The sequence below is a fragment of the Amphritea sp. genome, assembly GCF_048266285.1.
GTDB lineage: Bacteria > Pseudomonadota > Gammaproteobacteria > Pseudomonadales > Balneatricaceae > Amphritea.
The window spans coordinates 57,672-149,515 of the sequence record NZ_JBLWZV010000003.1 but is presented as its reverse complement, the minus strand read 5'-3'; the positions used below and the strand labels follow the sequence as shown (position 1 = coordinate 149,515).

Here is a 91,844-nt window from a genome sequence, read left to right as displayed (position 1 = left end):
CGATCCGGAATAGCAGAAACGCCGGAAGATTCAGCACATACCAGTATTAAAGAACGAATCAAATCAAAATTTAATCAGCATGACGCGATTACATCACAACAAGAACAGAAGTCACTACAGTATTTTAACCACCCAATTAAACCCCTTGCAGTATTTGAAGAGTGCATCAAGAGTGATGAAGAGATGGGCATTTCATGCTGTTTAAAAGACTACCTCGAGCTGGTCGACAGCACCGGCCGTGTGGTTAGAAATAACAAACGAGGTGCTATCCCACTGCATCACCCTCCTATCCTCGAACGTCTGAGAATTGACCCACAACGTTGGCTGAGCAACGCTACTGAATTTGAACAACTCTATCCGAAGAAATTTGCAGCCAAAAGACGACCTAAGCGACGGTCAAGGCTGACTGCTTAAGGCTCACCAAAAGCTATCTTTGCTAATTAATGATCAGTTATTGTACTGAGGCTCCAACATCAGAAAATTTCGGATAACACCCGATTATGGGGTTGATTTTTAAGTTACTAACCCGAAACGTAAACCCATCAGATATAAATATCTGAATACTAATTCAATGGTTTATTGATTTTTTTAAGCGAGCCTGTCCTTCATAATAATTTAGATAAGAAGCGCCTGTCCTTTTTTAAGATAAGAAGCGCCTGTCCTTTTTTAAATGTCCTTCTTTAGGAACTTTCTTTAAGAACCTCCTTCTTCAAGAACTGAGTATTTCAAACTATTTGGATGCCATTTGCTGGAAATAGGGTAACCTTATGAAAGTGCTAATAATTTACTGAATGAGGGTAGAACATGGATATGGATCTGAGTCTTTTGCAAACCCGAGTGATTGGTTGTCTGATTGAGAAAGAGAAAACCACGCCGGATCAGTATCCTCTCACGCTGAACGCTTTGACTACGGCCTGTAATCAGAAAAGTAATCGTGATCCGGTGATGGATCTGTCGGATACGGATGTGCAGACGGTGATTGATGAGTTGAGTCAGAAGCGTCTGGTGCGTGAAGAAACCGGCTTTGGCAGTCGGGTCGCGAAATATAAACACCGTTTTTGTAATACCGAATTTTCTGAATTGAAGCTAAGTGAACAAGAGCTGGCGATTATCTGTACGCTGTTTCTGCGGGGACCACAAACCCCCGGCGAACTGCGTAGTCGTACCAATCGTTTATGCAGTTTTCGTGATGTGCATGAAACAGAGACTGTGTTGCAAAAAATGAGTGAACGGGAAGAGTATCCGCTGGTGGTGCGTATGCCGCGAGAGCCGGGTAAGCGGGAATCTCGTTATGCTCATTTGTTCAGTGGGACAGTGGAAGCCGCTGATCCAGCGGAATATAACGCACCAGCGCAAAATATCCGAGTGAGTCCCGATACGATCCAAGCGCTGGAAGAGCGTCTCGCCACACTTGAAGCAACCGTTGCTGAGTTACAGGCAAAACTGGCGGACTAAATAATGTTTTCTGCTTAGTGGTTATTGTCTTTTTGCCGCGCACTCTGCATGTGTGGGATGCCGCTAAACCCGGATGGCACCTCTGTCACCACGCCACCTTGTTGTAAAAACTGGTGAGTTTGTTGGCGAATAGATTCGTGGGTTTCATGGGCGGCAGGTGGCTTAGGAATATTTCGTTGACGCAGGGGTTTCATCTTAATTGCTCGCTGGTTGTTAGTTCAGGGATACCGAAGTATAGGCAATATTTCTTGCTTTGCTCAAAAAACAGCCAATTAAACGAGCGTTAGACTCAAGTGGGGCTATTCTTATTCATACATTGGCTTGGTGCGGTTAATTAATTTAGCGAAAGGAGATTTCAAGGATGAGGCATCTGATGGTGTTGGTCTTGATGGCGGTGTTGTCCGGGTGTTCCGGCAGCGAAGAATTGAAACCCTTTACCAGTGATGGCTGCAGCTCGTTCCCTAATGGCACTCGGGCTGAGAATACGCTTTGGCTTTCCTGTTGTGAGCAACATGATTTAGCTTACTGGCAAGGCGGTACTTATCAACAGCGCCTAGAGGCGGATAAGGCGTTAAAAGCCTGTGTGGCTGATGTTGGTAAGCCGGAAGTCGCTCTATTAATGCTGGCGGGCGTCAGAGTGGGTGGCAGTCCTTTTTGGCCGACTCAGTTTCGCTGGGGTTATGGTTGGCCCTATTTGAAACCTTACGGTGAGCTGAGTGCCTCGGAACAGGCGCAAGTTAAAAAGTTATTGCCGCTTAAACCGTAACTCACTTTGGTAGATCATTACTTATTTCTGTCTGTTAGCGGTGATAGCGCCTGATTATGGGTTGACAGTCTAGGGTCAGAAGAGCATTTTTAATTAAACGACTATTTAAGTATACGGATTTCGATTAATGCCTAAAGTGGGAATGTCTGAAATAAGAAAGCCACAGTTAATCAATGCCACGATGGATGCGATTAATGCGGTGGGTTTACATAAAGCCAGTGTAGTGATGATCAGTAGTTATGCCGGCGTATCCCCCGCCATTATTAACCATTATTTTGGTGGCAAAAGTGGTTTGCTTGAAGCGACGATGCGCTCAGTTTTGAAACAACTTTCCGAAGGCGTTAAAACCCGTTTACAAAACACCGACCCCGATGATGCGGTATTGCGGATTCAGGCGATCGTTGGCGGTAATTTTTCGTCGGATCAGATGGAGAGTAAAGTTGTAAAAACCTGGTTGGCATTCTGGTCTCAATCGATGCACGATGACGCGCTGTTTCGCTTACAGCGCGTTAACGAAAAGCGGCTGCTTTCCTATCTGCAACTAGAGTTAAAAAAGTTATTGCCTGCGGAGAAAGCGATTTTTGTCGCGCAGGGGATTGCGGCATTGATCGATGGTATCTGGTTGCGAGGCGCGTTGTCGCCTGAGGGTATTAATGCTGAATTGGCGCAGCGAATGATTTCTGATTATTTAACACGTCAGTTAGTCTGATAACTTTGCACGTTTTTGTGTGTCGTACTTCGAGTTGAATTCGTAAGTATTTGATAAAATGGCGTAGCTTTAGGTGCGTTGAATAAAAAGCCCCAGCGTTAATTAGGGCTTTTTTTTTGGCTTCAATATAAAGCACGCACGGCGCTTATAGGCTTTTATATCTACGTTGCCGTATTCTTGGTAGGTTTATTCAAACGTACGGCTGATGCTAAAGACTGCCCGTGCATCAGCGGTGTCACCCCAGTAGTTATCTTCGATATCCGTGTCGGTATAACCTAGCGCTAGATCAAATCCTGCAAGAGATTTAGAGACAGAGATACCCCAATGATTGTAGGAATCGTCATCGACATTAGAACCGAAATAGTAGTCTCCACCGTCTTCTAATAATTTGGTGTGCGAAGCGTCCAGCGTCAGTGCAAAGCCTGCTGGCAGGTTGATGGTATGGCTCAGGGTGATAACGATTGAGTTACCAACTTCACCGAAATAATCATCAGAATAGAGTACTTTAGCGGAGGTGTTTTCTTTATAGGTAATGGCGCCATAGAGTTCACCGTAATCGAACTCTCCGCCGGCATCGTTGGCACCGGGGTAGGTATAGAAGGCATAGCCTACATCAAAGCCGAAGTCGTCATTGATACTGCCGGCATAGCCTGCGTAATAATCGATCTCGACTTCAGCGGTACTGTAGCCAACATCATCTAAGCCTGAAGCCCAGGCTCCGACATAGAAACCGGCATCGTTATACCAATCGACACTGCCTTGCAGAGTCGCATCACCATCGGTGCTACTAACACCGTTATAGACGTAGTCAGATACCAGTGAGACGGTGGCTGAAACATCTGCTTGAGCCGGTAATGCAAAGCTGGCGGATGAGGCAACCAGAGCGGTATAGAGTGCTTTTTTCAACATGTTAAATCTCCGAGATTAAAAGGGTTTTGTCGTTATCTTTATACTGTTCAGCTGTATTTTGCCGAATTTAGCGCGCGCTTGGTCGCTACCTGACGGATCAGGTAGTGACTAAACAGCGTTTTAAACGATTGAACGTGGTGCGGGTCAGCGTGCCGTTTTATCTGTTTGGGTTAGCGGTCCATTGCATCGGCTTCTGTTGTGGTGAAGTGTTTGCCCAGCAGGGCATGATAGAAGTCTTTGTCGGAAAGAACGCCAACCAGGCGGTCCTGCTCGTTGAGCAATACCGGGAGCCCTGTGTGGTAGCGGATCTCTATCGCATCGCGCATCGATATCTCAGGGGTGGCAATGACCAGCATTCCCTCCGTTAGCTGCTCAATCTCTTGCCCCGTTTGCCAATGATGTAACACTAGCGGTTTATCTTGACGCAGGGCTGAGGATACTTGCCCTGAACCATCGACGCTGATGCGGGTGTTGTCATTGCGACTTAGTATCAACATATCGTCAAGGCGTTCTAGTGTTGCCGCCTCGGTCATAAGCGAGCGGCCTTTGAGAACATTGAGAGGGTTGGTGTGGGCGACAAAGTTTTCCACATAGGTATTCACGGGGTTGAGCACGATATCTTCTGGTTTGCCATGTTGGATAATCTCTGCAGATTCCATAATGGCGATGTTTGTGCCGATCTTTAGCGCTTCATCCAAATCATGGCTGACGAACAGGATGGTTTTATTCAACCGCTGCTGTAACTCAATCAGCTCATCCTGAAGTTGGCTACGAATCAGAGGGTCTAGCGCCGAAAAGGGTTCATCCATCAGTAAGATGTCGCTGTCCATGGCAAAGGCTCTGGCAAGACCAACCCGTTGCTGCATACCGCCGGACAACTCATGAGCATATTTATCGCTCCACTCATGTAGTCCAACCATTTCTAGTTTTTCCATCGCCTTGGCGCGACGTGCTTGTTTGCCCATCCCTTGCATCTCTAGACCAAAAGCGACGTTATCCAACACGGTTAACCAGGGCATCAAGGCGAAGTTTTGAAATACCATTGAGACACGACGGGTACGCATATGGCGCAAGGTTGTTTCATCGCAAGAGCCGATATCGACCATTTGATCGCCATCTTGCACCAGCAAATCACCACGGCTTACAGGGTTTAAGCCGTTGACGGCCCGCAGCAGGCTCGATTTACCTGAGCCGGAAAGGCCCATCAGAACACAGATTTCGCCTTCAGCGACCTCGATATTGGCGTTATGAACACCGACAACGCTGCCCGTTAGGTCGATGATCTCCTGACGAGTTTTACCCTGATCCAGTAGCGTTAGGCTGGCTTCGACACTGTCGCCGAATACCACATCTAAATTACGAATACTGATAGCCGACATATTTAGCCTTCCTCTTTAGAACCGGGATTTTTAAAGATACGATCGAGGATGATCGCCACCAAGACAATTGCGAGGCCCGCCTCAAATCCCTGTGAAATATTCACAGTGTTGAGTGCTCGAATGACTGGTTTGCCTAAACCATCTGCGCCGACCAATGCTGCAATGACTACCATGGATAGCGACAGCATGATGCATTGGGTGATGCCCGCCATAATGCTTGGCATCGCCGCCGGTAGTTCGACTTTAAACAGTAGTTTCGACGGCGTCGCACCAAAGGCTTTACCCGCTTCGATCAGGTCGTCCGGTACTTTGCTGATACCCAAATAGGTGAGTCGGATCGGTGCGGCGATGGCAAAAATAATGGTAGAGATCAGTCCCGGTACCACACCTAAGCCAAACAGTACCAAGGTTGGAATTAGGTAAACAAAGGTGGGGATAGTCTGCATCATGTCCAAGATGGGCCGCAGATAGGTGTAGAGTCTCGGGTTGTGTGCAGCCAAGATACCGATAGGAATACCGACTACGACCGAAATGGTGGTGGCGGTTAACACCAGCACAAAGGTTTCTAGCATCTCTTGCCAATAACCTAAATTGAGAATTAATAGCAGTGCAACCACGACAAAGATCACCAGTGGAATACTGCGGTGTATCGCCCAAGCAACCGCTGCTGCCATGATCATCGGCACATAGGGTGGGAACCACTGAAAAATATCCACCACCGAGAGGATCAACCACTCGAGGGATATCGAAATAGCATCGAAGAATCCAGCTGCATTAAACGTCAGCCAGTCGACAAAAGCTTCCATCCAGCTACCCAGAGGGATTTTATGTTCTGTAATCCAGTTCATACGACTGCCTTTTTATAGTTGGGTTGCCGATATTCAGGTTAGCGTTGTGAATACCGACGGGTAAAGATCACCTGACTATCGGATTAAGTATGCTGATACTTAATCCGATAGGGCTTGAAGAGTGTTGCAGGTGTTACAGACCCAGCGTGTTAAAGTTCTAAATATTGGCGCACAGCAGGCAATGACGCTTTGCCATCCAGTGTGGTGACACCGTCAAGCCAGTTGTTCAGTGCTTCAGGGTGGGTTTTTAACCAAGCGCGGGCCGCGGCAGCAGGCTTCATACCATCATCCAAAATGGAGCCCATGATCTGATTTTCCATTTCCAAGCTAAATGACAGGTTTTTCAGTAGATGGCCGACATTCGGGCATTCTTGGGTATAGTTTTGTCGTACATTGGTATACACACTGGCGCCACCATAGTTTGGCCCAAAGAAGTCGTCGCCACCGGACAGGTATTCCATATCAATATTGGCGTTCATCGGGTGTGGTGCCCAGCCGAGGAAAACAACCCATTGCTCACGTTTTGCCGAACGGCTGACTTGGGAGATCATACCCGCTTCACTGGATTCAACCAGCTTGAAGCCTTTTAGACCGAAGGCATCATCATCGATCATGCTCTGGATTAGACGGTTACCGTCGTTGCCCGGTTCAATCCCGTAGATACGGTCTTTCAATTGGTCTTTAAATTTGGCAATGTCGGCAAAGCTTTTTAGACCAGCGTCATAAGCATATTTTGGCACGGCTAGGGTATATTTTGCCCCTTCTAGGTTAGCGCGAACGGTTTCAACGGTGCCTGCTTCACGGTAGCTGGCGATGTCCGCTTCCATGGTTGGCATCCAGTTACCCAGAAAGACATCGATATCACCATTGGCTAATGAGGTGTAGGTGACGGGTACGGACAACAGTTGGGTCGATGGGGTGTAACCTAGGCCAGTAACAACCTCGCTTGCGACGGCGGTGGTGGCGGTGATATCGGTCCAACCGACATCTGAGAAACGAATGTTATCGCACTGTCCAGCAAAGGCGGTGGAGGCTGTTAGGCTGGCGACGGTAAGCCCTAATACGCGAGTGAAGCGGTTAAGCATCGGTGTTGAACTGGTGTTTTTCCGTTGTACATTCATGCGTGAATACCTTTGTTGTCATTAAATTAGATGCGCTAGTGTTCTCTTCTGTTGTGTTTCTTTGAACGCTGCAACAGTCCCTGTGCAGCAAGGCAGAACAATATTCTGCCGGTGTCGATTAATGAGCGTTTATGAGCGGCCTTTTGGCGTTACCTAGACGTTGATGATTTTGCCATTCATCATCAATCCAGACATCAACATGGGCCGCGGGTAATGGCTGCTTACCGAGAATGAGGTCTGCTGCTTTTTCGGCCACCATAATGGTTGGGGCGTTGAGGTTGCCATTGGGTATGGTGGGAAAGATTGATGAATCAACCACCCGCAGCGCTTCGATTCCTCGGACTTTACACTGATTATCCAGTACAGCCATCGGGTCGTTATCCGCCCCCATCTTACAGCTACAGGATGGGTGGTAGGCGCTTTCTACGTTTTCCCGCACCCACTGATCAATCGCTTCATCGGATTCAATGTCAGTGCCGGGCTGAATCTCTTCGCCGCGATAAGCATCCATGGCCGGTTGATTCAGAAGCTCACGGGTGAGACGGATCGTATCGCGCCAGTCCTGTTTATCCTGTGGGGTACTGATGTAGTTAAACAGGATGCTCGGTTTTGCTTTAGGGTCGGCAGATGTTATTCGAATTCGGCCACGGCTTTCGGGTTTGTTAGGCCCGACATGCACCTGGAAACCATGTCCATCAATTGCTTTGCCGCCATCGTAACGCATCGCGGCAGGAAGAAAATGATACTGCACATTGGGCCATTTCAGCCCGGCTCTCGAACGGATAAAACCACAAGACTCAAAGTGATTGGTTGCTCCTAGGCCATCTTTAAATAGCATCCATCGGGCGCCGATCAACCCTTTGCTGATTAAATCCAGTTTGCCGTTTAGGGTGATGGGCTGCTTGCAGTGATATTGGAAATAGACTTCCAAATGATCTTGTAAGTTTTCGCCAACACCGGGTAGGTCGTGTATCACCTCAACGCCAGCGTCTTGAAGCACTTTTTCTGGACCGATACCGGACAGTTGCAGCAGTTGAGGTGAACCGACGGAACCCGCTGCAAGAATAATCTCTTTAGATGCGCTGACTTCGGTGATTTGGCCATCTTGTTCATATACGACGGCGACGGCACGTTTACTATCCATAACCACCTTGCGGGTCAATACACCGCTGAGCAGCGTCAAGTTACTGCGTTTTAGGGCGTTACGTAGGTAAGCATTTGCCGTCGATGCCCGGACACCGTTCTTCACGGTCATATGCATCGCGCCAAAACCTTCCTGACAATAACCATTGTAATCGTCAGTGGTGGGGTAGCCGGCATCTTTCCCTGCATCAATAAATGCCTGATAGAGGGGGTTGAGTTGCATATCATTACCACCGCAGGTGGTTAGCGGGCCGGTGGAACCACGATATTGATCGCCGCCGTGATCCCAGCTTTCAGCTTTTTTGAAATACGGCAGACATTGCTGATAACCCCAGCCTTGGGCGCCCTGTGCTTCCCATTCATCGAAATCACAGGCGTGACCACGAACATAAACCATGCCATTAATCGATGAGCCGCCACCGAGCACTTTTCCCCGAGGGCAGTGCATCGAACGATAACCGAGGTGCGGTTCGTTCTCGCTGTGAAATTGCCAAGCATACTTGGGGGTGTTCATGGGGTAAGAGAGGGCAGTAGGCATCTGAATAAAGATGCTTTTATCACTACCGCCCGCTTCGAGGATCAGTACCTTGTGTGTGCCATCTTCAGTCAGTCTGTTAGCAAGAACGCAACCGGCTGAACCTGCGCCAACAATGATGTAATCGTACTGTTTTTTATCTGTCATAGGTCTACCGCTGAAAAATAAGCTGAACATACTGGCCACTCGGTGCCATGCAATTTCATCGTCTCGAGACGTCCTTCCTGTTTAAAAGGACGATTTTAAAAACGATGGATAAGCGCTATGCGTAAGGGCACTCGACATCACCCAACTCAACATAGACGCTTTTGACTTGGGTGTAGTGGTTAAGTGTTTCAATGCCGTTTTCGCGCCCGACGCCGGATTGTTTATAACCTCCAACCGGCATTTCGGCAGGTGAGGCACCCCAGGTGTTGATCCAGCAGATACCTGCTTGCAAGCGTGCAATGACTCGATGGGCACGGGAGAAATTTGTTGAGAAAACCCCGGCTGCTAGTCCGTATTCGGTATCGTTGGCCCGCTGGATAACCTCATCTTCGTCGCTAAAGCGCAGAATCGACATCACCGGTCCGAAGATCTCCTCTTTGACATTTGGCATCTCGTCGGTACAGTCGGCAAACACGGTTGGTTTTACAAAGCAGCCTTTCTCAAGGCCGTTTTCAGTGGCCCGCTCACCACCGCATACTAGGCGGGCACCGGCTGCTTTAGCCGCAGAGATGAACCCCAGCACTTTTTCCATATGGTCTGTTGAGATCAGCGCGCCGACCTGAGTATTGAGGTCAGTAGGATCGCCAATAATCATTCGCTCGGTACGAGCAGCGATCTTACTGACAAACTCATCATAGATACTCTCGTGGACGAATACCCGCGTACCATTGGTGCACACCTCGCCCTGAGTGTAAAAGTTCGCCAACATGGCACCGGCGACGGCATTGTCAATATCGGCATCGGCGAACACAATCAGAGGTGATTTACCGCCTAGCTCCATGGTGACCTCTTTGAGTGATCCGGCAGCATCGGCCATCACTTTTTTGCCCGTACCGCATTCACCGGTGAAGGATACTTTGGCAATATCAGGGTGGCGGGATAGTGCTTGGCCGACACGATAATCACCCTGCACAACATTAAACACGCCATCGGGCAAGCCCGCTTCGCTAAAGATCTCCGCCAGTTTAAGTACGCTCAGCGGCGTTTCTTCTGAGGGTTTAAAAATCATGCAGTTACCGGCAGCGAGCGCTGGGCCTGATTTCCACATCGCAATTTGAATAGGGTAGTTCCATGCACCGATACCGGCACAGATGCCGAGCGGTTCGCGACGGCTATAAAAGAAGTTTGTGCCGCCTAGATCCTGTTGTTGTCCATGAATGGTTGCTGCCAATCCCGCGTAATATTCGATCACATCCGCGCCGGTGGCGATATCAACACAGTTAGCTTCTTGCAGTGGTTTCCCGGTGTCGAGCACTTCCAGCAAAGCTAACTCATCGTTACGTTCACGTAATATAGCTACTGCGCGCATAAGAATTCGGCCCCGTTCGGCCCCACTCATTGCCGACCACACCTTGAAGCCCGCTTGGGCGGCGGTAACGGCTAGATCAACATCGGCGAGAGAAGCCTGTTGCACCGCGGCAAGCACCTCACCCGTGGCTGGGTTGATGCTGTTAAAGGTTTCGCCGGAGGTCGCGTTTTGATAGCGACCGTTAATATATAGAGCTGTTTGCATGGGGCTTAGTCTCGCTTATACGATGCCATTAATGGGGACAGGCATTGGTTATGTACAACGAACCCGGTGAAAAAGGCTGTTGTTAGCGTTGTCAGGGACGATCATTTTTTATTGATTGATCGTTTAATTAAAAATAATACTGGCTATTTAGTGAGCAAATGTCAAAAGTGAAAAGTGTCGTTTTTAGAACTTAAATTTTTTAATCGACAATAAGTGAGTGTGTTTTTTTTAAACAGCAGTCGTTATTTTTAAAATAAATGTATGATTTTAAAGAAATAAATTTATTTAGGTTTTTGGGTTGATTTTTAGCTGATAGAGGCGAAATGTCGCAAAAAGATATTTTCATGACGTGAATGGTCAGTGATTTTAACGCCGGTATATTGACTATTAGGGGATATGTCGTTTCTGATTCATGTCGTTTGACGGTTTTTAACTGCGACTTATCGTTGAATATCTGGGCGAAGACGTTGCTGAATGCTCTGGCGTTAACATTCGGGCTTAATCGTCAGTCTCAATGAGAGGGTTATCTGGACGGCTTATCTGGATGGCTTATCGATAAGGGATAGAGAGTCTGGAAGTTGTATGATAGCTCTGGAGTGATCGATGCTAACGGTTTGAGATGTGAGCCGCTCGACCATGCTTGGCTCACATCAACGTCGGGCGAGTCCGCTTAAAAAGCGGACCGGCCCTGATTTATGCCTATCGATCAGTGTGCTTGATAGTCATTAAGGTGTTCATAGCTATCAACAAAGCGGCGGTACTTATGTTGTCCACAGGTATAGGGCTGATAGCGTGGTGGGTTATCTACCCCCTGACATTGATCAATCACTTTCACTTCAGCATTGAAATCCAGATCCATGAAGAAGGGGATTGAGTAGCGTTCTTGGCCACTGGTGTTAACCACTCGGTGAAGCGTAGAGATATAACGGTCATTGGTAAACGTTTGCACTAGATCACCAATATTAACAATAAAGGTATCGTCAATTGGGGGCGCACTGATCCATTCGCCATGGGCATTCTGTACTTGAAGTCCGCCAACATTATCCTGCGACAGTATGGTGAGAAAGCCATAATCGGTATGTGCACCGATACCAATCTCGCGCTGACTCACCGCGCCTGCCTGCGGAGGGTAGTGGAGTAAGCGTTGAATGGTGATGGGGTTTTGTTGTAGCTTTTCAAAATAATCAGCCGGTAGGCCTAAGCTTAATGCGATACCACTGACTAAGGTTCGCCCTAGCGTCATCATGGCTTGATGGTATTGTTCGGTGATGATGCGAAAACCGTCGGGGTCATTTTCGGGCATAAGGTTTGGGCCGAAGAAGGGCGAGACCTTATTCTCGTGCAAGCCAAAATCAAAGACTTCTTTATAATCACGGGTATTGTCTGGATCTACATTTTCACCATACATGGGAATATAGCCGCGTAATGTTGGCCCTGAATGAATAATATTGAGTTTCTGCTTCTCTTCCATGGGGCGATCGAAGAAGGCTTTTGTTTGTGCATACATCTGTGAGATAAGCTGCTTATCAATACCGTGATTTTTGATATAGAGGAAACCGACATGTTCACAGACAAAGGCCAGTTGTTCGGCGACTTGCTGAGGGTTACTGCCATCGATCAGTGGTGCTATATCGATGACCGGTATTTCGTTGAAGGTTGTGGTTTTACTTTGTAGTGCTGGATCGATTTGAATGGCGGCTGCAGTAGACACGATATCACCCCTAAAATGATGGTCTGAATTGTTTTTTTCTGTGATCTTAAGTGTCAGTGATGAAGGGGTGTATGAACTATCACCAAAGCGAAATAATAGCGTGTAAAAGCGAGAAATTAATGTTTTCTAAGGGCCGAGGGGGAACAGCCGTAGCGTTCTTTAAAGCATTTGCCAAAGTGGCTTTGTGAACTGAATCCGGTGGCCTGAGCAATGGCACTGAGATTCAGGTGACTTTCTTCCAGTAACTGTTTGGCTTGCTGTAAACGCAGTTGAATATAGTAACGGCCGGGGGTTGTTTGTTCATATTTTTGGAACACCATTTCTAAATTGCGCTGCGTCGTGCCTATCCGCTTGGCCAGTGTGGCAATGGGATAGGGGTTATCAAGGTGTTTCTTCATGAGTTCGACCGCCGCCCCTAAGCTGGGTGATTTAATTCGCAAGCTGACTTGCTGGCAAGTGGTCTGCATCTCAGCACTACTACGGACTCTTTCTTGCATAAATTGCTGCGAGACTTGATAAATAAAATCGCGTCCCTGATCTTGCCCGATAAGGTAGAGCATCAGGTCGAGAGTGGCAGTGCCACCGGCACTGGTGAAAATGTTATCGGTGACCGTATATAGGTTTTCCTGCAGAGCAATCTGCGGGTAAAGCTCAGCAAAAATATTCAAATGTTCAGGCACTAAGGTGCAGCTCTTACCCTGTAATAAACCACATTTTGCAAGAATAAAGCTGGCGCTACTCAACGAGACAATTCGACGACCCTGTCGGTTTAATTGTTTGAGCAGATGGGTTAACGCTTCGTTGTGATAGCGGGCGCAATGTTGATAGCCGGCAATAAAGACAAGATCGCTTTGGTAGCAGCTATCTAAACTTGCCGTGACCTCAACGGGTACACCATTAGAGCTGATAATATGGTTGAGGTGAGGGCTGCTTTCAGGTGAACAGATAGTGAATTCATAAAGCGCTTCACCACGGAGTTGATTGGCAACGCTAAGGGCTTCAATCGCCAGTGAAAAGGAGGTTAGGGCGAACCCTGGCAGTAGTATAAAGCTAACATGGATACTCAAGGCCGCACCTCTCTTTATGCTCAGCTATTCTGCTTTTGTCGAGCAGCGCTGGGTGATAAACCGAAATAGTCTTTAAAGCAGTTGCTAAAATGACTCGTACTGACAAAACCGCAGGCTAGTGACACATTGGTAATACTCTCATTGCTCTGTAGCAACAAGCGGCGGGCATGGGTGATCCGTAGTTCCAAATAATAGCGTGATGGACTGGTTTCTAAGTATGATTGAAACAGACGTTCCATCTGGCGGCGGGAGATATCGATACAATCAGCCAGTTCTTCAAGGCTGAGAGGCTCTTCGATATTATTACGCATCAATACCATGATGTTTCGCAGCGTTTCTGGAAAGGTTGGGTTATCACCGACCTGTAACGGAATTGATTCTTGATTTTCGGCAACCTGATCGCAGCTCAGAATCTCTCTTACGGCACGAACAATGTCATTACCTTGCCGTTGGGCAATCAGTTTCAGCATCATCTCTAGGGCGCTCACGGGTCCAGCACAGGTGGCGCGTTTTTCACCAATCACCAGCGTTTTGTCGGACACCTTGGTATTAGGGAACTGTTCGCGCATATAAGCATGGTTGTCTGGATGGGCGGCACACGCTTGTTGTGTCATTAGGCCCGCATGGGCCAGTGGAATGGCGCCGTTCCATAGGCCAGCCAAGGTGATGCCCAGTTTATCAGCCGCTCTTAGGCAGGTGGTAAGTTTTGCATTGGGGGCCAGTGAGCAGCGAAAACCGCCGCAGACAACCAGTATGTCCAGCTCATTACGATGTTGAATAGGCAGGGTTTCAATGGTGCCGCCGGTGGCGATATCGATACCCAGATCACTGGTGACCATACGGGAATCGATCCCGAGGGTCATATAATCAAAGCGCTGCCCCGGCAGTACGAGGTTGGCGGTTACCAGCACATCGACCGCCCCAGTAAAGGCCACCATCGAAAAGTTTTTCTGCAGAATGAAACCGACTTTAACCAGCTGTTGCTCAGCGTTATTTTCGTTTAAAAATACCTTGTTGGTATCACTGATCGCTTTGCTGAAGTCTCGTTTGGTCGGTGAGTCTGTCATTGATCGCGTCTCTATAGATGAAAAGATGGGCCGTTTAAGGAGGTAATTGTACTGTTATTTTTAACAATAGATGTAGTCATTGCGACCTTAACGGCTTTTTATCTCGCTTTATCAACGGGTTGTGGGTGGTTGGAAAAACGTTCCAGCCACCGTTTTTAGGGTTGCATAATAAGATTGAAGAGCGTGTTGCAGTGTGGGGTATTGTCCAATTGTTCAACCGCGGCCACTATCTGCTGGCATCGGGCTAGGTCAAGGTTAACACCGGCGAGTCGGGCAAACTTCTCTTTAAACTCGAGGTCACTCATCGGTGTGTTTGGATCACCTTTGGCCTGGGTGATCGGACTAGTGAAACAGCGACCGTCTTTCAGCGTTAGGGTAACGCGAGACAGGATCTCTTGCGGAAACCGTGCAGACAGGTCAGCCGCTTCTTTAATCTCGATCTTGCCACTGATCGCTAGAATATCATCGGCAAAGATAGCGTCCCCGGTTACTTCAGACGGGCCTACCTGACCCCTGGCAATTAAGGCGGCGACCGGAAAGGCCAGCCCATATTGCGCTTCATCGGCATTGCGCGGGAAATGCCCTTGGAGCCGCATCGACTCGTGAAAAGTTTCAATTTTGATCTTATTGATACTGTCGCCGTTAATCTCTGGATGCTCGTTAAGTAATTCTGTAACGGCGGTTAGTGATGGCTGTGCCCAGCGGCATACGGGCCAAGGCTTAAAGTATTGGGCATCGATCTCCCAGCGTTCACCTAGGTCATCCCAGCAGTGGGCGATCGTGTCGTCGGAAACGGTTTCTGCTGGTGCGCCGGTAATACCCGATTGCGCTATAAAAACGGCATTAAGACCGGCATAGGCCCCCGCACCATGGGCATCGCGCAGGTTGGATGGAAAATCAACTAAACGCATCATTGGGCAGCGTGGGCCAAAGTATTCGGCGATTCCCAATGCGTGTATAAAGGTGTCTTCATCTAAGTTCAATAGACGGGCTGCGCCGCACACCACGCCGATCCCGGAAAATGCTCCCGATGCATGGTAGACAGGGGCGTTGTGCATCAGTGCAACACCGGCACGCAGTCCGGTTTCATAGGCCACGGTCAACGCGGATAAGAAAGTTTCACCGCTGATCTCATGACCCTGCTGACGATAGGCATCAGCCAGTGCCAGTAGGGCGGGTACGACCGTCGCTCCAGCATGACCTTTAGAGGTGAAATGGCCTTCGTGGGCGTCTAAACTATCGGCACTGAAACCACCGGCCCAGGCTGCACCGAGAGGATGCACTGAACGTCCGTCAAACAGTAGTCGAGCGCTATGATTGACGCCAGGGTAGTGTTGTTGGGCATAGTTGCGGATGTTCTGGCTGGTTTGGTTATTGATGGCGCCCGCTAGCACGCCAATGATATCCAGCAATGAGGTGCTGACACGGTGACGGGTTGCTTCAGGTAGGTTAGAAAAACTCAGCGTTTGCACAAAGTGATACAAATTCATGACAAGTAATCCTGCTGATAAAGACTCAGTAGAGTGTAAAAAAGGCACTCGAAAGTGCTTCTCGAAAGCGTCTCTCGAAAGTGCCTTTGTTTAGCGTAGGGTGAGATTATTTTGCCACGGCGCGGGCAGCAGCTAACCAGCTATCAAACTTAGCTTGATGAGCGGCAATCCAGTCGTGCGCATGACGCTTGATATCAGCAACGGATTTTTCACCATTTTGCATCTTCAAGTTTTGTGCGCTTTCATCGCCAGCCGAGATCTGTACCAATGATAGGAACTTAGTGGCGACTGGGTTTTCTTCAGCGAATTCGCGATTCAAGACAGATTTCACCTGATCGACAGCAAAACCAAGATTTTTACCCTCGAAACTGGTGTTAACATCGTTGTTGCCATCGGGGAGTGAGGTGTAAGGCACTTCCAACCAAACAACATCTTCACCTTCTACCAGTACACCAGCGATCCATTGTGGAACCCAAGTGAAGTAGAATACTGGCTGCCCTTCTTTATAACGGGTAATAGTATCGGCCATTAAGGCAAAGTAAGATCCCTGATTGTGGCTAACGGTGTCTTCTAAATCATAGGCTTTCATATGATGGTTAATCACCAGTTCACAGCCCCAACCGGGGTTACAACCGGTTAGATCGGCTTTGCCATCATCGTTGGCATCGAATAGTTTGGCAATCTCCGGCTTTTGAAGATCGGTCAGCTTGGTGATGTTGTATTTATCGGCGGTCTTTTTATCGATCAGGTAACCCTGTAAAACACCGGGAATGATATCCCCTGCTTTAACCATGTACTTATCGCCACCGGCTTTTTGATAAAAGCTGTCATGGAGGATATCCCACATGTGTACACTGAAGTCTGCATCACCATAAGACAGCGCCAGCATCATGGTGGCATATTCGGTTTCTTTAGGCTTTTCAACTTCGTAACCGAGGGCTTCCAATCCGGCAATGGCTATTTCGCCACGAAAACGTTCTTCGGCAATACTGGGAAAGATGGGGGTGACTTCAACGCCTTTACCCGGCATGGATTCCGCTTGGCTGGTCGCACTGAAGGTCAATGCTGCGAGGGCAGCGGTTGCGGTCAGTTTGACCATAGAGCGGTTGAGCTTTTTCAGGTGTGACTGGATCATGTTTAAATCCTCATTTATTTTTTTAAGTTGAGTATCATTTAGCTAACGGATTAGCGGGGTTGCATGCTGCGATAGCCACGCACGAAAAAACCAACGGGACCGGTTTCGTACCAGTGCAAGGTATTGCTTGTATCGGAACGTTCGCCCATTGCCTGTGTTAAGCGATCAAGGAAGATGGCCAGCAGTACCAGACCTGCTCCGCCAACGGTTGCCAGCCCCATATCTAAACGACCGATACCTCGTAATACCATCTGCCCAAGCCCGCCGACCGAAATCATTGAAGCGATAACAACCATTGAGAGTGACAGCATTAGGGTTTGGTTTACGCCAGCCATAATAGTGGGCATGGCTAAGGGAAGCTGAACCTTCACGAGCATCTGTTTGGGTGTGCAACCGAATGCGCGGGCGGCTTCAATCTTATCTTCGGGCACCTGACGGATACCGAGATTAGTAAGACGAACCAGCGGTGGCAGGGCAAAGATGATGGTGACCAATACGCCGGGCACATTACCAATACCAAACAGCATGACGACCGGCACTAGATAAACAAATGCGGGCAGTGTTTGCATAGCGTCGAGCAACGGACGGACGATTCTTTCTACGCGGTCGCTACGGGCTGACAGAATGCCCAGTGGCACGCCGAATACAACACAGAAAAACAGTGAGGTGAGCACCAGTGAGAGGGTGGTCATTGATTCCGACCAGACACCGATTAAACCGAGGCTGAAAAGAGTAACGGCGCAAAATAGCCCCATTTTTTTGCCGGCGAGTTGCCAGCCCAAGAGTGACGATAAGATGATACCGATCAGTGGTGGAATCGATTGTAATATCGCTTCGGAGAACTCTAAGACTTGATCAATTGGCCAGCGGATAGCGCGAAAAAATTCACGAAAATTTTGTACTAAATAGTTAAGAATGCTCTCGACCCAGTCACCCAGCGGGATAGTGAGAAACTGAAAAGGGTCTAGCAGGTTAAATTCTGACATAGTTCTTCCCCGAATTATTGTTATTAAAGAGTGATTAGCTGTGGCTCAGTGTTTGCAGCAGTAAATCTTTGGAGATCACACCACAGAAACTACCGTTGCGAGCGATGACCGGCACCGGATAGCTAGCATTGGCGACTTTTTTGATCACATCTTTGATCATGTCGTCGCTATAAATGGATTGATGCTGCTTGACCTGCCGGGAGAGTAGGGCATCAACACTATCGGAGGCGTCAACCTCGTTAAGCGGCACAACTCCCTGTAACTTGTCCTGGCCATCCAGTAGATAACCAAACTGGCTATTGGCTGGATTAAACGGCTGTACAGCGCCATTGATGCGAATGGTGCAACTGCTTTCTTTACAGGCAATGTCGCCGGCTTTAAGAAACTTACTGACATCGACACCTTTGAAGAAGGTCTCAACATACTCATCAGCGGGGTTGCTCATAATCTCTTTAGGGGTACCGACCTGAATAATTCGGCCGCCTTCCATAATGGCGATACGATCGCCGATACGGATCGCTTCATCGAGATCGTGGGAGATGAAAATAATGGTGCGCTCTTGCTCTTTCTGCAGCCGGATCAGTTCACCTTGCATCTCATAGCGAATCAATGGATCGAGTGCCGAAAAGGCTTCATCCATCAGAAGAATGGTCGGGTCATTTGCCAGCGCGCGTGCTAAGCCTACGCGTTGCTGCATACCGCCGGATAACTGGTGTGGGAAGCTCGAGCCATGTTCACCTAAGCCCACCTGTTCGAGTGCTTCAAGGGCTCTGCGTTCGCGTTCGTGGCGTTCGATACCGGAGATCTCCAGACCGAAAGCGGCATTTTCCATCACGGACATATGTGGCATCAGTGCGAAGGACTGGAACACCATGCTCATCTCTTTACGGCGAACATCCAGCAGGTCGGCATCACCTAGGGCGGTAATATCCTTACCGTTTAACTCAATGGTGCCAGCGGTGGGTTCGATCAGCCGATTGAGCAACCGAACCATGGTTGATTTGCCTGAGCCTGAAAGGCCCATGATGACAAAAATTTCACCCTTCTTAACGGTAAATGACGCATCGAAAACACCGACCGTCTGACCCGTTTTATCAAAAATTTGATCTTTACTTTCGCCGTTACGGAGCATCTGCATTGCCGTATCCGGTTGGTCGCCGAATACTTTATAGACGTTTCTGATAGACAGAATATTTGTGGAGTCTGTCATGCTGCCCTCTATCAATTTTTATGATTGTTATCTTTATGAACTGCGGTGAGCGTCTCCGTCAGTCCTTTAATGGCTGTACCGCCAGATGATCGTCTCGATGATCAATTTTCGGTGCAGCATTTTTCTTATTGTTCTGTTGTTCACCCCATTTAAGTTAAGGGGTTTAAGAAAAATCGTCCAACGACTAATTTTCCGTAAAAACCATAACGTTTGGTTATCAGTGATGATAAAAATGCAGCTTAAAACTGTATTAATAACTAAAAATGGGGGAAAGCAGGGGCGAGAGGGTGAATCAGCTCTATCGTCATATGCAGGGCGTGAGTATGACGAGTGCTGTATTTAGAACTATTTTGAAGGACTGTCTTAAGGACTGTCTTAAGGACTGTATTGAGGGCTATCTTGAAGAGTATAAACAGAAATACCCAGCCTGCAGAAACAGGCTGGGTGGTGGTCAGTTGCGACTTAACTCAACTTGCTTTTCATTGTGTCGCAGTACCAATCAACAAACTGGCATACGCCATTTTCGGCAACTTCAGAGAAGGGGCCAGGGATATAAGAGGGCGAGCTAACACCTCTAAAGGTTTCTTCGACGAGCTGACGGTCCTGATCGTTAGTGGCCAGCCAAACTTTGGTGAGTGTGTCGAGATCATAATCGACACCTTCAACGGCATCTTTCGGTACGATCCATTTGGTGGTGACCAATGTCTCGCCGGAGGATAGCGGCAATATCCTGAAGCTCAGCGCATGGTCGCCCAAAAAGTGATTCCAGGTGGATGGGTAGTTGAAATAGAGCAGTGCGCCGATATCTTCAACATCGGTATTATCTAAACGACCGTTGACCGCAGGCTTGCCGTCCATAGTGTAACTCACCGCTTTGGTGGCCAGTGGAATGCGGGTCATGCGGTATTGGCCCGCTTCATCCATCACTAGACGACTTGGTAAACCCGCTGCTTCGCACTTATCCCAATGAGCGGTCAGTTCTGGATCATCGCTACCGCCAACACCGGCAACCGAGAGGTTTTCGACGAATGAATTTAGCAACTCTGGATGGTTGCTGTCGCAGTGATAACATTCGCGGTTGTTTTCAAATACCAGTTTCCAGTTGCCTTTTTCAAGCAAGTTGGCTTCATGGGCGACTTTACAGTTTTCTAAGTTGTGAGGCGCAATAAAGGGGGAAACATCCTGACGAAACTGCTCGAAATCCGGAGCCTGCTCTGCAACACAGATATAGATGAAGCTGTTGACGATTTCGCAGTGTACCGGCATCAGGCCGTGATCATCATTGTTGAATTTTTCACCCATGTTACCCGCGAATAGAAGTTTACCATCGAGGCCGAACGTCCATTTGTGGTAAGGACAGACTAATTTAGCGGTTTTACCTTTGGCTTCAGAGCAAACGCGCGAACCCCGATGACGACAAGCATTATGAAAGGCGCGCACATTATTTTGATCGTCACGCACAATAACGACGGGGTAATCACCCACCTGAATGGTCAAATACTCGCCAGGCTTTTCGATCTCAAAAGTATGACCGGCAAAAATCCACTCTTTATGCCAGATCTGTTCTAGATCTTGCTGATAGACCTCTTCGTCACGATAGATCTCGCGGGTCAGTGCGTGCCGAGGTTTACGTTGAGTGATGAGCGCCAGAGTTTTGGTTTTGCTAGTCATTACTATGGTTCCTATGACCCTACACTGCGGTAGGTTTTTATTGTTATGGCTTTATCGGCCGCCGAAGTTACACTGGTGCTGCTGTCGTTGACGTTCATGCCGGTGTCGTAAGGCTGAGTGACGAAAGCTGCAGCACGGTTTAAACTGCTGTTAGTAAACTGAAACCTGTTTATATTTTTAATCTCAGTTTATGGCTGGGTGGGAAACCGATAAAGCGACTTTTTATTAAGAGAATTGAATACCTGACGTTATGGTTAAACATGTAGAGCCTGATCAGATTTTGGTGAAGATGCCGTCGTTGCGAGCGGTTAGGTCTTTTGTTGCAGCCGCGAAGTATCAAAACTTCACCCGTGCGGCAGAAGCATTGTGTGTTACTCAGGCGGCAATCAGTCGTCAAATTAGAGAGTTGGAAGCCTCTCTAGGGGTTAGTTTATTTAAACGCGCAGGTCGAGCCGTTGAACTAACCGAAGCGGGCACCATTTTTTATGATGCGGCCTACCTATCGTTCGTTAACATTGCTCAGGCAGCCCAGCGGATTAAAAATAGCGATAAACGTAAACAGGAACTTATTATCTGTTGTTCGCCTGCCTTTTCGGCGTTTTGGTTATCGAGTCGCTTACCCAGTTTTTTTGCGGATCATCCTGAAATTGATGTGAATATTGTCACCACCAATAATTTTTTACAGATGGAGCCGGGTGTTCATCCAGATATCTTTATCAATAAAGTGAGTGACCCCCGCGAAGGCTATCATTCGATCCCCCTGTTTTATGATCTGATCTATCCGGTATGTTCACCTCTGTTTCTGAAACAGAACCCGGATATCGTCACGCTGGATGGTTTGTTAAATACCACTTTACTCAATCTTAGCCCCTATGGCCGTTCGCAGATTGCCGAGCATGTTGATTGGGAAGTCTGGTTGGCTAGTCAAGGGGTGTCCATTGATGCCGATGATGCCGATGGCCGTCGGCATGTATTCAATGCCAATGATTACAATATGCTGATTCAGATGGTGCTCAACCATCAAGGTGTTAGCCTCGGCTGGAATCAGTTAGTGAAACCGATGATCGAGCAGGGCTGGCTGGTACGGGTCGGTGAGTTTGATACGGATTATCGAGAAAAGCTTCATTATTTAACCTACTCCGAAAGTAGAAAGGATAACCCCGCTTTTCGTTCATTCAGAGACTGGTTTTTGGAGGTTATCCAAGCAGAAGAAACCTGGGTGGGTGAGTAAAGTTGCTGAGTTAACACTCAAAATTACTTTTCTATCATCTTTGATAAAAAGCCCCCTAATCGGGGGAAGTCACTTAGATTAGATCGCTGACCAATCGTCTCACAGTAAGCACTGCGCCGAATGGCGATCAGTCAGGATCGAGTGAAGCGAGCTTTAGATATTCATGGCTGCCATTTCACGGGCAATGTATTCAGATTGCCTAATGGCTAACGCGACAATGGTGAGGGTTGGGTTTTCAGTCGCCCCGGTGGTGAACTGACTACCATCGGATATAAAAAGATTATCGATATCGTGGCTCTGTCCCCAGCCATTAACAACCCCATCCTTGGCGTTGAGGCTCATTCTGTTGGTGCCAAGGTTGTGGGTGCTAGGGTATGGAGGCACTCGAATGGTATTGAGCGCACCAATCGATTCATATACTGCGGCCCCTTGCTTGTAAGCATGTTCTCGCATGGCAACATCATTCGGGTGATCGGTCACATGAACATTGGCAACCGGTAGGCCATATTGGTCTTTGACCTCATGGTTTAGGGTAATACGGTTGGTTTCTTGCGGCATATCTTCACCAACGAGCCACATACCGGCCATATTTTCATAGTTGTCCAATTCGCCGGTAAACTCTTTGCCCCAACTACCTGGGTTCAGGAAAGCGGCTAAAAAGGGTAGGCCGAGTGATATGGTTTCCATTTCATAGCCTGCGACAAAACCCCGTTTTGGGTTATGTTCGGATTCATCCTGAATAATACCTGCCATGGTGGTGCCGCGATGCATATTGACGGGTTTCTCAAATACGCCATAAACGGAGCCGGTCACATGGCGCATATAGTTTCTGCCTACCTGACCTGAGCTGTTAGCCAGTCCATCTGGAAATAATGCGCTGGCGGAATTGAGTAATAGGCGTGGGCTTTCAATTGAGTTACCGGCCACGCAGACAACGCGAGCCTTCTGGTTGTGTTGCTGACCGTTAGCATCGACGTAAATCACGCCGTCGACTTTACCCGCCTTGTCATGGGTTATTTTTAATACATGCGCTTCGGCTCGCAGTTCAAAATGGCCGGTAGCCTGTGCTTTAGGAATCTCGGTATAAAGCGTTGACCACTTCGCGCCCATTCTGCAACCTTGAAAACAAAACCCTAGCTGGCGGCATGATGCTCGGCCATCCCGGGGCTGTGAGTTGATGGCCATACGTCCGGTGTGAACTTCTTTGTAGCCAAGCTGTTTTGCGCCGGCTTCCATCACCTTATAGTTATTGTTGCCGGGTAGTGCAGGAATGCCGTTGGTTTGCGTGACGCCCATTTTATCTTCGGCCATATCATAATAAGGCTCTAGATCTTGAAGCGTAATAGGCCAATCTAATAGGTTAGCGCCCTCAACATGGCCATAGGTGCTAAGACCTTTAAATTCGTGTTCTTGAAACCTCAAGCTGGCGCCTGCCCAGTGCAACGTCGAACCGCCGACGGTTTTACAGATCCAAGCGGGTAGGTTAGGAAAGTCTTTAGCCACTCGCCATTCGCCGGACGCGGTGCGTTTGTCCAGCCATGCTTCTTTGGAAAACATTTCCCACTCTTTGTTGACGAAATCAGTTTTAAAATCGAGGTGCTTACCTGCTTCGAGACAGACGACGTTAATGCCTTTCTGTGCTAATTCATTACTGAGTGTACCGCCACCTGCACCGGAGCCGATGACAACCACAACACTGTTATCGTTTAGATCAAATTTTTTCATTGTTATTATCCTCAATCTTTTTAGTGGTTTGGCAGCCAGTCGATATCATCGAAACCACGTTCTAGATAACCACCGTAGGGAAAGGATGGGCCTTCATAACCGAATAGGCTCCAGATCTTGTCATTGTTATACAGTGCCACCACGATGTGACTACGTACCTGATCAAAGAAAGGGCTACCCTCGATCTGCTTTACGACAATCAGTTGCTGCTCGGCAGACAGGGCTAAGAAATTGTGTTGGCTGTGTGAATTGAGGGTTTTAACGCCTTCGTTAAGCAATTTCAGCAATGCAGGGTCGTTTTTGGCTTTCGCATCCAGACTTTCAACGCAAGCGTCATAGTAGACATCAGTCAGTTGGCTGTGAGGGTATAGCGTTCGACAGAAAGCCGAGAGGCTCTTGCCCGTTGTATTATCGATGGTTGTTAGCGTCATTGCCCACGCACTAGGACTAATGCTGATACCTGATAGGGCGAGCGCAACCGCACTTGCCGCGGTAATGGTGCCTTTTTTTAAGAAGCTTCTACGGCTCAAGCTTTGCTTTTTCATACTCAACTCCGGATTTTTATTGTTGTGGTCTTTCGGAATGGTGTAACGGGTCTCTATTGATAGCGGCCATGTTTTTCTAAAAACTCGATTTTGTAACCGTCTGGATCGGTGACAAAAAAGAAACGCGCTAATAATTGATTGTCACGGTGAAACTCTTTTACCTCAGCAGGTTGATAGCCTAGTTTTGTGAGCTTCTCTTGCGAGGCGGCGGCACTGTCAACACAAACGGCGAGGTGGCCGTAGCCGGAGCCATGGGAATAGGGTTCGGTTTGGTTGTGGTTATGGGTGAGTTCTAATTCGAAATCGTTTTCGTCGTTACGCAGATACACCAGTGTGAAATCGTCAAAATCGAGACGTTCTGCGATATTCAGGTCTAGCGCCTGTTGGTAAAAAGAGAGTGAGCGATCTAAGTCGAACACTCGGATCATTGAGTGGATAGCTTTTGCCATGGCGGAATAAACCTCATCTGATTGATACAGTAGAGGTTAATTCTTTCCGCGCTCGCTTGGTGGTACTGGAGTACCACAGGGAAGGTTAGCAAGAAAAAAAGATGGTTTAGCTCGCTACCGACAGTTGCTCATGGGCGGTTGTCATGACTTCGTCGGGTTGTTCTAGGTAGAGGGCGCAGGCACAACGTAACAATGAAGCGAAATTAGGGACATCGCCATTAATAACCAGTGCTTCATCATAAATCTTGGAGAGAAACTGCGGTGTACTCATGACCTGCTCAGCGGCGACCCCATCGAGAATATTCCAGAATTTAGCTTCCAACTTAACGCTTGTCGAGTGGCCAGCTAGACGGAGTGAGCGGGATATGAATTTATAATTCTCAGGGTTCTGACCAGCAAATATATGGCACATGGTGAGGTCTCTTTTTATTTTTAGAATATTTATTGAGCAACAGTATAGGTATTGGGAGGCTGTGTTTCCAGAGAAGTTATCGGCGACCTAGCGCTTTTTTTCGTTCTCCGTGGTGCCATTAGTCAGCTGATTTATCATTTATTTTCATAACCTAAAGTTATGAATAGCGCGCAAAAAAGGTTGATTGCGGAGATATCGGCCCTGTCGTTACCATTTTAGTAAGTTCGGATAGCCCATTCAGTAAGAAGAATCCGGTCATATAACAATGATAACGAAGGTAAATGAAATGTATTTTGCAGGGATCTATACGCCAGTTGTTACGCCGTTTAAAGCAGATTATACGGTTGATTATGATGCTTATGCTATACATGTACAGTATCTGCTTGATTCAGGTGTTCAGGGCCTGATGATTGGTGGTACCACGGGTGAATACTATGTTGAGAGCCATGCGGAAAGGGTCGAGTTGCTGAAGATAGCGCGCCAGATCTGCGGAGATCAGCTACAAATTATTTTTGGTACCGGCTCTCTTAATCCTCTTGAGTCGACCAAATTAGCCGAAGATGGCGCTAAGTATCAGGCCGATGTGATTCTTATCTCTACGCCGCCTTACTCTTTGCCAACTCAGAAAGAGCTGGCTGAACATGCATTGACCATTGACCGGGCCGCTAACCTACCTGCGATGCTTTATAACTACCCAGATCGCATGGGTGTGAATATGGAAGCTGAGTTTTTCGATCGCATCGCCGACTGCAGCAATATTTGCAGCATTAAAGAGAGCTCAGGCGACATCAACCGTCTGCATATGCTGATCAATGACTATCCAAACATTCAGGTTGCCTGTGGTATGGATGATCAGGCGCTGGAGTTCTTCGCTTGGGGCGCTAAAAGCTGGGTGTGTGCCGGATCTAACTTCTTGCCGCAGGAACATAAGGCTCTCTATCAAGCCTGTGTTGTCGATAATGACTTTGCCAAAGGCCGTCGCATTATGGCTGAGATGATGCCGTTGATGCATGTGTTGGAACAGGGTGGCAAGTTTATCCAGAGCGTTAAGTATGGTGTCACACTGGACGGTCGTGTTGGCGGGGAAGTGCGTAAGCCGCTGCTGGGGCTAGATGATGCAGAGAAAGAGGCGATGGCTCAGGTTGTCGCTCAACTAAAAGAGAATATTGCCAACATTGTAGCGGAGGGTTAAGCGATGGCTGATTTACTGACACATGATGAATATAAAGCGATTGCGGCTCAGCTGACGCCGCCGTCTATGAGTTTTATTAATGGTAGCTTACGGCCAGCCAGTGATGGCGGCACCATTGCGGTGACCAATCCAGCGACCGGCGAGCGGATTACCGAGATTGCCGCCTGCACCACTGAGGATGTTGATTATGCGGTCGCAAGTGCGCGTGCTGCGTTTGAAAGTGGCTGCTGGAGCAAAATGCATCCGTCTGAACGTAAAGGCATATTGATTAAGCTAACTCAGTTGATCGAACAGCACGGTGATGAACTGGCGGTGTTGGAATCGATCGATTCGGGTAAGCCCATCTCTGATTGCGTCACCATCGATATTCCTGAAGTGGTGCATACCATTAGCTGGCATGCGGAATTGATCGATAAAATCTATGATCAGACGGCCCCTGTTGGCTCTGGTGCGATGGCGATGGTGGTGCGTGAGCCGGTCGGTGTGGTCGGTGCGGTGTTGCCGTGGAACTTCCCCATTTTGATGCTCGCTTGGAAAATGGCCCCTTCACTGGCGGCGGGCTGTTCAGTGGTGTTGAAGCCTGCTGCGCAGACCTCATTGACAGCCATTCGGGTGGCTGAATTGGCGGCCGAAGCGGGCGTGCCTGCGGGGGTGTTCAATGTGGTGACGGGCTCGGGTCGTGTCGTAGGCGAGGCGATTGGCCGTCATATGGATGTTGATATGGTGACCTTTACGGGTTCTACCGTCACTGGACGCCGTTTCCTTAACTATTCTGCTGACTCTAATATCAAAGAAGTCGTTCTGGAATTGGGCGGTAAAAACCCCTGTGTAGTGCTCGATGATGCGGAAGATCTAGATACCGTTGCCGAGCAAGTGGTTGCTGCGGCTTTCTGGAACATGGGTGAAAACTGCTCTGCGGGCTCTCGCTTGATTGTGCAGGAAGGGGTTAAAGAGGCACTGCTGGCGAAAATTGTAGAACATGCCAAAGAGTGGAAAACGGGTGATCCCCTCGATCCTAGCAATCAATTAGGTGCGCTGGTCGATAAAGGTCATTTCGATAAGGTCACCGAATATTTCGATATCGCAAAACAAGACGGGCACCGGCTGATCATGGGTGGCGAGTCGGTTGATGGTTGCTATGTTCTGCCGACGATCTACGACGATGTTAAAAACAGTGATCGTTTAGCCACAGAAGAGATTTTTGGCCCTGTGCTTTCGGTCATCACGGTGAGCAGTTATGAAGAAGCGATCGCCGTTGCCAATGATACTGAATATGGTCTGGCCGCTTCTGTCTTCACGGCGAATGCGCGTAAGTCTATGCGTGCCGCTCAGGCACTTAGGGCGGGTACGGTCACGGTTAACTGCTTTGGTGAAGGTGATATCACCACGCCATTCGGTGGCTACAAACAATCCGGTTTTGGTGGCCGTGATAACTCCATTCATGCCCATGATCAGTTTACGCAGTTGAAAACAATCTGGGTCGATCTAGGTGATGAAGCGTAGACCGTTGCGCTGACTGACAGCTAAAGCACCTTATATTCAGGTAAAAAATTCAGGGCGAACCGCTGTGAAGGGGTTCGCTCATGGGAGGCGCTTGCCTGATGATAGGGGCGGAAAAAGTTATGAAGAACACGATAAATGTAAAACGATTGCCGAAAGACCCAGGTCCCGCTGCGTGGAATCGTATTCTGCCATCATCCGCCGGTTATCCGACGCTGAAGGATGATATTCATGCGGATTGGGTGGTGATCGGTGGCGGGTTTGCCGGATTGGCGGCGGCACGTCGCCTCAGTCAGTTAGTGGGTGATGAATCCATAGTGGTACTGGAAGCCAGCCGGATAGCCGATGGCCCTGCCGGTCGTAACAGTGGTTTTATGATTGATCTGCCCCATGAGCTAAATTCGGATACTTATGCTGGCACTCAGCATCAGGATCAACAACAGATTCGTCTTAATCGTGCCGCGATTGAATTTGCCCGTGAAACGGCAGAAGCCTACGGCATGGGGCGTCAGGTATTCGATCCTTGCGGAAAAATGACCGCCGCAGGCACCGCCAAAGGTATGGCGCATATCGAAAGTTATCGCGGCCACTTGGATGCTCTGGGCGAAGCCTATGAACTAAAAAGTGCCGCCGATATGAAAGATTGGACCGGTAGCGATTTTTATCAACAGGGATTATTCACCCCTGGGGCGGTGATGATTCAGCCAGCCGCCTTTGTGCGACAAGCGGCGAGAGGCATGAGTGAGCGGGTATCTATCTATGAGAATAGCCCGGTAACGTCGATGCAGTTTGGGGCGGAGCACCGTTTAATCACACCGGGCGGAAGTGTACGTGCCAAGCGGGTGATTCTGGCGGTCAATGGACATATTCAATCCTTTGGCTTTTTCCCTGGCCGGTTGTTGCATGTGTTTACCTATGCATCGATGACTCGGGCGCTGAGTCCGCAGGAAGTCACCCGTTTGGGGGGCGTGGAAGACTGGGGGATTTTACCTGCCGATCCGATGGGCACCACTGTTCGGCGCAGCTCAGATTACCGAGGCAGTGGCAACCGGATAGTGATCCGTAACCATGCAACCCTGAATCAGTCGATTGAAGTCAGTCCTAACAATATGAAGCGGGCAGCGGGCTTACAGGATCGCTCCTTTGCTAATCGTTTTCCCATGCTTGAAGGGGTGGAGATGGAGTATCGCTGGGGTGGACGACTCTGTTTGTCATTGAACTCCATGCCCGCGTTTGGCGAGATTGAAGAGCGGGTCTGGTCGGCTTGCTGTCAGAACGGGCTCGGTACTGTTAAAGGCACATTGTCAGGCATGATGGCAGCGGAGATGGCGGTATTAGGCCGTTCAGATCTGTTAACCGATTATCTTGATCATCAACAGCCTAAACGTTTACCCCCTGAACCTTTTTTATCGTTAGGGGCTAATGTGACCATGCGCTGGAAAGAGTGGATGGCCGGTACTGAACTCTGAAGGGATATCCCGAACAGCGTTTAAATAATAATGATAAACACCAGCCAATAACTGGATGGGAGAAACCGATGAGTGAATTTAATACCAGTGATTTTATGAACCCAATGATGACTCAGACCTGGTCTAACGGTCGTCATCTGGTGCGTTGCGTTAAAGTGATTGCTGAAACCCATGACGTCACAACTTTTACCTTTGGTATGAATCAGCCGGTATTGTTTTTCTTTAAACCCGGTCAGTTTGTGACCCTAGAGCTGGAGATCGATGGCGAGCGTTTAATGCGTTCTTATACCATATCGAGTTCGCCATCGATCCCTTACAGTTTTTCGATTACGGTTAAAAAAGTACCGGGCGGTACCGTATCGAATTGGTTACATGAAAACATGAAATCAGGTGATCAGGTCGCGATTCACGGCCCAGTTGGGCAATTTAACAGTATGGATTTCCCTGCCGATAAAGTGTTACTACTTTCCGGCGGTGTGGGGATTACGCCGGTGATGTCGATGGCACGCTGGTGGTTTGATACGGATTCTGAAGTCGATATGGTGTTCGCCCATAGCGCCCGAACACCAAAAGATATTATCTATGCCCGTGAGTTGGAATATATGAGCACACGGGTGGAAAACTTCCGTTTACATCTCATCAGTGCCCATACAGAAATAGGCCAAGCGTGGGGAGGGTATCGAGGTCATCTTAATCTACCGATGCTGAACTTGATTGCGCCTGATTTTCAGCAACGGGAGGTTTTTTGCTGTGGCCCTGAAGCTTACATGGCGGCGGTTAAAGCGATGTTGCAGGAGGCCGGTTTCGACATGGATCATTACCATGAAGAATCCTTTGGTGCGACCCCTGTTAAGGATGTCAAACGGGCCGAAAAACATGCTGATGAAGCTGAAGTTGAGGCGTTGGAGCCTAAAGACCTCGTTGAAGTGTGTTTTACCGATGCGGGCAAATCGACCTCCGTTGCTATTGGGGTCAATCTGAATGAAGCGGCAGCCGAGGCGGGTGTTAATATCGCTAAGGCTTGTGGTGTTGGTATCTGTGGTGCTTGCCGAGTGAGAGTGATCTCCGGCGAATATGATATGCAACAGAATGGTGGCATTACGGACGAGGAAATTGCTCAGGGATATGTCTTGTCTTGCTGTACTCAAGTACAGAGTAATATGGAAATTGATTACTAATTTCGTCATCTAGTGTAATAATCGCTACTTCAATACAGGGCTTCGGCCCTGTTTTTGTTTTAAGGTTTTTGCTTTAAGGGATTAGGTGTGAAGAACGATCGTAAACAGTTTTGGTTGGGCGTGCGGGATCTGATGCCATTGATGTCAGGGGTGCTGCCGTTTGGTTTGATTACCGGTGCTACTGGGATGTCATTAGGTATGGATCCAGGGATGGTGGTGGGAATGACGGCGCTATTCTTTGCGGGATCTGCGCAGTTGGCGGCCTATTCGTTGATTCAGGATAACGCTCCGTTCGTGATTATTGTTGCCACTACGATGGTGATTAATCTGCGGTTTGCGATTTATAGCGCTTCCTTTGCCCCGATACTGGGGCCATTGCCTAAACGCTATCGTTTTTCGTTAGCCTATATCTTATCGGATCAGGTCTATGGGCTTTGCTCAATGCCGGTGCAGATGGCTAAGAATCGCTCGGAACGGATTTGGTATTTAGCCGGGGTGGCATTAGCGCTCTACGTTACTTGGATGATATCGGTGATACTGGGGATCGTATTAGGCGCGGGGATTCCTGCCCATTGGTCGCTAGAATTTACTATTCCCTTGGCTTTTCTGGCGATGTTAGTGACTACGATAACGAGTCGTCTGCTATTGATGGTGGCCGTGATTTCCGGCTGCTGTGCTATCGCTTTTCAGCTGTTGCCTTTTAATAGCGGCTTTATTGTTGCCGTGGCGGCAGGCGTGTTAGGGGGTTGGCTGTTGCCGGGTTGGCTGTTGCCGGGTTGGTTGAAAATGAGGGGAGCCTCCCATGAGTGATAACCTGCAACTCTGGTTACTGTTTGTGGCCGTTGGCTTGGGTACCTTTTTGATCCGGCTCTCTTTTATTCAATTTCATGGTAGTGCGGAGGCGTTGATCGCCCGCAGTAAGCATATTTTAACGTTGTTACCTCCGGCGATTTTAGCGGCGCTCTGTATTCCGGCGATTGTTTTTACCCGTCCCCTAACGGCGTATCAGCCGGACTATTTTCAATGGATCGCTGCCCTTATTGCAATCTTAATTGCTCGCTTTAGCCGCAGTGTTTTTTGGCCCGTTGCGGGTGGCATGATCTGCCTGTGGTTGCTGCGATATCTGAGCAGTTAGCGCCGCTAGTCGTTAGCGTGGGTGTGAGTGGAATGATTTTAACGGTTGAGTAAGGGATTAAATTGTACGTATATTATTCAGTCTTAGGGGACGTGAATGGCTATTGCTAAATCGCCATCTAAATTAACTCTGCCGCAGGTTAATCCTGGGGTTGAGACGGTATTAGAGTATCTGATTGGCAAGTTTCCCCAGGTCGATGCTCAGGTGTGGCGACAACGGGCGATCGATGGCAAGTTGCATTGGCATGACGGCACACTCATCCACTCAGCATCCCCCTACCGGCCCCAGCAGCGGGTGTATTATTATCGAGAGGTTGAGAGCGAACCGGTTATTCCGTTCGCTGAAACCGTCTTGTTTCAAGATGCGGACATTCTGGTGGCCTATAAACCATCTTTTCTTCCGGTCACCCCTGGTGGTAAATATGTGAGTCAATGTTTGCAAAATCGACTGCGCCAGACGACCGGGCTGAATAATTTACAAGCGGTGCATCGGATCGATCGGGTGACGGCGGGGTTGGTGATCTTTTCGGTTAATCCGCAAACTTGTCACCTCTATCACCGGCTATTCGAGACCCGACAAGTCAATAAGACCTATCAAGCGATCGTTAAAATAGATCCGCAGGCTGATGAACCGCAGATCGGCCAACAATGGCAGGTGATCAATCGGCTGCAATCGTCGCAGCCGCGTTTTCTGATGGCGGTTGTTGATGGTGAGCCAAACAGCCATTCTCGTATTCGTTGTTTAGATCGCTGTCAGGATAAAGCGCTATTCGAATTACACCCCGTGAGTGGTAAAACCCATCAACTGCGGGTGCATATGCAAACGCTGGGATGGCCGATCTTGCATGATCGTTATTACCCCAGTTTACAGCCGGAATCTGTCGATAATATTGCTCAGCCCTTGCAGTTATTGGCACAACAGCTACGTTTTATCGACCCAGTGACACAGCAGCCTAGAGTGTTTCATAGTGGCTATGGCATGAATCCCGACACTTGGCAGTTTGAACACACGTCGCTTCCGACAGACTAATATCGTCGTATCGAGCTCGGTAGGGCGGTACATCTATATCGCTAGACGTGCGCTCGACTCACCTCGTTCTTTTAGCTTGGCAGTAATCCCTTGAGGGGGCTTGTGCTGCGGTCGCTAGAGTCACTTTTCTTTTCTCTGTCGTAATTGGACATTCCCGAGGCGTGTTCGAGCATAGCGCCTACCAGCAGACCCGTTACTATCAATTTTAAGAAACCTAGTTCGGCTTTAATTTGCATGATGGCCATGCAGGGTATTCGCAGACATAACGATAAATTGATATTAAGGCTCGCCTGCTTTTGTCTGGCGTGGAGGTTCAGATGTTTAAGAAAGATGACTTGATCCAAGGGTATGATGACGTATTGTGGAATGCGATCTGTAATGAAGAAGTGCGTCAAGAAGATCATATCGAGTTGATCGCATCTGAGAACTATACCAGCCCGCGGGTGATGCAGGCGCAAGGCTCTGCTTTAACCAATAAATACGCTGAAGGTTATCCCGAGAAACGTTATTACGGTGGTTGTGAATACGTTGATGTGGTTGAACAACTGGCGCTAGATCGCGCTAAAGAGTTGTTCGGCGCTGAATATGCCAATGTTCAGCCACACTCAGGCTCTCAAGCGAATGCTGCTGTCTACATGGCATTGTGTGCACCAGGCGATACGGTGTTAGGTATGAGCTTAGCCCACGGTGGTCACCTGACCCACGGTTCTCATGTTAACTTTTCCGGCAAGATCTATCACGCGGTGCAATATGGTTTAAACGAAGCGACCGGCGAGATCGACTACGATGAAGTGGAACGTCTGGCGCTTGAGCATAAGCCTAAAATGATCGTTGCCGGTTTCTCGGCGTATTCTCAGATTGTTGACTGGGCCCGGTTCCGTGAAATCGCGGATAAAGTCGGCGCTTACCTGTTTGTTGATATGGCCCACGTGGCTGGTTTAGTGGCGGCGGGTCTTTATCCAAATCCTGTACCTTTTGCTGATGTGGTGACAACGACAACCCACAAGACGCTGCGTGGCCCCCGTGGCGGCTTGATCATCTCCCGCGATAACGAATTAGAGAAAAAACTCAATTCTGCGGTGTTCCCTGGCGGTCAGGGTGGTCCTCTGATGCATGTGATCGCAGCGAAGGCGGTGGCCTTTAAAGAAGCCTTAGAGCCTGAATTTAAAGTTTATCAGGCGCAGGTGATCAAAAATGCCAGTGTGATGGCTGATGTGTTGACCGAGCGTGGTTATGAAATTGTCTCCGGCGGCACTAAAAACCACCTATTCCTGTTGAGCCTGATTAAACAGGGGCTGACCGGCAAAGATGCCGATGCCGCTCTAGGTCTTGCCAATATCACCGTCAATAAAAATGCGGTACCGGGCGATCCACAGTCTCCGTTTGTGACCTCGGGTTTGCGTATCGGTTCTCCTGTGATTACCACCCGTGGCTTTAAAGAAGAGCAGTGCCGCGTACTCGCCGGCTGGATCGCTGATCTGCTCGATGTACTGAGTCAGCCTGAAGCGCTGGAAGCCAAAATCACTGAAGTGAAACAGCAGGTTAAGGCGTTGTGCGCTGAATACCCGGTTTATAAGTAATGATTTAAACACCCGGCGGCCCCTGTTTGAGTGACTGGCCGCCCATTAAATTGGAGCTGATGTTATGCAGAAATATTCAGGTTTCGGGCTGTTTAAACACAGTCTGACGCATCATGAAAACTGGCAGCGCGTGTGGCGCAACCCTACGCCAAAGAAAAAATATGACGTGATTATCATCGGTGGTGGTGGCCATGGTTTGGCGACCGCCTATTATTTGGCGAAAGAGCACGGTATCACCAATGTGGCGGTGCTCGAAAAAGGTCATCTGGGTGGCGGTAACGCCTGTCGTAATACCACGATTGTACGTTCTAACTATCTGTGGGATGAGTCTGCTGCACTGTATGAACACTCCATGCAGCTATGGGAAGGCTTGGCGCAAGAACTGAACTATAACGTGATGTTCTCTCAGCGGGGCGTTTATCATACCTGTCACACCTTACAGGATATGCGCAGTAACGAGCGGCTGGTGGCAGCTAACCGTTTGCAGGGTATCGACAACGAAATGGTAGATGCCGAACAGCTGCAAAAAGAGATCCCTACGATGGATTGCTCGAAGAATGCCCGCTATCCCATTATGGGTGCTTCGGTTCAGCGTCGTGCCGGTAATGCACGTCATGATGCGGTGGCTTGGGGCTATGCCCGTGCCGCAGATGCTTTAGGTGTCGATCTGATTCAAAGCTGTGAAGTGGTCGATATGGAGATCAGTGACGGTAAAATCACCGGTGTCAAAACCAAGCAGTACGGTGTACTGAAAGCCGATCGTGTTGGCTGTGTTGTCGCGGGTAACAGTGGCGTACTGGCGAAAATGGCTGGTTTCGAACTGCCGGTTGAATCTCATCCGCTACAGGCGTTGGTGTCTGAACCGATCAAACCCTTCCTTGATACCGTAGTGATGTCCAACCATGTGCATGGTTATATGAGTCAGTCTGATAAGGGTGACTTGGTTATCGGTGCCGGTATTGATGGCTGGGTCGGTTATGGTCAGCGCGGCTCTTACGGCATTATTGAACATACCATTCAAGCGATTGTGGAAATGTTCCCCTGTACTAGCCGAGTACGTATGAACCGTCAGTGGGGTGGTATCGTTGATGCGTGCCCAGATGCGAGCCCGATTATTTCTGAAACACCGATTAAAAATTTGTTCTTCAACTGTGGCTGGGGAACCGGCGGATTTAAAGGGACGCCGGGTTCAGGCAATCTGTTTGCACATACTTTGGCTGATGGTAAGCCACATCCGATTGCGGAACCTTTCTCCATACAGCGCTTCCATACCGGAGCACTGATCGATGAACATGGCGCTGCCGGCGTCGCACACTAACAGGGGCTTAACATGTTACATATTTACTGCCCGCATTGTGCGGAATACCGTGAAGAAGATGAGTTTCACTGCGCTGGTCAGGCACATATCGCCCGCCCGCTAGATCCAGAAGCTTGTTCTGACCAGGAGTGGGGTGAGTATCTGTTTTTCCGTAAGAACCCACGGGGTCTTCATCATGAATTATGGGTGCACGCGGCCGGTTGTCGGAAGTTTTTCAATATGACTCGCGATACCCAGAGCTACGAAATTAAAGAAGTCTACAAGATCGGCGAACAGCCATCTGTAGTCGCTGAGTAACAGGAGCGGAATCATGACACAGCAGAACCGCCTCACTAGCGGAGGTCGAATTGACCGTTCCACACCGCTAACGTTTACCTACAACGGTAAACAGTATAAAGGCTTTAAGGGTGATACGCTGGCATCAGCGATGCTGGCAAATGGCATCGACGTGGTCGCCCGTAGTTTTAAATATAGCCGTCCTCGCGGCATCGTTGCCTGTGGTGCAGAAGAGCCGAATGCGGTCCTGCAACTGGGTGCGACTGAAGCGACACAAGTACCTAACGTACGTGCCACACAGCAGGAGCTGTTTGATGGCTTAGTGTCAGCATCGACCAATGGTTGGCCGAGTGTTGATACCGACGTGATGGGTATGATCGGTAAAATGGGTGGCAATATGATGCCACCGGGTTTCTATTACAAAACCTTCATGTTCCCTGAATCCCTGTGGGATACCTACGAGTCCATGATTCGTAAGGCTGCCGGTATTGGCCGTGCACCTCGGGAAAGAGATCCCGATACTTATGACAGCATCAATCAGCACTGCGATGTGATGATTGTCGGTGCCGGGCCTGCCGGTTTGGCCGCTGCATTGACCGCCGCACGTGGTGGAGCTCGGGTGATTATTGCCGATGAGCAGAATGAGTTTGGTGGTAGCCTGCTAAATAGCACAGAACAGCTTGATGGCAAGCCTGCCGCTGAGTGGGTTCGTGCCGTGGTTGAAGAACTCAGCACTTACGATGATGTTTTGCTGTTGCCGCGTTCAACGGTAAACGGTTATCACGATCATAACTTCCTCACCGTTCATGAGCGTCGTACTGATCATTTGGCGGATATCGCCCCTGTTAATACGGTTCGTCAACGGATTCACCGGGTACGGGCTAAATGGGTTGTACTGGCAACCGGCGCCCATGAACGTCCTCTGGTATATGCCAATAATGATGTGCCTGGCTGCATGATTACCGGTGCGGTATCAGCTTATATCAACCGTTATGGCGTCGTCCCGGGTAACGAGTTGGTGGTGATGACCACCAACGATTATGGTTATCAAGCGGCGTTAGATTGGGCTGATGCAGGGCGTAAAGTTGTCGCTATTGTTGATACCCGTGAAGCGGCGGTCGGTGATCGTACTGAAGCGGCGCGTCAGCGTGGTCTCAATATTATTTCTGGCTCTGCAGTTATTGAAGTGCAGGGGACTAAACGTGTAACTGGTGTATCGGTCGCAGGGTTGAGTGCTAGTGGCGCGAAAGTGATCGGTTCCGTGACGAAGCTTAAAGCCGACACAGTAGCAACGTCTGGCGGTTGGAGTCCGGTTATTCACCTGTCTTGTCATACCGGTAGTCGCCCTGTTTGGAGTGATTCCGTCGTCGGTTTCCTGCCGGGACCGACTGTGCAGAAACAACTGACCGCGGGTGGCATTAATGGCCAGTATGAAACGGCGATCGCTTTACAAGAAGGCTTAGATGCCGGTCAGAAAGCGTTAGCTGAAGTAGGCCTAGCGGCTGCTGATGTGGTTCTACCCGAAGCGAAAACCCTGAAAGTCGCTGCACCGATGAGCTTGTTCCATATTCCTCATATAAAACCGACCTCTCAGGCACCTAAGCAGTTTGTCGATTATCAAACCGATGTGACGGCGGCGGGTATTGAAATCGCTTGCCGCGAAGGTTTTGAAGCGATCGAGCACGTGAAACGTTATACCGCGATGGGTTTTGGTACCGATCAGGGTAAGCTGGGTAACATCAACGGCATGGCGGTTGCGGCCAAAGCGCTAAATAAGTCGATTCCTGAAACCGGCACCACCGTCTTCCGTCCAAACTATACGCCGATTGCGTTCGGTGCGATTATTGGCCGTAACTGCGGAGCGCTATTTGAACCTGAACGTTACACAGCGATGCACAAATGGCACGTCGAGCAAGGCGCCATGTTTGAGGATGTCGGCCAATGGAAACGTCCATGGTACTACCCGCAGAAAGGTGAAAGCATGCAGCAGTCACTTAATCGTGAGTGTATGGCAGTGCGGAATTCTGTTGGTATTTTGGATGCATCAACTCTCGGTAAGATCGATATTCAGGGTAAAGATGCGCGTGAATTCCTCGGTCGTGTTTACTCGAATGCTTGGGCTAAGCTGGCCGTCGGTAAATGTCGTTATGGCCTGATGTGTGGCGAAGACGGCATGGTGTTTGACGATGGTGTGACCGCTTGTCTCGGTGAAAACCACTTTGTCATGACTACCACAACCGGTGGTGCGGCACATGTGTATGAATGGTTGGAAATTTACCATCAGACTGAATGGCCAGAGCTGGAAGTTTACTTCAACACCGTCACCGATCACTGGTCTACCGCGACAATCACCGGCCCTAACAGCCGTAAGTTGTTGGAAGAGTTGACTGATTTTGATGTGAGTAATGACAACTTCCGTTATATGGATTGGAAACAGATTACCGTGGCGGGTGTTCCTGCTCGGGTATTCCGTATCTCCTTTACCGGCGAGCTGTCGTTTGAGATCAACGTGCAGGCGAATTACGGCATGGCTGTATGGGAGCAACTGATCGAAGCAGGGGTTAAATATGGTCTGACGCCTTACGGTACAGAAACCATGCACATCCTGCGTGCCGAGAAGGGCTTTATCATTGCCGGTCAGGATACCGATGGTTCGGTTCATCCTTATGATCTGGGTATGGGTTGGTGCGTCTCTAACCAGAAACCGTTCAGCTATATTGGTAAGCGGGGCATGAATCGTTCGGATTGCACCCGTGCTAATCGGAAACAGTTAGTAGGTCTGAAAACCAAAGATCCTAAGCAGGTGATTCCGGAAGGCTCCGCCGCGGTATTGGATCCTAAAGGTCCTAAGCCGCTGGAAATCCAAGGGCATATTAGTTCCAGTTATTGGAGTGAAACATTGGGTCATTCGATCGCCATGGGTTTTATCAAAGGCGGTCTCGATAAAATGGGTGAAACGGTCTATTACCCACTGGCCGATGGCAGTGTGATTGAAGCTGAAATTTGCAGCCCGATCTTCTTTGATCCGAAAGGGGAGCGTCAAAATGTCTGATCTAAATAACATGACGGCTGCAGAGAGTGCAGCTACCAAAGCCGCGGTGATGAATCAGGTACCGGGTCCTGAAATTGAAGGGCAGTCGCCATTGCATCATGCGGATTTTGCTAGCCTTGCGAAGCAGGGGCCTAAAACTGGCGGTGTCCATCTGCGTGAACTTAAGCTGTTGGGTCACTTGACGCTGCGTTGCAATCCCGCTAATGCTGATCAGTTAGCCGCGGTGGAGCGTGTATTGGGGGTAGCGTTACCGCTACAACCATTGACCTCTACCGAAAACGGTAATTACTCGATTCGTTGGATGTCACCGGATGAGTGGTTGATTCTGGTGCCGGGGTTAGAAACCTTCGACATTGAAACAAAGTTCCGTGATGAGATGCCTGGTCACTATTCGCTGGTTAACAGCAGCGGTGGTTCAACGGTATTAGAGCTGTCCGGTGAGAATGCGGTGGAGTTGTTGAAAAAAGCCACATCGGTTGATCTGCATGCTAAATCGTTTCCGGTGGGTAAGGTGGTGTCTACGCTGTTTGCTAAAAGCACCGCGACCATTCGCCGTACCGGTGAACAACGCTTTGAGCTGGTGATTCGTCGCTCGTTTTCAGACTATATCTGGCTCTGGATTCAAGACGCTAGCCTTGAGTTTGGTCTAGTCGTTGAAGCCTAACACTCGACTGGTTTAACTGAGTAAAAGCCAGTCCTGAAAGGGGCTGGCTTTGTTTGTTTACTCGGGTGTTTACTTGATAAACACATGAAAATGTTTCTTTCGCGTTATACAACAGATCAGGAGTCTTTTATGACAACGATAACAAAATCAAAACCCTGGATCTTTACTGCAAGCTGTCCAAGTATGTTGGGCACCGTGGACGTAGTCACCCGCTTTATGGCGGAGTCGGGCTACTATGTTGATGAGATTCATTCATTTGATGACCGCGTGTCTAAGCAATTTTTTATCCGTATTGAGTTTCAGCCCATTAGTGATGACTTTAGTGAGGCAAAATTCGATGCTGAGTTCGCCCCGCGAGCCACTGAGTTTGGCATGGAGTGGACGCTAACTCGACCTGACCACCGCCCTCGGGTGGCGATTATGGTATCCAAATATGATCACTGTCTTAACGATCTACTGTACCGTTATCGTACCGGCCAGTTGAATATCGAAGTGCCAGTGATTATCTCTAACCACCCGGATCTTGAGTCGCTGGCACAGTGGCATGATATTCCGTATTACCACCTGCCGATTACGCCGGAGACCAAGCCGGAACAGGAAGCTGAGATTGTTAAGCTGCTGGAAGAGTATGATATTGAACTGACCGTATTAGCCCGTTATATGCAGGTGCTCTCGCCTTGGATGTGCGACAAGCTAAACGGTAAAGCGATCAATATCCACCACTCACTGCTGCCGGGCTTTAAAGGCGCTAGACCCTACCATCAAGCTTGGGAAAAAGGCGTGAAGATGGTTGGGGCAACCGCGCACTATGTCAACAATGATCTCGATGAAGGGCCTATCATTACCCAAGGTATTCAGACCGTTGATCATGCACTCTATGCGGAAGATCTGATCTCTAAAGGGCAGGATGTTGAGCGGGTGACACTGTTTAACGCTATCCGTTATCACATTGAAAAACGCGTGTTTCTTAATGGTGGCCGTACGGTGGTGTTTTCTAGCTAGAGGTTAACGTTTATCGCGTTACTCAGCATTTCCCCTGTTGAGTAATGTATCCTTTTCGAGGTTCGTCGGGATTACTTCTTCCAGAGAGGTATGAGTGTGTGGCTCATCCTGGCCAACCTCTTTTTCTTTGCTGTTGTTACTGACATAAACTGATATAAAACGCTGTTGGAAAATATCAGGTCGTAAACTGACATACAGCTACACTGATATCAGCCCATAATGGTTTCTTTTAAGTATAAATACAGCGCACAGAATGCGCGGTGGAGCCTCTATGTCTATCTCTGTTTTTGATCTTTTTAAAATAGGCGTTGGTCCGTCCAGTTCCCATACCGTTGGCCCGATGGTCGCCGCGGCTAACTTTGCGGAGCATTTAGCACAGCAGGGCTTGGCATCTGCTGTAGTCCATATTCAGGTTGATCTGTATGGCTCACTAAGTGCTACCGGTATTGGGCATGGCACGGATAACTCTGTGATTGTCGGTTTGATGGGGGAGCGTCCTGCGACCATTAATCCGGAGATGATTCTACCCGCTATCGTTGCGTTGAAAGAGAGCAATACACTTCAACTGCTGGGACAATACCCCATCGAGTTTATCTGGCAGCGAGATATGAATCTGCTAGAAGAAAACCTACCCTATCATCCGAATGCCATGCGTCTAAGTGCCTTTGGTGTCGATGAAGCGCTGCTGTATGACAATGTTTATTACTCTGTTGGCGGTGGGTTTGTGATTGACGAAAGCGAGGCAACGGCCGATGCGCATCTGGTGCCGCAAGTCGATCTACCCTATGAGTTTAATAATGCCGTAGAGCTGCTAAAGCTTTGTGAAGAGAATCATTTCTCGGTCAGTCAGTTGATGATGGAGAACGAAAAGGTTTGGCGTACAGAGCGGGAGATCCGTGATGGCCTGATGGATATCTGGGCGGCGATGAAAGACTGTATCGCCAATGGTCTGCATAGCGAGGGCATTCTACCGGGTGGTTTAAACGTTAAGCGTCGGGCAATGAGTTTGCATAAATCACTGATCCGCTCGACTAAACCCAATATTATCTCGTCTACATTGGGGGCGATGGATTGGATTAATCTGTATGCGTTAGCGGTGAATGAAGAGAATGCCGCCGGTGGTCGTATGGTGACTGCACCCACCAATGGCGCAGCGGGCATTCTACCGGCTGTGTTGATGTACTACACCGAGTTTACCCCGCACTCCACCGAAGAAAATGTCGTTGATTTTATGCTAGCCGCCGCTGCGATTGGGGCGTTGTGCAAAAAAAATGCCTCGATCTCGGGTGCCGAGGTGGGTTGTCAGGGCGAGGTGGGTTCTGCCTGTGCCATGGCTGCTGCGGGCTTATGTGAAGTACTTGGCGGTACCCCAGAGCAGGTTGAAAATGCCGCTGAGATTGGTCTTGAGCATAACCTAGGGCTGACCTGTGATCCCGTGGGCGGTTTAGTGCAAGTGCCTTGCATTGAACGTAACGCGATTGGTGCGATGAAGTCGATCAATGCCGCTCAGATGGCTTTGCGTGGGGATGGTAAACACTTTATCTCTCTGGATAAGGTGATTAGAACCATGCGGGATACCGGCATGGATATGCAGGACAAATATAAAGAAACCTCGCGGGGAGGACTGGCGGTTAACGCGATTGAGTGTTGATTGGTAGTGAGTGTTGTTTAATACCACCAATTAAAACGCCCCTAAGGCATTGAAGTTTTAGGGGCGTTTTAGTTGATACGCTGCTAATCGATGTCAATCACCTAGGTTAACGGCTGCCTTTGGCATCATGGTTGTTACGCCATGACTGCGTTTGGCTTGTTCCCGTGCATGACTCGGGGAGGCACCGAAATAGTCTTTGTAACAATTACTGAAATGGCTGGTGCTGACAAAACCACTGGCTAGCGCAATATTGGTGATTGATTCATTGCTCTGTAAGAGTAAACGACGAGCATGGGTAATGCGCAGCTCTAAATAGTAACGTCCCGGCGATGTCTCTAGGTGATTCTGGAATAAACGCTCGATTTGTCGACGTGAGATGCCGGTACAAGCGGCTAACTCTTCAACGCTCATCGGCTCTTCAATATTAGCCGCCATTAACGCCATAATATCGCGTAAGTTTTGCGGCAAACAGGGGTTGTCCCCTGGCTGATTAATTCGCACATGGCTACTTTCTGAGAGCTGATCACAACTGATAATCTCGCGAATAGCGCGGGTGATATCCTTGCCCCGCAGTTGGCTGATCAACTGTAACATCATCCCCATTGCACTCATCGGTCCAGCACTGCTAAGGCGTTTTCCTTCGATGATGCTCACCTGTTCACTGACCTTCACCTTTGGAAACTGTTCGCGCATATAGGCATGATTATCTGGGTGTAAAGCACAGCTTAACTGATCTAATAATCCGGCATGAGCCAACGCAATCGCGCCATTCCAAAGGCCGCCAATCAATCGGTCTTGGCTATCGGCTAACTTAAGTAGGCGGGTGAGGGTAGCATCCGGTTGGGTTGAACAACGGTAACCACCGCAGATAATCAACAGGTCGGGTAGTGGCTGGTTAATCAGGGTGCTGAGCGACCCCTGAGAGGTTATCTCGATGCCAAGGTCACTCAACACCGGAGAGGTTTCAGCAGCATAGGTTTGATAGTGAAATAACGGTGTCGTACAGACGAGGTTAGCGGTGACCAGTGTATCGACCGCGGCGGTAAAGCTGGCGAGAGAGAAGTGCTGTTGAAGAATAAAACCAACTTCTACGGTGGCTTCATCCTGTCTGTCTGGTGGCAGAAAAGCACTGTTCGTATCACGCATCAGTGCACTAAAATGTCGTTTGTCTTTTATGATGGTCATGGCTTAACTCTTTTATTATGTCTGTGTTATATCAGCTTTATCCTCGTGGTGATAATTAGATGATGTGTGTTTTTTCTAATAGTGTAAAAGATTGTAAATAGATGTTAATAGCTATTTATTTGATAGATTTATACTGTGAATCTCATTGTTATTTGTAATATTTATATAACTGTTGTTGGGTTGATTTAGCCGTTTAGGTCGTCTAGGAATAGTTTTGTTTTTTTTGGTTTACATTTGTTTTTATGAATAAATTTCATGCATTTTTTTGTGGTTTTTTAGGGGCTTTTTAACTGAGTTTTAACCCTGTATAAAATAGATGTTCGTTTTTTAAAAGACTGATTAAGGCCGACGATAAATTGATGGCTTTTTTGATGTCTATGTTAATTAATACATAAAAATAACCTGCTTATAAAAACGCGGAGACCACAATGAAAAAAATCAATAGTCGCTATAGCTTAAAATCAGTTATCGCCTCCAGCCTAGTATTAGGCGCTGTATTGGCGACACCTGTTGCCTCTGCTACCACCCTGCGTATTGCTAGTCAGCACGCGCCCGATCAATATGCATCGCAAGTATTACGTCAGATTAAAGCCGACTTAGAAGGTGCCGGCGTTGATTTGAAAATCAAACTCTATCCGGCAGGTCAGCTTGGCTCTGGTGAGCAACTGATCGGTGAAGCAGTACGTGGCAGTATCGATATTGTTCACTCATTTGTTTATAGCCATAAAGACCCCGTGTTGGAGATTAACTCGCTGCCATATCTGGTATCTAACTACGATGAAATGGAGAAGGTATTTAGCCCCGGTTCTAATTTCTACGGTATATTCGATCAGCGTATGGATAAGATGGGCTTGAAATTGCTGGGCGTGACGGCCGAAGGCTTTATCGGTGTGATGTCCTCTTCTATGCCGGAGAACTATACAACCATCGGCCCTAAAGGCCAGAATATCCGTGTGTGGAGTGCTCAGTCTGCTAAGTTAGCCACTAAAGATATGGGTTATAACACCACTACCATCGATTGGGGTGATGCGTTTCCTGCGATTCAACAGGGCGTGGTTGACGGCATGATTGGTGCAACACCTGAAGCCGCTTACACAACCTTTAAAGAAGCGATAGAAAACTATATTCCTTACAACGCCTTTGTTGAAAACTACGCTTATTATGCCAGTAAGAAAACTTGGGAGAAAAAGCTAAACGAAGAGCAGCGTAGAGTGATTACCGAAGTGTTTGCCAAAGCAGCAGCAGGCTTTGTTGACTGGAGCCGTGAAAACGATGCCGCTAACCTGAAAAAGCTTGAAGAGTTTGGCGTTAAGATCTTACCGCTGACCGATGCTGAACGAAGTGCGATTGCCACTGAAATTCGTGCTAAAACTTGGCCTAAACTGGAAGATCGATTAGGTAAAGATATCTTAGAAAAAGTAAAAGCCGACCTGTAAGTTTTACTCTTGACTCTCCGCCTTACAGTGGGGAGTGTTACGTCGATACTATTTAATATTCTTATTAATGCATATGAGAAAATGTTTTTAAAATAATTTTACCTGTCGTCGATATATTCAAAAATAAGAGTGTAACTTTATGCATCTAAATATACCTCGCCCATTGGGCTCGTTGGTCAATGTGATGATCCGTTGCCAAGGATATATATTAGCAGCGGCCAGTTTGATCATGGCTTTTGTCTTTTTCTTTGTCGTTATCCTTCGTTATTGGTTTCAGGCTGATCTGTTTGCCTACGAAGAATGGGTGTTAATGATCGCCTTCTGGGTTTATTTCCTAGGGGGAGCAATGGGTAGTTATGAAAACACCCATGTAAAAGCCGATTTTTTGCTATCGGTGATCGACAATGTGCGTACTAAATGGATTGTTGTGAACTGTACGCTGCTCTTGGAAATCATGATTGGTATCGTCCTCTGTTACTGGGGCTGGCTGATGTTGTGGGAAGAGATTAGTGCTTACCCAGATTGGCAACGTACCACCGGACTGGAACTGCCTTTTTTTATTCCTAAGCTAGGCATCTTTCTGGGTTTTGTCCTGATGTCATTCTACAGCGCGTTGCATCTTTGGAGCGGTTTACGGGATGGACCAACCGAAGAATGGGCTTCGGACGAAGCGCCACCCCATATCTAATTTAGGTATTCCTTATGTTGATTTTACTGACACTTTTAGTGATCTGTGTTGCTTTGGCGGTGGGTATTCCCGTCCCTTTCGCCTTTGGCTTGGCATTGATCTACATGTCTATGACCGGTGATCATGATCCGGCTGGTTTTCTGACGTCCGGTCACTGGCGTATGAATGTTCTAGTGCTACTGGCTATTCCGCTGTTTATTATGGCGGGTACTATTATGGAACGGGGTAAGATTGCTGAGCCCCTTGTTGAGTTGGCTGAGTTGTTTGTCGGTCGTTTCAAAGGCGGTATTGCTTATACTGCGGTGGGTGCGAGTGCCATTTTCGGCTCGATTGCTGGTAGTGCGACGGCTACGCTCACCTGTATCGGCAGCATTATGATGCCGCAACTACGTAAAGCCAACTATCCGGAAGGGCTATCAGCGGCGTTGATCACCAATGCTGCACCATTGGGTTTGTTAATTCCTCCCAGTGCTATTCAGATTATCTATGCGTGGGTCACTCGGCAATCGGTACTCAAGTGCTTTTTAGCGACGATTATTCCGGGTCTGATTTTGGTGTTCCTGCTCTGCGTTGTTAACTACGTGCTGTTACGTAAACACAAAGATATTAAAGTGCTGCCAAAATCCGATAACTTCACTAAAGAGGTGGCCAAGAAAACCCGTTTTGCCTTTCCTGCTCTGTTGATGCCGTTTATGATTTTGGGCGGTATTTACGGTGGTATCATGACGCCGACTGAAGCGGCAGGTATCGCAGTCGTATATGCTATCCCAGTAGGTTTCTTTATCTACCGTGGTTTGAATATAGCTAACTTTAAAGAAGCATTAGTACAGTCAGCGACCACCACCGGTGTGGTGATGGTGATGTTCTTTATGGTGATGATTGTCAGCCGTCTGCTGATTTTTGAAGATATCCCTGATCTAGCTAAAGAGCTGATCTTCTCCGTATCGGATAATCCTATAATTGTGCTGATTATGATCAACGTGGTGATGATTCTGATTGGTATGTTGATGGATGATGTCAGCGGTGTACTGCTCGCATCGCCGTTGCTATTCCCGATCGTAGTTGAGTTGGGTATTGATCCGATTCAGTTTGCGGCGATTGTTGGGGTGAATCTAGGTATGGGTAATATCACACCGCCGACTGCGCCACTTCTTTATCTCGGCTCTCGGGTTACAGGTGTTAGCGTCAGTGCGATGCTCAAACCGACACTGATTATGATTCTGTTTGCCTGGATTCCAACACTGATTATCACTACGTATATTCCACAGGTATCACTCTTTCTACCGGAGATGCTCTTTGGTTAATCGTTCCCGTTAGGCCATGGGCCATGAGAGCAAAACAAAAGCCCCTAAGTGTTTAACTTAGGGGCTTTTTTGTAGGTTTTTAAGACTGATGGGGTTTAGGCATCAATAGACTAGCGGGATACAGGAGGAGTAAGTGCTTAGTTAAGCTTTCCACTGTTGCGCTAGTTTGAGGGTATCCGCCATCACCTGCTGGAGTGTTTCGAGGAATGAAGGGAGTGCTATGTCACCGTTTTCAGCCAGTTCCTCAAGCTGTCGGAGTAGATGACTAGCATGGGTAAAACCGATGGTGTCGCAAGCCCCTGCGAGCTTATGTGCCTGCTGCGAAATTTCATAGTCGTCCTCGGCTTGCAGGCTTTGTTGCAGTGTCGGCCAGAGATCACAGTGGACTTTGCAATAGCCCTGCATCAGAGTGGCGAGTTTTTCCGGTCCGAGCATCTGTTGGTGAACCTGAATAACAGCCTGATCGAGTAACGGTTGTGTCTCTGTTGGTGTTGGCGCGACGGTAATCTGTTGCCCGCCTGAAATCGCGTCGAGTAGTTGTTTTTTGCGTACAGGTTTAGCGATGACACTACTAATACCTGCTTCAAGATAACGATGGATATCTTCCGGCCTGACGCTGGCGGTTAAGGCGATGATGCGGGTATGGTAATTAATACAGTCGGGGTCGTTATTGAGTCGGCCGCTGACTTCCAGACCGCTGAGTCCCGGTAGGTGCATGTCCATGAGAATAAGGTCAAAATGTTGACTCCGGCCAAGCTCGAGGGCTTTGATACCATCGCTGACGATCGTTACCTGATGGGGAGTGTCAGCCAATAATCCCAGTACGACCTGTTGATTGATATCGACATCTTCAACCATTAGGATATGTAACCCTGTATTGTCTTGCCATACAGGTTCGGTTGTCGCGACTGAAGTTCTCTGCGTTGCGATCGGCAGATCTAATTCAAACCAAAAGGTACTGCCCGTGCCCACGTTACTGGAGACTCCAATCTCTCCTCCGAGATGCTCTGCCAACTCCTTACAGATGGCCAAGCCTAAGCCGGTTCCCCCAAAACGACGGGTAATGGTTTCATCGGCCTGGGTGAAACGATCAAAAATATGTTGTTGTAGTTCGGGTTCAATCCCAATACCTGAATCGCGGATACTGAATTTGATGCGTTGTTGGTTCGCGTCCTGAGAAACTAATTTTGCGCTCAGGATAACATCGCCCTGGTCAGTAAATTTGATAGCATTGCTGAGTAGGTTGGTGATGATCTGTCGTAGGCTGCTCTCTTCAGTATAAAACTGTTCGGCAATGTCATGGCTGTATTTTAACTGCAGGTTGAGTTGTTTACGGTCCGCCTCGGGGGTTAGCAGGGCGGTTAGGTTATGCAGTAAGTGTTTGAGAGAAAAGTGAGACGGACTGATGCTGTAAGCCCCTTCAACTAACCGGCCATATTCGAGGATATTATTAAAGGTTTCCAGCAGTGCATTAGTGGCATCAAAGAGTACCTGTATATGTTGCTGCTGACTCGGATTTAGGGCGGAGCTTTCTAACAGTTGAATCATCCCTAACATGCCGTTCATAGGCGTGCGGATTTCATGGCTCATTGTTGAAAGGAAACGGGATTTCGCATTGCTGGCTTCTTCGGCCGCCTCTTTCGCTTGCAATAGGCTAGCGGTGCGTCGTTCAACCATCGTTTGCAGTTGATCTCGGTTGTAGCGAAGTTCTCGCTGTTCCTGTTCGCGGTGATCAATCTCTTGACGAATAGACTGACGCATCTCATTCAGGGCGGTGACTAGCTGATCTAATTCGTCACTACTGCTGGGCGGTTGTCGGTCGAGGGTAAGGCTGTGCTCTAGTTGTCCGGCACCGATATCTCGGCTGTAGTTGGCCATCGCTTCCAAGTGGCGCGTGATCTGCCGATGAAAGATGATCAATATGACCAGTACAATCAGGATGACCAAGAGGGTCTGGGTAAGCAGAATGCTAAAGCCTCGGCTCCAGATCCCTTGGTAAACGGCTCTTAGGTCGAAGCTAACTTCTAACTGTCCAAGTTTGCGCTGTTGTTCTGGCGTCTGGTGAATGAGATCAAAGCTTTGAGTTTGTAATGGGCTGTCGGACAAGAGCTCAGCGTCCCCTTCGCTGATAGATTCGCCGGTATCGGTATTTTTAAGCACTAAGTAGCTAACATCTGGGAGGTTATGTATTCCTTTGAGTTGCAGTGCGATTTGCGCATGATCCACATCCCAAAGACTTTTCGCCAGACTGGCAAGGTAACTGCTGCGAATCAGCTGTACCTGTTGATCAATGGCGCGAAACTCACGGCGATAATCGAGGGTCAGTTGTAGGGCGGTGGAAAAGAGGATGAATAAAAAGCTGCAGCTACAGACATATAACATAATGCGGTATCCCAGAGGGTGTTGACTGGAATAGCGGGTTATTTTCGGTATCAGCCCTTTAGGCTGGATCATTGATTGGGCTCCGTGGCTATTTGGTCGAGATATTGCAGGCTATATTGATTGGTTAATCGTTTGATTGTGCCATTTTGGTGCAGCTCTTTTAATCGATCGTTGATAAAGGGTAGGTGCTTTTGCAAACCACTATTCTTACCGACTGCCAGAAAGTAGAGCTCGGTGCTAACTTTTTCTTCCAGCGGCATGATCAGCTCATGAAAACCCATTTTTCGACTTTGTAGGCGGCCACTGAGCAAACCGATCGGCATAAAATCGATTCTTTGGTGGACGAGTTTGCCAAAGTTCTGTCTATTACGGGACACATACTCAATACGGGTGTTATTTAATAAGAATTGATCTAGTTCCTCGCCAAAACTATCACCGAGAAGTAAGCCGGTCACCTTCCCCCGTAAGTCATCGAGGCTGGTATACACGATTGGGTTTTGACGGTTAACAAACAGGGTGATGGGGTCGGCAATCACAGGTACACGGCTAAACCAGAGATAGGAGTCTCGGATAGGAATATGATAGGCGGCGACCACGATATCGGCATTACCCTGTTGCACTTCCAGTAGACAGCGTTTCCAGTTATAGCCTGCTCTTAGCTCCACCCGGTAACCCAATTCAGCAAAGAGTTGCTGAGTTACCGTGGGGGCAAGTCCCATTAAACGTTTATCGTTAATCCAAGAGACCGGTGGATAAAAGGGGTGGCCGCAGGCTTTTAGGGTACGACTATGACTGTTGGAGGGTGATAGCACTAGTACCGCGCTTAGTAACACGCTTAGTAATATCGACCCACGATACATCATGACATATCGACAGGCTTGGGCGTGAATAGGTAGCCGGTACCGTGCACCGTTAGTATCGTTCTGGGGTTAGCGGGATCGTCATTGAGTTTGCGTCGCAGCCGACCAATGAGCACATCAACGGTGCGATCACTGGGAATCCATTCGCGATTGCGGATCTGTTCCAATATCTGTACCCGGCTCATCACTTTACCGGCGTTAACCATCAGTGTGTTGAGCAGTTGAAATTCGCCTTCGGTCAGCTGTGTCGTCTGTTGTTGCTCATCAATCAGTTGACGTCGGTCTAGGTTTAATTTCCAGCGATCGAAACTTTTAAAACTATGGGGGAGGGAATCGGTGGGTTTCTGATCAGTGCAGTGGCGCACCCGACGTACGAGGTTTTTCGTGCGGGCAAGGATTTCACGGGGGTTGAAGGGTTTGGTGACATACTCATCGGCGCCGCACTCTAAACCGATTAAACGATCGACCTCATCCTGTCGGCCCGTGACTAGGATAATACCGACTTCGGTACTGACTCTGAGTTCACGGGTGAGGGTGAGGCCATCTTTGCCGGGTAGGCGGATATCTAACAGCAAAACGTCGATCGCTTCGCTGCGAAGAATCGCTTCAGCTTGTTCGGCCGTGTCTGCGGTAAACACATTGTAGCCTTCTTCTTCGAAATAACTTCTCAGGCAGTGCCGGGTTAGCTCTTCATCGTCGACTACAAGAATGCGGGCATCTGTGCTCATAAAAGCTTATTTTCCTCAGCACCGGTATATGGGTAATACCTCTGTGCCTGATTGTTTTTATAATCTCTCGGGTAAAGATGAACTCGTGCCCTGAAAGTAGTGCTTTTTAGGGGGTGTTGGCAAGTCTGTTTACATATTGTTTACAAGGTTTTACATGTTGAGACTTTTAGAACGGTGTAAATGAGTCCAGAGAGGCCGGTTGTGACAGGATCAAGGGGGCAGCATAATGGGTGAATTAGAGTCGTTTGTTAGACTGCCTGATTAGCGCAATCATTAGCGACACCTATTGCAGTGGACTGCAGTGGATAAAGTGTTCTCATTCCCCGTGATTGATGGTAAAAATAAGCTTAGGCCGATATAAGATATCTGATGTCTTTTAGGGCTGTATTTTACGACCGTCTTTTACGACAAGGCATAGCGTCTTTTTGGCTTGACTGTTTCAAATGACTTCATGAATAACCTAGTTAACAATGTCACACAACTGATGTAGGTGCGTGTCTCCTTATGATCGATGAAGTGAACGGTAGCCAGCCCCGTGCTATCGGTTTTCTGCTATTAGATAATTTCACCCTGATCTCGCTAGCCTCGGCGGTTGAAGCGCTGCGGATGGCGAATCAGTTGAGCGGCGAAGCGTTATATTATTGGCATACTCTGACGTTGGATGGTCAGCCGGTGAGCGCCAGTGATGGGATCACCATCACGCCAGATATGAGTGTCTCATCTTGCCCCGTATTTGATACCGTGATCGTTGCCGGTGGTTTGGATGTGACACGGGCTTATGGGCCAGAGCACATCAGTTGGTTACAACTGGTGGCCCGTCAAGGCACTAAACTCGGGGCGATCTGTACCGGTAGCTATCTATTAGGTGATGCCGGTTTATTGGATGGTTATGAATGTAGCGCTCACTGGGAATACCTTGCCGCGTTGCAGGAAGCGTTTCCTCGGGTGAAGTGTTCTAACCGCCTATTCAGTTTTGATCGTGACCGGATGACCTGTACCGGTGGCACAGTGCCGCTGGATATGATGCTGAACATGATCAAGCTAGAGCATGGCTATCAGCTCTCGACCGCGATCTCCGAGATGTTTATTTGTGATCGTATTCGCGACGAGAGTGATCAGCAAAAGGTTCCGTTACAGCATGTGCTCGGGACGACCCAGCCAAAGCTGCTGGAAATTGTGGCATTGATGGAAGCGAATATCGAAGAAGTGATCGAGATGGATGAGCTAGCTGGTTATGTCAATCTGTCTCGCCGGCAGATGGAGCGGTTGTTTCAGAAATACCTCGAATGCTCTCCCTCACGCTACTATCTGCGCCTAAGGTTGCTCCGCGCCAGACAACTGTTGAAACAAAGCACACTGTCGATTATTGATATTGCTGCCGCCTGCGGTTTTGTTTCCAGCCCGCATTTCAGTAAATGCTATCGTGAACAGATGGGGATTCCTCCCCGAGAAGAACGCGCCATGCTGCGCCAGCAGGATGGAAAAATCATCGACGATGCCGGTATAAAGCCGCTTAATGCGCAGAATCCAAGTACTGTTGATGAGCTGCCTGCTCGAGAAACACCACGGGATAACTTGTCTATCGCGCGTACTGAGTCCACCTTTGGCTCGGTTAACCTTGGTGATAAAAAAGAGTCAAAATAGCTTATATCACTTGATCTCCGTGCGTAGTTTAACGGCTAGTGATTCAAGTACACTTGTAGGCACAAGCCAATGGTGTCGTAATGATGTATTGGTATAAAGCCTTGGGTACTTTTTATGACCAAGATCGTTGTTCACTCGGACCGCGGACAACTCATTCGTGCGCTGTTTGATGAGTATATCGAGCTCTACGCTGCTCGCGATGATCGTTTAACTAGCCTTTTTAGCGACGACTTCAGTGGCTATGCGGGGGGCGGTACAACGCTAATCACTGATCGTGATGAGTGGGTCAAAATCACCCGGCAAGACTTTGCTGAGGTCTCTGGGCGAATACATATCGACCTGCTGGATATTGCCATACAGGATTTGAGCGAGACGGTTGTCGCGGTGACCGCTTTTTTCAATATTCAACTGCCGATTCCCGAACATATTTTATCCCATGAAGTGGCACGATTAGTGTTGATCTTTCGCCTTGAAGGTAAGGCGTGGAAAATTGTCCATAGTGGCATCTCCATTCCCTATCATTTAGTGCAGGGTAGCGAAGTTTATCCACTCACTAATCTGTCAAAGCGTAATCGGGCACTGGAAGCCTTGGTTGAACAACGGACTCGAGAGTTAAATGAACGGGAGTCTTTCTATCGACTGCTAACGGAAGATGCGATGGATGTTATCTGGCGTACGGATAGGGAGCTTCGCATCACCTATATCAGCCCCTCCGATCAGTTCCATCGAGGCTTTAAGGCCGAGGAGGTGATTGGGCATCATGTGTTTGAGCTATTCAGTCAAGAGGGCGTGGCCATCGTTACTGAGGTTTTTCGTCAACGACAGCAAGCTGAGCGTGAGGGGCATGTTGAGGGTTTTGCTCAATTTGAGGCACCCCATCGCTGCAAGGATGGCAGCGTTATTTGGGGTGAGGTGTTTTCAAACACCGTATTGGACGAGCAGGGGCATATTATCGGTTTTCATGGCATTACGCGGGAAATTACCCAACGTAAGCAGATGGAGGACCAGATTCGACAGTTGGCATTTTATGACACACTCACCCAACTTCCTAATCGTCGTTTACTGATTGATCGCCTGACTCAAGCGCAACTTGCTAGCCAACGCACGGGTCACTATAGCGCCTTAATGTTTGTCGATCTGGATAACTTTAAACCGCTCAATGATCAACAAGGGCATTTTGTGGGTGATCTGTTGCTTATTGAGGCGGCTAATCGATTAACGGCCAGTGTGCGTGAGATGGATTCGGTGGCTCGCTTTGGCGGTGATGAGTTTATCGTGCTATTGGGTGATCTCGTGGCGGATCGCGAGACCTCTACCGTATATGCTAAGAGGGTTGCTGAAAAAATACGTGTTAGGCTAGCCGAACTGTACCAGTTGCATGTGAGTCGTGAGAATGAAGCTGAGATATGGGTTGAGCATCATTGCTCAGCCAGTATTGGGGTGTTTGTTTTTCTCGGTCACGAGACTGGGGTGGATGACATTCTAAAATGTGCCGATAAAGCGATGTATCAGGCAAAAGAAGCGGGGCGTAATACCTTTCACTGCTATGCCGATGCACTAGGGTAAAAAGTAACCTGGCGGGGCTAGTAGAGCACCTCGTGGCCCATCGGTCGGCAGTGGCGTTTATAATTTGGGTTTCAGTTTGGCGAAGATTCCAATAAGCTTCTCACTACGTTAGGTAACGCACTGTTTAGTCTAAGGCGAGACAATATTTCGATGAAAATGGTTTTAAGCATATTGGTGGCAAGCTTAGTCCAGTTGCCTTGGCAGAGTGCAACGGCTGCAGATGCACTGACGCAGTGTCTGCAAGAGCAGCTAGCGCATGCGGCGGATGATCAGACAGTAGGACAACTCAAAGCCGTATGTCGACGGTCGCTCGATGATCAGGATAATGGCTTGGTGTCTGCTGGTTCAGTATTCGGCGATACTTCGCTTGCCGGGGAAAATCCAGAATCAGCGGTGCAAAATCGGTTAGAGATTGAAGCGCACTATGAAGACTCGATGTTTAGTCTTATTCCCCATAACCCAAACTATATTATCGTCAGTCATAACTTTGCTGAGCCGAATGACGAGCCGTTTAAAAACGCTTTCCCTAATCGCGATATCAACCTTGAACCCTTGGAAACTAAGTTTCAGATCAGTGTGAAAGTCCCTTTGGCTAAAGGGCTATGGGATGGAAATGGGGATCTGTATGCAGCTTATACAGGGCGGTTTTTCTGGCAGCAGTTTAATAAAAGTAGCTCGTCACCGTTTCGTGAAACTGATCATGAACCGGAGCTGTGGATCGCCTTTAATAATGATGCTGAGTTATGGGGCTTTCGTAATTCACTCATCATGGCGGGTTTAGTCCACCAGTCTAACGGTCAGGCGGGGTCGCTATCTCGCAGCTGGAACCGAGTCTATGCTAATTTTATTATTGAAAAAGGGAATGCCTATTTTTCGTTTAAACCTTGGATCCGTTTATCTGAAGACTTCGACGATGATGATAATCCTGATATCGAAGATTATATGGGCAACTTTGAACTGACCGGTATTTATAAATGGGGCACACACTCCTTTAGTTTGAAAACCCGTCATAATCTCAATTTTAGCGATAGCCATGGTGCGGCTGAATTGGGCTGGACCTTCCCGTTAACGGATAACCTGAGTGGCTATGTACAGTGGTTCAATGGTTATGGTGAAAGCTTGATAGACTATAACGCTTACTCGAATAGCCTAGGTGTCGGGGTTAAACTAAGCGATTGGTTGTGATCATTCTGGACGAGCTTTGTTGAAGGTTCGCCGCTGTAACTATTAGCAAGGCTTTTGTATCCCTATACGCTCCTAAACCGTTTATCAGTGTTACTGTTATGAAGGTTATTACGAGCTGGTTATTAGTGTTGGAGGTACAAAATATTGTATCAGGAAGAAAAGTCACTAATAACAATGGAGAGCGTGTTGCAACGCTTGATCTAATTATTTCAGATATGCTTTAATCATTCCCATAAATAATGACTTTTCAGCATGTTTTTTGCTCACTATTGTGAAAAGTTTTTGTTTGGTATTTACTTGGTGAGAAAATGGACATACTAAAGCGAAACCTGTCTTTTCAAAAGTTTGTTATCATCTGCAAAGGACGAACGGGTTCTTCTATGTTGACGAGAATGCTCGATTCACATTCTCAGATAAAATGCAAAGGCGAGATTTTAAAAGATCCGGATAGTGAGCCTAGAGATGAAATAAATAATATCTATTCACCTCAGTATCGGCATGTTAAAGCTGTTGGTTTTAAGTTGCACTACAATCACCCTGGTGGTGCGAATCACGATATCACTTGGGACCTTATTAAAGCTGACTCTGATATTAAAATAATACACTTGCATCGCCGCAATGTTTTGAGGTCGCATGTTTCCGAAATTATATCCCAAAAAACAAGGGTTTTTCAGCTAAAGAGTGAGGTAAAAAGGCCTGATATTTCTACTAGGAAGATAGGTTTAAGTATCGATGAGGTGGTAAATCTATCAAATTTATACGAGCACCGAAGGTCGCGCTACAATGAGTTGTTTTCAGATCATGAGGTGCTAGAAATCTTCTACGAAGATCTTGTTGATCCCTTATCATCAGTACAACGAAAAATAACCGATTTTCTTTCGGTTGATACAAAAAAAATGAGAGCCAATACATCGATTATGAATCCCGAAAGCTTGGGTGATCTAATTACAAACTTTACTGAAGTTGAAGAGGCGCTTAAGTCCACTGAGATGGAATGGATGCTGTATTCATAAAAATAGTTGGCCTGAAGTTTAATTGATTGATAGCGCCTTTGAAATTCTACAGTTCTTAAAAAAGGAATAGTTAAATAAAAATCTTAGATGCTCATGTGTAAAATGTCCTTTCTTGCTTCTGGTCGCAAAATACATGCCCACTGTATAGTTTAGCGGGCGTTACGTTGATCTGGCATCGAAGACTTGTTCAGCAAAGCCTGAAATGTCGATACCGTTTAGTGTAAGTAGTGCAAGCGATCGTCGGCTTTTAGATTAAGTGAGCTTAACTTTTTAGTTTACCTTTGGGCTTCTGCGGACAATCTTACCCTTCCCCGTCGCTTTTAGTAGCGTGTAAGTCGTTTCCAGCCCCTTTTGATTCTTCATGAAAAACTACACTGATCCTAATGATGAAAGGCCACCAAAGGCCTTTTTACCTGAGGGCCTGAGCTTGATTTGCCGGGGCCTTAACTCTGATTCATAAGGATATCGACAATGAATGCAGCTGATCTACACAAAGACGCCATTGTTATCGACGGTTTGATCTGCGCCAAATGGGAACGCGCGCTGTTTGAAGATATGGCCAAAGGCGGCCTGACGGCGGCGAATTGTACCGTAGCCTTCTGGGAAAATTTTGAAGGCACGGTGCGCAATATCGTTGAGATGAATAACCTGATCGAAGAGAGCAGTGATCTGCTGATCAAGGTGCGCACCACCGAAGATATCAAACGCGCCAAGCGGGAAGGTAAAACCGGTGTGATGATGGGCTTTCAAAATGCCAATCCGTTCCAAGATCAGATCGGCTACGTTAAGGCGTTTAAAGATCTAGGCGTGGGCATTGTACAGATGTGCTACAACACTCAAAACCTCGTCGGCACCGGCTGCTATGAGCGCGATGGTGGTTTGTCCGGTTTCGGTCGAGAGATCGTCGCTGAGATGAATAAGCATGGTTTACTGTGTGATCTATCCCACGTTGGCCCGAATACCGCAAAAGAGGTGATCGACGAATCCAAGCAACGTGTTTGTTACTCCCACTGCCTACCATCGGGTTTGAAAGAACACCCGCGCAACCGTAGCGATGAAGAGCTGAAGTATATTGCGGATAAAGGCGGTTTTGTCGGCGTCACCATGTTTACCCCCTTCCTGAAGGCGGGTGTTAACGCCACTATCGATGATTACGTCGAAGCGATTCAATATGTGTACAACATCGTTGGTGAAGATGCGATCGGTATCGGCACTGACTTCACCCAAGGCCACGGCCACGATTTCTTTGAATACCTAACCCACGATAAAGGTTATGCCCGTCGTTTGACTCGCTTTGGCGAAATCGTCAACCCGAAGGGTATTCGTACGGTCGGAGAGTTTCCTAATCTGACTGAAGCGCTGTTACGCCACGATTTCTCTGAAACCCAAGTACGCAAGATTATGGGTGAGAACTGGGTAACCCTGCTGAAAGATGTTTGGGGCGAGTAATTGTAGCCAAGATTAGTTACCGGCTGACCTTACCCAATCGACACCATTATTAGACTTTTCAGCCGATTTGATCGGCTGAGATAAACAGAATTGATAGAGAGTTTTGAGGTAGAGAATCATGAGTGGACACGCACCCGAAATGCCAATTGTTGTTGATGATGAAACCGGCGTATGGACCACCGACGCACTGCCGATGCTGTATGTGCCACGCCACTTTTTTGTTAACAACCATATGGGTATAGAAGAGGAGATCGGCGCCGAACGTTATGCCGATATTCTTTATAAAGCCGGCTACAAATCAGCTTATTACTGGTGTGAAAAGGAGGCCGAAGAGCATGGTCTCGAAGGTGCGGATATTTGGCATCACTATCTGAAGCGTTTGTCTCAGCGGGGGTGGGGATTCTTTATCACTGAAGCGCTGGATGTTGAAGCGGGCACGGCCACCGTTCGGTTGGAAAACTCTTGCTTCGTTTATCAGTACGGTCAGGTGAATCGTAAGGTGGACTATATGTTTACCGGTTGGTTTGCCGGTGCGCTGGACCAGGTTGCCGAGAGTTTAGGCTATCCGGTTCGCACGCAATCTGAACAAACACAGTGCGCTGCCGAAGAGGGTTGCGAGGTGGGTTATTTTGAGGTCAAACCGCTGTAGCTAACGGTTAATAACAAGATCGGCTCGGTGCAACAGATCTCACCGAGTTGAGCGGCCTTTGCACTGCTTTTTATAACAATGATTATGCCTAGCATAAGGGATCGATTAGTCCGCCAATGGGCTAGTTGAGCCTTCCTAATTAATGGTAATCGGGGTGAGATATCATGTCCCAGTTTGATGTTCTGTTTGAGCCTTTAAAGATTAATAATCTGACTATTCGTAACCGTATTGTCAGTACGGCTCACGCCGAGGTGTATGCGACCGACGGCGGTATGACCACGGATCGCTACGTTAAATACTATGAGGAAAAAGCCCAGGGTGGCTGTGGCCTCTGTATCTGCGGTGGTTCCAGTGTGGTGTCCATCGACAGTCCACAAAGCTGGTGGAGTTCGGTTAACCTATCGACAGATCGGATTATCCCACATTTCCAGAATCTAGCTGACGCGGTGCATAAGCACGGCGGTAAGATCATGATTCAGATTAGCCATATGGGCCGCCGTTCCCGTTGGGATGGTGAAAACTGGCCCAACCTGATGTCGCCTTCTGGTATTCGTGAGCCGGTTCACCGTGCCACCTGCAAAGTGATTGAAGAAGAAGAGATTTGGCGGGTGGTGGGTGATTTCGCTCAGGCAGCACGTCGCGCTAAAGAGGGTGGCCTAGACGGTGTTGAACTGTCTGCCGTACACCAACACCTCATCGATCAATTCTGGTCACCACGGGTTAACAAACGTACCGACCGATGGGGCGGCAGCTTTGAAAACCGTATGCGTTTCGGTATGGAAGTGCTCAAAGCGGTGCGGGCCGAAGTAGGGCGTGATTTTGTCGTGGGCATGCGTATCACCGGTGATGAATTCCATCCCGACGGCTTGAACCATGAGGATATGAAAGAGATAGCCGCCTATTACAATGCGACTGGCGAGCTGGATTTCTTCGGCGTGGTCGGCTCCGGTTGTGATACGCACAATACCTTGGCCAATGTTATCCCAAATATGAGTTATCCACCGGAGCCGTTTTTGCATCTAGCGGCCGGTATTAAAGAAGTCGTTGATGTGCCGGTGATCCATGCCCAGAACATTAAAGACCCAAATCAGGCGAAACGTATTATTGAAGCCGGTTATGTCGATTTTGTCGGTATGACCCGGGCGCATATTGCCGATCCGCATATTATCGCCAAAATCAAAAACGATCAGGTGGATCAGATCCGTCAGTGTGTCGGTGCCAACTACTGTATCGACCGTCAATATCAGGGCCTCGATGTGCTCTGTATCCAGAATGCGGCGACGTCCCGTGAATATATGGGCTTACCACATATTATCGAGAAAACCACTGGGCCGATTCGTAAGGTCGTCGTGGTCGGTGGTGGGCCAGGTGGATTGGAGTCTGCTCGGGTTGCGGCGGAACGGGGCCATGAGGTTATTCTGCTGGAAAAAGCTGACGAACTCGGCGGACAAATTACCCTAGCGGCTAAAGCACCGCAGCGGGATCAAATTGCCGGTATTACCCGTTGGTTAGGAATGGAGCTTGAGCGTCTCGGTGTGGATGTCCGTTTAGGCACGGCCGCCAATGAAGCGCTGATTAATGAGCTAAAGCCGGATGTTTGCGTTCTCGCGACAGGCGGTCGGCCATTTATCGATCAGAACCCTGAATGGGGTGCTGCAGAGGGCTTGGTTGTGTCTAGCTGGGATATTCTCAGTGGCAAGGTTGAATCGGGTAAGAACGTGTTGATCTACGATACTATCTGCGAATTTTCGGGTCTGTCGGCGGCGGATTACCTGTCGGCTAAAGGCTCGTTAGTAGAGATTGTCACCGATGATATTAAGCCCGGTGTCGGTATTGGCGGTACCACCTTCCCCACGTACTACCGTTCTTTGTATGAGAAAGAGGTGATTATGACCTCAGATTTCTTGCTGGAAAAAGTCTATCGCGAAGGGGATAGCTTAGTCGCCGTGTTGGAAAACGAATACACGGGTCAGCGTGAAGAGCGTGTGATCGATCAGGTAGTGGTTGAAAACGGTACTCGCCCGAACGAAGAGCTGTATTACGGTCTGAAAGATGCATCGCGTAACAAAGGTCAGATCAATAATGAGGCGCTGTTTGATATCAAACCGCAGCCTGTGTTGAGTGAGTCTGGCGACGGTATGATTCTGTGGCGCTTGGGAGACTGTGTGTCGCAGCGCAACGTGCATGCGGCGATGTATGATGCCTTGAGATTGTGCAAGGATTTGTAATTCGTCTGAGCGATTGCGCTTGTAATCACTAGGTTAAAAGTCGGCTGCTGCTCATATAGCACTGCTATGCTCATCCGCCGATTTTACCTTGCGCTTACTGCGCGCATCAGGCTCATCAACGTTGCTGTTTCAGTTTGAAAAACGGGTATGTCAGATTATGAGAGTCGTCACTGCTCTCCACCTGAGTTACGAGGGTGAAGTATGAATGTCGAATGGTTAAATCCTTTATTGATTGCAACGGTGCTGCTGCTGGCAGTGATCGGTGCTGTACGTCGGGTTAACTTATGGCGTGCGGGTCAGCCGGATCAGATTGATCTGATGGCGGGCTTGATGGCGATGCCTGGACGTTACCTGCATGATCTGCATGATATTGTCGAACGTGACAAATACATGTCTAAAACCCATGCGGCCACGGGCGGCGGTTTTGTCTTGTCGGCATTGTTGATCATGTTGGTACATCTGCTAGGTATCGATAGTCAGATCTTGGCATGGGCACTGTTAGCATCGCTGGCGTTAATGTTTGTCGGCGCGCTGTTTGTCTTTAAGCGCCGCTTGAATCCGCCTAGTCGGATCTCCAAAGGTCCGTGGATGCGTCTACCAAAAAGCTTACTGGCCTTTGCCGGTGGGTTCTTTGTGTTGACACTACCGGCGGCCGGTGTGCTGTCTGATGGTTTTATGGCACAGAGCAGTGGGATTCTATTAACGCTGGTGCTGACGGCGCTGATTATTTGGGGCATGGGCGAGCTGTTTTTTGGCATGACCTGGGGTGGTCCGATGAAGCACGCCTTTGCTGGGGCGTTACATTTGGCATTCCATCGGCGGCAAGAAAGGTTTGGTGGTGGTCGTTCAACGGGTTTGAAACCGGTAGATCTATCGCTGGCCACTGAGGTTGGTGGTGTGTTGGGTGTCGCTAAACCGACCGATTTTAAATGGAATCAATTGCTCGGCTTTGATGCCTGCGTGCAGTGCGGTAAGTGCGAAGCGGTCTGTCCTGCTTTTGCCGCCGGTCAGCCATTGAATCCGAAGAAACTGATTCAAGATATGGTGGTTGGCCTAGCGGGTGGCAGCGATGCGAAGTATGCCGGTAGTCCCTATCCTGGGAAAGAGGTAGGTCATGCCCAAGGTGGGCCGGATCAGATCATTACGGAAGGCTTATTAGACCCAGAAACACTTTGGTCTTGTACTACCTGTCGTGCCTGTGTGGAAGAGTGTCCGATGATGATCGAGCACGTCGATGCCATTGTTGATATGCGCCGCTTCCTAACGATGGAAAAGGGCAGCACTCCCAACAAGGGCGCTGAAGTGCTGGATAACATTATTGCCACGGATAACCCGAACGGTTATGCACCCGCGAGTCGGACACACTGGGCGGCGGATCAAAACTTGCCATTGATGAAAGAGGTACGTGAAGCTGAGGTGTTGTTTTGGGTGTCCGATGGTGCTTTCGATATGCGCAGCCAGCGTATTCTGCGGGCCTTCGTGAAATTGCTGAAAGCAGCGAAGGTTGATTTTGCGGTACTCGGAGATGAAGAACTCGATAGCGGCGATGTTGCTCGTCGCTTGGGTGATGATGCGACTTTCCAAAATCTGGCGAAGCGTAACCTAGCGGTACTCTCTCAATATAAGTTCAGCAAAATTGTTACCACCGATCCGCACGCCTTTCACTGCTTACGCAATGAATATAACGATTTCGGCTCGGATGCATTAGAGGGGGTTGAGGTGTTCCACCATACGACCTTCCTGAATTCATTGGTGCAACAGGGGCGTTTACAGTTAGATCCATTCATCGGTGGCAAAGTGACCTATCACGATCCCTGTTATCTGGGACGCTATAACGGTGAATATGAAGCGCCCCGTGAACTGCTGCGTTCGATGGGTATTGAAATCGCGGAGATGGAGCGTTCCGGTTTCCGTTCCCGCTGTTGTGGCGGCGGCGGTGGCGCACCGGTGACGGATATCCCGGGTGATCGTCGTATTGCCGATATGCGGATGGAAGATGTGAATGAGACAGGTGCCGAGCTTGTCGCGGTAGGCTGTCAACAGTGCACAGCGATGCTCGAAGGGGTGGTTGAACCGCGTCCGCAGGTGAAAGATATTGCTGAGATCCTAGTGGATCAGTTGGTTGATCCTGCTGCCAACGGCTTAGCTAAGGAGGTGCACTGATGTCCAATCATAATTTGTTAGATATCGTGCGACGTGACCCTCGTGCAGAATGGATTGCCCGTAACCGGTTACATCCGTTACATGGCACGCTGGTGAGTGATGATGCCGCTGAGGTACGTGGACCAAGTGGTTTATTGCGTAAAAACCCTCATCGTGTCGGCTTTATTGGGCCGAACGGTATTAAGCGTATCGATCGCCTGAAAGGTAATGCCGCGGCCTCTGGTAAAGGACGACGCAGTGCTTCCCAAGAGGTTCAGCTGCCGTTACACCGGGTTGAAAACCCTGATTTCTATATCGTTGTTGTGGCGGATATGGTGGGCGGCCGGCTCACGGGCCATGATAAAGATGTGCTTGGCCAAGCACATAAATTGACCGCAGGCATTGAAGGTGCCGGCGCAGTATTAACCGTCGGCTTTGGAAGTGCGAAAGAGGAACATTTCGATACCGCCGGTGTGGATCGACTGTTACTGCTCGATGACGATATTTATGAGGGATATTGCCCAGAGCAGCGTCTTGCGGCACTGCTACAGGTCGAAAACGAGTATCAGCCGCGCCACTGGTTATTTCCCGATAGTGTCAATGGTGGCACTGATCTGGGGTCTCGTTTGGCGGCGCGACTTTATGAACGCCCAGCAGTACAGGCGTGGCAGGTGGATCATCAAACAGCGGTGTGTCGTGGTGCTGGTGGCACGATGGATATTACCCGTGCCACGCCACGGTTACTGATGTTAGCTGAGGAGTGTGCGGATCAGATTGATGAAACTCGACATGAAGCTCTGCCGGTGACATTGACGTCAAGGCCGGTAGTAATGTCGCAGTTGCACGATCAAGGGCCCGTGGCTGTTGATCCTAATGCGGTTGCATTAGCTGAGGCTGAATTTATTCTGTCGGCCGGTAATGGCATCCATGACTGGGATCAGTTTCATGCGGCGGCGGCGGTGTTGGGTGCGACAGAAGGTGCCAGCCGAGTGGCGGTGGATGATGGCTTTATGCCACGTTTCCGCCAAGTCGGCGCGACCGGTACTTGGGTGACCGCGCGGGTTTATCTGGCGGTGGGTATCTCCGGTGCGATTCAACATATGCAGGGTATCGGGCAGTGCGATAAGGTCATTGCGATCAATACCGATGCCGGCTGCGATATGGTTAAACGCGCGTCGCTCAGTGCTATCGGTGATAGTGAAGAGATTCTAGGTGAACTGATAAAGCGGGTGCAGGCGTTTCGTGCACAGCCATCGATAGAGGGAGATCAGGATGCAGCCTAATTCATCACAAAAGCTAAAAATTGTCACCTTAGTGTCGGTGGGAAAACATCCACAGTCGGGTCGGGTGCGGCGTGCTGATCAAGACAGTCGAGCGGTCGAATTAGGCCTGCGACTATCGGCGGATCATGCCGATGGATTGATGGTCCTGCATGCGGGCGATCCTCATGAGCCGGGCTTGCGAAGCTACGCAGGTATGGGTTTGGCAGCGATCAATGTATTGCAACTCGATCCTGCTGCGGATGCGGTCGCGCCTTTAGGGGAACAGCTACAGCAGTCCGATGTGGATATTGTCCTGACCGGCGTGCGTGCCGAAAGCGGTGAAGGCTCGGGTATGCTGCCATATCAATTGGCAGAAAAACTCGGTTGGCCTATTGTCCCTCGCGTCGCGGATATTGTCTCTGTTAAAGAGGGCGTCGCCGAAGTATTACAGGCGTTACCTCGGGGCCAGCGCCGTGCGGTCAAGGTGCGACTCCCCTTTATTGCTAGCATTGATACGGCCGCACCGATGGCACGTCAAAGCGCTTTCGGTCCGGCTCAACGAGCGGCAATGACGGTCACGGTTGTCGATGCTGAAACCGATACGTTACGTCAATCGTGGCATGAAGCGGTGGCCAAAAAACGGCCTAAACGATTGAAGGTGATTAAGGCTAAAACGGCAGCTGAACGATTTAAAGCGGCGACGGCTAAGTCTCAATCTGAAGGGGGCCGGATAATGAAGCAGGAATCCGCCGGTGAACAAGCGCAGGCTATTGTTGATCTGTTAATAGAAGAGGGTGTGTTACGTTAATCCTCGTGATGCTATCAGCAGTCAATAAGCGGTTAAATGTCGTTAATACGTTAAAAAATGCCGCTAAATGAGGAGTGTCTTGAGAACGACTTTTATATGATGAGGATGCTTCATTATTGGTGATTTTTTTACCGCCGCCTGACCCAAAATCGAATCTGTAATTAAATTTGATCATCAGGTTATTGTTCACCACTTCGAGGGTTCACGGCTTCGAAGTGGTTTTTTTTGCTTTTCATCATTATTCACCCCCTTTTTCCGTTAGTATAACGCGCTGTCGAAAACAGGCATTTTGTCGTTTTTTCTGTCGTAACGAGTCAGTTGTCAATCGGCCAATACTCGTAATATCGATGCAACCTGTGATCTCTTTTTCGTTGAAGGTAATAACTGTCTTCTTAATCTGAGATTGATCCAGGCACTGTTGCGTGAGGTTGCTGAGTATGGAACCTGTTGGCTCTGATGGTTTACTGGTAATTCTGCACCCTGTTTGACAGTTCTATAAAAAAGAATCTGGAGTAATTCTATGAACCATAAAGTTCAAAACGGTCCGAAATCAGCGGAATACACCTCTGATTATAAGGCCGGTCAGGATAACGTTCAGGTGTTGGGAATGGATATCCACAACCCCGTGTTTACCACTAGTGCGTTGGCTATTATTGTGTTTATTGTGCTAACCCTGGTTTTCCCTGCTGATGCGAAAGTGATGCTTGAAGGCGCACGTACTTGGTCAACAGAAACCTTCGACTGGTTATTTATGATCGGTGGTAATGTGTTTGTGTTGTTTTGCTTACTGATGATTGTGCTGCCCGTGGGCCGTATTCGTTTGGGTGGCGATGATGCCAAACCCGATTTTAGCCGGATGTCATGGTTCTCTATGCTCTTTGCTGCGGGTATGGGCATTGGTTTGATGTTTTGGAGTGTTGCCGAGCCGGTGGCTTACTATACCGATTGGTGGGGCACACCGTTAAATGCGGTACCGAATACACCTGAAGGTGCTGCGGCTGCGATGGGCGCAACCCTGTTTCATTGGGGTCTACACCCTTGGGCGATCTATGGTGTTGTCGCACTGGCCTTGGCCTTCTTTACCTACAATAAAGGTTTACCACTGACGATCCGCTCTGCTTTCTATCCCATCTTGGGAGAGCGCGTATGGGGACCTATCGGCCATGTTATCGATATAGTGGCGGTGCTGGCAACGATCTTTGGTCTGGCTACTTCACTGGGGTTGGGCGCGTCTCAAGCCTCTGCCGGTCTGCATTTTCTGTTTGGGGTCGATAACGATATCACCACGCAGATTATTATCATTGCCGCGGTTTCAGGGATTGCCATTCTCTCGGTTATTCGTGGTTTGGAAGGCGGCGTAAAAGTATTGAGTAATATCAATATGGGGATCGCCGGCGTGCTGTTGCTGTTTGTGATTCTCGCCGGGTCACTGACCGGGTTCTTTAGCAACTTGGTCATGACGGTCACCAACTATGCTACGGATATTGTACCGTTGAGTAACTGGGTTGGCCGCGAAGATGACAAGTTCTATAACGGTTGGACTGTCTTCTACTGGGCTTGGTGGGTTTCTTGGTCTCCTTTTGTCGGTATGTTTATCGCGCGGGTTTCTAGAGGCCGTACAGTACGTGAGTTTATGATCGCTGTGCTGTTGATTCCAACGATTGTATCCGCTATCTGGATGGCTGCGTTTGGCGCACTGGCGTTGGATCAAGTGCAAAGTGGTACGGGTGCTTTGGCGAACGGCTTGACCGATGTGTCACTGGCGATGTTCCAGATGTTGGAAAACCTGCCGTTTACGGCGATTACTTCAGCCTTGGCAATTATTCTGGTGTTGGTATTCTTTATCACTTCATCGGACTCCGGTTCACTGGTGATCGATTCGATCACCGCCGGTGGTAAAGTGGATGCCCCCGTACCGCAACGGATTTTCTGGGCGGTATTACAGGGTTTGATTGCCGCAGTACTGCTGTATGGCGGTGGTGCTGAAGCGCTCAAAGCGTTGCAAGCCGGTGCTGTGACCACAGGGTTACCGTTTACGGCGATTCTGTTATTGATGTGTTTTAGTATTTACAAAGGTTTAAAAACCGAGCTCTAAGACGGTTTTTGTTAGCCTGTTTTAATGTTTTAAAAAGCTGGCGATGTGCCAGCTTTTTTTGTTTTAATCGCGTGCTATAAACCTTTTTAAATCGAGTTTAACGGGAGATATCCTATGATGATTACCGAATTGATCGACCAAGATGATTATCGTGACTGGTTGATGCAGGTAGGCATTCCCTTACCGGCAGAGGTCGATTCACCGGCCGAATGTAGCGCGGTGGCGTTGCGCTGGCTTGAGGCTCAGAATGATGGGATACGTGCCGAGTTTAGAGCAGCATTTACTGAGTTTAATGCGAAGCGTCCGATTATGTTGCCGGCGGTGCAAGAGGCCTTGTGCTTACTTGAAAGCGCTTAGGGCTTGCTGAGCGTAGTGAATTAACACTGATAAAAATTGAGAAACATACTCACCGAGTCATCAATAATTTTTTGACACTGCTGCGCTTCGGGTAATGGCTGGTTCATCAGTAGTTGAGGCCAGAAGGTGACGCTCTTGATTAACCCCATAAACTGCTCTGAGGCATAGTGGGGGTCGACCTTTTTTAACCGATTATCTGCAATCGCCGCGCTAATCCAGCTTTCTAATCCCAACTCCTGTTGTTGAAATTTCTGCAGTGCATCTTGTACTAATGTTGGCGAGTGGATGCATTCAGAAAAAATAACCCGAACAAGGTTGTTCATATGCGGATCGTTAAACAGTTTGATTTTACGTTCCGCAATGGTGCTGAGCTGCTGTTTGAGTGACTGGTCGGCATAGTAGCGATAGTCCTGCTGTTCGGCACTGAGTTCAAATAGTTGCTGAACCATCACCTGAAACAACGCCTCTTTATTCTCAAAGTGGTTGTAGACCGTTCGCTTGGATACCTTTGCTCGCAATGAAATAGCATCCATGCTGCTGCCTTGAAAGCCTTTTTCCTGGAATTCACTGATGGCGGCGGCAAGAATGGCCGCTTGTTTACGTTCGCGTTGATTCATCGATAGCTACTTAAAAGAGTGATAGATGAGTGATGATATTTTAAATATTACACTAAGTAGTTTACTTTTAAAGATATAAATATAAACTACACCGTATAGTTTACTTTTGGTGCCGAGTTATGCGCGGGCTTGTGTTAGTTCTTATTGGAGGAATCATGATGGCGGGTATTAGTTGTTCATTGAGTCAGTCGAAGCGGAGCTACCCTGATTCAGCCCAGTTTGAGACAGGGCGTTTTCATAATCTGACCCCCATTCGCCAAGACGGTGTGATGCAAGTGGCTAAAATTGCTTGGCGTTTTATGACTGAGAAACATGCCGAAGCGACCCCATCAACCGAGATGCCGATCGTGCCCATCGATTCTCAGTCGTTATTGCAGGAATACGCCGACACGGTTATCTACCGCTTAGGTCACTCAACACTACTATTAGCAGTGCAGGGGAAGTATTGGCTCATTGATCCGGTGTTTTCAAGGCGGGCATCTCCGGTGAATTGGGCCGGGCCAAAACGATTCCATGAAACGCCGATCACGATTGCGGAGCTACCACCCTTGGCTGGGGTGTTGATCTCCCACGATCATTATGATCATTTGGATAAAGAGAGTATTCGCCAGTTGGCTGGCAAGGCAGATTATTTTGTTGTTCCCTTAGGGTTGGCAGACTACCTGACTCGCTGGGGAGTAACCGCTGAAAAAGTCACCGAACTGGATTGGTGGCAATCGGTGCAGTTAGGTGCGGTACAGTTAACCGCAACGCCTGCACAGCATTTTTCTGGCCGAGGGCTTAATGATCGCGATAAAACGCTATGGGCATCTTGGGTGATCAAAACGCCGCAGCACAATCTCTTTTTCAGTGGCGATAGTGGCTATTTTGCCGGCTTCAAGGCGATCGGTGATCGCTTCGGTCCCTTTGATCTGACGATGATTGAAAACGGGGCCTACAATGAGCTTTGGTCCGAGGTACACATGACGCCGGAGGAAAGTCTGCAAGCCCATAAAGATTTGCAGGGCAAGGTGATGATGCCGGTGCATAACGGCACTTTTGATTTGGCTATGCATGCTTGGTATGAACCTTTGGAGCGCATAAGCGAACTGGTGTGGAATGCTTCAGTTGCGTTAGCCGTGCCTAAAATTGGTGAGCGGATGGTGGTGGGTGAGCCGCATACGTTTGCCTATTGGTGGGCGCCGATGATGTCGGTAGAGTCAGCCTATGCTAAATGAGCCAAGTAAACAGGTTTACGACACGATTAAGATCAGAATACCCGCAAAAAATGCGGGTATTCTTTTTTATCATTAACGTAAAGGCTTAGTGTAAGCCCACTTAACGCTGCTTTAAATTGCTCTGCACGGTGTCGCTATACCACTCCATAAAGTTAACAATGCCAAACTCGTAGGTTTCTGAGTATGGGCCTGGCTGATAGCCGATAGAGTTAATACCGCGCTGGTTTTCTTCCCCCAGAATACGGTCTTGATCGTTGGTCGCATCCCACACCTGCCGGAGACGTTCTGGATCGTAATCAACCCCTTCTACGGCATCTTTATGGACAAACCACTTAGTGGTCACAATCGATTCCTGAGCCGAGATCGGCAAGACGCGGAATACAATAAAGTGATCGGACTGCATATGGTTCCAAGAGTTCGGTAGATGCAGAATACGCATGGAGCCAAGCTGGGGGTTTTTAATGCGCCCTAGAAGTTTGTTACAGGCGGCTTCGCCATCTAAGGTCATCACTTGGGTGCCTTTTTTCAGAGGCATACGCACAATACGGTTGCGCAGACCGGGGCCGAAACTGCGGTGTTCGTGGGGAATACCTTCGGCATCCCATCGGGCAGCTTGCTCTTTGCAGTGATCGATAAACTCTTGTGAGGCACGGGGGTCATTGGTGTCATCCCATTCGAGCAGGGTGTTCAGTAGCTCAGGGTGGTTGCCGACACAGTGATAGCATTCACGGTTATTTTCTAGCACCAGCTTCCAGTTGGCTTGTTCATACATGTTAGATTCCACCGCTAGTTTGGTGTTTTCCACATCATAAGGGGCCATATATTCTTCAAGGGTGGCTAAAAAATCATCGAAGTCGCCTTCGGGCTCGTCTTTTCCTAAGCAAACAAAGATAAAGCCACCGGCGGTTTTACAGAAGGCTTTTTTCAGGCCGTGTTCTTTGTTGTCAAAGCTTTCATTCATTTCGGTACCGGCAAACAGCAGGTTACCTTTTAGGTCGTAGGTCCATTGGTGGTAAGGGCACACAAGGTTAGCGACTTTGCCTCGGTGTTCGGTGCAGATGCGTGATCCACGATGGCGACAGGTGTTATGAAAGGCGTTGATGCTGCCGTCAGCATCGCGGATAACCAGCACCGGATTTTGTGCAACCTCCACCGTCAAGTAGTCCCCACGGGCCGGGATTTCGCTGGTCATGCCAACGAACAGCCACTCTTTCTGGAACACCTCTTCCACATCAATCCGGAACATCAGCGGATCGTTATACAATGGTTGGGCTAGTGAGTAGTTTGCCGGCCGTGCTTCAAGTAGATTCGCCATTTCCTCACGCGCTTCATGGATCGTCGCGCAGGTTGTATTGAGTAGGTCATTTTGGTTCATCAGTTGGATCTTCCTTCAAAGCACTCTGTGCTGCTTAAATAGTTGATCAGGATTAACCCTGACCTGAGTAGAGGTATTGCATGGAGTCATCTTCTACCTAGCTGTGTTTCCGAGGTTGACTATTCGCGACAGGATTCAGTACCTTTTTCGACCTATTGCAGGCGCTGTTGTGCCGCTAGCGTCAGCTTTGTCATGGATATGGTCGCATTAAGCAATTAAGTGTCGTTTATGGTTAATAGCGCGAGGCAGTGTCGGCAGACAATGCAATGAATGAATATGAAATGATGAGTCACTGTTTCTGTCACCGCCGTGTAATGGCATTAGGGGGCAAGCAGTTGAGTCAGTAACTGAACCGATGCATTACCGCGCACTGATGAGAGATACACCATGACGACTACCATTCCTGCTACCGTTGGTTCCGAGAGTTTTATTCCGGTTAATACCCAAACCTGGGTTAATGGTCGACACAATGTCCGTTGTGTCAAAGTGATTCAAGAAACTTGGGATGTGCGCACCTTCTGTTTTATGTCTGAACAGCCAGTGATGTACTTCTTTAAACCGGGCCAGTTTGTCACCCTAGAGCTGGAGATTAACGGTGAGATGGTGATGCGTTCCTATACCATTTCTAGCTCACCCTCGGTGCCCTATAGCTTTTCGATTACGGTGAAAAGAGACCCGAACGGTTTGGTTTCAAGTTGGCTGCATGACAACATGAAAGAAGGTGATGAGCTGGCGGTGCATGGCCCGGTCGGCTTATTTAACTGTATTGATTTTCCGGCTAAAAAAGTATTACTGCTCTCCGGTGGCGTGGGTATCACACCGATGATGTCGATGGCGCGCTGGTGGTTTGATACTAATGCCGATGTGGATATCACCTTTGTTCATAGCGCTCGTACCCCGCAAGATATCATCTACCCTAGGGAGTTGGATCATATGTCTTCCCGGGTGGGTAACTTTGGTCTGCATCTGATTTGCGAGAAAATTGAAAGCGGTCAGGCGTGGCATGGTTATCGGGGTTATCTCGATCAGACGAAACTCGATATTATCGCCCCTGATTTTATGGAGCGTGAAGTGTTCTGTTGTGGCCCGGCACCCTATATGAATGCGGTTAAAACACTGCTGCAGAATAATAACTTTGATATGTCCCATTATCATGAGGAGTCGTTTGGTGCGACGCCGGTTGAGGTGGAAGAAGATGCGATTGAAAATGCGGAAATCGCTCAGGAAGAAGCCGATGCGCTGACTCAGGCGGATATGTTGCGAGTTGAGTTTGCTGGGAAAGGTAAGAGTATTCAGATCGCACCGGGTGAAACGCTACACGCCGCCGCCTCTAAGCTAGATCTGCTGATTCCGAAAGCCTGTGGTATGGGGATCTGTGGTACCTGTAAAGTGCTGATCAAAGCCGGTGAAACCAATATGGAGCACAACGGTGGTATTACCGAGGAGGATGTTGCCGCAGGCTATGTATTGTCCTGTTGTAGCGTGCCGGTGACCGATGTTGTGATTGATTACTAAGCGCTGCGTGCACCGATAAAATCGCCTGTAATCGCCGTCTAAATAAGCTCTGTCAACGTAACTGACCGGGTCTTGTTTAGGGGCCGTTATGGGCGATTTTTTTGTTTTTTACGCTCATAATAGTGCCATCAGACATAAACGGAATGACCGATGCAGGCAGAACAGGTTGAGATTGCAGGATTTCTGAAACAATATCCCCCCTTTGATGAGTTACCGGAAGCGGAGGTGGATGAAATCGCCTGTCAGGTGGAGATCAGCTATTTTCGTGCGGGTACCGATATCTACCTCTTTGGTGATGAAATCCATGAGCTGAGTGTTATACGCAGCGGGGCGGTAGAGATCTATCGTCGCAATGGAGACCTCTATAATCGGCTGAGTGAGGGCGAGGTGTTTGGTCAGTTAAGCTTGCTGATGAGTCAGAAGGTTCGCTTACCGGCGCGTACGATCGAAGATTCGCTGATCTACTTTATCCCCGAAGTGCTGTTTATGTCACTGTGTGAACGTTACGATTCCTTCGCTTATTTTGTTGAGGTGGATGATAACCTGCTGCATCAGGCGGTGTCTGATAAGCAGGAAAAAAGTGATCTGATGGTGTCTAAAGTGACTACCCTGATTTCACGCACCCCGGTAATGGCCGATACCTCGGCGACAATACGCCAAGCGGCGCAGAAGATGACCGAAGCGGGGGTTTCTTCGCTGCTGATTATGCACTCTCCCGAGAACCTGTTAAACCGATCGGTGTCGCCTGACGGTGATGAGTTGAGTGATACCTCTGACCGACTGCTTGCCGGTATTATTACCGATCGGGATCTACGTACCCGAGTGGTTGCACCGGGACTGGATCTGGATTCTCCGGTGACGGAGGTGATGACCACTGAACCGGTCAGCCTTGATGTCGATGCCTATGCTTTTGAGGCGATGCTGACCATGTTGCGTTATAACCTGCATCATTTGCCCATTCTCGAGGATGATTATCCGGTGGGGGTGTTAGCGACCTCGGATATTATCCGTTACGAATCCCAGAGTAGCCTGTATATGGTTAGCACCATTATGCGTCAGACCAGTATTGATGAGCTGGCGGAACTACAACCGCAGATCAACGCCTGTTTTGTCCGCATGGTGGCCGAGGGTGCTAACTCTCATATGATCGGCAGCGCGATGTCGGTGATTGGGCGCACCTTTAAACAGCGTCTGCTTGAGTTAGGAGAGGCCGAGCTGGGGGCTGCACCACTGCCTTACTGTTTTCTTGCCTTGGGTTCGATGGCGAGGGATGAACAATTAGTGGTGACCGATCAGGACAATGCTTTGATTTTGGATAACCGCTATCAGCCAGAGCAACATGGTGAATATTTTGCTCAGCTAGCCAAGTTTGTCAGTGATGGGCTGGATCGCTGCGGCTATGTGTACTGTACCGGTAATATTATGGCAACCAATTCAACATGGCGTAAAACCCGCAAAGAGTGGCAGCAAACCTTTACCGACTGGATCGAGAACCCATCCCCGGATGCATTGTTGAACTGTTCAATCTTCTTTGATCTGGACGGTGTCTGGGGCAAAGTGGACTGGGCCGTCCAGCTGAATAGTTTTGTGGCGCATAAAGCGCAGCGTTCGCCTAAGTTTTTAGCCAGCTTGGCCCGTAATGCGCTGAATCGCACCCCGCCATTGGGCTTTTTTAAAGACTTCGTGATGGAGAAGGATGGGCAGCACGGTAATGCGATCAATCTCAAGCGTCGAGGAACGGCGCCACTGTCGGATCTCATCCGCGTGCATGCGTTAGCGGTTGGCTCCAAAGTACAAAACTCTTTTGAGCGCCTCGATGATGTCTCTGAAGCGGGCATTCTACCGCCGGGCCGGGCCGCTGATTTGCGCGATGCGTTAGAATTTATTTCGATGGTGCGTATTCGTCATCAGGCGGCAGATGTGGAAGCGGGTCGAGAGCCTTCTAACAGTATTAAACCGGAAACGCTGACGGATTTTGATCGGCGTAATCTGAAAGAGGCTTTCAAGGTATTGAGTAATAGCCAGCGCTTTCTTAAATTCCGTTATCCCTTTGCGGGCCGTTAGGGGTGTCTATGATCGGTAGTCATAGCGTCAATTGGCCGGTGCTGTTTCGGCAGCGGGCGGAAAAAGCCACTGATGAGCGGTTAAAGCATTTCTATCAGCAGGGTGTCGTTGGCGCGGATACACCATTGGTGGATGTCCCCTTTGTGGCGTTGGATTTTGAAACCACGGGGCTAGACGCCAAAAAGAACGAGATCATCAGTATTGGTTTAGTGCCTTTTGATTTGCATCGGATACGGTTGCGAGAAAGCCGCTATTGGTTGCTTAAACCGAATGAAGGGCTGACCGAAACCTCTGTGCCTTTTCATGGTATTACCCACTCGCAGTTGTCTGCGGCACCGGATTTAAACCTGATATTAGAAGCGGTATTAGACGAAATTGCTGGCAAAATTGTGGTGGTGCACTACCGCAATATCGAACGAGAGTTCCTCGATAGCGCGATTAAAAAACGCTTAGGGGAGGGGATCATCTTTCCAATGATCGATACGATGGAGCTAGAAGCGATGCTGTATCGTCGCGGCACGTTGAATCGATTGAAACGTTTGATCGGTTGGCGGCTAGAATCGATTCGCTTAGGCGATAGCCGGTTACGTTATCACCTACCACACTATGGTCAACATCATGCGTTGACCGATGCCATTGCCACGGCAGAGTTGCTGCAAGCACAGGTGCTGCACCGTTACAGTGAGGCGACACAGTTGAGTGAGCTGTGGATCTGATTGATTGACGACTTAAGAATAATTGAAGGTTTAGTGGGCGATAGGGTGAGCAATCGTTAAATAAGAGAAAACCACCAGGTGATCTGGTGGTTTTTATGATTAAGCTGCTAGCTAATCATTAGTCTCATTAAGCGGCAACACTTCCGTGTGGATCGATAACAAATTTCTTCGCGGCTCCACCATCAAAATCGGCATAGCCTTCGGGTGCTTGATCCAGTGAAATCATCTGCACATTAACCGCTTTAGCGATATCCACTTTATCAAACAGGATCGCCTGCATCAGTGGTCGATGATACTTCATCACCGGGCACTGACCGGTATGGAACGAATGGGATTTCGCCCAGCCTAAGCCAAAGCGCATACTCAGCGCACCCTGTTTAGCCGCATCATCGATGGCGCCAGGATCTTCTGTTACATACAGACCAGGAATACCAATCGCGCCCCCAGCACGGGTCATCTGCATCGCCGAGTTAAGCACGGTCGCTGGTGCTTCTGCACCATGGTTACAACCACAGGCATGGGCTTCAAAACCTACGCAGTCGACAAAGGCATCGACTTCACGTTCGCCGAGAATCACTTCCAGCTTATCGGCCATATCGCCATCTTGACGCAGATCGATGGTCTCACAGCCAAAACTGCGCGCTTGCTGCAAACGTTCATCAACCATATCACCGACTATCACACAGGCGGCACCTAATAACTGCGCAGATACGGCGGCAGCCAAACCAACTGGGCCGGCACCGGCGATATAGACAGTGGAACCTGGGCCAACGCCCGCTGTGACACAGCCATGGAAGCCGGTAGGGAAGATATCGGATAGTAGAGTCAGATCGCGGATCTTCTCCATCGCCTGATCAGAATCGGGGAACTTCAGTAGATTGAAGTCAGCATAGGGCACCATCACATATTCTGCTTGCCCACCGACCCAGCCGCCCATATCCACATAGCCGTAAGCAGCACCTGGACGGGCAGGGTTAACGTTGAGACAGATGCCGGTGTTGCCTTCTTTGCAGTTGCGGCAACGGCCACAGGCGATATTAAAGGGAACTGAAACGATATCACCGGGCTTGAGGAATTCGACATCGTTGCCGCATTCGATAATTTGTCCGGTGATCTCATGGCCGAGCACCAAACCGGCTTCAGCAGTCGTACGGCCTCGCACCATATGTTGATCGGAACCACAGATATTGGTGGTGAGTACCCGCAAGATAACGCCGTGGTTGCACTTACGCTTACCCAACGAGAGTTCTGGAAAGGCGATCTCTTCAATCGCAACTTCGCCCGCACCTTTATAAACAACACCACGGTTGGCATGATTGCTACACATGGTCACACTCCTGTTATTTTTGTATTCGTCTCACCCGGTAATGGGTGTCAGGACATAGTAGGCTTGTGGTTAGGGTGGTGACTGCCTAGCACCGCGCAGGAATTGATCATAACCGACATAATTCAGCTCATTTAACGCTGATATTCGGGTTTAAGTGACGCTAGCAAAGAGTGCTACTTGGTAGGGCCTAAGGACGCGCGTGCAGGTGAAGAGGCAAGACAAAAAAGCGCGTCGTTTACAGATAAATAAAAAACTCCTTAAGTCGTTTTTAGGTATTCTTCCTTTGATATAAATCAAATAATATTGATCCCATCGTTCGGTTAACAACATCAGACTTAGGTCATAAAAACGACTGAATAAAAACGATAAAAATGGCCTGTGAATTAACTCTCTGTGGGTTCGCTGGCCTCCCTTAAATGTCCAAAAAAATAAAAAATAACGTGAGTAATTAGCATCGGTGCGACGCTGCTTAGCTCTTTGCATCCAGTATTGATTATGCGTTAAAAGGGGCACTATCATGACATCTTCGACTGCGTTCGCGCCAATTAAAGACTACCAAAAAGTAACTAGGGTGGGATTCTTACTGCTGGATAACTTCACCATGATTGCGGTGGCATCGGCCATTGAACCACTGCGTATGGCGAACCAGTTGTCTGGCTTTGAGTTGTATAGCTGGCATATGATTTCAGAGACGGGTACGCCGGTGAGTGCCAGCGACGGTCTCAGCTTCGCCCCGGATTTCTCGGTTGCCGATATGCCGGAGTTGGATCTCATAATTGTCTGTGGTGGCGTGGATATCACCCGCAGCTTTACACCTAAACAGGTGAGCTGGTTACAGTTAATGAGCCGCCGTGGCGTCACGCTTGGCGGTATCTGTACCGGCGCTTATCTGCTAGCCCATGCCGGGCTGTTAGATGGTTATGACTGCAGCACCCACTGGGAATGCATGGCATCATTGCAAGAGCATTACCCTAAGGTGAACTGCAATAATCGGCTATTCACTATCGATCGTAATCGTATGACCTCATCCGGGGGAATTTCGCCCATGGATATGTTGTTACATATGGTGTCGTTGCAGCATGGGCCAAAGTTGTCCATGGCGGTATCCGATATGTTTATCTGCGATCGTATTCGTAGCGAATTTGATCAACAACGGGTGCCTCTGCGTCAGCTACACAACGGTGGTGATAGCAAGCCGAAGCTGGTGGATGTGATCGAACTGATGGAAAATAATCTTGAAGAGCCGATAGGCTTGGATGAGCTAGCGGCTTTTGTCAGTGTTTCCCGGCGACAGTTGGAACGGATGTTCCTGAAATATCTTAACTGCTCACCGTCCCGTTATTATCTCAAACTGCGCCTCGATCGAGCTCGGCAGCTATTAAAGCAATCGGGTATGCCCATTGTTGAGATATCCACCGCCTGTGGCTTTGTTTCAACGCCCCATTTCAGTCGTTGCTACCGTAAACATATCGGTATCTCGCCTAGGGATGAACGTAAGGGAGTATTACCAGTGTCAGCGCAGGGTGATAGCGAACCACAACACAGTGATGGTTTCTTTGCCAGTATGAAGCGCTCGGTGGCGGTGCTTAATTCGGCCCAGGCAGAGCCCAGTTTTGGTTCGGTGGCAATTTAAGGGTTTTATCCACAGGCTGTGTCCCGTGCCGATAAACGCCGTAAATGAAAGCATCGGCGTGGGGGCACGTCTCCTACATGGTACGGTCATACCTGTCGTGATTCTATCGAAGGATTGACTCACACAGGTCACTAAAACAGATCCGAACCTGAACGTGGTGCTTTATCGAATAAGTCGCGCAGCGACACCAAGGAGGACTCGGTGTGGTAAACGGCTCGTTTGGTTGCTGTGGGTAAAAAAATGCCCAGCATCACTGCTGGGCATTTGGCTTTTTTGAACGACGGCTTTCACTCAATGCTTCAGCATCAACACCGCTTGCTTGGCTATCGGCAGCAGCTCGCTACCATCCTGCTCTAGATATTCCCTTATCTGTGCTTTCATGGTGCGGGCCCAGAATTTGGTCATATGATCGGCGACCATTTCAGCTTCGGCTATATCATCGCCGATATGGGTGTTGTTGGCGGCGATCTGGTTAGCCATCCTGATGAGGCTGGTGAGTTGATGATTTCCCATGTTTATAATTCCTTTGAATCATCGGAGGATTGAGTTAAACCCGTCGTGACCGATTGATTGTAAATAACGTGCCGGCCTGGACGGGCGAAGCCGATTAGATTGAGCCCCGCTTGTTTTGCCAGTGTCAGGGCCAGTCCCGTGGGGGCGGATACGGCCACCAAGGTACTAACGCCACAGCTAGCGGCCTTGTGTACCATCTCATAACTGGCACGGCTGGAAACTAGCACAAAGCCTTCATTCAGGTTGGTTTTAGCCCGTTTAAGTGCGCCGATTAGCTTATCCAGCGCGTTATGTCGGCCAACATCTTCCCTCAATAGTTGAATATTGCCCTGCTGATCACACCATGCGGCCCCATGACAGGCACCCGTGAGCGCTTGCAAGGGTTGGTTTTTCTTCAGTTGCTGCAACCCCCGTTCAACCGCTGCGGCAGATGGGGCTGGCTGAATGGGCACCGCTTTGACCGGTCGAATGGCTTGTTGCAGAGACTCTGTGCCGCATAAGCCACAGCCGGTACGGCCGGTCAGGTTACGACGGCGCTGCTTTAACTGCATCGAGCGCTGTGTCGTGATCGACAGCTGAATTTCGATACCCGCAGCCACATTATCAGTTTCAGCCATTACCCGTTCCAGCCCATAGATCTCATCGGCTGTTTTGATAATGCCTTCGCTGAGGCTAAAGCCCAACGCGAAGTCTTCGAGGTCGCAGGGGCTGGCCATCATTACCGCGTGGGAGATGCCGTTATAGACCATGGCCACAGGAATCTCATCGGCAATCTGATCTAACGCATCCAGCGTTTGACCCTCTTGCCAACGACTAACCGCCGCTTGTGTATAACAGTCATCCAGTTTCAGCGTTAGGTTGTCGGATGTGGTTGTCTTGGGCTGCTTCAAGGCCATATTAACCTCCAGCCGAGGCCGGTTTACCGTGCCCTTTTTCCTGTCGGGCACTATCGAGGTGACCAATCTGTTCTTTATGGAAGGCATGATATCGCTGCTGCCACTCGGACGGCTCGGACACTTTGATCGCTTGAATCGCGGTGACTTTATATTCCGGACAGTTAGTCGCCCAGTCAGAGTTGTCGGTGGTGACCACGTTTGCGCCACTGTGAGGGTGGTGGAAGGTGGTATACACGACGCCCGGTTGCATCCGGTCGGAGATCTTCGCCAGCATCACGGTTTCACCGGAACGGCTGGTGATCCCCACCCAATCGTTATCTTTGATACCGCGATCTTCGGCATCCTGAGGGTGCAGCTCAAGCACATCGTCATCATGCCAAACCTGATTTTCGGTACGCCGGGTCTGGGCGCCAACATTGTATTGCGACAGTGTACGGCCGGTGGTCAGCAGTAATGGGTATTTACGGGTAGAGCGTTCTTCGGTGGCGACATATTCGGTGATCGCAAATTGGCCTTTACCGATCGGGAAGCTATCCAAATGCATGATCGGGGTGCCTTCGGGGGCACTGTCGTTACATGGCCATTGTAAGCTGCCCATCTCTTCTAAGCGTTCATAGCTAACATTGCTAAAGGTCGGCGTTAGCAGGGCGATCTCATCCATAATTTCGGATGGATGGTTGTAGTTCATCGGATAGCCCAAGGCGTTGGACAGCGCTTGGGTGACTTCCCAATCCTGCTTGCCTGCTAGCGGTGGCATGACCTTGCGTACACGGTTGATGCGTCGCTCGGCATTGGTGAAGGTGCCATCTTTCTCAAGGAAAGAGGAGCCGGGCAGGAATACGTGGGCAAATTTAGCGGTTTCGTTAAGAAAGATATCCTGCACCACCAGACATTCCAGCGCCCGCATTGCGGCGTGAACATGGTTGGTGTTCGGGTCTGACTGGGCAATATCTTCGCCCTGACAATACATTCCTTTGTAGGTGCCATCCATCGCAGCATCAAACATATTGGGAATACGTAGGCCCGGTTCATTATCGAGTTCAACACCCCAGACGGCTTCAAAGCGCGCCCGTACGGCATCGTCGGAGACATGTTGATAGCCCGGCAGTTCATGGGGGAAGGAACCCATATCGCAGGACCCTTGGACATTGTTTTGTCCCCGAAGTGGATTCACACCTACACCATCACGGCCAATGTTACCGGTCGCCAGTGCGAGGTTGGCGATACCCATGACCATGCTTGATCCTTGGCTGTGTTCGGTAACACCTAAACCGTAGTAGATGGCTGCATTGTTTGCGTTGGCATAGATCCGGGCGGCACTACGCAGCTCGGCGGCGGGAATACCGGTAATGGATTCGGTGTTCTCCGGTGAGTGGCGCGCTTCACTGATAAAGTCGCGCCAAGCGCTAAAGGCGTCGGTTGCACAGCGCTCGGCGATAAAGGCTTTGTCTTCTAAGCCTTCGCTGATAATGACATGGGCCATAGCATTCACAAACGCCACATTACTACCGGGGCGCAGTGATAGATGGTGATGGGTTTCGACATGGGGCGTCTTCACTAGGTCGATACGCCGTGGATCGGCAACGATCAGCTTGGCACCCTGACGTAGACGTTTTTTCAGCAATGAGCCAAATACCGGATGGGCATCGGTAGGGTTGGCACCGATCACCATAATGGCGTCGGCATGCATCACGGAATCAAACGTTTGTGTCCCGGCGGATTCCCCTAAGGTGGCTTTCAAACCATAGCCGGTCGGTGAATGACAGACTCGCGCACAGGTGTCGGTATTGTTATTACCGAAGGCGGCGCGAATCAGTTTTTGCACCAAATAAGTTTCTTCATTGGTACAGCGGGATGAGGTGATACCGCCGATGCTTTCACGGCCATATTTCGCTTGGATACCGCGCAGTTTGTTGGCCGCAAAGGTGAGCGCTTCATCCCAGCTAACTTCTTGCCAAGGTTGATCGATTGAATCCCGAATCATCGGTTTGGTGATGCGGTCGCCATGGGTGGCATAACCAAAAGCAAAGCGGCCTTTAACACAGGAGTGACCATGGTTCGCTTGGCCACCTTTATAAGGCACCATGCGGATAATTTCAGCGCCTTTCATTTCGGCTTTAAACTGACAGCCGACACCGCAATAGGCACAGGTTGTCACCACGCTGTGTTCTGGTTGGCCCGCTTCAATGACTGATTTTTCCATCAGTGTTGAGGTGGGGCAGGCTTGCACACAAGCACCGCAAGAGACACATTCTGAATCGAGAAAGGCTTCGTTTTGTCCGGGGGATACTTTGGAATCGAAGCCGCGACCATCGATGGTCAGGGCGAAGGTGCCTTGCACTTCGCTACAGGCTCGCACACAGCGGGAGCAGACGATACATTTGCTCGGATCAAAACTGAAATAGGGGTTGGAATGGTCTTTTTCTGCGTCGAGGTGATTCTCTCCCTCGAAGCCGTAACGCACTTCTCGCAGGCCGACTTCACCCGCCACATCCTGCAGTTCACAATTACCATTGGCCGGGCAGGTCAGGCAGTCCAGCGGGTGGTCGGAGATGTACAGCTCCATAATATTACGGCGTAGCTTACCCAACCGTTTATTCTGAGTGGTGACTTTCATGCCCGCTTCAGCCGGTGTGGTGCATGATGCTGGCGTCCCCCGGCGGCCTTCGATCTCAACCGCGCAGATGCGGCACGAACCAAAGGCTTCAAGGTTATCGGTAGCGCACAGCTTAGGGATATTAATATCGGCTTCGGCAGCAGCGCGCAGCACCGAAGTACCTTCAGGCACAGTGATTGATTTACCATCGATCTCAAGGGTGATCAGGTTTTCGGAAACACTCGCGGGGGTGCCATAATCTTTATGATAATCGGTGCTGTTAGGATCAAAGATCTGAATCATGACCGGGCTCCCTTGTTGTTTTGCGCAGGTTGATTAAAGTCTTCCGGGAAGTGTTTAACGGCGCTTAGTACGGGGAACGGGGTCATGCCGCCCATAGCACAGAGTGAGCCATCGATCATGGTGTTACAGAGATCGCTCAGCAGTTCCATGTTGGCAGCGCGGTTTTCATCATTACGAATCCGGTCGATCACCTCGACACCGCGAGTAGAGCCGATACGGCAAGGGGTACACTTACCGCAGGATTCAGCGACGCAGAACTCCATGGAAAAGCGCGCTTGGGCAGACATATCCACGGTGTCATCAAACACCACAATACCGCCGTGGCCAAGACCCGCGCCGATGGCCTGGAAAGATTCATAATCCATCGGTGTATCCCACTGGCTTTCCGGCAGATAGGCACAGAGTGGCCCACCCACTTGAACCGCCCGCATTGGCCGTCCACTGAAGGTACCACCGCCGTATTCTTCCAACAGTTCACGTAGGGTGACACCGAAGGCCAGCTCAATCAGGCCGCCGCGTTTAATATTACCCGCTAGCTGAAATGGCAATGTGCCGAGGGAGCGGCCCATGCCGAAATCAGCATAGGCTTGGCCTCCTTGCGAGAGGATGTAAGGTATCGCCGCCAGTGACAATACATTATTGACGATGGTGGGCTGGCCAAATAATCCGACAATGGCAGGTAGCGGCGGTTTCGCTCGCACCATGCCACGTTTCCCTTCAAGACTTTCCAGTAGCGAGGTTTCTTCGCCGCAGATATAGGCTTTAGCACCTAGGCGTACTTCAAGCTTAAAGGTTTTACCACTATCGAGAATATTCTCGCCGAGATAACCGGCGGCTTCGGCATTGGCAATCGCTTCATTTAGAATCTGATAGGCAACCGGGTATTCTGAGCGCAGATAGATATACCCCTGATCGGCACCCACCGCCAGACCCGCGATGGTCATGCCTTCGATTAGCATATAGGGATCGGCTTCCATCACCATACGGTCGGCAAAGGTGCCGGAGTCGCCCTCATCGGCATTACAGACGATATATTTTTGTGGGCTATGAGGGGATGTTGCATCCAATACGGTTTGCCATTTGATGCCGGTGGGGAACGCTGCGCCACCACGGCCACGCAATCCAGAGGCTTTGACCTCATCAACAATCTGCTGACCATCCAGCTGTAAGGCTTTTTTCAGACCATTGAAACCATCTAACTGGCAATAATCATCCAATGAAACGGGATCTGTAATGCCTGCGCGGGCGAAGGTCAGCCGTTGCTGTTGTTTCAGATAAGGAATCTCTTCGGTCAACCCCTGACACAGTGGGTGGTCAGTCGCACCGCTAACAAAGGCTTGGTCAAACAGACTATCGATATCAGCACTGCTGACTGGGCCATAGGCAATACGGCCAGCACTTGTTTCAACTTCGATTAAAGGTTCCAGCCAGAAGAGACCGCGGGAGCCGTTACGAATAATCTCAATGGTTTCGCCGCGCTGCTTAGCTTCGGCAGCGATCTCTAGCGCCAACTGATCGGCACCCATTGCTAGGGCTGTGGTGTCACGCGGAATATACAGTTTGGTTACGCTCATCAGTGTACCTCCAGCGTTTGTGAACGCAGCCCATCAACTAGCTGATCAAATTTTTCGGGGGTCACTCGGCCAACGATCTCATCGTCAATCCGCACGGAAGGGGAGCAAGCGCAGTTGCCTAGACAGTAAACTTCTTCCAAGGTGATCGTCTGATCGCTCGTGGTGCCGTGATAATCCACCCCGAGAGTCGCTTTGGCATGGGCTTCGAGTTGACGCGCCCCCATCGCCTGACAGGCTTCAGCGCGGCACACTTCAACGGTATGTTTACCGGGTGCTGTGGTGCGAAACTGATGATAAAAGCTTATGACTCCGTGAATGTCGGCGCGAGATTGGTTTAAGGATTCCGCAATCAGCGGCACTGATTCGGGAGGGACAAAGCCCAAACGATTTTGAATCTCATGAAGGATAGGCAGCAAAGCGCCTGGTTTATGTTTCAGACCGGTAATGGCGTCGTTTACTACCGATAATAACTGCTCTTTGGCTGCGGTCATTTTGTTATTCTCATTTAACATATGAAGTGGAGTTCATATGTTGCTATTCGAGTGTCTTAGAAGCCCAAAATATGTGCTTTATAGTGGTGTTTAAAGTAGCATTAGTTGGTCTTCTACGAAATATGAAATATTGTGCATATGAAACGTATTCAAGTTGTTCCAAGTTGGTCTTTTCGCGATGCTGGCGGTAACCAGTTGAATCCCCAATTATTTTCGCTGTTAGGGGCGATACATGAGACGGGCAAGCTGACCGCGGCGACTGAAAAAATTGGCATCTCATACCGCCATGGATGGAACCTGTTGAATACGTGGGCGGCCTTTTTTGGTTTGCCGCTGGTCGATATGAAAAAAGGTAAGGGGGCGACACTATCGGCCTTAGGTGAAAAATTGCTCTGGGCCGAACAGCGTGTATTGGCAAGGTTAGAACCACAATTAGAGAGTTTAGCCTCCGAACTTAATTTAGAGATCCACCGAGCGCTGGAGGGGGTTAACCCCTTGCTACGCGTCCATGCGAGCTACGGTTATGCGGTGGCTTTATTACCCGATTTCAGCAGCGATATTCAACTGGATCTGCAGTACAAAAGTGCTGAAGAAGCACTGGCCTCACTCAACCGGGGCGTCTGTGATGTGGCAGGTTTTCATGTGCCGGTAAATGGCCGGGCAGGGGGCATGAGCGATGCCCTCTATGAAACCTATAGCCGTCACCTGAAACCACGGGTGCATAAGATCGTTAAATTTATAACTCGCCAGCAGGGGCTAATGGTCAAACCCGGTAATCCTAAACAGATTAACGGGTTGCAGGACTTAGTACGTAAAGACGTTAAGTTTATCAATCGTCAGAAGGACTCCGGTACCCGGGCACTGCTTGATGAACTATTAATCCGCGAGGGGGTAAACAGCAAGCGGATTAACGGTTTTGCCGATGAGGAATTCACCCATTCAGCGGTGGCGGCTTTCGTCGGTGCAGGGATGGCAGATGTCGGCATGGGAGTGAAGGCAGCAGCGAGCCAGTTCGGTCTTGATTTTATACCGTTATCCTCTGAGTATTATCTGTTTGTGTGTCACCATAAAACCCTTAAACAGGAGGCGATGCTGCGTTTGTTAGCCAGTATTCGTCGTGAGGTATTTCAGACTGCCGTACAGCAACTGCCAGGGTATTCACCGGAGGATTGTGGGGAGGTGGTCGCTCTAGATACGATCTTTAGTGGGTAATGCGAGCAAGCGACTCGTCAGGCTTGTCTATCAGTTAGGTTATATGAGTTGAGTGGGCAGCGGTCGCGACACTTCCTATTCTCTCTGCAGCCTAAGCCTTCGCTTTACGTTATTGTTTGTCAGACAGTGAGCGTCAGTTTGACGTTGATCCATTCTCATTCATCCGATAGATGAGATTCAAATACTGCTCGATGGTGTCATTACTAAACAATCTAAATAGTTGCCTATTTGTTGAGCGATGAGTGAATCTTTTCGAGTTTAGAAGATCATATATTTATGGCGTTTAAAGTGGTGCTCAACTGAGTCTTCGTGTCATCAGGTGGCATCGCCTTGGCTTTTGCTAGAGATCAACCTTAATCCGATGAGGCTAGGGTAGACTGACAATAAAGCAGAACTGTTTATTCGCTAAACCTATGTGTGTGTCGGGCTGGCATTTGAGGCCGCGGGTTAGAAGCGTTGATCAATGAATAATGGACTATAAGCAACCGATAAGGAGCATCAATTGATAGAACTAATCACACAGTCATCTTTTACTGAAGTGGCTGCGCTACTGGTGCTGGCTGCCATTATGGGGTTTGCGGGTTTATTTTTGCGGCAGCCTCTTATCGTGAGTTTCATCGCCGTGGGATTAATCTCGGGGCCCTCCGTTTTAGACATCGTACACTCCAAAGAACAGATCCAACTACTGTCCGAATTAGGGATCGCAGTGCTGCTGTTTTTGGTCGGTATCAAGCTGGATGTGAAGCTTATTCGTTCCATCGGTTCGGTGTCGATTATGACCGGGCTTGGGCAGGTAGCCTTTACATCGATAGTCGGTTATTTCATCGGCCTTGGGATAGGCCTAGATCACATTACCAGCATCTATGTTGCTGTAGCGCTGACTTTTTCTTCGACCATTATTATCGTCAAGCTGCTTTCGGATAAACGAGAGATCGATTCTCTTCATGGTAAAATCGCTCTCGGCTTTTTGATTGTGCAAGATCTGGTTGTCGTGGTGGCGATGATTGTGTTGGCGACCATTGGCATCGGCACAGGACATGGCGGTGATGCGAATAGCTCCATCTGGCAGGTGGCTTTGGCGGGCATGGGGTTGCTGTTATTTGTGATCTTCTTTGTGCGTTTCATCGCTAATCCACTGACCCAGCAATTGGCCAAAACACCTGAACTATTGGTTATTTACGCTATCGCTCAGGCGGCACTGTTTGCTGCAGTCGGTAATATTATCGGCTTGGGTATGGAAGTCGGCGGTTTGTTGGCAGGGGTGGCATTAGCCTCAACACCTTATCGTGAAAGTATTGCTGCTCGGTTGGCTCCCTTACGGGATTTCTTATTACTGTTTTTCTTTATCGCCTTGGGCGCTACCTTAGACTTATCGTTGTTGGGGTCGCACCTGTCAGGGGCTGCGATTTTCTCACTCTTCGTACTTATCGGTAATCCTCTGATTGTTTTGGCGATTATGGGGGCGATGGGTTATCGCAAACGAACCGGTTTTCTCGCGGGCTTAACCGTTGCACAAATCAGTGAGTTTTCACTTATTTTCATCACTATGGGAGTCAGTTTAGGCCATGTGCAGCATGATATTCTCGGCTTAGTCACCCTCGTTGGGATCGTTACGATTACCGCATCGACTTACATGATTACCTATTCCCATCAGCTCTATGCTTTTTTTGAACCGGTTATTGGCATCTTTGAACGGACGGGTGCGCCGCGGGAGCAATCAACGGAGCACCATACGGGTAGCGCTTATCAAGTGGTTATCTTCGGTTTAGGTCGGCTGGGCACTGAGATTGCTGCACGTTTACAGGAGCAGGGCGTGAGTGTTTTAGGATTAGACTTCAACCCTGCCGCCATTAAGCATTGGCAGTATTTAGGCTTAGAGACTGAGTACGGTGATGTGACTGATCCTGAATTTATCGCCGAACTGCCGCTCAAACATACCCAATGGATTGTCTCCACTATTCCACAACATCATACTGGGCTGTCGTCAGAGGACACCCGCAAAACAATTATTCAATTAACGTTAGCCGCAGGCTTTTCGGGCAAGTTAGCCACGGTGTCGCACAGTAAAGCAGACACCGAAGAGTTACAACTGCTCGGTATTGATCTAGTGCTGGAGCCTTTTCAGGATGCCGCCGACCGAGCGACGGAGTTATTGCTTGAAGGCATTGATAACCCCTCTTTTCAATCTCCCACATCCATCGGAGGCTCGCGATGAAACAGTTTAAAAATATTCTCTATGTGCTCAATCATGATACGCATCGGTCTTCGGCATCACTCTTACGGGCTGTAGCACTGGCGAAGTCGAATCAAGCAGACCTTACGCTGTTACAGATGTTGCCTGATGTTTCACCTATCGCCCAAGCTCTTGATAGCGGTGCTGATGAGTTAGCCGCTAAAATTTTGCAGCAGGAACAAGCGACGCTGCAACAGCTTATTGCCTCGTTAGATGTGGATTTCAGTTTAAAAATGGAACAGAAAATTGGCACTCCATACATTGAGATTATTCGTCTGGTTAAGGTGCAAGATTTCGATCTGGTGATTAAAGAGATTGAGGATATCGATTGGCTCGATCGCTTGCTAGGGAGCGATGATATGCATTTGCTGCGTAAATGCCCCTGTCCGGTATGGTTGATGAAAAAAGATGATAATACCCAATATAAACATATTATGGCGGCGGTTGATTTAACCGATGAAAGCGATCGCTGTAACGATGAATTGAATTCAGAAATACTCGAGTTTGCCTGTTCGCTGTCATTAGCTGAATTTACCATGCTGCATGTTGTGAGCGCCTACGATGTGCCTCAAGCCGGGTTTATTAGCCTGTGGGCAGAGCAGCCCGATAGAGTGAACAGTCAATTATTTGATGCTGAATCCCGTGATAAACAGCAGAAAATGAGAGTGCTGATGAATGGCTTGAAATCGAAGGTTGGCGTTGAATCTTATAATTACTTATCGCCACAAACCCATATCGTTCAGGGGCCTCCGGGTCGAGAACTACCACGCTTAGCGAATGAGCTTAATGTTGATCTCGTGGTGATGGGAACAATTGCGCGTACCGGTATCGCGGGGGTGATTATCGGAAATACGGCGGAGAATGTTTTGCCGCAGTTACGCTGTTCGGTGTTGGCTATCAAACCTAAAGGTTTTGTATCACCGGTATCTTAGGCAGAGCACGTTAGCCAATAGCGGTTTGCAGAGCTTTGTATGGTTGCGCGTCTATGGTGATTTAGTCGTGATTGGCTGTATGCGCTAACGCGCATGCTTGGCAGATACAGGCTTTCCCTTTGGCCTCTAGTGGCGCCTGATCCAATAGCGGTTGAGTGAACGCTATGTCGCGAGTGTAGCACCAGCAGTCGGGTTGCGAGCCACAGCTTGACCGGTTGCCGCAGTGGTTAGCCTGTTTGCACAGAGGGCATAAGCTTGGGTCAATGGATTCGATTGCTGTCGTCACTCTAATTCTCTGTTGTGGTCTAGGATGGTTTTTTATTGGCTGTTAATGAATGGGGTTTACCCGCTATAAATCAGCGCAAGGCTGGCTGAAAAGCTGGTCGGTATTTTTACACTGAGCATAACGGCTTGCTAGAACAAAATACACCGCTGAGGTTGTGGGTCGTATGATGGTTGCTTGCCATAATGCCGTGAGGGCACGGCTCCTAGGTATTTTCTATTTGTTCGTAGGGAGTAGATGTTGTAGATCATTAATCATAACAGAGAGGTCAAAGCCTTTTTAAGCGTTGTAAAGCTAATCATATTAACAGCTGAAGGCTTTGACCTGGTAGCGAGAATCAGTATGGCCCCTTTCTCTATTGAACAGATGAGTATGAGGCTTATTGACTCAGCCTTTAGCGGTACGTTTTTTCTTATCGGGATCGTCAAAGGGTAATGAGTGAGCAATCGCCGAAACACTCAAGCTGCCTTTAACTTCCAAAGGGGTACCTTGCACGGCATAGTCGGTATCAAAACGTACTAGCGCCATCGATTTTTCAGTCAAGCGTGAATACATAGCACAGGTAATAACACCCACTTGCTTACCATCGGCCCATAGCGTATCACCTTCTTGAGCGGCTTGATCACCTTCCAATAGCGCGCCAAAAATCTTGAAGCGTTCTTGACCTTTTAACCTAAAGTGTTCGTTGGCGCCGCGGAAGTCGGTTTTATCTTTCGAGACGGTAAAGTCTAAGCCCAGCTCCCACAGAGTATCGCCCGCCGCTTCATCGGCAAAAGGGTACATCTCAGAGTTGTCATAGGGATAAAACAGCAGATAGCTTTCTACACGCAGCATATCCAAGGCGGTAAAGGCGCAAGGAATGATACCTTGTGGTGCACCGAGTTCCAGAATGGTGTCCCAGATAGCGGGGGCGTCGGCGGCTTTACAGAAGATTTCATAGCCTCTTTCGCCAGTATAACCGGTGCGGGAGATCATCACGGGCAAGCCAAATAGACGGGTCTGCAGATGGTGGAAGTAAGGTAGTTCGCGAATCCCCGGTACATGCTCAGCCAGAAAATCGACCGCGAGAGGGCCCTGTAATGATAGATCATGCAGATCATCATCAAATAACACGCTTACCTGACGGCCTTGGGAAGCGCGCACCAGCATTTCATAGCCATTACCTGCGCCAAACACCACCATAAAGGCATTAGGGCCGGTGCGGTAGATAACGCAGTCATCAACAAACTTACCGGATTCGTTCAGAATCGTGGCATAGACGGATTTGCCGGGGTACAGCTTGGTGATATCTCGGGTGCACGTATACTCAAGTAAGCTTTCGGCATGGGGGCCAACAAAGTGTACTTTTTTTAAGCCTGATACATCCATCAAGCCTGCTTTCGTACGGATCGCTTCATGAGCAAGCGATAAATCGCTATCGTAGCTCCAAGGAGTTCCCATACCGTTCCAATCTTCCAGTTTTGAACCAAGAGCTCGATGCTTCTCAGCAAGTGCAGAATGTCGCCACGAATTTGCCATGTTACGTTCCCTTTTATCGGTGTATAAAAAAACTACTAGGAAATAATATTTCTTCTCAGGAATAGCAATTAGTATGCCAGCCGCCTTTAATGTTGCTTAAATGGCGTGCCGTGGAGGCTATGAATATTGGGCTGCGGAACAGCGCAAAAGGATTTAAGCGCTACCGTTGCGGTGGGGTGCCGGTGCGGTTTATTAGGCGAATTAATACAGAGCCGAGTGTCTGTGAACAATAGAGCTTCTCTTGCTTTGAGTGAAAAAAGGCTGTGTTTATGATTGGCTCAGAACCCGGGTGTAATAGAGGGCGAGTTTCGTCCTGTGTGAATGAACGCAGTGATCGGGGTGAACACTAAACAGGCGGTTCGTTTTAGCCGCTGGCACAAAGTGTGCAGCTAATAATTGTTAGGGGTTATCGTACAAATTAGCGTTATCTCGCCTTTAAGTAGTGCAATGCGTGCACTCGATGTCTTTTATTGCACTAAGTTTGTGCGCATTGGTGGGCTATGTCAGGGTTTCAGAAAATCCTAAAAGTAAGGCGTCACTACAATAAATGGGTGGCCGATCAGACGCTGGAAGATTATGCGTTGCGTTTTACCGCGCGTAAAGGGCGGCATATGAGTATCTCCCGGGTGGGTAAAACCGCACTCGGGGCGGCTTCTTTTTTAGCCTTGGAAAGTCTGGCGGCGGCGGTCACCTTAAGTTATGGCTTCACCAATACCGTAATGGCGATGGTGGCCGTCTGTGTGGTGTTATTTATCACCGGCTTTCCGATTGTCTATTACTCGGCCAAACATGGCTTGGATATAGATCTGCTCACCCGAGGAGCCGGTTTTGGCTATCTCGGCTCCACCTTAACCTCGCTGATCTACGCATCCTTTACCTTTATCTTCTTTGCCATCGAAGCGGCTATTTTGGCCTCGGCTCTGAAAGCGTTATTCGGTATTCCATTGGCCTTAGGTTATCTCTTTTGTGCCGTCGCGGTGATTCCTATCGTGACCCACGGCATCACGGCGATCAGTCGGTTTCAGGTGCGCACCCATAATCTTTGGGTCGGGTTACAGCTGTCAGCGGTGATTGCCGTGCTGTGGTATGAGTTTGATAGCCTCGAAGGCTGGACCGAGTTTAGTCCGGGCATGGGAGCAACCGCCAGCGGCGAGTTCGACATCATTATGTTTGGCGCGGCGGTGTCAGTGTTTTTTGCTCTGTTTGCGCAGATTGGCGAGCAGGTGGATTATCTGCGCTTTATGCCGGAAAAAACCGAAGAGAATAAGCGCCAATGGTGGTTTTGGTTGATTCTGGCCGGCCCCGGCTGGGTGTTTACTGGCCTGATTAAGATGCTATTAGGTTCGTTTTTGGCCTATCTGGCGATTACTCAAGGAATGAGCCTACAGGAAGCGTCTGACCCTACCTATATGTATCAGCGGGTGTTTCAGCGGCTCACCGGTTCGCCAGAGATTGCTTTGTTATTGGCGGCATTGATGGTGGTGGTGTGCCAGATGAAGATCAATGTTACCAATGCCT

General features: G+C 48.9%; 75 protein-coding genes and 1 pseudogene (1 of these 76 only partly in view). 43 read left to right on the top strand and 33 right to left on the bottom strand.

Annotation, left to right across the window (positions count from 1 at the left end):
- Both ACN0T0_RS06000 and ACN0T0_RS05995 read left to right on the top strand, forming a co-directional pair.
- Positions 1-414 (top strand): annotated as a pseudogene (locus ACN0T0_RS06000) (hypothetical protein); the annotation flags it as partial.
- Positions 415-804: 390 nt separating this feature from the next.
- Positions 805-1,455 (top strand): YceH family protein, encoded by a 651-nt coding sequence (locus tag ACN0T0_RS05995; RefSeq protein ID WP_417224214.1) that lies wholly within the window; start codon positions 805-807, stop codon positions 1,453-1,455.
- Positions 1,456-1,469: 14 nt separating this feature from the next.
- On the opposite strand, the gene ACN0T0_RS05990 is transcribed toward ACN0T0_RS05995, so the two are convergent.
- Positions 1,470-1,649 carry a hypothetical protein gene (locus tag ACN0T0_RS05990; protein ID WP_417224213.1) on the bottom strand — a complete coding sequence of 60 codons (180 nt, stop codon included), beginning with the start codon at positions 1,647-1,649 and terminating at the stop codon, positions 1,470-1,472.
- A 167-nt stretch (positions 1,650-1,816) separates the two neighbouring features.
- On the opposite strand from ACN0T0_RS05990, the gene ACN0T0_RS05985 reads away from it, so the two are divergent.
- Complete coding sequence (locus ACN0T0_RS05985; RefSeq protein WP_417224212.1) at positions 1,817-2,221, top strand: hypothetical protein; 405 nt, start codon at positions 1,817-1,819, stop codon at positions 2,219-2,221.
- Between the two features lie 127 nt (positions 2,222-2,348).
- Positions 2,349-2,930, top strand: a complete 582-nt coding sequence (betI, locus tag ACN0T0_RS05980) for a transcriptional regulator BetI (protein WP_417224211.1) — start codon at positions 2,349-2,351, stop codon at positions 2,928-2,930.
- Between the two features lie 186 nt (positions 2,931-3,116).
- Here betI and ACN0T0_RS05975 read toward each other — a convergent pair whose 3' ends face one another.
- From ACN0T0_RS05975 to ACN0T0_RS05910, 14 genes are all read right to left on the bottom strand, one after another.
- Positions 3,117-3,839, bottom strand: coding sequence for a TorF family putative porin (locus ACN0T0_RS05975; RefSeq protein WP_417224209.1), 723 nt, complete (start codon positions 3,837-3,839; stop codon positions 3,117-3,119).
- A 170-nt stretch (positions 3,840-4,009) separates the two neighbouring features.
- Positions 4,010-5,218, bottom strand: coding sequence for a choline ABC transporter ATP-binding protein (gene choV, locus ACN0T0_RS05970; protein WP_417224207.1), 1,209 nt, complete (start codon positions 5,216-5,218; stop codon positions 4,010-4,012).
- Positions 5,219-5,220: 2 nt separating this feature from the next.
- Positions 5,221-6,066 carry a choline ABC transporter permease subunit gene (gene choW / locus ACN0T0_RS05965; RefSeq protein ID WP_417224205.1) on the bottom strand — a complete coding sequence of 282 codons (846 nt, stop codon included), beginning with the start codon at positions 6,064-6,066 and terminating at the stop codon, positions 5,221-5,223.
- 149 nt (positions 6,067-6,215) lie between these two features.
- Entirely contained in the window at positions 6,216-7,151 is a 936-nt protein-coding gene (locus ACN0T0_RS05960; protein WP_417224501.1) for a choline ABC transporter substrate-binding protein, read from the bottom strand.
- A gap of 154 nt (positions 7,152-7,305) precedes the next feature.
- The gene (gene betA / locus ACN0T0_RS05955) at positions 7,306-9,012 is read right to left on the bottom strand and encodes a choline dehydrogenase (RefSeq protein ID WP_417224204.1); all 1,707 of its coding nucleotides are present in this window, start codon (positions 9,010-9,012) and stop codon (positions 7,306-7,308) included.
- 115 nt (positions 9,013-9,127) lie between these two features.
- A complete protein-coding gene (gene betB, locus ACN0T0_RS05950) occupies positions 9,128-10,585 on the bottom strand; it encodes a betaine-aldehyde dehydrogenase (RefSeq protein WP_417224203.1) in 1,458 nt (485 codons plus the stop codon).
- A gap of 706 nt (positions 10,586-11,291) precedes the next feature.
- Positions 11,292-12,296: an isopenicillin N synthase family dioxygenase gene (locus ACN0T0_RS05945; protein ID WP_417224201.1), complete on the bottom strand. Its 1,005-nt coding sequence runs from the start codon at positions 12,294-12,296 to the stop codon at positions 11,292-11,294.
- A 116-nt stretch (positions 12,297-12,412) separates the two neighbouring features.
- Positions 12,413-13,363, bottom strand: a complete 951-nt coding sequence (locus ACN0T0_RS05940; RefSeq protein WP_417224199.1) for a GlxA family transcriptional regulator — start codon at positions 13,361-13,363, stop codon at positions 12,413-12,415.
- A gap of 20 nt (positions 13,364-13,383) precedes the next feature.
- A complete protein-coding gene (locus tag ACN0T0_RS05935) occupies positions 13,384-14,430 on the bottom strand; it encodes a GlxA family transcriptional regulator (RefSeq protein ID WP_417224197.1) in 1,047 nt (348 codons plus the stop codon).
- A 155-nt stretch (positions 14,431-14,585) separates the two neighbouring features.
- Positions 14,586-15,920: an MmgE/PrpD family protein gene (locus tag ACN0T0_RS05930; RefSeq protein WP_417224196.1), complete on the bottom strand. Its 1,335-nt coding sequence runs from the start codon at positions 15,918-15,920 to the stop codon at positions 14,586-14,588.
- Between the two features lie 106 nt (positions 15,921-16,026).
- On the bottom strand, positions 16,027-17,055 hold the full coding sequence (proX, locus tag ACN0T0_RS05925; RefSeq protein WP_417224194.1) for a glycine betaine/L-proline ABC transporter substrate-binding protein ProX: 1,029 nt from the start codon (positions 17,053-17,055) through the stop codon (positions 16,027-16,029).
- Between the two features lie 50 nt (positions 17,056-17,105).
- Positions 17,106-18,041 carry a glycine betaine/L-proline ABC transporter permease ProW gene (proW, locus tag ACN0T0_RS05920; protein ID WP_417224192.1) on the bottom strand — a complete coding sequence of 312 codons (936 nt, stop codon included), beginning with the start codon at positions 18,039-18,041 and terminating at the stop codon, positions 17,106-17,108.
- A 34-nt stretch (positions 18,042-18,075) separates the two neighbouring features.
- On the bottom strand, positions 18,076-19,251 hold the full coding sequence (proV, locus tag ACN0T0_RS05915; RefSeq protein WP_417224190.1) for a glycine betaine/L-proline ABC transporter ATP-binding protein ProV: 1,176 nt from the start codon (positions 19,249-19,251) through the stop codon (positions 18,076-18,078).
- A gap of 462 nt (positions 19,252-19,713) precedes the next feature.
- Positions 19,714-20,922 (bottom strand): aromatic ring-hydroxylating oxygenase subunit alpha, encoded by a 1,209-nt coding sequence (locus tag ACN0T0_RS05910; RefSeq protein ID WP_417224188.1) that lies wholly within the window; start codon positions 20,920-20,922, stop codon positions 19,714-19,716.
- Positions 20,923-21,172: 250 nt separating this feature from the next.
- Here ACN0T0_RS05910 and ACN0T0_RS05905 point away from each other — a divergent pair, with 250 nt between their 5' ends.
- On the top strand, positions 21,173-22,153 hold the full coding sequence (locus tag ACN0T0_RS05905; RefSeq protein WP_417224186.1) for a LysR family transcriptional regulator: 981 nt from the start codon (positions 21,173-21,175) through the stop codon (positions 22,151-22,153).
- A 153-nt stretch (positions 22,154-22,306) separates the two neighbouring features.
- On the opposite strand, the gene ACN0T0_RS05900 is transcribed toward ACN0T0_RS05905, so the two are convergent.
- The 4 genes from ACN0T0_RS05900 to ACN0T0_RS05885 form a co-directional block, all read right to left on the bottom strand.
- Positions 22,307-23,878: a GMC family oxidoreductase gene (locus tag ACN0T0_RS05900; protein WP_417224185.1), complete on the bottom strand. Its 1,572-nt coding sequence runs from the start codon at positions 23,876-23,878 to the stop codon at positions 22,307-22,309.
- A 20-nt stretch (positions 23,879-23,898) separates the two neighbouring features.
- Positions 23,899-24,423, bottom strand: coding sequence for a twin-arginine translocation signal domain-containing protein (locus ACN0T0_RS05895; protein WP_417224183.1), 525 nt, complete (start codon positions 24,421-24,423; stop codon positions 23,899-23,901).
- 53 nt (positions 24,424-24,476) lie between these two features.
- The gene (locus ACN0T0_RS05890) at positions 24,477-24,872 is read right to left on the bottom strand and encodes a VOC family protein (protein WP_417224182.1); all 396 of its coding nucleotides are present in this window, start codon (positions 24,870-24,872) and stop codon (positions 24,477-24,479) included.
- Between the two features lie 106 nt (positions 24,873-24,978).
- Positions 24,979-25,284, bottom strand: coding sequence for a ribbon-helix-helix domain-containing protein (locus ACN0T0_RS05885; protein WP_417224180.1), 306 nt, complete (start codon positions 25,282-25,284; stop codon positions 24,979-24,981).
- 286 nt (positions 25,285-25,570) lie between these two features.
- Here ACN0T0_RS05885 and ACN0T0_RS05880 point away from each other — a divergent pair, with 286 nt between their 5' ends.
- From ACN0T0_RS05880 to ACN0T0_RS05815, 14 genes are all read left to right on the top strand, one after another.
- Positions 25,571-26,476: a dihydrodipicolinate synthase family protein gene (locus ACN0T0_RS05880; protein WP_417224178.1), complete on the top strand. Its 906-nt coding sequence runs from the start codon at positions 25,571-25,573 to the stop codon at positions 26,474-26,476.
- Positions 26,477-26,479: 3 nt separating this feature from the next.
- Positions 26,480-27,979, top strand: a complete 1,500-nt coding sequence (locus ACN0T0_RS05875) for an aldehyde dehydrogenase (RefSeq protein WP_417224176.1) — start codon at positions 26,480-26,482, stop codon at positions 27,977-27,979.
- A gap of 119 nt (positions 27,980-28,098) precedes the next feature.
- On the top strand, positions 28,099-29,445 hold the full coding sequence (locus ACN0T0_RS05870) for an NAD(P)/FAD-dependent oxidoreductase (protein ID WP_417224174.1): 1,347 nt from the start codon (positions 28,099-28,101) through the stop codon (positions 29,443-29,445).
- A gap of 68 nt (positions 29,446-29,513) precedes the next feature.
- A complete protein-coding gene (locus ACN0T0_RS05865) occupies positions 29,514-30,623 on the top strand; it encodes an FAD-binding oxidoreductase (protein WP_417224173.1) in 1,110 nt (369 codons plus the stop codon).
- 87 nt (positions 30,624-30,710) lie between these two features.
- A complete protein-coding gene (locus tag ACN0T0_RS05860) occupies positions 30,711-31,433 on the top strand; it encodes an AzlC family ABC transporter permease (RefSeq protein WP_417224171.1) in 723 nt (240 codons plus the stop codon).
- On the top strand, positions 31,426-31,758 hold the full coding sequence (locus ACN0T0_RS05855) for an AzlD domain-containing protein (RefSeq protein ID WP_417224170.1): 333 nt from the start codon (positions 31,426-31,428) through the stop codon (positions 31,756-31,758). Before ACN0T0_RS05860 ends, ACN0T0_RS05855 begins: the two co-directional genes overlap by 8 nt.
- A gap of 96 nt (positions 31,759-31,854) precedes the next feature.
- Positions 31,855-32,787: a pseudouridine synthase gene (locus tag ACN0T0_RS05850; protein WP_417224168.1), complete on the top strand. Its 933-nt coding sequence runs from the start codon at positions 31,855-31,857 to the stop codon at positions 32,785-32,787.
- Positions 32,788-33,104: 317 nt separating this feature from the next.
- The gene (gene glyA / locus ACN0T0_RS05845) at positions 33,105-34,367 is read left to right on the top strand and encodes a serine hydroxymethyltransferase (RefSeq protein ID WP_417224166.1); all 1,263 of its coding nucleotides are present in this window, start codon (positions 33,105-33,107) and stop codon (positions 34,365-34,367) included.
- 64 nt (positions 34,368-34,431) lie between these two features.
- Positions 34,432-35,685, top strand: a complete 1,254-nt coding sequence (locus ACN0T0_RS05840) for a sarcosine oxidase subunit beta family protein (protein ID WP_417224164.1) — start codon at positions 34,432-34,434, stop codon at positions 35,683-35,685.
- A 12-nt stretch (positions 35,686-35,697) separates the two neighbouring features.
- Positions 35,698-35,982, top strand: coding sequence for a sarcosine oxidase subunit delta (locus ACN0T0_RS05835; protein ID WP_215951682.1), 285 nt, complete (start codon positions 35,698-35,700; stop codon positions 35,980-35,982).
- A gap of 13 nt (positions 35,983-35,995) precedes the next feature.
- Positions 35,996-39,013 (top strand): sarcosine oxidase subunit alpha family protein, encoded by a 3,018-nt coding sequence (locus tag ACN0T0_RS05830; protein ID WP_417224162.1) that lies wholly within the window; start codon positions 35,996-35,998, stop codon positions 39,011-39,013.
- Entirely contained in the window at positions 39,006-39,677 is a 672-nt protein-coding gene (locus ACN0T0_RS05825) for a sarcosine oxidase subunit gamma (RefSeq protein ID WP_417224160.1), read from the top strand. Before ACN0T0_RS05830 ends, ACN0T0_RS05825 begins: the two co-directional genes overlap by 8 nt.
- Before the next feature lie 129 nt (positions 39,678-39,806).
- Complete coding sequence (gene purU / locus ACN0T0_RS05820; RefSeq protein WP_417224158.1) at positions 39,807-40,679, top strand: formyltetrahydrofolate deformylase; 873 nt, start codon at positions 39,807-39,809, stop codon at positions 40,677-40,679.
- Between the two features lie 271 nt (positions 40,680-40,950).
- A complete protein-coding gene (locus ACN0T0_RS05815; protein ID WP_417224156.1) occupies positions 40,951-42,330 on the top strand; it encodes an L-serine ammonia-lyase in 1,380 nt (459 codons plus the stop codon).
- Positions 42,331-42,423: 93 nt separating this feature from the next.
- Here the strand turns inward: ACN0T0_RS05815 and ACN0T0_RS05810 are convergent, their stop codons facing one another.
- Entirely contained in the window at positions 42,424-43,515 is a 1,092-nt protein-coding gene (locus ACN0T0_RS05810; protein WP_417224154.1) for a GlxA family transcriptional regulator, read from the bottom strand.
- Positions 43,516-43,943: 428 nt separating this feature from the next.
- Here ACN0T0_RS05810 and dctP point away from each other — a divergent pair, with 428 nt between their 5' ends.
- The 3 genes from dctP (at position 43,944) to ACN0T0_RS05795 (ending at position 46,943) form a co-directional block, all read left to right on the top strand.
- On the top strand, positions 43,944-44,951 hold the full coding sequence (dctP, locus tag ACN0T0_RS05805; protein ID WP_417224153.1) for a TRAP transporter substrate-binding protein DctP: 1,008 nt from the start codon (positions 43,944-43,946) through the stop codon (positions 44,949-44,951).
- 139 nt (positions 44,952-45,090) lie between these two features.
- Entirely contained in the window at positions 45,091-45,639 is a 549-nt protein-coding gene (locus tag ACN0T0_RS05800; RefSeq protein ID WP_417224152.1) for a TRAP transporter small permease, read from the top strand.
- A 14-nt stretch (positions 45,640-45,653) separates the two neighbouring features.
- Positions 45,654-46,943, top strand: a complete 1,290-nt coding sequence (locus ACN0T0_RS05795; protein WP_417224151.1) for a TRAP transporter large permease — start codon at positions 45,654-45,656, stop codon at positions 46,941-46,943.
- A 141-nt stretch (positions 46,944-47,084) separates the two neighbouring features.
- On the opposite strand, the gene ACN0T0_RS05790 is transcribed toward ACN0T0_RS05795, so the two are convergent.
- Genes ACN0T0_RS05790 through ACN0T0_RS05780 form a run of 3 tightly spaced genes read right to left on the bottom strand, consistent with a single transcriptional unit; the run spans position 47,085 to position 50,913 of the window.
- Positions 47,085-49,397 carry an ATP-binding protein gene (locus ACN0T0_RS05790; protein ID WP_417224150.1) on the bottom strand — a complete coding sequence of 771 codons (2,313 nt, stop codon included), beginning with the start codon at positions 49,395-49,397 and terminating at the stop codon, positions 47,085-47,087.
- The gene (locus ACN0T0_RS05785; protein ID WP_417224149.1) at positions 49,394-50,188 is read right to left on the bottom strand and encodes a substrate-binding periplasmic protein; all 795 of its coding nucleotides are present in this window, start codon (positions 50,186-50,188) and stop codon (positions 49,394-49,396) included. Before ACN0T0_RS05785 ends, ACN0T0_RS05790 begins: the two co-directional genes overlap by 4 nt.
- Complete coding sequence (locus ACN0T0_RS05780) at positions 50,185-50,913, bottom strand: response regulator (protein ID WP_126159538.1); 729 nt, start codon at positions 50,911-50,913, stop codon at positions 50,185-50,187. The genes ACN0T0_RS05785 and ACN0T0_RS05780 overlap by 4 nt, the downstream gene beginning before the upstream one ends.
- 504 nt (positions 50,914-51,417) lie before the next feature.
- Here ACN0T0_RS05780 and ACN0T0_RS05775 point away from each other — a divergent pair.
- The 12 genes from ACN0T0_RS05775 to ACN0T0_RS05720 all read left to right on the top strand — a co-directional run bounded on the left by ACN0T0_RS05775 (position 51,418) and on the right by ACN0T0_RS05720 (position 67,311).
- The gene (locus tag ACN0T0_RS05775) at positions 51,418-52,557 is read left to right on the top strand and encodes a GlxA family transcriptional regulator (protein ID WP_417224147.1); all 1,140 of its coding nucleotides are present in this window, start codon (positions 51,418-51,420) and stop codon (positions 52,555-52,557) included.
- A 114-nt stretch (positions 52,558-52,671) separates the two neighbouring features.
- Entirely contained in the window at positions 52,672-54,123 is a 1,452-nt protein-coding gene (locus tag ACN0T0_RS05770) for a diguanylate cyclase domain-containing protein (protein WP_417224146.1), read from the top strand.
- A gap of 150 nt (positions 54,124-54,273) precedes the next feature.
- Positions 54,274-55,308, top strand: coding sequence for a phospholipase A (locus ACN0T0_RS05765; RefSeq protein ID WP_417224144.1), 1,035 nt, complete (start codon positions 54,274-54,276; stop codon positions 55,306-55,308).
- A 308-nt stretch (positions 55,309-55,616) separates the two neighbouring features.
- Entirely contained in the window at positions 55,617-56,321 is a 705-nt protein-coding gene (locus tag ACN0T0_RS05760; RefSeq protein ID WP_417224142.1) for a sulfotransferase domain-containing protein, read from the top strand.
- A 471-nt stretch (positions 56,322-56,792) separates the two neighbouring features.
- Entirely contained in the window at positions 56,793-57,770 is a 978-nt protein-coding gene (locus ACN0T0_RS05755) for a dipeptidase (protein ID WP_417224140.1), read from the top strand.
- A 118-nt stretch (positions 57,771-57,888) separates the two neighbouring features.
- Complete coding sequence (locus ACN0T0_RS05750) at positions 57,889-58,419, top strand: DUF5943 domain-containing protein (RefSeq protein WP_417224138.1); 531 nt, start codon at positions 57,889-57,891, stop codon at positions 58,417-58,419.
- A gap of 164 nt (positions 58,420-58,583) precedes the next feature.
- Positions 58,584-60,647, top strand: coding sequence for a dimethylglycine demethylation protein DgcA (dgcA, locus tag ACN0T0_RS05745; protein ID WP_417224136.1), 2,064 nt, complete (start codon positions 58,584-58,586; stop codon positions 60,645-60,647).
- Between the two features lie 201 nt (positions 60,648-60,848).
- Positions 60,849-62,810, top strand: coding sequence for a (Fe-S)-binding protein (locus tag ACN0T0_RS05740; protein ID WP_417224134.1), 1,962 nt, complete (start codon positions 60,849-60,851; stop codon positions 62,808-62,810).
- Positions 62,810-64,072: an electron transfer flavoprotein subunit alpha/FixB family protein gene (locus tag ACN0T0_RS05735; RefSeq protein ID WP_417224133.1), complete on the top strand. Its 1,263-nt coding sequence runs from the start codon at positions 62,810-62,812 to the stop codon at positions 64,070-64,072. The genes ACN0T0_RS05740 and ACN0T0_RS05735 overlap by 1 nt, the downstream gene beginning before the upstream one ends.
- Complete coding sequence (locus ACN0T0_RS05730) at positions 64,062-64,859, top strand: electron transfer flavoprotein subunit beta (protein ID WP_417224131.1); 798 nt, start codon at positions 64,062-64,064, stop codon at positions 64,857-64,859. Before ACN0T0_RS05735 ends, ACN0T0_RS05730 begins: the two co-directional genes overlap by 11 nt.
- A gap of 520 nt (positions 64,860-65,379) precedes the next feature.
- Complete coding sequence (locus ACN0T0_RS05725; protein ID WP_417224129.1) at positions 65,380-66,954, top strand: BCCT family transporter; 1,575 nt, start codon at positions 65,380-65,382, stop codon at positions 66,952-66,954.
- A gap of 114 nt (positions 66,955-67,068) precedes the next feature.
- Positions 67,069-67,311: a hypothetical protein gene (locus tag ACN0T0_RS05720; protein WP_417224128.1), complete on the top strand. Its 243-nt coding sequence runs from the start codon at positions 67,069-67,071 to the stop codon at positions 67,309-67,311.
- A 20-nt stretch (positions 67,312-67,331) separates the two neighbouring features.
- Here the strand turns inward: ACN0T0_RS05720 and ACN0T0_RS05715 are convergent, their stop codons facing one another.
- Positions 67,332-67,928, bottom strand: a complete 597-nt coding sequence (locus tag ACN0T0_RS05715; protein ID WP_417224126.1) for a TetR/AcrR family transcriptional regulator — start codon at positions 67,926-67,928, stop codon at positions 67,332-67,334.
- Positions 67,929-68,086: 158 nt separating this feature from the next.
- Here ACN0T0_RS05715 and ACN0T0_RS05710 point away from each other — a divergent pair, with 158 nt between their 5' ends.
- A complete protein-coding gene (locus ACN0T0_RS05710) occupies positions 68,087-69,145 on the top strand; it encodes an MBL fold metallo-hydrolase (protein WP_417224125.1) in 1,059 nt (352 codons plus the stop codon).
- Between the two features lie 100 nt (positions 69,146-69,245).
- Here the strand turns inward: ACN0T0_RS05710 and ACN0T0_RS05705 are convergent, their stop codons facing one another.
- Positions 69,246-70,520, bottom strand: coding sequence for an aromatic ring-hydroxylating oxygenase subunit alpha (locus ACN0T0_RS05705; RefSeq protein WP_417224123.1), 1,275 nt, complete (start codon positions 70,518-70,520; stop codon positions 69,246-69,248).
- 387 nt (positions 70,521-70,907) lie between these two features.
- Here ACN0T0_RS05705 and ACN0T0_RS05700 point away from each other — a divergent pair, with 387 nt between their 5' ends.
- The 3 genes from ACN0T0_RS05700 to ACN0T0_RS05690 all read left to right on the top strand — a co-directional run bounded on the left by ACN0T0_RS05700 (position 70,908) and on the right by ACN0T0_RS05690 (position 74,815).
- On the top strand, positions 70,908-72,035 hold the full coding sequence (locus ACN0T0_RS05700) for an FAD-binding oxidoreductase (protein WP_417224121.1): 1,128 nt from the start codon (positions 70,908-70,910) through the stop codon (positions 72,033-72,035).
- A 150-nt stretch (positions 72,036-72,185) separates the two neighbouring features.
- Positions 72,186-74,099 (top strand): putative nucleotidyltransferase substrate binding domain-containing protein, encoded by a 1,914-nt coding sequence (locus ACN0T0_RS05695; protein WP_417224119.1) that lies wholly within the window; start codon positions 72,186-72,188, stop codon positions 74,097-74,099.
- 8 nt (positions 74,100-74,107) lie between these two features.
- Positions 74,108-74,815 (top strand): 3'-5' exonuclease, encoded by a 708-nt coding sequence (locus ACN0T0_RS05690; protein WP_417224117.1) that lies wholly within the window; start codon positions 74,108-74,110, stop codon positions 74,813-74,815.
- Positions 74,816-74,942: 127 nt separating this feature from the next.
- Here the strand turns inward: ACN0T0_RS05690 and fdhA are convergent, their stop codons facing one another.
- A complete protein-coding gene (gene fdhA, locus ACN0T0_RS05685) occupies positions 74,943-76,142 on the bottom strand; it encodes a formaldehyde dehydrogenase, glutathione-independent (RefSeq protein WP_417224115.1) in 1,200 nt (399 codons plus the stop codon).
- A 517-nt stretch (positions 76,143-76,659) separates the two neighbouring features.
- Here fdhA and ACN0T0_RS05680 point away from each other — a divergent pair.
- Entirely contained in the window at positions 76,660-77,775 is a 1,116-nt protein-coding gene (locus ACN0T0_RS05680) for a GlxA family transcriptional regulator (RefSeq protein ID WP_417224113.1), read from the top strand.
- Between the two features lie 291 nt (positions 77,776-78,066).
- Here the strand turns inward: ACN0T0_RS05680 and ACN0T0_RS05675 are convergent, their stop codons facing one another.
- From ACN0T0_RS05675 to ACN0T0_RS05655, 5 genes are read right to left on the bottom strand one after another with little or no spacing between them, the layout of a single operon-like run.
- Entirely contained in the window at positions 78,067-78,288 is a 222-nt protein-coding gene (locus ACN0T0_RS05675; protein ID WP_417224111.1) for a formate dehydrogenase subunit delta, read from the bottom strand.
- Between the two features lie 2 nt (positions 78,289-78,290).
- A complete protein-coding gene (gene fdhD / locus ACN0T0_RS05670) occupies positions 78,291-79,184 on the bottom strand; it encodes a formate dehydrogenase accessory sulfurtransferase FdhD (protein ID WP_417224109.1) in 894 nt (297 codons plus the stop codon).
- Between the two features lies 1 nt (position 79,185).
- On the bottom strand, positions 79,186-82,083 hold the full coding sequence (gene fdhF, locus ACN0T0_RS05665) for a formate dehydrogenase subunit alpha (protein ID WP_417224107.1): 2,898 nt from the start codon (positions 82,081-82,083) through the stop codon (positions 79,186-79,188).
- Positions 82,080-83,657 (bottom strand): formate dehydrogenase beta subunit, encoded by a 1,578-nt coding sequence (locus ACN0T0_RS05660; protein ID WP_417224105.1) that lies wholly within the window; start codon positions 83,655-83,657, stop codon positions 82,080-82,082. The genes fdhF and ACN0T0_RS05660 overlap by 4 nt, the downstream gene beginning before the upstream one ends.
- Positions 83,657-84,148 carry a formate dehydrogenase subunit gamma gene (locus tag ACN0T0_RS05655; protein ID WP_417224103.1) on the bottom strand — a complete coding sequence of 164 codons (492 nt, stop codon included), beginning with the start codon at positions 84,146-84,148 and terminating at the stop codon, positions 83,657-83,659. The genes ACN0T0_RS05660 and ACN0T0_RS05655 overlap by 1 nt, the downstream gene beginning before the upstream one ends.
- 138 nt (positions 84,149-84,286) lie before the next feature.
- On the opposite strand from ACN0T0_RS05655, the gene ACN0T0_RS05650 reads away from it, so the two are divergent.
- The 3 genes from ACN0T0_RS05650 (at position 84,287) to ACN0T0_RS05640 (ending at position 88,525) form a co-directional block, all read left to right on the top strand.
- Positions 84,287-85,360, top strand: coding sequence for a substrate-binding domain-containing protein (locus tag ACN0T0_RS05650; RefSeq protein WP_417224101.1), 1,074 nt, complete (start codon positions 84,287-84,289; stop codon positions 85,358-85,360).
- A gap of 502 nt (positions 85,361-85,862) precedes the next feature.
- Positions 85,863-87,575 carry a cation:proton antiporter gene (locus tag ACN0T0_RS05645; RefSeq protein WP_417224100.1) on the top strand — a complete coding sequence of 571 codons (1,713 nt, stop codon included), beginning with the start codon at positions 85,863-85,865 and terminating at the stop codon, positions 87,573-87,575.
- Positions 87,572-88,525, top strand: coding sequence for a universal stress protein (locus tag ACN0T0_RS05640; protein ID WP_417224098.1), 954 nt, complete (start codon positions 87,572-87,574; stop codon positions 88,523-88,525). The genes ACN0T0_RS05645 and ACN0T0_RS05640 overlap by 4 nt, the downstream gene beginning before the upstream one ends.
- 61 nt (positions 88,526-88,586) lie before the next feature.
- On the opposite strand, the gene ACN0T0_RS05635 is transcribed toward ACN0T0_RS05640, so the two are convergent.
- Positions 88,587-88,811 (bottom strand): cysteine-rich CWC family protein, encoded by a 225-nt coding sequence (locus ACN0T0_RS05635; protein WP_417224096.1) that lies wholly within the window; start codon positions 88,809-88,811, stop codon positions 88,587-88,589.
- A 384-nt stretch (positions 88,812-89,195) separates the two neighbouring features.
- Entirely contained in the window at positions 89,196-90,326 is a 1,131-nt protein-coding gene (locus tag ACN0T0_RS05630; RefSeq protein ID WP_417224094.1) for an aminomethyltransferase family protein, read from the bottom strand.
- Positions 90,327-90,826: 500 nt separating this feature from the next.
- Between ACN0T0_RS05630 and ACN0T0_RS05625 the strand changes: the two genes are divergently transcribed.
- Positions 90,827-91,844 carry the start of an ATP-binding protein gene (locus ACN0T0_RS05625; RefSeq protein ID WP_417224092.1) on the top strand. It continues 2,477 nt past the right edge of the window, so the window shows 1,018 of its 3,495 coding nt (coding positions 1-1,018); it begins with the start codon at positions 90,827-90,829; the stop codon falls past the right edge of the window.

Coding starts and splice junctions, on each gene's coding strand:
- ACN0T0_RS05995 (WP_417224214.1), top strand. CDS start 805: ATGGATATGGATCTGAGTCTTTTGCAAACCCGAGTGATTGGTTGTCTG.
- ACN0T0_RS05720 (WP_417224128.1), top strand. CDS start 67,069: ATGATGATTACCGAATTGATCGACCAAGATGATTATCGTGACTGGTTG.
- ACN0T0_RS05705 (WP_417224123.1), bottom strand. CDS start 70,520: ATGAACCAAAATGACCTACTCAATACAACCTGCGCGACGATCCATGAA.
- ACN0T0_RS05815 (WP_417224156.1), top strand. CDS start 40,951: ATGTCTATCTCTGTTTTTGATCTTTTTAAAATAGGCGTTGGTCCGTCC.
- ACN0T0_RS05725 (WP_417224129.1), top strand. CDS start 65,380: ATGAACCATAAAGTTCAAAACGGTCCGAAATCAGCGGAATACACCTCT.
- ACN0T0_RS05985 (WP_417224212.1), top strand. CDS start 1,817: ATGAGGCATCTGATGGTGTTGGTCTTGATGGCGGTGTTGTCCGGGTGT.
- dgcA (WP_417224136.1), top strand. CDS start 58,584: ATGTCCCAGTTTGATGTTCTGTTTGAGCCTTTAAAGATTAATAATCTG.
- fdhF (WP_417224107.1), bottom strand. CDS start 82,083: ATGATTCAGATCTTTGATCCTAACAGCACCGATTATCATAAAGATTAT.
- ACN0T0_RS05680 (WP_417224113.1), top strand. CDS start 76,660: ATGACATCTTCGACTGCGTTCGCGCCAATTAAAGACTACCAAAAAGTA.
- ACN0T0_RS05880 (WP_417224178.1), top strand. CDS start 25,571: ATGTATTTTGCAGGGATCTATACGCCAGTTGTTACGCCGTTTAAAGCA.
- ACN0T0_RS05715 (WP_417224126.1), bottom strand. CDS start 67,928: ATGAATCAACGCGAACGTAAACAAGCGGCCATTCTTGCCGCCGCCATC.
- ACN0T0_RS05800 (WP_417224152.1), top strand. CDS start 45,091: ATGCATCTAAATATACCTCGCCCATTGGGCTCGTTGGTCAATGTGATG.
- ACN0T0_RS05655 (WP_417224103.1), bottom strand. CDS start 84,148: ATGACCGCAGCCAAAGAGCAGTTATTATCGGTAGTAAACGACGCCATT.
- ACN0T0_RS05885 (WP_417224180.1), bottom strand. CDS start 25,284: ATGTGCCATATATTTGCTGGTCAGAACCCTGAGAATTATAAATTCATA.
- ACN0T0_RS05895 (WP_417224183.1), bottom strand. CDS start 24,423: ATGAAAAAGCAAAGCTTGAGCCGTAGAAGCTTCTTAAAAAAAGGCACC.
- betI (WP_417224211.1), top strand. CDS start 2,349: ATGCCTAAAGTGGGAATGTCTGAAATAAGAAAGCCACAGTTAATCAAT.
- ACN0T0_RS05630 (WP_417224094.1), bottom strand. CDS start 90,326: ATGGCAAATTCGTGGCGACATTCTGCACTTGCTGAGAAGCATCGAGCT.
- ACN0T0_RS05990 (WP_417224213.1), bottom strand. CDS start 1,649: ATGAAACCCCTGCGTCAACGAAATATTCCTAAGCCACCTGCCGCCCAT.
- ACN0T0_RS05900 (WP_417224185.1), bottom strand. CDS start 23,878: ATGAAAAAATTTGATCTAAACGATAACAGTGTTGTGGTTGTCATCGGC.
- ACN0T0_RS05770 (WP_417224146.1), top strand. CDS start 52,672: ATGACCAAGATCGTTGTTCACTCGGACCGCGGACAACTCATTCGTGCG.
- ACN0T0_RS05935 (WP_417224197.1), bottom strand. CDS start 14,430: ATGACAGACTCACCGACCAAACGAGACTTCAGCAAAGCGATCAGTGAT.
- ACN0T0_RS05775 (WP_417224147.1), top strand. CDS start 51,418: ATGATCGATGAAGTGAACGGTAGCCAGCCCCGTGCTATCGGTTTTCTG.
- ACN0T0_RS05765 (WP_417224144.1), top strand. CDS start 54,274: ATGAAAATGGTTTTAAGCATATTGGTGGCAAGCTTAGTCCAGTTGCCT.
- ACN0T0_RS05975 (WP_417224209.1), bottom strand. CDS start 3,839: ATGTTGAAAAAAGCACTCTATACCGCTCTGGTTGCCTCATCCGCCAGC.
- ACN0T0_RS05910 (WP_417224188.1), bottom strand. CDS start 20,922: ATGACTAGCAAAACCAAAACTCTGGCGCTCATCACTCAACGTAAACCT.
- ACN0T0_RS05675 (WP_417224111.1), bottom strand. CDS start 78,288: ATGGGAAATCATCAACTCACCAGCCTCATCAGGATGGCTAACCAGATC.
- fdhD (WP_417224109.1), bottom strand. CDS start 79,184: ATGGCCTTGAAGCAGCCCAAGACAACCACATCCGACAACCTAACGCTG.
- dctP (WP_417224153.1), top strand. CDS start 43,944: ATGAAAAAAATCAATAGTCGCTATAGCTTAAAATCAGTTATCGCCTCC.
- ACN0T0_RS05960 (WP_417224501.1), bottom strand. CDS start 7,151: ATGCTTAACCGCTTCACTCGCGTATTAGGGCTTACCGTCGCCAGCCTA.
- ACN0T0_RS05700 (WP_417224121.1), top strand. CDS start 70,908: ATGACGACTACCATTCCTGCTACCGTTGGTTCCGAGAGTTTTATTCCG.
- ACN0T0_RS05750 (WP_417224138.1), top strand. CDS start 57,889: ATGAGTGGACACGCACCCGAAATGCCAATTGTTGTTGATGATGAAACC.
- ACN0T0_RS05785 (WP_417224149.1), bottom strand. CDS start 50,188: ATGATGTATCGTGGGTCGATATTACTAAGCGTGTTACTAAGCGCGGTA.
- proV (WP_417224190.1), bottom strand. CDS start 19,251: ATGACAGACTCCACAAATATTCTGTCTATCAGAAACGTCTATAAAGTA.
- ACN0T0_RS05650 (WP_417224101.1), top strand. CDS start 84,287: ATGAAACGTATTCAAGTTGTTCCAAGTTGGTCTTTTCGCGATGCTGGC.
- ACN0T0_RS05850 (WP_417224168.1), top strand. CDS start 31,855: ATGGCTATTGCTAAATCGCCATCTAAATTAACTCTGCCGCAGGTTAAT.
- ACN0T0_RS05930 (WP_417224196.1), bottom strand. CDS start 15,920: ATGAATTTGTATCACTTTGTGCAAACGCTGAGTTTTTCTAACCTACCT.
- ACN0T0_RS05905 (WP_417224186.1), top strand. CDS start 21,173: ATGGTTAAACATGTAGAGCCTGATCAGATTTTGGTGAAGATGCCGTCG.
- ACN0T0_RS05810 (WP_417224154.1), bottom strand. CDS start 43,515: ATGACCATCATAAAAGACAAACGACATTTTAGTGCACTGATGCGTGAT.
- ACN0T0_RS05835 (WP_215951682.1), top strand. CDS start 35,698: ATGTTACATATTTACTGCCCGCATTGTGCGGAATACCGTGAAGAAGAT.
- ACN0T0_RS05660 (WP_417224105.1), bottom strand. CDS start 83,657: ATGAGCGTAACCAAACTGTATATTCCGCGTGACACCACAGCCCTAGCA.
- ACN0T0_RS05695 (WP_417224119.1), top strand. CDS start 72,186: ATGCAGGCAGAACAGGTTGAGATTGCAGGATTTCTGAAACAATATCCC.
- ACN0T0_RS05730 (WP_417224131.1), top strand. CDS start 64,062: ATGCAGCCTAATTCATCACAAAAGCTAAAAATTGTCACCTTAGTGTCG.
- ACN0T0_RS05740 (WP_417224134.1), top strand. CDS start 60,849: ATGAATGTCGAATGGTTAAATCCTTTATTGATTGCAACGGTGCTGCTG.
- ACN0T0_RS05875 (WP_417224176.1), top strand. CDS start 26,480: ATGGCTGATTTACTGACACATGATGAATATAAAGCGATTGCGGCTCAG.
- fdhA (WP_417224115.1), bottom strand. CDS start 76,142: ATGTGTAGCAATCATGCCAACCGTGGTGTTGTTTATAAAGGTGCGGGC.
- ACN0T0_RS05690 (WP_417224117.1), top strand. CDS start 74,108: ATGATCGGTAGTCATAGCGTCAATTGGCCGGTGCTGTTTCGGCAGCGG.
- ACN0T0_RS05760 (WP_417224142.1), top strand. CDS start 55,617: ATGGACATACTAAAGCGAAACCTGTCTTTTCAAAAGTTTGTTATCATC.
- glyA (WP_417224166.1), top strand. CDS start 33,105: ATGTTTAAGAAAGATGACTTGATCCAAGGGTATGATGACGTATTGTGG.
- choV (WP_417224207.1), bottom strand. CDS start 5,218: ATGTCGGCTATCAGTATTCGTAATTTAGATGTGGTATTCGGCGACAGT.
- proW (WP_417224192.1), bottom strand. CDS start 18,041: ATGTCAGAATTTAACCTGCTAGACCCTTTTCAGTTTCTCACTATCCCG.
- betB (WP_417224203.1), bottom strand. CDS start 10,585: ATGCAAACAGCTCTATATATTAACGGTCGCTATCAAAACGCGACCTCC.
- choW (WP_417224205.1), bottom strand. CDS start 6,066: ATGAACTGGATTACAGAACATAAAATCCCTCTGGGTAGCTGGATGGAA.
- ACN0T0_RS05640 (WP_417224098.1), top strand. CDS start 87,572: ATGAAACAGTTTAAAAATATTCTCTATGTGCTCAATCATGATACGCAT.
- ACN0T0_RS05890 (WP_417224182.1), bottom strand. CDS start 24,872: ATGGCAAAAGCTATCCACTCAATGATCCGAGTGTTCGACTTAGATCGC.
- ACN0T0_RS05825 (WP_417224160.1), top strand. CDS start 39,006: ATGTCTGATCTAAATAACATGACGGCTGCAGAGAGTGCAGCTACCAAA.
- ACN0T0_RS05855 (WP_417224170.1), top strand. CDS start 31,426: ATGAGTGATAACCTGCAACTCTGGTTACTGTTTGTGGCCGTTGGCTTG.
- ACN0T0_RS05710 (WP_417224125.1), top strand. CDS start 68,087: ATGGCGGGTATTAGTTGTTCATTGAGTCAGTCGAAGCGGAGCTACCCT.
- ACN0T0_RS05870 (WP_417224174.1), top strand. CDS start 28,099: ATGAAGAACACGATAAATGTAAAACGATTGCCGAAAGACCCAGGTCCC.
- ACN0T0_RS05865 (WP_417224173.1), top strand. CDS start 29,514: ATGAGTGAATTTAATACCAGTGATTTTATGAACCCAATGATGACTCAG.
- proX (WP_417224194.1), bottom strand. CDS start 17,055: ATGATCCAGTCACACCTGAAAAAGCTCAACCGCTCTATGGTCAAACTG.
- ACN0T0_RS05780 (WP_126159538.1), bottom strand. CDS start 50,913: ATGAGCACAGATGCCCGCATTCTTGTAGTCGACGATGAAGAGCTAACC.
- ACN0T0_RS05735 (WP_417224133.1), top strand. CDS start 62,810: ATGTCCAATCATAATTTGTTAGATATCGTGCGACGTGACCCTCGTGCA.
- purU (WP_417224158.1), top strand. CDS start 39,807: ATGACAACGATAACAAAATCAAAACCCTGGATCTTTACTGCAAGCTGT.
- ACN0T0_RS05830 (WP_417224162.1), top strand. CDS start 35,996: ATGACACAGCAGAACCGCCTCACTAGCGGAGGTCGAATTGACCGTTCC.
- ACN0T0_RS05840 (WP_417224164.1), top strand. CDS start 34,432: ATGCAGAAATATTCAGGTTTCGGGCTGTTTAAACACAGTCTGACGCAT.
- ACN0T0_RS05795 (WP_417224151.1), top strand. CDS start 45,654: ATGTTGATTTTACTGACACTTTTAGTGATCTGTGTTGCTTTGGCGGTG.
- betA (WP_417224204.1), bottom strand. CDS start 9,012: ATGACAGATAAAAAACAGTACGATTACATCATTGTTGGCGCAGGTTCA.
- ACN0T0_RS05790 (WP_417224150.1), bottom strand. CDS start 49,397: ATGATCCAGCCTAAAGGGCTGATACCGAAAATAACCCGCTATTCCAGT.
- ACN0T0_RS05755 (WP_417224140.1), top strand. CDS start 56,793: ATGAATGCAGCTGATCTACACAAAGACGCCATTGTTATCGACGGTTTG.